The 114,957-nt window shown below is 43.5% G+C and carries 130 protein-coding genes, 1 pseudogene and 1 riboswitch (1 of these 132 cut by a window edge); of the genes and pseudogenes, 29 read left to right on the forward strand and 102 right to left on the reverse strand.

Features of this window, described 5'->3' with window-relative positions; genetic code table 11:
- Positions 1–17: 17 nt before the first annotated feature.
- Positions 18–332 carry a winged helix-turn-helix transcriptional regulator gene (locus ACXAEY_RS14790; protein ID WP_474812886.1) on the forward strand — a complete coding sequence of 105 codons (315 nt, stop codon included), beginning with the start codon at positions 18–20 and terminating at the stop codon, positions 330–332.
- Between the two features lie 51 nt (positions 333–383).
- On the opposite strand, the gene ACXAEY_RS14795 is transcribed toward ACXAEY_RS14790, so the two are convergent.
- A complete protein-coding gene (locus tag ACXAEY_RS14795; protein ID WP_474812887.1) occupies positions 384–1,712 on the reverse strand; it encodes a TrkH family potassium uptake protein in 1,329 nt (442 codons plus the stop codon).
- A gap of 89 nt (positions 1,713–1,801) precedes the next feature.
- A riboswitch (cyclic di-AMP (ydaO/yuaA leader) is annotated at positions 1,802–1,951 on the reverse strand.
- 266 nt (positions 1,952–2,217) lie between these two features.
- Between ACXAEY_RS14795 and pdxR the strand changes: the two genes are divergently transcribed.
- The 3 genes from pdxR (at position 2,218) to ACXAEY_RS14810 (ending at position 6,526) form a co-directional block, all read left to right on the forward strand.
- The gene (pdxR, locus tag ACXAEY_RS14800; protein ID WP_270181271.1) at positions 2,218–3,633 is read left to right on the forward strand and encodes a MocR-like pyridoxine biosynthesis transcription factor PdxR; all 1,416 of its coding nucleotides are present in this window, start codon (positions 2,218–2,220) and stop codon (positions 3,631–3,633) included.
- Between the two features lie 101 nt (positions 3,634–3,734).
- The gene (locus ACXAEY_RS14805; protein ID WP_474812889.1) at positions 3,735–5,294 is read left to right on the forward strand and encodes an AbgT family transporter; all 1,560 of its coding nucleotides are present in this window, start codon (positions 3,735–3,737) and stop codon (positions 5,292–5,294) included.
- 17 nt (positions 5,295–5,311) lie between these two features.
- Positions 5,312–6,526: a M20 metallopeptidase family protein gene (locus ACXAEY_RS14810; protein WP_474812891.1), complete on the forward strand. Its 1,215-nt coding sequence runs from the start codon at positions 5,312–5,314 to the stop codon at positions 6,524–6,526.
- An 885-nt stretch (positions 6,527–7,411) separates the two neighbouring features.
- On the opposite strand, the gene ACXAEY_RS14815 is transcribed toward ACXAEY_RS14810, so the two are convergent.
- The 6 genes from ACXAEY_RS14815 to eutH form a co-directional block, all read right to left on the reverse strand.
- Positions 7,412–7,624 carry a hypothetical protein gene (locus ACXAEY_RS14815; RefSeq protein ID WP_474812893.1) on the reverse strand — a complete coding sequence of 71 codons (213 nt, stop codon included), beginning with the start codon at positions 7,622–7,624 and terminating at the stop codon, positions 7,412–7,414.
- A 228-nt stretch (positions 7,625–7,852) separates the two neighbouring features.
- On the reverse strand, positions 7,853–8,200 hold the full coding sequence (locus ACXAEY_RS14820) for a hypothetical protein (RefSeq protein ID WP_474812895.1): 348 nt from the start codon (positions 8,198–8,200) through the stop codon (positions 7,853–7,855).
- A gap of 418 nt (positions 8,201–8,618) precedes the next feature.
- Positions 8,619–9,029, reverse strand: a complete 411-nt coding sequence (locus ACXAEY_RS14825; RefSeq protein ID WP_474812897.1) for a hypothetical protein — start codon at positions 9,027–9,029, stop codon at positions 8,619–8,621.
- A 69-nt stretch (positions 9,030–9,098) separates the two neighbouring features.
- Entirely contained in the window at positions 9,099–9,371 is a 273-nt protein-coding gene (locus tag ACXAEY_RS14830; protein ID WP_474812899.1) for a hypothetical protein, read from the reverse strand.
- Between the two features lie 137 nt (positions 9,372–9,508).
- Entirely contained in the window at positions 9,509–9,706 is a 198-nt protein-coding gene (locus ACXAEY_RS14835; RefSeq protein ID WP_474812901.1) for a hypothetical protein, read from the reverse strand.
- Positions 9,707–9,861: 155 nt separating this feature from the next.
- Positions 9,862–10,938: an ethanolamine utilization protein EutH gene (gene eutH, locus ACXAEY_RS14840; protein WP_474812902.1), complete on the reverse strand. Its 1,077-nt coding sequence runs from the start codon at positions 10,936–10,938 to the stop codon at positions 9,862–9,864.
- Between the two features lie 182 nt (positions 10,939–11,120).
- Here eutH and ACXAEY_RS14845 point away from each other — a divergent pair, with 182 nt between their 5' ends.
- Positions 11,121–11,756, forward strand: a complete 636-nt coding sequence (locus ACXAEY_RS14845; protein ID WP_474812904.1) for a spore coat protein — start codon at positions 11,121–11,123, stop codon at positions 11,754–11,756.
- 108 nt (positions 11,757–11,864) lie between these two features.
- Here ACXAEY_RS14845 and ACXAEY_RS14850 read toward each other — a convergent pair whose 3' ends face one another.
- Both ACXAEY_RS14850 and ACXAEY_RS14855 read right to left on the reverse strand, forming a co-directional pair.
- Entirely contained in the window at positions 11,865–12,137 is a 273-nt protein-coding gene (locus ACXAEY_RS14850; RefSeq protein ID WP_474812905.1) for a DUF3986 family protein, read from the reverse strand.
- 28 nt (positions 12,138–12,165) lie between these two features.
- Entirely contained in the window at positions 12,166–12,933 is a 768-nt protein-coding gene (locus ACXAEY_RS14855; RefSeq protein ID WP_474812907.1) for an SMI1/KNR4 family protein, read from the reverse strand.
- 110 nt (positions 12,934–13,043) lie between these two features.
- On the opposite strand from ACXAEY_RS14855, the gene ACXAEY_RS14860 reads away from it, so the two are divergent.
- Positions 13,044–13,655, forward strand: coding sequence for a hypothetical protein (locus tag ACXAEY_RS14860; protein ID WP_474812909.1), 612 nt, complete (start codon positions 13,044–13,046; stop codon positions 13,653–13,655).
- On the opposite strand, the gene ACXAEY_RS14865 is transcribed toward ACXAEY_RS14860, so the two are convergent.
- Complete coding sequence (locus ACXAEY_RS14865; protein ID WP_270181259.1) at positions 13,609–14,418, reverse strand: alpha/beta fold hydrolase; 810 nt, start codon at positions 14,416–14,418, stop codon at positions 13,609–13,611. The two genes, ACXAEY_RS14860 and ACXAEY_RS14865, sit on opposite strands and share 47 nt — an antisense overlap.
- Before the next feature lie 260 nt (positions 14,419–14,678).
- Positions 14,679–15,200: a DUF6886 family protein gene (locus ACXAEY_RS14870; protein WP_474812911.1), complete on the reverse strand. Its 522-nt coding sequence runs from the start codon at positions 15,198–15,200 to the stop codon at positions 14,679–14,681.
- A 114-nt stretch (positions 15,201–15,314) separates the two neighbouring features.
- On the opposite strand from ACXAEY_RS14870, the gene ACXAEY_RS14875 reads away from it, so the two are divergent.
- From ACXAEY_RS14875 to ACXAEY_RS14885, 3 genes are read left to right on the forward strand one after another with little or no spacing between them, the layout of a single operon-like run.
- Complete coding sequence (locus tag ACXAEY_RS14875) at positions 15,315–16,769, forward strand: spore germination protein (protein ID WP_474812912.1); 1,455 nt, start codon at positions 15,315–15,317, stop codon at positions 16,767–16,769.
- Positions 16,762–17,853, forward strand: coding sequence for a GerAB/ArcD/ProY family transporter (locus tag ACXAEY_RS14880; RefSeq protein ID WP_474812914.1), 1,092 nt, complete (start codon positions 16,762–16,764; stop codon positions 17,851–17,853). The genes ACXAEY_RS14875 and ACXAEY_RS14880 overlap by 8 nt, the downstream gene beginning before the upstream one ends.
- The gene (locus ACXAEY_RS14885) at positions 17,850–18,992 is read left to right on the forward strand and encodes a Ger(x)C family spore germination protein (RefSeq protein ID WP_474812916.1); all 1,143 of its coding nucleotides are present in this window, start codon (positions 17,850–17,852) and stop codon (positions 18,990–18,992) included. The genes ACXAEY_RS14880 and ACXAEY_RS14885 overlap by 4 nt, the downstream gene beginning before the upstream one ends.
- Positions 18,993–19,024: 32 nt before the next feature.
- On the opposite strand, the gene ACXAEY_RS14890 is transcribed toward ACXAEY_RS14885, so the two are convergent.
- On the reverse strand, positions 19,025–19,852 hold the full coding sequence (locus ACXAEY_RS14890; RefSeq protein WP_474812918.1) for a LysR family transcriptional regulator: 828 nt from the start codon (positions 19,850–19,852) through the stop codon (positions 19,025–19,027).
- Positions 19,853–20,035: 183 nt separating this feature from the next.
- Here ACXAEY_RS14890 and ACXAEY_RS14895 point away from each other — a divergent pair, with 183 nt between their 5' ends.
- Positions 20,036–20,383, forward strand: a complete 348-nt coding sequence (locus ACXAEY_RS14895) for a DMT family transporter (RefSeq protein WP_474812920.1) — start codon at positions 20,036–20,038, stop codon at positions 20,381–20,383.
- Positions 20,380–20,676 (forward strand): DMT family transporter, encoded by a 297-nt coding sequence (locus ACXAEY_RS14900; RefSeq protein WP_270181252.1) that lies wholly within the window; start codon positions 20,380–20,382, stop codon positions 20,674–20,676. The genes ACXAEY_RS14895 and ACXAEY_RS14900 overlap by 4 nt, the downstream gene beginning before the upstream one ends.
- A gap of 40 nt (positions 20,677–20,716) precedes the next feature.
- Here the strand turns inward: ACXAEY_RS14900 and ACXAEY_RS14905 are convergent, their stop codons facing one another.
- The 6 genes from ACXAEY_RS14905 to ACXAEY_RS14930 form a co-directional block, all read right to left on the reverse strand.
- Positions 20,717–21,820, reverse strand: coding sequence for an NADH:flavin oxidoreductase (locus ACXAEY_RS14905; protein ID WP_474812923.1), 1,104 nt, complete (start codon positions 21,818–21,820; stop codon positions 20,717–20,719).
- 97 nt (positions 21,821–21,917) lie between these two features.
- Positions 21,918–22,088: a hypothetical protein gene (locus ACXAEY_RS14910; RefSeq protein ID WP_474812924.1), complete on the reverse strand. Its 171-nt coding sequence runs from the start codon at positions 22,086–22,088 to the stop codon at positions 21,918–21,920.
- A gap of 132 nt (positions 22,089–22,220) precedes the next feature.
- Entirely contained in the window at positions 22,221–22,616 is a 396-nt protein-coding gene (locus tag ACXAEY_RS14915; protein WP_474812926.1) for a VOC family protein, read from the reverse strand.
- 82 nt (positions 22,617–22,698) lie between these two features.
- On the reverse strand, positions 22,699–23,307 hold the full coding sequence (locus ACXAEY_RS14920) for a hypothetical protein (RefSeq protein ID WP_474812928.1): 609 nt from the start codon (positions 23,305–23,307) through the stop codon (positions 22,699–22,701).
- Positions 23,304–23,585, reverse strand: coding sequence for a hypothetical protein (locus ACXAEY_RS14925; protein WP_474812930.1), 282 nt, complete (start codon positions 23,583–23,585; stop codon positions 23,304–23,306). Before ACXAEY_RS14925 ends, ACXAEY_RS14920 begins: the two co-directional genes overlap by 4 nt.
- Before the next feature lie 31 nt (positions 23,586–23,616).
- Positions 23,617–23,817 (reverse strand): hypothetical protein, encoded by a 201-nt coding sequence (locus ACXAEY_RS14930; RefSeq protein WP_474812932.1) that lies wholly within the window; start codon positions 23,815–23,817, stop codon positions 23,617–23,619.
- A 210-nt stretch (positions 23,818–24,027) separates the two neighbouring features.
- On the opposite strand from ACXAEY_RS14930, the gene ACXAEY_RS14935 reads away from it, so the two are divergent.
- A complete protein-coding gene (locus ACXAEY_RS14935) occupies positions 24,028–24,939 on the forward strand; it encodes a DMT family transporter (protein WP_474812934.1) in 912 nt (303 codons plus the stop codon).
- 3 nt (positions 24,940–24,942) lie between these two features.
- Positions 24,943–25,521, forward strand: coding sequence for a TetR/AcrR family transcriptional regulator (locus tag ACXAEY_RS14940; RefSeq protein ID WP_270181244.1), 579 nt, complete (start codon positions 24,943–24,945; stop codon positions 25,519–25,521).
- Between the two features lie 25 nt (positions 25,522–25,546).
- Here ACXAEY_RS14940 and ACXAEY_RS14945 read toward each other — a convergent pair whose 3' ends face one another.
- From ACXAEY_RS14945 to ACXAEY_RS14960, 4 genes are all read right to left on the reverse strand, one after another.
- Positions 25,547–25,837, reverse strand: coding sequence for an RNA polymerase alpha subunit C-terminal domain-containing protein (locus tag ACXAEY_RS14945; RefSeq protein ID WP_474812937.1), 291 nt, complete (start codon positions 25,835–25,837; stop codon positions 25,547–25,549).
- A gap of 23 nt (positions 25,838–25,860) precedes the next feature.
- Entirely contained in the window at positions 25,861–26,916 is a 1,056-nt protein-coding gene (locus ACXAEY_RS14950; RefSeq protein WP_474812940.1) for an NAD(P)H-dependent flavin oxidoreductase, read from the reverse strand.
- Positions 26,917–27,006: 90 nt separating this feature from the next.
- The gene (locus ACXAEY_RS14955; RefSeq protein ID WP_474812942.1) at positions 27,007–28,503 is read right to left on the reverse strand and encodes an FAD-dependent oxidoreductase; all 1,497 of its coding nucleotides are present in this window, start codon (positions 28,501–28,503) and stop codon (positions 27,007–27,009) included.
- Between the two features lie 30 nt (positions 28,504–28,533).
- Positions 28,534–29,721 carry a YhgE/Pip domain-containing protein gene (locus ACXAEY_RS14960; protein WP_474812944.1) on the reverse strand — a complete coding sequence of 396 codons (1,188 nt, stop codon included), beginning with the start codon at positions 29,719–29,721 and terminating at the stop codon, positions 28,534–28,536.
- A gap of 163 nt (positions 29,722–29,884) precedes the next feature.
- On the opposite strand from ACXAEY_RS14960, the gene ACXAEY_RS14965 reads away from it, so the two are divergent.
- Entirely contained in the window at positions 29,885–30,487 is a 603-nt protein-coding gene (locus tag ACXAEY_RS14965; RefSeq protein WP_474812946.1) for a TetR/AcrR family transcriptional regulator, read from the forward strand.
- Positions 30,488–30,539: 52 nt separating this feature from the next.
- Here the strand turns inward: ACXAEY_RS14965 and ACXAEY_RS14970 are convergent, their stop codons facing one another.
- From ACXAEY_RS14970 to ACXAEY_RS15000, 7 genes are all read right to left on the reverse strand, one after another.
- The gene (locus ACXAEY_RS14970) at positions 30,540–31,049 is read right to left on the reverse strand and encodes an N-acetyltransferase family protein (protein WP_474812947.1); all 510 of its coding nucleotides are present in this window, start codon (positions 31,047–31,049) and stop codon (positions 30,540–30,542) included.
- Between the two features lie 39 nt (positions 31,050–31,088).
- Positions 31,089–31,670, reverse strand: a complete 582-nt coding sequence (locus tag ACXAEY_RS14975) for a type 1 glutamine amidotransferase family protein (protein ID WP_474812949.1) — start codon at positions 31,668–31,670, stop codon at positions 31,089–31,091.
- A 38-nt stretch (positions 31,671–31,708) separates the two neighbouring features.
- Positions 31,709–32,206: an SRPBCC family protein gene (locus ACXAEY_RS14980; protein WP_474812951.1), complete on the reverse strand. Its 498-nt coding sequence runs from the start codon at positions 32,204–32,206 to the stop codon at positions 31,709–31,711.
- A gap of 132 nt (positions 32,207–32,338) precedes the next feature.
- Positions 32,339–32,545, reverse strand: a complete 207-nt coding sequence (locus ACXAEY_RS14985) for a hypothetical protein (protein WP_474812952.1) — start codon at positions 32,543–32,545, stop codon at positions 32,339–32,341.
- A 36-nt stretch (positions 32,546–32,581) separates the two neighbouring features.
- Positions 32,582–32,749 carry a hypothetical protein gene (locus tag ACXAEY_RS14990; RefSeq protein ID WP_270181235.1) on the reverse strand — a complete coding sequence of 56 codons (168 nt, stop codon included), beginning with the start codon at positions 32,747–32,749 and terminating at the stop codon, positions 32,582–32,584.
- A 50-nt stretch (positions 32,750–32,799) separates the two neighbouring features.
- Positions 32,800–33,027 (reverse strand): hypothetical protein, encoded by a 228-nt coding sequence (locus ACXAEY_RS14995; RefSeq protein WP_474812954.1) that lies wholly within the window; start codon positions 33,025–33,027, stop codon positions 32,800–32,802.
- Positions 33,028–33,288: 261 nt separating this feature from the next.
- Positions 33,289–34,923 carry an SLC13 family permease gene (locus tag ACXAEY_RS15000; protein ID WP_474812956.1) on the reverse strand — a complete coding sequence of 545 codons (1,635 nt, stop codon included), beginning with the start codon at positions 34,921–34,923 and terminating at the stop codon, positions 33,289–33,291.
- A gap of 193 nt (positions 34,924–35,116) precedes the next feature.
- Between ACXAEY_RS15000 and ACXAEY_RS15005 the strand changes: the two genes are divergently transcribed.
- The 3 genes from ACXAEY_RS15005 (at position 35,117) to ACXAEY_RS15015 (ending at position 38,177) form a co-directional block, all read left to right on the forward strand.
- Positions 35,117–36,211 carry a tartrate dehydrogenase gene (locus ACXAEY_RS15005; protein ID WP_474812958.1) on the forward strand — a complete coding sequence of 365 codons (1,095 nt, stop codon included), beginning with the start codon at positions 35,117–35,119 and terminating at the stop codon, positions 36,209–36,211.
- Between the two features lie 84 nt (positions 36,212–36,295).
- A complete protein-coding gene (locus ACXAEY_RS15010) occupies positions 36,296–37,015 on the forward strand; it encodes a GntR family transcriptional regulator (protein ID WP_474812961.1) in 720 nt (239 codons plus the stop codon).
- Positions 37,016–37,040: 25 nt separating this feature from the next.
- Entirely contained in the window at positions 37,041–38,177 is a 1,137-nt protein-coding gene (locus tag ACXAEY_RS15015) for a glycerate kinase (RefSeq protein ID WP_474812962.1), read from the forward strand.
- A gap of 11 nt (positions 38,178–38,188) precedes the next feature.
- On the opposite strand, the gene ACXAEY_RS15020 is transcribed toward ACXAEY_RS15015, so the two are convergent.
- Positions 38,189–38,962, reverse strand: a complete 774-nt coding sequence (locus ACXAEY_RS15020; protein WP_474812964.1) for a phosphotransferase family protein — start codon at positions 38,960–38,962, stop codon at positions 38,189–38,191.
- A 111-nt stretch (positions 38,963–39,073) separates the two neighbouring features.
- Between ACXAEY_RS15020 and ACXAEY_RS15025 the strand changes: the two genes are divergently transcribed.
- A complete protein-coding gene (locus ACXAEY_RS15025) occupies positions 39,074–39,334 on the forward strand; it encodes a hypothetical protein (protein ID WP_270181233.1) in 261 nt (86 codons plus the stop codon).
- A gap of 36 nt (positions 39,335–39,370) precedes the next feature.
- Here the strand turns inward: ACXAEY_RS15025 and ACXAEY_RS15030 are convergent, their stop codons facing one another.
- Both ACXAEY_RS15030 and ACXAEY_RS15035 read right to left on the reverse strand, forming a co-directional pair.
- Positions 39,371–39,610: a hypothetical protein gene (locus tag ACXAEY_RS15030; protein ID WP_270181232.1), complete on the reverse strand. Its 240-nt coding sequence runs from the start codon at positions 39,608–39,610 to the stop codon at positions 39,371–39,373.
- 136 nt (positions 39,611–39,746) lie between these two features.
- Positions 39,747–40,241, reverse strand: a complete 495-nt coding sequence (locus ACXAEY_RS15035; protein ID WP_474812966.1) for a lactoylglutathione lyase family protein — start codon at positions 40,239–40,241, stop codon at positions 39,747–39,749.
- A 132-nt stretch (positions 40,242–40,373) separates the two neighbouring features.
- Here ACXAEY_RS15035 and ACXAEY_RS15040 point away from each other — a divergent pair, with 132 nt between their 5' ends.
- Complete coding sequence (locus tag ACXAEY_RS15040) at positions 40,374–40,709, forward strand: winged helix-turn-helix transcriptional regulator (protein ID WP_474812968.1); 336 nt, start codon at positions 40,374–40,376, stop codon at positions 40,707–40,709.
- A 70-nt stretch (positions 40,710–40,779) separates the two neighbouring features.
- Here ACXAEY_RS15040 and ACXAEY_RS15045 read toward each other — a convergent pair whose 3' ends face one another.
- Both ACXAEY_RS15045 and ACXAEY_RS15050 read right to left on the reverse strand, forming a co-directional pair.
- A complete protein-coding gene (locus ACXAEY_RS15045) occupies positions 40,780–42,702 on the reverse strand; it encodes a fructose-specific PTS transporter subunit EIIC (RefSeq protein ID WP_474812970.1) in 1,923 nt (640 codons plus the stop codon).
- A 102-nt stretch (positions 42,703–42,804) separates the two neighbouring features.
- Positions 42,805–44,721 (reverse strand): BglG family transcription antiterminator, encoded by a 1,917-nt coding sequence (locus ACXAEY_RS15050; protein ID WP_474812971.1) that lies wholly within the window; start codon positions 44,719–44,721, stop codon positions 42,805–42,807.
- 196 nt (positions 44,722–44,917) lie between these two features.
- Between ACXAEY_RS15050 and ACXAEY_RS15055 the strand changes: the two genes are divergently transcribed.
- The gene (locus ACXAEY_RS15055) at positions 44,918–46,408 is read left to right on the forward strand and encodes a M1 family metallopeptidase (protein ID WP_474812973.1); all 1,491 of its coding nucleotides are present in this window, start codon (positions 44,918–44,920) and stop codon (positions 46,406–46,408) included.
- Positions 46,409–46,470: 62 nt separating this feature from the next.
- On the opposite strand, the gene ACXAEY_RS15060 is transcribed toward ACXAEY_RS15055, so the two are convergent.
- The 5 genes from ACXAEY_RS15060 to ACXAEY_RS15080 all read right to left on the reverse strand — a co-directional run bounded on the left by ACXAEY_RS15060 (position 46,471) and on the right by ACXAEY_RS15080 (position 51,792).
- The gene (locus ACXAEY_RS15060) at positions 46,471–48,051 is read right to left on the reverse strand and encodes a PH domain-containing protein (protein WP_474812974.1); all 1,581 of its coding nucleotides are present in this window, start codon (positions 48,049–48,051) and stop codon (positions 46,471–46,473) included.
- Positions 48,052–48,053: 2 nt separating this feature from the next.
- Positions 48,054–48,542, reverse strand: a complete 489-nt coding sequence (locus ACXAEY_RS15065) for a PH domain-containing protein (protein ID WP_474812976.1) — start codon at positions 48,540–48,542, stop codon at positions 48,054–48,056.
- A gap of 330 nt (positions 48,543–48,872) precedes the next feature.
- Positions 48,873–49,751, reverse strand: coding sequence for a DMT family transporter (locus ACXAEY_RS15070; RefSeq protein ID WP_474812978.1), 879 nt, complete (start codon positions 49,749–49,751; stop codon positions 48,873–48,875).
- Entirely contained in the window at positions 49,748–50,989 is a 1,242-nt protein-coding gene (locus ACXAEY_RS15075) for an opine metallophore biosynthesis dehydrogenase (RefSeq protein WP_474812980.1), read from the reverse strand. Before ACXAEY_RS15075 ends, ACXAEY_RS15070 begins: the two co-directional genes overlap by 4 nt.
- Positions 50,986–51,792 (reverse strand): nicotianamine synthase family protein, encoded by an 807-nt coding sequence (locus ACXAEY_RS15080; RefSeq protein ID WP_474812983.1) that lies wholly within the window; start codon positions 51,790–51,792, stop codon positions 50,986–50,988. Before ACXAEY_RS15080 ends, ACXAEY_RS15075 begins: the two co-directional genes overlap by 4 nt.
- A gap of 453 nt (positions 51,793–52,245) precedes the next feature.
- Here ACXAEY_RS15080 and arr point away from each other — a divergent pair, with 453 nt between their 5' ends.
- Both arr and ACXAEY_RS15090 read left to right on the forward strand, forming a co-directional pair.
- Complete coding sequence (gene arr, locus ACXAEY_RS15085; RefSeq protein WP_474812985.1) at positions 52,246–52,659, forward strand: NAD(+)--rifampin ADP-ribosyltransferase; 414 nt, start codon at positions 52,246–52,248, stop codon at positions 52,657–52,659.
- Between the two features lie 320 nt (positions 52,660–52,979).
- The gene (locus ACXAEY_RS15090; protein ID WP_474812988.1) at positions 52,980–53,426 is read left to right on the forward strand and encodes a hypothetical protein; all 447 of its coding nucleotides are present in this window, start codon (positions 52,980–52,982) and stop codon (positions 53,424–53,426) included.
- A gap of 134 nt (positions 53,427–53,560) precedes the next feature.
- On the opposite strand, the gene ACXAEY_RS15095 is transcribed toward ACXAEY_RS15090, so the two are convergent.
- The 3 genes from ACXAEY_RS15095 to ACXAEY_RS15105 all read right to left on the reverse strand — a co-directional run bounded on the left by ACXAEY_RS15095 (position 53,561) and on the right by ACXAEY_RS15105 (position 55,054).
- Positions 53,561–53,938, reverse strand: coding sequence for a VOC family protein (locus ACXAEY_RS15095; RefSeq protein ID WP_474812989.1), 378 nt, complete (start codon positions 53,936–53,938; stop codon positions 53,561–53,563).
- 119 nt (positions 53,939–54,057) lie between these two features.
- Entirely contained in the window at positions 54,058–54,780 is a 723-nt protein-coding gene (locus ACXAEY_RS15100) for a DUF421 domain-containing protein (RefSeq protein ID WP_474812991.1), read from the reverse strand.
- Between the two features lie 55 nt (positions 54,781–54,835).
- On the reverse strand, positions 54,836–55,054 hold the full coding sequence (locus ACXAEY_RS15105) for a hypothetical protein (RefSeq protein ID WP_474812993.1): 219 nt from the start codon (positions 55,052–55,054) through the stop codon (positions 54,836–54,838).
- Between the two features lie 226 nt (positions 55,055–55,280).
- Between ACXAEY_RS15105 and ACXAEY_RS15110 the strand changes: the two genes are divergently transcribed.
- Positions 55,281–55,802 carry a CPBP family intramembrane glutamic endopeptidase gene (locus ACXAEY_RS15110; protein WP_270181215.1) on the forward strand — a complete coding sequence of 174 codons (522 nt, stop codon included), beginning with the start codon at positions 55,281–55,283 and terminating at the stop codon, positions 55,800–55,802.
- A 355-nt stretch (positions 55,803–56,157) separates the two neighbouring features.
- Here ACXAEY_RS15110 and ACXAEY_RS15115 read toward each other — a convergent pair whose 3' ends face one another.
- On the reverse strand, positions 56,158–57,945 hold the full coding sequence (locus ACXAEY_RS15115) for an adenylate/guanylate cyclase domain-containing protein (protein WP_474812995.1): 1,788 nt from the start codon (positions 57,943–57,945) through the stop codon (positions 56,158–56,160).
- Positions 57,946–57,963: 18 nt separating this feature from the next.
- Positions 57,964–58,311: a DUF3307 domain-containing protein gene (locus ACXAEY_RS15120; RefSeq protein ID WP_474812997.1), complete on the reverse strand. Its 348-nt coding sequence runs from the start codon at positions 58,309–58,311 to the stop codon at positions 57,964–57,966.
- 154 nt (positions 58,312–58,465) lie between these two features.
- Between ACXAEY_RS15120 and ACXAEY_RS15125 the strand changes: the two genes are divergently transcribed.
- Both ACXAEY_RS15125 and ACXAEY_RS15130 read left to right on the forward strand, forming a co-directional pair.
- Complete coding sequence (locus tag ACXAEY_RS15125) at positions 58,466–59,587, forward strand: GAF and HD-GYP domain-containing protein (RefSeq protein ID WP_474812999.1); 1,122 nt, start codon at positions 58,466–58,468, stop codon at positions 59,585–59,587.
- A 77-nt stretch (positions 59,588–59,664) separates the two neighbouring features.
- Positions 59,665–60,219: a CBO0543 family protein gene (locus ACXAEY_RS15130; RefSeq protein ID WP_474813000.1), complete on the forward strand. Its 555-nt coding sequence runs from the start codon at positions 59,665–59,667 to the stop codon at positions 60,217–60,219.
- Positions 60,220–60,341: 122 nt separating this feature from the next.
- Here ACXAEY_RS15130 and ACXAEY_RS15135 read toward each other — a convergent pair whose 3' ends face one another.
- The 15 genes from ACXAEY_RS15135 to ACXAEY_RS15205 all read right to left on the reverse strand — a co-directional run bounded on the left by ACXAEY_RS15135 (position 60,342) and on the right by ACXAEY_RS15205 (position 70,028).
- Positions 60,342–60,524 carry a YjcZ family sporulation protein gene (locus ACXAEY_RS15135; protein WP_474813002.1) on the reverse strand — a complete coding sequence of 61 codons (183 nt, stop codon included), beginning with the start codon at positions 60,522–60,524 and terminating at the stop codon, positions 60,342–60,344.
- Between the two features lie 181 nt (positions 60,525–60,705).
- Positions 60,706–60,957, reverse strand: a complete 252-nt coding sequence (locus tag ACXAEY_RS15140; protein WP_474813004.1) for a zinc ribbon domain-containing protein — start codon at positions 60,955–60,957, stop codon at positions 60,706–60,708.
- A gap of 70 nt (positions 60,958–61,027) precedes the next feature.
- A complete protein-coding gene (locus tag ACXAEY_RS15145) occupies positions 61,028–61,939 on the reverse strand; it encodes a helix-turn-helix transcriptional regulator (protein ID WP_474813005.1) in 912 nt (303 codons plus the stop codon).
- Positions 61,940–61,962: 23 nt separating this feature from the next.
- Positions 61,963–62,457, reverse strand: coding sequence for an N-acetyltransferase family protein (locus ACXAEY_RS15150; RefSeq protein ID WP_474813007.1), 495 nt, complete (start codon positions 62,455–62,457; stop codon positions 61,963–61,965).
- A gap of 33 nt (positions 62,458–62,490) precedes the next feature.
- Entirely contained in the window at positions 62,491–62,688 is a 198-nt protein-coding gene (locus tag ACXAEY_RS15155; RefSeq protein WP_474813009.1) for a hypothetical protein, read from the reverse strand.
- 52 nt (positions 62,689–62,740) lie between these two features.
- Positions 62,741–63,124, reverse strand: coding sequence for a DUF4181 domain-containing protein (locus ACXAEY_RS15160; protein WP_474813010.1), 384 nt, complete (start codon positions 63,122–63,124; stop codon positions 62,741–62,743).
- Positions 63,125–63,347: 223 nt separating this feature from the next.
- Complete coding sequence (locus tag ACXAEY_RS15165) at positions 63,348–63,824, reverse strand: N-acetyltransferase family protein (protein WP_474813012.1); 477 nt, start codon at positions 63,822–63,824, stop codon at positions 63,348–63,350.
- A 125-nt stretch (positions 63,825–63,949) separates the two neighbouring features.
- Positions 63,950–64,792: a DUF2785 domain-containing protein gene (locus ACXAEY_RS15170; RefSeq protein WP_474813013.1), complete on the reverse strand. Its 843-nt coding sequence runs from the start codon at positions 64,790–64,792 to the stop codon at positions 63,950–63,952.
- 51 nt (positions 64,793–64,843) lie between these two features.
- Positions 64,844–65,362 carry an N-acetyltransferase family protein gene (locus ACXAEY_RS15175; RefSeq protein WP_474813015.1) on the reverse strand — a complete coding sequence of 173 codons (519 nt, stop codon included), beginning with the start codon at positions 65,360–65,362 and terminating at the stop codon, positions 64,844–64,846.
- Positions 65,363–65,378: 16 nt separating this feature from the next.
- Positions 65,379–65,585, reverse strand: coding sequence for a hypothetical protein (locus ACXAEY_RS15180; protein WP_474813017.1), 207 nt, complete (start codon positions 65,583–65,585; stop codon positions 65,379–65,381).
- Positions 65,578–66,465: an EamA family transporter gene (locus ACXAEY_RS15185; protein ID WP_474813018.1), complete on the reverse strand. Its 888-nt coding sequence runs from the start codon at positions 66,463–66,465 to the stop codon at positions 65,578–65,580. The genes ACXAEY_RS15180 and ACXAEY_RS15185 overlap by 8 nt, the downstream gene beginning before the upstream one ends.
- Positions 66,466–66,501: 36 nt before the next feature.
- Positions 66,502–66,903: a hypothetical protein gene (locus tag ACXAEY_RS15190; protein ID WP_474813020.1), complete on the reverse strand. Its 402-nt coding sequence runs from the start codon at positions 66,901–66,903 to the stop codon at positions 66,502–66,504.
- A gap of 155 nt (positions 66,904–67,058) precedes the next feature.
- Positions 67,059–67,934, reverse strand: coding sequence for a phosphotransferase family protein (locus ACXAEY_RS15195; RefSeq protein ID WP_474813022.1), 876 nt, complete (start codon positions 67,932–67,934; stop codon positions 67,059–67,061).
- 90 nt (positions 67,935–68,024) lie between these two features.
- Positions 68,025–68,753 (reverse strand): PAS domain-containing protein, encoded by a 729-nt coding sequence (locus tag ACXAEY_RS15200; RefSeq protein ID WP_474813023.1) that lies wholly within the window; start codon positions 68,751–68,753, stop codon positions 68,025–68,027.
- Between the two features lie 288 nt (positions 68,754–69,041).
- The gene (locus ACXAEY_RS15205) at positions 69,042–70,028 is read right to left on the reverse strand and encodes a bile acid:sodium symporter family protein (RefSeq protein ID WP_474813025.1); all 987 of its coding nucleotides are present in this window, start codon (positions 70,026–70,028) and stop codon (positions 69,042–69,044) included.
- Positions 70,029–70,313: 285 nt separating this feature from the next.
- On the opposite strand from ACXAEY_RS15205, the gene ACXAEY_RS15210 reads away from it, so the two are divergent.
- Together ACXAEY_RS15210 and ACXAEY_RS15215 are read left to right on the forward strand one after the other, a co-directional pair.
- A complete protein-coding gene (locus ACXAEY_RS15210; RefSeq protein WP_474813027.1) occupies positions 70,314–71,921 on the forward strand; it encodes an ATP-binding protein in 1,608 nt (535 codons plus the stop codon).
- On the forward strand, positions 71,914–72,600 hold the full coding sequence (locus ACXAEY_RS15215; RefSeq protein ID WP_474813029.1) for a response regulator: 687 nt from the start codon (positions 71,914–71,916) through the stop codon (positions 72,598–72,600). The genes ACXAEY_RS15210 and ACXAEY_RS15215 overlap by 8 nt, the downstream gene beginning before the upstream one ends.
- A 53-nt stretch (positions 72,601–72,653) precedes the next feature.
- Here ACXAEY_RS15215 and ACXAEY_RS15220 read toward each other — a convergent pair whose 3' ends face one another.
- From ACXAEY_RS15220 to ACXAEY_RS15395, 36 genes are all read right to left on the reverse strand, one after another.
- The gene (locus ACXAEY_RS15220; protein WP_442865182.1) at positions 72,654–74,171 is read right to left on the reverse strand and encodes a tripartite tricarboxylate transporter permease; all 1,518 of its coding nucleotides are present in this window, start codon (positions 74,169–74,171) and stop codon (positions 72,654–72,656) included.
- A gap of 15 nt (positions 74,172–74,186) precedes the next feature.
- Positions 74,187–74,636 (reverse strand): tripartite tricarboxylate transporter TctB family protein, encoded by a 450-nt coding sequence (locus tag ACXAEY_RS15225; protein ID WP_474813032.1) that lies wholly within the window; start codon positions 74,634–74,636, stop codon positions 74,187–74,189.
- A 63-nt stretch (positions 74,637–74,699) separates the two neighbouring features.
- Positions 74,700–75,713, reverse strand: a complete 1,014-nt coding sequence (locus tag ACXAEY_RS15230; RefSeq protein WP_474813034.1) for a tripartite tricarboxylate transporter substrate binding protein — start codon at positions 75,711–75,713, stop codon at positions 74,700–74,702.
- A 307-nt stretch (positions 75,714–76,020) separates the two neighbouring features.
- Complete coding sequence (locus ACXAEY_RS15235; protein ID WP_474813036.1) at positions 76,021–76,215, reverse strand: helix-turn-helix transcriptional regulator; 195 nt, start codon at positions 76,213–76,215, stop codon at positions 76,021–76,023.
- A 6-nt stretch (positions 76,216–76,221) separates the two neighbouring features.
- Positions 76,222–76,755 (reverse strand): DUF6773 family protein, encoded by a 534-nt coding sequence (locus ACXAEY_RS15240; RefSeq protein ID WP_474813038.1) that lies wholly within the window; start codon positions 76,753–76,755, stop codon positions 76,222–76,224.
- A 15-nt stretch (positions 76,756–76,770) separates the two neighbouring features.
- Positions 76,771–77,490, reverse strand: coding sequence for a hypothetical protein (locus ACXAEY_RS15245; protein WP_474813039.1), 720 nt, complete (start codon positions 77,488–77,490; stop codon positions 76,771–76,773).
- Positions 77,487–78,335 (reverse strand): ABC transporter ATP-binding protein, encoded by an 849-nt coding sequence (locus ACXAEY_RS15250; protein WP_474813041.1) that lies wholly within the window; start codon positions 78,333–78,335, stop codon positions 77,487–77,489. The genes ACXAEY_RS15245 and ACXAEY_RS15250 overlap by 4 nt, the downstream gene beginning before the upstream one ends.
- 184 nt (positions 78,336–78,519) lie before the next feature.
- The gene (locus ACXAEY_RS15255; protein ID WP_474813043.1) at positions 78,520–79,098 is read right to left on the reverse strand and encodes a GNAT family N-acetyltransferase; all 579 of its coding nucleotides are present in this window, start codon (positions 79,096–79,098) and stop codon (positions 78,520–78,522) included.
- A 29-nt stretch (positions 79,099–79,127) separates the two neighbouring features.
- On the reverse strand, positions 79,128–79,745 hold the full coding sequence (locus ACXAEY_RS15260) for a hypothetical protein (RefSeq protein WP_474813045.1): 618 nt from the start codon (positions 79,743–79,745) through the stop codon (positions 79,128–79,130).
- 43 nt (positions 79,746–79,788) lie between these two features.
- The gene (locus ACXAEY_RS15265) at positions 79,789–80,730 is read right to left on the reverse strand and encodes a phosphotransferase enzyme family protein (RefSeq protein WP_474813047.1); all 942 of its coding nucleotides are present in this window, start codon (positions 80,728–80,730) and stop codon (positions 79,789–79,791) included.
- 26 nt (positions 80,731–80,756) lie between these two features.
- Positions 80,757–80,963, reverse strand: coding sequence for a hypothetical protein (locus ACXAEY_RS15270; RefSeq protein ID WP_474813049.1), 207 nt, complete (start codon positions 80,961–80,963; stop codon positions 80,757–80,759).
- A gap of 287 nt (positions 80,964–81,250) precedes the next feature.
- Entirely contained in the window at positions 81,251–81,514 is a 264-nt protein-coding gene (locus tag ACXAEY_RS15275; RefSeq protein ID WP_474813051.1) for a SunI/YnzG family protein, read from the reverse strand.
- 651 nt (positions 81,515–82,165) lie between these two features.
- Positions 82,166–82,900, reverse strand: a complete 735-nt coding sequence (locus tag ACXAEY_RS15280) for a M48 family metallopeptidase (protein ID WP_474813053.1) — start codon at positions 82,898–82,900, stop codon at positions 82,166–82,168.
- Between the two features lie 13 nt (positions 82,901–82,913).
- Positions 82,914–83,408: a stage II sporulation protein M gene (locus ACXAEY_RS15285; RefSeq protein ID WP_474813055.1), complete on the reverse strand. Its 495-nt coding sequence runs from the start codon at positions 83,406–83,408 to the stop codon at positions 82,914–82,916.
- Between the two features lie 7 nt (positions 83,409–83,415).
- Positions 83,416–84,057 carry a hypothetical protein gene (locus tag ACXAEY_RS15290; RefSeq protein ID WP_474813057.1) on the reverse strand — a complete coding sequence of 214 codons (642 nt, stop codon included), beginning with the start codon at positions 84,055–84,057 and terminating at the stop codon, positions 83,416–83,418.
- 70 nt (positions 84,058–84,127) lie between these two features.
- Positions 84,128–84,376, reverse strand: a complete 249-nt coding sequence (locus ACXAEY_RS15295; protein ID WP_474813058.1) for a hypothetical protein — start codon at positions 84,374–84,376, stop codon at positions 84,128–84,130.
- A gap of 544 nt (positions 84,377–84,920) precedes the next feature.
- Positions 84,921–85,187, reverse strand: coding sequence for a hypothetical protein (locus ACXAEY_RS15300; protein WP_474813059.1), 267 nt, complete (start codon positions 85,185–85,187; stop codon positions 84,921–84,923).
- A 419-nt stretch (positions 85,188–85,606) separates the two neighbouring features.
- Entirely contained in the window at positions 85,607–85,861 is a 255-nt protein-coding gene (locus tag ACXAEY_RS15305; protein ID WP_474813061.1) for a hypothetical protein, read from the reverse strand.
- Positions 85,862–85,948: 87 nt separating this feature from the next.
- On the reverse strand, positions 85,949–87,019 hold the full coding sequence (mtnA, locus tag ACXAEY_RS15310) for an S-methyl-5-thioribose-1-phosphate isomerase (protein WP_474813063.1): 1,071 nt from the start codon (positions 87,017–87,019) through the stop codon (positions 85,949–85,951).
- A 15-nt stretch (positions 87,020–87,034) separates the two neighbouring features.
- On the reverse strand, positions 87,035–87,646 hold the full coding sequence (locus ACXAEY_RS15315; protein ID WP_474813065.1) for a class II aldolase/adducin family protein: 612 nt from the start codon (positions 87,644–87,646) through the stop codon (positions 87,035–87,037).
- Positions 87,647–87,659: 13 nt separating this feature from the next.
- Positions 87,660–89,102 carry an amidohydrolase family protein gene (locus tag ACXAEY_RS15320; protein ID WP_474813066.1) on the reverse strand — a complete coding sequence of 481 codons (1,443 nt, stop codon included), beginning with the start codon at positions 89,100–89,102 and terminating at the stop codon, positions 87,660–87,662.
- Positions 89,103–89,105: 3 nt separating this feature from the next.
- The gene (locus tag ACXAEY_RS15325; protein ID WP_474813068.1) at positions 89,106–89,870 is read right to left on the reverse strand and encodes an MTAP family purine nucleoside phosphorylase; all 765 of its coding nucleotides are present in this window, start codon (positions 89,868–89,870) and stop codon (positions 89,106–89,108) included.
- 20 nt (positions 89,871–89,890) lie between these two features.
- On the reverse strand, positions 89,891–90,658 hold the full coding sequence (locus tag ACXAEY_RS15330) for an MTAP family purine nucleoside phosphorylase (RefSeq protein WP_474813070.1): 768 nt from the start codon (positions 90,656–90,658) through the stop codon (positions 89,891–89,893).
- A 12-nt stretch (positions 90,659–90,670) separates the two neighbouring features.
- The gene (locus tag ACXAEY_RS15335) at positions 90,671–90,841 is read right to left on the reverse strand and encodes a XapX domain-containing protein (RefSeq protein ID WP_474813071.1); all 171 of its coding nucleotides are present in this window, start codon (positions 90,839–90,841) and stop codon (positions 90,671–90,673) included.
- Positions 90,838–92,571: an IlvD/Edd family dehydratase gene (locus ACXAEY_RS15340; protein ID WP_474813073.1), complete on the reverse strand. Its 1,734-nt coding sequence runs from the start codon at positions 92,569–92,571 to the stop codon at positions 90,838–90,840. The genes ACXAEY_RS15335 and ACXAEY_RS15340 overlap by 4 nt, the downstream gene beginning before the upstream one ends.
- Complete coding sequence (locus ACXAEY_RS15345) at positions 92,568–93,830, reverse strand: nickel pincer cofactor-dependent isomerase, group 22 (RefSeq protein WP_474813075.1); 1,263 nt, start codon at positions 93,828–93,830, stop codon at positions 92,568–92,570. The genes ACXAEY_RS15340 and ACXAEY_RS15345 overlap by 4 nt, the downstream gene beginning before the upstream one ends.
- A 15-nt stretch (positions 93,831–93,845) precedes the next feature.
- Positions 93,846–95,294, reverse strand: coding sequence for an NAD-dependent succinate-semialdehyde dehydrogenase (locus ACXAEY_RS15350; protein WP_474813077.1), 1,449 nt, complete (start codon positions 95,292–95,294; stop codon positions 93,846–93,848).
- A 13-nt stretch (positions 95,295–95,307) separates the two neighbouring features.
- Positions 95,308–96,153 (reverse strand): nucleoside phosphorylase, encoded by an 846-nt coding sequence (locus ACXAEY_RS15355; RefSeq protein WP_474813079.1) that lies wholly within the window; start codon positions 96,151–96,153, stop codon positions 95,308–95,310.
- Positions 96,150–96,941 carry a 2-phosphosulfolactate phosphatase gene (locus ACXAEY_RS15360; RefSeq protein WP_474813081.1) on the reverse strand — a complete coding sequence of 264 codons (792 nt, stop codon included), beginning with the start codon at positions 96,939–96,941 and terminating at the stop codon, positions 96,150–96,152. The genes ACXAEY_RS15355 and ACXAEY_RS15360 overlap by 4 nt, the downstream gene beginning before the upstream one ends.
- A gap of 16 nt (positions 96,942–96,957) precedes the next feature.
- Positions 96,958–97,728: an energy-coupling factor transporter transmembrane component T family protein gene (locus tag ACXAEY_RS15365; RefSeq protein ID WP_474813083.1), complete on the reverse strand. Its 771-nt coding sequence runs from the start codon at positions 97,726–97,728 to the stop codon at positions 96,958–96,960.
- Entirely contained in the window at positions 97,725–99,461 is a 1,737-nt protein-coding gene (locus ACXAEY_RS15370; protein ID WP_474813085.1) for an ABC transporter ATP-binding protein, read from the reverse strand. The genes ACXAEY_RS15365 and ACXAEY_RS15370 overlap by 4 nt, the downstream gene beginning before the upstream one ends.
- Complete coding sequence (locus ACXAEY_RS15375) at positions 99,439–100,080, reverse strand: ECF transporter S component (protein WP_474813087.1); 642 nt, start codon at positions 100,078–100,080, stop codon at positions 99,439–99,441. The genes ACXAEY_RS15370 and ACXAEY_RS15375 overlap by 23 nt, the downstream gene beginning before the upstream one ends.
- A 64-nt stretch (positions 100,081–100,144) precedes the next feature.
- Positions 100,145–100,870, reverse strand: a complete 726-nt coding sequence (locus ACXAEY_RS15380; RefSeq protein WP_474813089.1) for a GntR family transcriptional regulator — start codon at positions 100,868–100,870, stop codon at positions 100,145–100,147.
- A gap of 261 nt (positions 100,871–101,131) precedes the next feature.
- Positions 101,132–102,394: a nickel-dependent lactate racemase gene (larA, locus tag ACXAEY_RS15385; protein ID WP_474813091.1), complete on the reverse strand. Its 1,263-nt coding sequence runs from the start codon at positions 102,392–102,394 to the stop codon at positions 101,132–101,134.
- Positions 102,395–102,453: 59 nt separating this feature from the next.
- Complete coding sequence (locus tag ACXAEY_RS15390; RefSeq protein WP_270181163.1) at positions 102,454–103,575, reverse strand: 2-keto-3-deoxygluconate permease; 1,122 nt, start codon at positions 103,573–103,575, stop codon at positions 102,454–102,456.
- Positions 103,572–104,735, reverse strand: coding sequence for a glycerate kinase (locus ACXAEY_RS15395; RefSeq protein WP_474813093.1), 1,164 nt, complete (start codon positions 104,733–104,735; stop codon positions 103,572–103,574). Before ACXAEY_RS15395 ends, ACXAEY_RS15390 begins: the two co-directional genes overlap by 4 nt.
- Positions 104,736–104,878: 143 nt before the next feature.
- Here ACXAEY_RS15395 and ACXAEY_RS15400 point away from each other — a divergent pair, with 143 nt between their 5' ends.
- A complete protein-coding gene (locus ACXAEY_RS15400; RefSeq protein WP_474813094.1) occupies positions 104,879–105,958 on the forward strand; it encodes a CdaR family transcriptional regulator in 1,080 nt (359 codons plus the stop codon).
- 65 nt (positions 105,959–106,023) lie between these two features.
- Here ACXAEY_RS15400 and ACXAEY_RS15405 read toward each other — a convergent pair whose 3' ends face one another.
- The 7 genes and pseudogenes from ACXAEY_RS15405 to larE form a co-directional block, all read right to left on the reverse strand.
- A complete protein-coding gene (locus ACXAEY_RS15405) occupies positions 106,024–106,635 on the reverse strand; it encodes an urease accessory protein UreH domain-containing protein (RefSeq protein WP_474813096.1) in 612 nt (203 codons plus the stop codon).
- A 40-nt stretch (positions 106,636–106,675) separates the two neighbouring features.
- Positions 106,676–107,683, reverse strand: a complete 1,008-nt coding sequence (gene pdxA, locus ACXAEY_RS15410; RefSeq protein ID WP_474813097.1) for a 4-hydroxythreonine-4-phosphate dehydrogenase PdxA — start codon at positions 107,681–107,683, stop codon at positions 106,676–106,678.
- Positions 107,684–107,704: 21 nt separating this feature from the next.
- Positions 107,705–109,021: a four-carbon acid sugar kinase family protein gene (locus ACXAEY_RS15415; RefSeq protein ID WP_474813099.1), complete on the reverse strand. Its 1,317-nt coding sequence runs from the start codon at positions 109,019–109,021 to the stop codon at positions 107,705–107,707.
- 242 nt (positions 109,022–109,263) lie between these two features.
- Positions 109,264–111,027, reverse strand: a complete 1,764-nt coding sequence (locus tag ACXAEY_RS15420) for a PrpR N-terminal domain-containing protein (RefSeq protein WP_474813101.1) — start codon at positions 111,025–111,027, stop codon at positions 109,264–109,266.
- A gap of 26 nt (positions 111,028–111,053) precedes the next feature.
- A pseudogene (larC, locus tag ACXAEY_RS15425) lies at positions 111,054–112,355 on the reverse strand (nickel pincer cofactor biosynthesis protein LarC).
- Between the two features lie 13 nt (positions 112,356–112,368).
- Positions 112,369–113,136 carry a nickel pincer cofactor biosynthesis protein LarB gene (gene larB / locus ACXAEY_RS15430; protein WP_474813105.1) on the reverse strand — a complete coding sequence of 256 codons (768 nt, stop codon included), beginning with the start codon at positions 113,134–113,136 and terminating at the stop codon, positions 112,369–112,371.
- A gap of 18 nt (positions 113,137–113,154) precedes the next feature.
- Complete coding sequence (gene larE / locus ACXAEY_RS15435) at positions 113,155–113,973, reverse strand: ATP-dependent sacrificial sulfur transferase LarE (protein WP_474813107.1); 819 nt, start codon at positions 113,971–113,973, stop codon at positions 113,155–113,157.
- 293 nt (positions 113,974–114,266) lie between these two features.
- On the opposite strand from larE, the gene ACXAEY_RS15440 reads away from it, so the two are divergent.
- Positions 114,267–114,957: the 5' portion of a hypothetical protein gene (locus ACXAEY_RS15440; protein ID WP_474813110.1), read on the forward strand. It continues 245 nt past the right edge of the window; 691 of the gene's 936 nt are visible here — the first part of the coding sequence; the start codon lies at positions 114,267–114,269; the stop codon falls past the right edge of the window.

Below are 114,957 nucleotides of genomic sequence, written 5' to 3' on the forward strand. Positions count from 1 at the left end.
GAAAGGAGGAGTTTAAAGTGAATCAATCAGAGATATGTCCGAGGTTTGAAAAAGCCATTACGATTCTTAGTCAACGATGGACAGGACTGATCATCTATCAACTACTGTCCGGTCCCCAGCGAAACTGCACGATTAAAGAATCGATCGGAATAAGCGGCAGACTCCTTTCAGAACGGTTGAAAGACCTTGAAGAAGAAGGCATCGTTAAACGCCACGTCTATCCAGAAACCCCTGTTAGAATCGAGTATGCGCTATCTGATAAAGGGTATGCTCTTGAACCCTTAATGAAAAATATTGAAGACTGGTCTCAGAACTGGTTAGAAAAAGAATAAAAAAAGCATGGATTCCGCATCCATGCTTTTTTACTTTCAATTTTTTAAAACTCATCCTGTTAACAGGTCCTCATTCGGATAGCGAATGCGAGATCGATCAGGCTGAGCAAGTGAGAACGCAAGGGTAAGCGGTCCAATTTTTCCTAGAAACATGAGAAAAATAATTACGATCCTCCCGACTTGCGAAAGATCACCCGTTAAGCCCATCGATAAACCGACCGTGCCAAACGCAGAAACTGCTTCAAAGATAATCGCATTCACATCTGCGTTTTCTGTTTGAACCAAAATGAAGATGGACAGATAAACCAAGAGGATACTCATGATCGAGATGGTTAAGGATTTCAGAACAACTTCCTTCCGAATGGTGCGACCATACAACACAGGATCGCTTTTTCTCTTAAGGAACGTGAATGCGGCAAGAATGATCACAACCGCTGTCGTTAGTTTAATCCCTCCGCCAGTAGAAGTACTCCCCGCTCCTACAAACATTAAAACAAACATAAGAAAAGCGGTCCCTGTTCCTATCGCACCAATATCCACCGAGTTAAACCCCGCCGTTCTTGTCGTTACGCCTTGAAAATACGAGCTCCACAGCTTTTCTGACATCGTTAAGTCTCCGAGTGTATTCGGGTTATGAAATTCAAGGAAAAGAAAGCCAAACATCGCAACTACATTGATAACGAGCGTCCCTATGAGCATGATCTTCGAGTGAAGCGCGAGCGAACGCAGCCGCTTTGTTCTAACAAGGTCGTCTAATACCGTAAATCCGATCCCTCCCACAATAAAAAGGGCAGAGATAACAATGTTTACGACAGGATCTCCAACATAGCCCATCAAGCTATCAGACCAGATGGAGAACCCCGCATTGTTGAAAGCTGAGATCGAATGAAAGAAGCTCGCGTAAAGGCCATCTTTCACTCCTAATTCTGGTACCCATCTGAATGCGAGAATGATCATGCCGATCGCCTCGACCGTTAAAGAAAAAAGGAAGATTGTCTTTACTAATCGAATGACGCCTCCAGGTGAATTCTGGTTTGTGGCTTGCTGCACAAGAAGCCTCTGCTTCATCCCAATCTTTTTTCCTAACATCATGAACGTGATGACCGCAAACGTCATGATTCCAAGTCCACCGAGTTGAATGAGGGAGGCGATAACAAGTTCTCCAAACAGCGTGAATGCCTGACCGGTGTCTACCACAACGAGTCCCGTCACCGTCATCGCAGAAGTTGAGGTAAACAAAGCATCGATCCAGCCTATTTCTTCCGTTGTTGCGAAAGGAAGCTTCAATAACGCTGCTCCAATTAAAATAAAACAGCCAAACACAAGAATGAGCATCTGTGGAGGTTCTAGCCGTTTAAACCGTTTTGACCGAATCGTCATTTTATTACACTCCAATTTTTTTAAAAAATCGAACACAAAAAGACCACAGGTAACTAAACCTGTGGCCGATTGCTAGATCACAAGTTTCACCGTCCTCTCCCATAACGCTTACGGACTTAGCTGTCGGATTCGGGCCATAGAAGTAGCCCTACCTGTTAATCAGGATTCACCCCTAGCAGTAAATGTACTGCATCAATCATTGGGTCGTCCGCTCCGATTGGATTAAGCGATTTCGAATGAGAAACTTTTAAACTGATATCTTAATGAGACATAGTCTACTCCTCGGTGTCACGTTTGTAAACAATTAAAAAACCCCGTATCGATTCAAATTTTGCAATATACGACAAAAACTTCGCAATCATATTGCTTTTTGATTAGCTAGGACCTCCTTACTCCTGTTTTCACAGCTTCTCTCGTTCCCCTCAGAGGTTAGTACTACTAAGCTAGTCATCTTCAATCCTTTACAGTAGACTAGTAACAAGACTTGATCATGAGGAGTGATGAAATGAATGAATTCATGATCCAATTAGACCGCGATCGGTCCATCCCACTCTACTTACAACTATACGATGAAGTTAAAAAACAAATCCTAAAAGGTACGTTGCCTAAAGATAGTAAGATGCCTTCCGTTCGACTCCTTTCATCGAACTTAGCGATCAGTAGAAATACTGTGGAGACAGCTTATGAGCGGCTACTTTCAGAAGGGTACATTTATAGCAAGGCGAGAAGCGGTTATTTTATTCAAGATCTCGCTACAGATGTGATGAGAGAAATCGCAAAAGAAAATCCAACACGTAACAGCGAGATTGAAAACCATCCGTCATCCATTACATACGACTTTAGAGGCAATCGAGTCGATACGACGAATTTCCCCCTATCCACTTGGAGGAAGATTACGAACCAAAGCATGAAAGATCAAGTCGATGAACTGTTTCACTTTGGTCATCCTCAGGGAGAAATCGGCTTACGAAAGGAAATTGCGCATTACTTGCAGCAAGCTCGTGGTGTCACATGTTCTGAAGAACAAATCATCATCGGTCCTCATTCGCAGTACCTTCTCAACCTGTTATGCCAGATGATCGGCTTGAATGGGCAAACCATCGCTTTTGAAAATCCCGGCTATTACGCTGCAAGGGAAGTGTTTCGTCTCCTTGGCTACAAAATTGACTCCATTCCTGTCGATAAGAACGGGATCGACCTTAATCACCTACATAAAAGTTCAGCAGTGATGGCATATGTGACCCCTTCCCATCAAATTCCGTTAGGGTACATCATGCCCGTCCAACAAAGGCTAAAATTGATCGAATGGGCCGTAGAGGGAAATCGTTACATCATCGAAGACGATTTAAACAGCGAGTTTCGGTATAGTGGCGACCCTATCCCAGCTCTACAGCATCTTGATCATCATGGAAGAATCATCTATATGGGAACATTCTTCAAATCGCTCTTGCCAAGTATCCGACTCAACTATATGGTTCTGCCGCCTGGTCTTTTAGAAATCTATCAAAAAGAGCTGATCATCTATCAACAAACCACCTCAAGGGTGTTGCAGAAGACCGTTGAGATATTCATGAAAGAAGGCTACTGGATCCGTCACTTACGCAGGATGAGGAAAATTTACAAAAAGAAATTTGAGTGGACAAAGAAATGCATCCAGCGTTATATGGGAGATCATGTCACGATTCTCGGAGATCACGCGGGACATCATGTTGTGATCAAACTAAACGAACCTGACAAGGATATCGATTATCACTCCCTCGCTTCTGATAGCGGAATCGCTCTAGACTCTGTTGAACTGTTCCTTGATAAAACTCATCCCGCCAATTTTCACCACATCTATATGCTTTGCTTCACCGCGTTGAGTGAGGAACAGATCGAAGAAGGAATTGAATCACTTCGAAACGTCTGGTTCCACAACTAATCTGCCCCCTATAAAATTTCTAAATCTGCCCCTTTTAAGAGGGACAGATTTTCTTTATGATAATAAAAATTCAGAAAATTAAAACGGAAGGGGACAACACGATGGCGCTACCTAATCCTTCGCCTGAGAAGGGAAACGTAAGTACAAAAAAGAAAACAGTAACTCAAAAGTTTTTAGATCTGATCGAACGAGGAGGCAATAAGTTTCCAGATGTTCTCACGCTTTTTGCCATCATTACAGCCATCATCCTCATTTCGTCTTGGATCGCTTCGACATTAGGAGTCAGTGCGATCAATCCTGCAACGAATGAACGGCTCGATGCTGTTAATCTCCTGAACGGAGATGGCATTCGGAGAATCATGACAGAAATGGTTAATAACTTCGTCTCCTTCCCACCACTCGGTTTAGTGCTCGTCGTCATGCTAGGTGTCGGTCTAGCAGAATCAACAGGACTCGTATCGAGCTTCATGAGAAGAATCGTCTTTGCCGCACCTCAGAAATTGATACTACCTACGATCGTCTTGATCGCGATTCTTGGAAACGCTGCTGCAGACGCTGCAGTAATCGTACTTCCTCCGATCGCAGCCTTGATTTACTACACTCTCGGTAAGAACCCTATCGTAGGACTCGTCGCTGCATACGCGGCAGTTGCTGGAGGGTTCAGTGCTAACTTGATTATCACCTCCCTCGATGTTCTCTTAGCAGGGTTTACTGAATCAAGTGCTCAGATCATCGATCCATCTTATAAAGCGAATCCAGCGATGAACTTCTACTTCGTCTTTGCATCCACGTTCGTTTTATTACCGATTACGGTTTGGATTACAAACAAAGTTGTTGAACCAAGATTAGGAGCACTACCAGTTTCAACCGTCATGGATGACCAGAAAACAGAACTTTCTCGTGCAGAGAAAAAAGGCCTGCGTTTTGCAACGATCACTGTTGCTGTCTTCTCCATACTCATCGCCCTAACGATCATCCCTGAGAACGGGATCTTAAGGAACCAGGAGACTGGTGCCATCATGGACTCTCCTTTCATGAGTTCACTCGTTGCCATCATGTTCTTATTCTTCTTCCTTCCGGCGTTAGCGTATGGAATCGGAGCGAAGACGATCAAGTCAGATAAAGATGTCGCTAGTCACCTTACAAAAGCGATGTCTGGAATGGGATACTACATCGTCCTTACGTTCATCGCCGCGCAAATGATCACATACTTTGCATGGAGTAACCTTGGAGCCATCCTCTCGATCAAAGGCGCTGAGTGGTTACAAAATATTGGACTAGTCGGGTTACCACTTCTGATTGGCTTTATCTTACTTTCAGCATTAATCAATCTACTCGTCGCAAGTTCATCCGCAAAATGGGCAATCCTCGGGCCTGTATTTGTTCCGATGCTCATGATCTTAGGATTCAGCCCAGAATTTACACAGCTCGCTTACCGCATTGGAGACTCGATCACGAACATGATCACGCCGATGCTTGCATACTTTGCGATCATTTTAACCTTTGCGAAAAAATACGATCCGAAGATGGGTGTTGGAACGTTAATTTCAGCGTTACTGCCTTACTCGCTAGCATTCATGGTCTTCTGGATCCTACTTTTCACCGTGTGGTATCTTCTAGGGCTACCAATTGGCCCAGATGCTTATATAAGACTTAACTAATTGAAAAGGAGTTTTGCATGATGAAAATTAAAGCTGTACTCGAAAACCTTTACGACGAAATGGTGGAAGTAAGGCGTCACCTTCATATGAACCCTGAACTATCCTTTGAAGAAGTTGAAACCCCGAAGTTCATTGCAGAATACCACCGGAATCTTGGACATGAAGTCCGAGAACAGGTTGGTGGACGAGGAGTTGTCGCGATTCTTAATGGCGCAAAGCCCGGCAAAACGGTTGGGTTGAGAGCTGACTTCGACGCCCTTCCGATTCAAGAACAAAACGATGTGGATTATAAATCAAAAGTGGACGGAGTCATGCACGCCTGTGGCCACGATGGTCATACCGCAACCCTTTTAGGAGTAGCGAAAGCATTGAATAGCATCAAGGACGAATTAGAAGGTCGCGTCGTATTTATCCACCAGCATGCGGAAGAAATGCAGCCGGGTGGGGCGATCGCTATGATCGAGGATGGCTGTTTGGAGGGTGTCGACGTAATCTATGGTACGCACCTATGGGCTACTGAAAAACTAGGAGAAATTCTATACAAAGAAGGTCCGTTAACGGCTGCAGCAGACCGCTTCGAATTGGTCATCCAAGGAAAAGGAGGTCACGGCGCTCAACCGCACTTAACAAAGGATTCCATCGTAATCGCTTCACAGGTAGTCGTAAATCTTCAACAGATCGTCTCAAGACGCGTAGATCCACTCGATCAAGCTGTCGTGTCAATCGGCTCATTCGATGCAACGAATGCCTTCAATGTTATTGCAGATAAAGTCGTTCTGAAAGGAACGGTACGCACGTTCAAAAAGGAAGTACAGCAAATGATTAAGGAAGAATTGGAGCGCATTATTAAAGGAACATGTCTTGCAGCGGATGCTGGTTATACGCTCAATTATGTCGACGGATACCCTGCTACTATAAATCATGCGAAAGAAACGCATCAGTTGGCAAACGTCGCGACTCAAGTCGAAGAAGCGACTACGATCAGAGAATATAAAGAGCAGATGGGCGGAGAAGATTTCTCCTATTACTTAGAGCACGTCCCTGGCACGTTCTTCTTTACTGGAGCGATGGTGGAAGACGAAGCGAACGCCTATCCCCATCACCACCCGAAGTTTAACTTTGATGAGAGAGCGATGGTGATCGCGGCGAAAACACTTGCACTTGTGACGCTGGATTTTCTTGAAGGCAATAAAACTTCCACTCGTGAGGAAATCGCACAAGGGAACAGCTAATGGTTGACCTAGCGCAGTATGTAAGACCTAGCTAAACGAAAAGAGCTCGGGATCACTTGTCCCAAGCTCTTTCCTTATTTTATGTATACCTCAAAACAACGGTTTCGCTGATAAAATCGACGTTTAGCCGATAAATCAATACCTTTCGCTGATATAACTAAAAACTCGCTAATATACTTTCCAAATTCGCCGATAAATGCCAAATTATCGCTGAATATATATTAAATTCCAACTCACTCAGCTTCCATTACACTGATTGGTAAACACTAAATCTTATAGAATACCATAATACATTACACTTTTTCGGTAATCACCAAATTGTTTAAATAGTTTTTTTATTTAGACTTTTATTAAAAAATAAACATTATCATTTAGCGTTGAATTCAAATAATTACCGTGGTATTTTACTGTCTATGGAGGCTTTGCTCCTCTCCTTTTACTCACTGTAGGGGGATGAAAGGAGCCGATAGGCTAATGAGAACACATGCTTTCTAACAGATATAATATTGTTCTATATCAAATAAGAGTAGCAATCGACAACTCAAACCATCAAAATTCTGACAAGCTCAACATACGAAGATTATCAGTAATAACTGGCTTCTCTGAGGAAACAATTATAGAAGCTTTGGAGTTTGGCGGTCCTCACAACAAGCACGATCGGCAGATTTAGATCACCACTACTTTAAAGTTATGGGTATAAGGGGAGGGGAACCTCCTACATTTAATTATGTATATTATTTGAAAATAGATTCTCTGAACCTGTTCATCACTTCGGTTAGGCTATAAAAACAAAAAAATGTCCTAACCTCAACGTTAAGATAGGATAGGATGAACAGTTGTTATTAAATTATTTAAAGAGAACTCTCCTCTTCTTCCATCATGACATTAAGAAGAGGCTATCTTTGATTGTAATTGATTTGAAGATTGGTTTGCAGTATGTTTTCCAAATTCAAGAGATTCAAGGATGGATTCTTCTGAGAAACCGGTAACAGCAGATAACTTTTCAATCTTTATTTTTCCCGTTGATTCTCGCTGCAAACTTTCAATTGCAATTCTAGTTTGATATAAGATTATGCTATATTTACTAAATAGCATCAATCAATATGCTCCTTTCTTTCCATTCTATGTTTGGAGAAGAGGAGCAATTCTCTTATTCTTCACCCTACCACGTTCTTCCCTGATTTAATACGTATTTGCTAGAATATGTAGGAAAAATGGTAGAATAATCGCACTAAGCACATTTTACTAAACTAATATTATCCATAAATTCAAAATCGAACTATTTTATACAGGTAATTACCTATGAGCTGTTCTAGCATGTATACATTAAGGTTGAAGTGGCGTTATGATAAATATTCCAAAGATGATTATGATTCCAAGCAATAGTAATGATAGAAATAAGCCAATTGCAGCCAGAAGGTTTTTTTCATTTCTTTTAAATAGTGTAATCCCTATAAGAATAAATGCAATGAGAGTACCAATAGGTGTTAGATAGATTGTTACCATTGAACCTTTAGGTATGATGTACACTAGAAGGATTACGATTACTGGAAGCCCTAAGGAAAGATAACTAAGCCACGTATATTGTTTGTTACCTACTCCACGCCCCCGATACCAAGCAAGAATTACAAGTAACGTTCCAATTATGAAAAGAACAAGAAATAGTTGATTCAAAGGATCCCCCCTTTTCCCTGTTTCTAACTACGAAGAACTAATCTGAGTGAATGAACGGTTCCTGCGCTATTGAGTTAATTTAATTTCTTTTATATAAAAGGATAAATACTCCTACACTACCTAATAAAATGATAGATAACCCTATGCTTATGAATGTGTCACTAAACAAAAACGAACATAACACTGTCCAAATGACCGCGCCTACTGCAAAAGAGACTCTTGGATAATACATTCTTATTTCTACTAAATAAAATATCATTAGAAAAATTGCCATGGTTATCCCTATGTAACCCCATAACTCGATGCTTTTTATGTCATAGATTAAAAAAGATAGAAAAAGTGGAAACACCGAGATAACGATTAACTTGCTCATTTTATCTTTTGTCATGTCTTTCCCCCTAAAACAATGGTTTATCTTTTACCTGCTTGATGGATCCAGCCCAAGGAAGTAACTTCTAATCTCTTCAGGTAACTCTTCAACTGCAAGCACTTTTAATTGTTCTGTACCTGGGGAAGTCATGACTAAAAATGTTCTGTTTTCATATTCCAATAGAGTAACTTGACTAACTCGGTTCATAGTTGGGCCTAGTTCTTGTAATGAAACAAAATCCTCTTCTTTGAAGTTGGCTTCATACCCTTCTAAAACAAGACTTTGTACTGCCTCATAATCCTCTGAGAATGAAATGGTCTCGTACAACTCCACTGAGTTTTTAGGAGACATAAAAACAAAATAATAGAAGAATACACCTGCTAACAACAAGTACAACAGATAGAAATGCAAATCTCTCAGTGAAAATGGTTTATCTTTTCTTTTAAGAAATACCCCCATTTACATTCCCCTTCCCTGTAAAATATGCTTTCTATCACTACTATTTCATAATACTTAAATGATACGCTCTTACACTCCCTGACTAAGAGTTCCAACAATGTGATATGCAATTGGGAAAATGAATAATACGAGATTGAATATGATCCCAATTCGAGACAGAAGGTCTTTATTCATTCGATAACCCATAACCCCAAGTGCAGCTCCTATTGGACATAAGATAAATGGCAGTACGATGGGCAACCCTTGAATCTTTAACGGAATACCATTAAATAAAAAGTTTAGAATCAACACTGACAATACGGTTGGAACGAGGATCGATAGGACACTTAAGATTTTCTTCATCAGAAACCTCCCTTGAGTAACAAACAGTTGTTGCTTTACCTAGCATTCTATAAATAAGGTTTCAAGGTTGTTGAAAACCAAACATAGCTATTATGCACCCGCTGCACCTTTCTCCATGAAAATTCCAGCCTAATAGACTACCGTTTTAGAGCGTTAGCTTTTTTAAAATCATACACGCCGAACATCCCACAAACGAAAACACCGATGATCAAGGTTCCTGTAAGAATCCAATTTGATCCCCAGCTGCTGATCATACTAATGAAACAAGAGAGCGCAACCGCTAATGCTCCATATTTTTCTCTCCATCTCGATAATTTAGAAGAATGACTGGCCATTCTTTCACCTCCAACTTAGAACAACCCTTCACTACCAATTATTTCAAATAAAACACTGAGAATCTATCATAATATTTTTTTCGATAAAACTTCGCGACATTCAATTAAAAAACCACCAACATCACAATGTTGGTGGCATATTCAAAAATCACAAGCTAGACCTCTTTCCTCGTTACAAAAACAGCTAACACGACAGCACTCATTCCCCCGACCAATTTTCCAACGATCATGGCAAAAACGATTTCCTTATTCACTCCTGCTACAAACCCTAAATGGCTTCCCAATACGAATGCCCCACTTACAGCGAATGCGACGTTCATGACTTTTCCTCTTGGGTTCATCTCTTTAAGTAACGATAACATTGGGATGTTATGTGCCAAGCTTGCGATCATCGCGGCAGTTGATACGTCGTTTATCCCCATCGATTTCCCTATTTTATTCAGTGGTTTTTTTAAGATGAAAGAGATAAATGTGACTAACGGAAATGCACCCGCAAGAAAAACTGCGATCTTGGACACAATTTCAACAGCTTCAATCAGTGGCGTCATATTCGGAATCATAACGAAACCCGTAAACGTTTCAACACTGATCGCAGCTAGCCCGATGATCGCTACTACCTGTATGCCTTTCGCAAACACAGCGAATCCAGCAATCATCTTATTCGTATATTTAAATAAGCCGATTGAAATAAGAACAGACAAAATGATCGTAGGTATCAAGTTTGCCACAATAACGAGGAGATCCAGACCCGCAACGATTCCACCTACTAAGCAGCCAATAGGAACAGTGATTAACCCTAATAATATCCCTTTAGCGAAATACGGATGATCTTCTTTTGTAATAATGCTTAATGCTACGGGAATCGTAAATGCTAACGTCGGTCCCATCATCGTTCCTAAAAATACCCATGCAAAAAGTTCAGCATCCTTGCTTTCTGCCATCTCTGTTGCTAGCGAGTAGCCTCCCATATCAAGAGCTAACAAGGTATTCGCAAATGAAGCAGGGTCTGCTCCAACCAACCCGTAAATTGGAGCTACTATTGGGGTCAAGATACTTGCTAGAACAGGAGCCAATGAAATGATTCCCACCATCGCAAGTGTTAGGGACCCCATCGTCATAAATCCCTCTGTAAACTTTTCACCAAACCCCCATCGATTTCCCATTATTTTGTCGATCGCACCTATACATAAAAAGGCGATTACGATATAGACAATGATGTCGTTGATTCCCAACCTTCTATCCCCCATCTTCAATCACTTAGATCACTATTCTTCTATGCAGTGACAACTGCCATTTATGGTAACACGGAAAGTTCGGTTTGGTGTGAGTGATCGCGTAATTTTTAATCACGCCATACATATGACGGGTTCCTTTAGAGATAATACAACAGATGAATAACATAGGAGGGAAGAAGATGAATCATCAACAAAATCAAATGAATATGCCAAACGTCCAACAACCTCCGCCAGACACAGGGGAAACAGCACATACTAATCATGGCGGTCACGAGTTGTACGACGCCCATGAAATCATATCAAGCATGATCAATTTGCTCGATCAGTATCAGATGTATGACCAGCATATACAAGATCCTGAATTAAAAGGAATTCTACATCATCAAACGAACTTCATCACGACTATGTACAATTCAATCGTCCAAAGTTTTCAAACCGGACAAGATCCAGTGAACCCTACAGGAAACTATACGATGCAACAGTCGAATGAGGTTGTGTATGGGATCAAGCCTAGCCCACCTAAGAAACCAAATCAGTCAGTCCGTGACTTATCTGATCAAGGATTGTCAGCTTATATGTTAGGTCACACGAAGTCGTTAGCGTCCTTATTTACAATGACTGCACTTGAAATGACGAACCCCGTATTACGTCGAGTTGTCAGTGACAGTGTGCCGAACCTGATCGAATTAAGCTATGAAATCTTTCTTTATCAGAACAAGCATAGCTACTACCAAGTTCCACAACTTTCAGGCCAGGATATGAACCTCATGCTGCAAAGCTATACTCCTGTCTCTGATCAGGGAACGCTTCAATAATGACGAAAGCTGAACGGATAAAATCGTTCAGCTTTTTATATCCAAATACATTCGTTTAACGTTGTTCCATCAAAATGGCAGTGCTCGACCATTGAAAGTACTAACCGCTTAAACAATACCGTTATCAATAAGAAAACACTTAAACAAACGAGCCCCATGTTCATATGAGAGGTCGTTGTCTGAGATTGAAAAGATGTGCAACCCGTGACCTTTAACAGATACCCAATTCCCCACCTTACTCACAGATCGATACAGCTTTGGATCATACTCCTCTACAAAGACATCCCATACAGCTTCTTTCTCCCTTTTATAAGCGATCACTTCATAATCATAGCCGTCTTCGTAATAGCCTATATGAAGGTGCTGGCTAGCGTCATACATGATCCGACCTCCTTCTCTTTGAACCGTCTTATCTTAAAAACGGATGCTCCTCTTTTAACTCCTCTATCATCCTTCGAATCTCTTCATTATCATCGTTTGTTAGATTGCTTACAGCTTTGTTTATATGATTAAATGAAGCTTCAGGTAACTCATGGATATATTCATCCATACTCGTTTCAAGCACACTGACCACCGCTTCTCTCACGAGTAAACTCGAATGCTTGCTGAGCTGCGAAAGTTTCGTCACAACCCAATCGAGATCACCTGCATGCTGCATATAAAAGAGAACCTCTTGAATAAGAGATTCGTCCTTACTTGAGAAGATCACCTCAGCTTCTTCTCTTGTCCACGAAAGTTCCTCATCACCTTCGGGAAAACCGACACTCAGCTTCGTCAGAAATTCATCAAAACTAGAAGCCACCTTTATCACTTCATTGCTTTCTCCTTCGATGTAGATGATCGCAGGCGACTCAGTGGAATAATCAAAGGCAAACCAATCGTTCCCCTCTCCACTGAAAAGGATGATGTTGTCTTTAAGTCCCCACTCTTTAATGAGGTCTGGACTATCGAGTAAACCAGGACGACCGATACCATAGATATGGTCTATTGCTAGATAGGTTTCATCAGCAATTTTCACTGCATTTTGCTTGATGTATCCACCATTCTGCTTCAGCACGAGCTCCTTATAACTCTCTGGCAATGTACGGTTTATTTTCTTCTCATACCTATTTATTGTACGTTCAGTCATAGGTTTTACTTTATACATGCTTCCTCTTTGGTCATCCCATACTTCCAAAAACGTTCCTCCTCGTTGAAAAAGCTTACTCTATTAGTATACCTCCCTTCCATATGATGGCAATATACTATGGTAGAATAGTAGAAGTCGATTGCAAGGGAGGAATAGGATTGAAACGTTTTTTACTACTATGTCTTTCAATTCTGGTAGTAGCCTCGTGTCAAGCGGACGGCAGCGGTGAACAACAATTTGAAAGTTATGACGGACCACCGTTAACCATCGCTATTGTTGGAAAAAAACCAACGATTAAAGAAGAGCGGTCGATCACATTCGTTCCGATGGATTTCGAAGGTTTAAAGAAGATCGACCCATTCGATTTTGACGCGGTATTCATTATGAAAAAGCACTTACAAAAGGCTGCGGTAAGGGAATATGCCGAACTATACAAAACAACGGACCTTCCTTTCTTTTTCATAGGATCAGAAAAAATACCCTACGCTTACTATAATGCGGATTCAACTTACGAAAGTGCTCCAAGTCTAAGTAATTCAGAATATGCGGTAGGTTATTTCGCTCAAGAAGATGGTCATCTCCATTGGGGTTACGGTCTCTATAATCAGGAAATGTCTCAAGAAAACATACTAGACGTCTATAATAGAATGTTCACCACAATCTCAGAATTACAACGTAAAAAAGACTCGTCATCGACGAGTCTCTCTCCTACTATTCAAACGATTAAAGCGCAGATGAAACGGGCTCATGCTTCGAACGATGCTTGTTAAAAAATTCTAACGAAGCAGCATTGAACTCTTTTGGCTTTTCAACGTTACATACGTGGCCACATTCTTCTAATACCAAATGACGGGCGAGTTTGTCGCTCTTCGTGTCTTCTAGCAATGGTTCTACAAAGAGGTGGTCTTCTTCTCCAGAAATGTATAGCTTCGGAACGTTCTTTCCTTTCTTTTGAACATCCGCATACGTTTCTTTCACGGTAAACGCTAAATTATACCAAGCTAAAAAATCTTGACGATTCATTTTAACAGCTTCTCTAATGAACACTTTTCTTGCCGTTGCATGATTTGCTTTCGGCATCATGATGTAAGCAAACAGCTTGTACAACCACATGTAAGGCACAAACCGTTTTACCGCTGTACCAGCCAATAAGAGAAAAGTTGCGAGTGGGGTGAACCGTGTAATTGCCCCTCCAAGTACTGCACTTTTCACTTTCTCTGGTGCACGTTGTAGCATGTGATGAGCAACTACAGATCCTAGTGAAATTCCTACCACATGAGCCTTGTCTATTTTAAGTTCATCTAGAGTATGCAGAAGTTTATCGACAACTAAGTCACTGGTAAATGGTTTATCATAAGTAGAAGTCCCAGGTGATTTTCCATGTCCAGGTAAATTGATCGCTAATACATGAAACTGTTTTTTAAACGTTGCGATCTGTTTACTGAAGATACCATAGTTGCCTCCAAGACCGTGTAGCAAAACGATCGTTTCATTATTTTTGTCGTTACATTTGTAGTATTTATAATCAAGCATGGTGATACAATCCTCTCTATAAAAAAGGGGTGTTGTGTCCTTCTTCTAAAGAACAAGTATAACCTTAAAAGGGTGAAGAAATAAATAACCAAACGCGACAAATGTGCTCTTTTTGTCGGATTTTGCGTGGTTCGTCACACTTTTTTAAAAAATTCTACCTTTTTAAGGCAAAAAAACCTCTTACTTGCAGTTAGAAGGCTTCTCTTAAATCGTACGAGTTATCATACTCTACCCTTAACGCAATCAAATCTAAAGCCGCCTTACCCCCTCGGCAATGCGTTTCTCATCCTGCACATCGACCAATGAAACGTCGTTTGTTGAATCGCATCATGCATCTCCCATAAGTCATGTGTGATCCGAAGTTCAACGCCGTACGAAAACAGTTCTTGAAACAAATCATCGATCTTGTGTTTAGCAATCGGTATTTGCGCTTCCTCACTTATGTAGTACCCAGCGTTCTCATCGAAACTTTGAAAAGACGTCGGGGCAAATTCATACAAAACTAACGTCGTGTTCATCATGGCTTCTAGCCACTTTTGTTCGATGACGACCACATGATGATGCTGCTGTGGTGAAAGGTAAAGCTGTTTATCGTTGTCGGTCGTCTCCCTTCCAACGTGATAACAAACCCTCGGGCAATCTCGCGGTGTTAAGAAATTCGGTAAGCACCTCTCTTCAACCGCCCACACGAGCCCTTTTGTTTGATCAAGATCCTTACGTGTTGGAATTCTTGGTTCAAACACTTCTATGTCACTTTCTTCGCTAACATGAAATAACCTCACTGAAGATCTCTCCCTCATTAATTCTTTCTACAAATAAAAACGCGAAGCTACATTGGATAGAATACCTTAGTCTGTGAATACTAACAGATAGCTTATGTTCGGAGTGATTCTGACATGAAAATAAGACGACATTCAAACAAACAACAAGATTCTTCAAAAGAAAGCAAAAGCATTAAAGAACGAATCATGGACGATTTTCATCATAGCAGTGATCTCCACTGCAAGTCTTTTGAAGTGCCAGAGATCGAGATCACAATTTTGTTTATCGCAGATATCACCAATCGAAAAACGATTCAAAAACTGATCATAGCGCCACTTCTGTTTCTAGCACAAGAAAATGAACCCATTACCCCATTTTCGATCACTGGCAAATTACCAGTAGAATCGATGGAAGTTGTAAAGAACTACGATAAGATCAACACCTACTTGATGGATGGCTTTACGATCATCATAGCAAAAGGAGAAACAGAAGTCGTCTATGCGATTGAAACGTGTAATTTCGTAAAACGTAAAACGAATGAACCCGTTAATGAACCAACGATCAGTGGACCACGTGATGGGTTTGTTGAATCGATTCAAGATAACAAATCACTGATTCGGATGCACCTTCATTCGAATGATTTAGTTTTTGAACGGTTTGCTGTAGGGACGGAAGTCAAAACGTATGTTGAATTAGCTTATATAAAAGGGAAAGCCTCGGAAGAGTTAATAACAGAAGCTAGAGAGCGAATTCAATCTGTTGAGGCAGAATACTTAGGAGACGCTGGATTGCTCGAGCAAGCGATTGGGAAAAACAAGTTCTCAGCATTCCCAGAATTAACGAATACGCAGTTCCCTCTCAAAGTAACCAATGCTTTGATGGAAGGGAAAATTACCATTTTGACAGATGGATCGCCTACAGCACTCATTGCACCGACCACACTAAACATGTTGCTTCAAACCCCTGATGACTATTATTTCAAATGGATTCCGGCTTCTCTTACACGAATCCTTACTTATTTTGCTGCAATCATCTCGTTCGTCTTGCCTGCTGTTTATATTTCGCTCATTTCCTTTCATCACGGTCTCATTCCAACGGACCTCGCCATCTCTTTATCAAAAACAAGAGAGGGCGTGCCGTTTCCATCGGTAATCGAAGCGTTTTTAATGGAACTTACAATCGAAATTTTACGAGAAGCTGGTATACGCCTTCCGAAGCCAATTGGCTCGACGGTGAGTATCGTCGGAGCGATCGTTATTGGTGAAACGGCTGTGAGTGCAGGAATCGTAAGCCCCATGATGGTGATGGTAATTTCATTTACAGCGATCTGTTCATTCACTGTACCGAATTATCAGCTGAGCCTTGCACTACGTTCGATTCGGTTTTTCCTGTTGTTTTTTGCTGCGATACTCGGCATCTATGGAATCCTAATCGCGCTATTTATTCTTTCAACACATCTGGTTTCACTCAGAAGCTTTAACGTTCCATACATGGAACCTTTTGCACCAATTCGATTCAGACAACTCAAAGACTCAGTAATTCGTTTGTTTTTCAGACTAGGTAAAAAGGATGGGAAGCTACATGAATGACAAACAACTGTCGAACTTTCCCATCATTGTGTTCGTCATCTCGACGATCATCGGTGTCGGAATCGTAACGTTACCACGTGAAGCTGCTAATGTTATCGATCAACCGAATATGTGGGTCAGTGTTGTATTAGGTGCTGCGATTGCTTTTCTGAATGGGCTTTTGATCTTTTCTGTCATCAAGCGCTACCCTGAACAGACGATCTATGATATTGGACCACACGTCGTAGGTAGACTTCTCGGGAGTGTATTCAACATCATATTCGTTTTATACGCGATCTGCATTTCAGCTTTTATTATGAGAATGATGGCTGAGATCGTGAATTATTATCTGCTTGACTTAACACCTAGATTGGTCGTCATCTTCGTTCTAATCGTCGCGTGTGTCTACCTTGTTTCAACTGGAATCACGAATATTATGGATTTTTTCCAGCTCTACTTCCCCATCATTTTGCTGATGTTCCTGTTGTTGACCATCCTTAGTGTCCGAAACATTGAAGTTACCAACTTACGTCCAGTTTTCGTAAATGACATTGTTCCTCTCATCATAGGTGCAAAAACGACGTTCTTCTCTTTTGTTGGATATGAACTGATCATGGTTCTATCGAATCGGAAGTCAATATCGGGTTGGAAATCGATGTCGACTATCTTGTTAGTAAGCCTTGGTACTGTATGTACGATCTACGTTCTCTTTTTTATTTTGAACATTGGGATTCTTAGCCTCGAAGAACTGAAGGTGACCACGTTTCCAACCATCGAGATGGCAAAGTCGATCGAATTTCAAGGGTTCTTTTTTGAACGCTTCGAGCTATTGTTTCTGTTCGGATGGATCATTACCATCTTCACGACTGTCGTTGCCTACTACTACGCAGCCCTGGTAGGTATATGCACGACGTTAAACTGCAAGAAAAACATTTACCTCAACATTCTGATTGGTGCATCTATTATTGTTCTTGCGAAATTACCAGATGGAATAACGGAACTGTTTTCGTATGGAACTTACATCAACTATTTGTCTTATGCGTCACTTATTGGTATTCCTTTCATCCTCTTACTCATTTCATCCATTAGGAGGTCTTTACGATGAAAAGAAAGATGGTGTTTACCATTTGTTGTTTAATCTTTCTTTCAGCCTGCTGGGATAGTAATGAAATTGAAGATGTTGGCTTGATCATTGGAATTGGACTTGATTTTGGTGAGGATGAAAAGTTTTCAATGACACACCAATATGTCGTGCCAAATAACATCCAAGGATCCCAAGGCAGTCAGGCATCCGGAAAACCATTTCAAAACCTTACACTCGAAGGAGCATCGTTTTTTGAAATCATAAGAGAAAATTCTCTTGAAACCGATCGTCCACCAAACTTTACACATTTAAAATCACTTATTCTTTCAGAGAAACTTATTGAAGAAGAATCTGTTCGGAAACTGATCAGCTTCTTTTTACGAGATCATGAATTCCGAAGAACAGTCGCCGTATTTGTTACGAAAGAAAAAGTGGAAGATATCATGAGCGTTGAGCCAACAAAGGAAATCTTCCCTGCGGTCCAAATTAAGGAACTTACACAAAATAATGATAAAAGTTTGGAGATTTTAGAGAACACCAAGTTCAGCGAGCTTTCAAGTTATATTTCAGAAGATGTGAGCTTCGTTATCCCTGAAATTGAAATCAACCAGAACCGTATTCGATTATCAGGAGCAGCTGTCATTTCAGATCAAGATTTCAAACTTGCAGGTTGGCTAAACCGTGAGCAAGTGGAAGGTCTCAAGTGGCTTACCGACACCGTAAAAGGCGGTTTAGTGTCCTTAACTGACCAAAAAGAAAAGAATTCAGAAGACCATGTAGTTCTCGAAATTATTAAATCTGGTACAGAGATCCATCCTAAGGTAGAAGACGGAAAGCTAAAGATAGGAGTTATGGTTAAGACGACTGTCCGTCTAGGAGAAGATTGGAACATTGAAAGAGATGTGTTTGAGCAAGGTTGGGATGATAAGATAACAAAGGATGCGGAGAACCACATTGAAAGGTCCATACAAAAAGTCATTGAACCAGCTCAAAACGAATATGAGTTAGATTTTCTTGGTTTATCTAAATGGGTAAAGATCAAAGAACCTGCCTTCTACAAGTCTCATAAAAAGAACTGGAACGAGACGTTTAGAGATGTCCCCATTTCTGTAGACGTTAAGGTTGATGTCGATGGATATGGAACGCAGGATCTACAATAAGCTCCTCTTACCATCATGAGAGGAGCTTTTTTCTAGCGCATCGTATCTGATAAAAGCTTTAATATAAAAGGAGAAACCGCATGAAGGTACATCTTCCTTTCTAAAACGCCGCTTTTTATAGGTACGAACGTAACGCCTTTATGTTCAATCGCATCAGCCATCATCTTTGGAAGATAAGCGATTCCGATCCCGATCGATACAAGTCCAACCATGCCGAGGTAGTGGGTTTCAAGCACGTCTATTTCAATGTCCTTTTCCTGCATCATGTTCGTAACTTGTTCTGAAAGGCTCCCTTCTGGGGGAAGGATCTGCTTATAAGCAAAACATTCCTCCATCGTTACCTCTTTTCTTGAAGACAGTGCGTAAGAAACCGGAATCGCTGCCACGAAGGGTTCTTGAAATAACAACGTTGAATATATCCCTTCGATCCAGGGCGTATCTTGAACGATTGCAGCGTCGATGTCGTGCGCTTTTAATAATGGAACGAGATCACGGCTGTCATTCTGAACAACAGTTACGTGCAGGTTCGTATATTGTAGCTTTTCATAATAACTCGGTAAAAAGTACGAACTTAACAGTGGCGTAGAACCAAACCGGATATGATCAAACTGCTTATAGTGATGAACAGTTTGATCGATTTTTGAAAACAATGGAGAGAGATCTTCATAGAGCGACCTTCCTTTTCTCGTTAGCTCCACTCCTCTGACCGAACGATTGAACAGCGCAAAACCTAGCTCCTCCTCAAGGAGTTTCATCTGTTTACTAAGCGCGGGCTGCGAAACAAAACAAACTTCGGCCGCCTTTGTAAAACTTCTTTTATCTGCAATTTCAATAAAATACTTCAGTTTATTCAGTAGCATGTCCCCACGGCCTCCATAACTTCACATTATTAAAACGTAACAACCACTTCTTAAAATCACTATGCTTTCCACTTTATCATAACCTGAAGTTATCATTTAATGCATTTTATGTATTACCACACTTCTACTCACACCCGTTATTCTAGAAATATGAAACCAGCGCATTCAAAAGGAGACTTCATTATGAAACATTCCGTTCTACTCATTGTCGCGATTCTGTTTGAAGTGATCGGCGCAACGTTTATGAAATTTGCAGACGGGTTTACGAACGCAGGTTATAGCGTCATCGTTTTTCTGAGCTATGCCTTAGCACTCACCTTCTATATCATTCTAACAAGAGACCACGATCTTGGGATCATCAATGCACTCTGGTCAGGTGGCGGGACGGTTACGATCGCCGTCATCGGAATCACACTCTTCGACGAAGCAACGACCGTTACAAAACTAATCGGCATCACACTCATCGTGATCGGTATCGTTGGGTTGAACACACCAAGTAAACATGCTGGAAGAGGAGGACAACCAACATGATGTTTTTAACCATCTCACTTATCTGCTCGGTGTTAGGAAGTATCAGTGTCAAACTGTCGAAAGGATTTAAAAAGCACATCCCAAGCGTGATGTCGTTCCTACTGTTTGGCTTTTGTATCTATTTTCTCACACTCGCTGTTCAAACGATCGATGTCGGAATCGCCTACGCCGTTTGGTCCGGTGTATCCATCGCTGGTACTACACTTGCTGGCATCTTACTTTTTAATGAAAAAGCAAACAAAAGAAAGTTTCTATCAATCGCCGTCATAATCGCTGGCGTCGTTATTCTATAAAAAAAGCCGATCGTGGCGTGCACGATCGGCTTCCTTACATTTACGTTAATTTCTTTAATGCTTCCTTATCGAATGGAAGTAGATCATCCGCTCTTCCATCACGAACTTTCTTCACCCACTCAGGGTCCATCAATAGAGAACGTCCGATTGCGACAAGGTCGAATTCACCTTGATCTAATCGGTCTACAAGGCCATCAAGGCTCGTCGTGTTTGCACCTTCAAAGCTCGTGAACTCACCGTCAAGTCCAACAGAACCAACGGAAATAACAGGCTTACCTGTTAGCTTCTTCGTCCATCCAGCAAGGTTCAGATCAGACCCTTCGAACTCTGGCTCCCAGAAACGACGCGTTGAGCAGTGGAAGATATCTACGCCAGCTTCAACGAGCGGCTGTAAGAAACGCTCTAGTTCTTCTGGTGTTTCCGCTAACTTCGCATCAAAGTTGAACATCTTCCATTGTGAAAAACGGAAAATGATCGGGAAGTCCGGTCCAACTGCACGTCGACACGCTTCGATGATCTCAGCTGCGAATCGCGTTCTACCAACAAGGTCACCGCCGTATCGGTCACTACGCTTGTTCGTTCTTTCCCAGAAGAATTGGTCGATCAAGTAACCATGTGCGCCGTGCAGTTCGATGCCATCAAAGCCAATACGTTTCGCGTCAGCTGCAGCTTGCGCATATGCTTCTACTAGTTCTTCTACTTCTTTTTCAGTAAGTGGTTCGTTCACCTTTTCTCCTGACAGATCAAGACCAGATGGGCCAACTGGCTGTGCTTCCTCATTTGGTAGGTCGCCTGCTTTACGTGTCATTCCAACATGCCAAAGCTGTGGCACGATTTTTCCGCCTGCTTCGTGTACTTCTTTCACAACATTTTCCCAACCGCTCAGTGCCTTTTCTCCGTGAAAGACAGGGATACTCGCACCAGAAACAGAGGCAGGATGATTGATTCCAGTTCCTTCTGTCACGATAAGACCAACACCGTTTTCCGCACGTCTACGATAATACGCTGCAACATCCTCTCCAGGCACGTTAGCAGGAGAAAAGCCGCGCGTCATCGGGGCCATCACCGTGCGGTTTTCTAAGTTTAGGTTTTCACTTGTAAATGATTCGAATAGTGGTTTTAATGAACTCGTTGTTTTACTCAATGGTTTCCTCTCCTTCCATTAATGCAATTTTTATTATTACAGATTCATTATTGGAAAGAAAGTAATCTGTTTGTAGGTAGAGGTTGGCCGGTTGCCCTCACCTCTCCTCTTTCTGAGAAAGCAGCTGGTCGACCTTCTGCTCCAGGCGATCCAGTCTAGATTTTCTTCCCTTTAATACCAATACCAGCACAATTATAAGGGTAGGAATGGATAACAGCATCATAAATGCGAAGAGCTGATAAAGAATATCTCCAATATTTACGTTCATACAGTTGCTCCTTTTTAATAGCTTTTCTCTATCGTTAATACTTTCATGCCAAACGTTGATCCGTAAAAACTTTCTGTTCATCCTTTCTTACCCAACGAAAAAACCCTTTTCACAGGGTTTTTTGTCTACCGTTTATTTTGCGTTCTCATCCGGTTGATGAACACCGAAAATATTCCCTTCAGTATCCATGTAATAGGCCTGCCAAGCCATGCCTGGGAGCGCGTATTTTGCAAGGGCAACTCTTCCGCCATTCGCTAGAATGACCTTTTCCGTCGCATCGATGTCTTCTGATCCCATCGTACATGCATACCCGTTCATCGCGCTGTTCACTTCTGGAGGAGGCGTTTGTCGCTGCATCAACGCGCCGTTGATTCCAAGCTCGTTCGAATCGCCCGTGACGACTCCAAAGTAAGGCATCCCAGCGTATTCGCTCCAGTCTTCAAACGTCCATCCAAACACTTCTCCATAAAACTTTTTTGCACGTTCCATGTCGTCAACATGAACTTCGAAATGAATGACTCTACCCATAAAAACCTCCCGAATCGTTAATGTTTGCCGTAGTGTACAACTAACTATATTCGCTTACTCGGTACATTCTCCTTCTTCAATTTTACGGTTCATCCGTTATGTAAAGTTGAGCGACAACTGCGTACTCTGCATCTTTCACTGAATCAGGAAGGGTTTTATAATCATCAAGCCCTCCTATATCCATGTGGTTCTCACTCGACCCCTTTACGTATGCGAGGTAAACTGTTTCTCCACTTTTTAGCGTGACTTCTCCTTCGAGCTGTTCAAACCCATAGCCTTGAAGATCACGAGGCATTTCGGTCGAACCTTTGCTGTAGCCAGTCGGTGATCCCATCGTGTAAAAAGCGGTGCCTTCTTCCATGTGAAGTTGAAAGGAATGCAGCGCTTTTTTAAACGTTTGATCGTCACCATACGTTTGGAATTGTTCCTTCCCACCGTCACCATTTTGAAAAACAACGATTGAACTAACTAAATGCTCACCATCCGCTAGTTCACCATCAACGGTAAAAAACGTTTTGTAATCGATGCCGATTTGATCGATGATCCTTTGCTCACGCTCAGTTAATGATGCTGACTTAATCGTCAACGTTGAATCGCTTTTTGCTGAAGTCTTCTCCTCTGTACCGGTCGTCTCTTCATTCGTGCATGCTACTAAAACGAGCACCAAGAGCAGCGTCAATAGTTGCTTCATCCCGTTCTCTCCTTACTGAATCTCCCTCCAAAAACGCTTCTAATAATGGTCACCACTAACATCAGGATTCCATTTAGAAGTAGACCGATCGCGCAATAAGCCGTGACGAACGCCGCTCCTTGGCTGTGCAACATCCCTGATACAAGTAAACCAACAATATGGAAGATGACTGCTGAAGCCATCGCTACGAAACTGAGAAGATAGTGATTTATACTCTTCTTAACGTAAAGAGTCCAGCTTCCAATTAATAAGCCGATCGTGACAATGTAAAACCCCAATATCCTTCCTCCTTACCTACGCTACGGAAGCTCACACTTCAAGGTTATTACGCTTTTTCTGAGCTCTTAACGTTTGAATCAAACATGGCACGCCGGCCATCATACTGACAATAAAGCTCCACATCACATACCGCCATTCACCTGTTAAGGATGCCACGATAATGAAGAACACAAGCTGCCCAACCAATGCAAACCAAGTCGCAATCCACGCAAGTGTTAAGTTTTCTTTCATTCCTTTACCTCCCCCCATACTAAGGTTCGCCCCTTCCAATTATTTCAAATTTTCTTAAAAAGAACAATCTCCTTTATTAAAAAGAGGTATAACTTTAGGAATATGCATATAAAAACTTACACCTTGACAGTAAACCGACCGGTATGGTTACATACTTGGTAGTAAGTATACCGATCGGTTTATTTTTTGATAAAATAAAGGAGTGGTAAGATGCTTTCGAAACGGCTAAGCATTATAGCAGCAGTAGGCTTTGTCATCATGTGGAGCTCGGGGTTTGTTGGCGCACGATTAGGGACAGCGGAAGCGAGTTCCATGACGATCTTGATGTGGCGATTTATAGTCGCATCAGGTATTCTCTCGATTTGGTGGTTATGGAAACAACGGAAGAAGCTTTCTGTGAAGAGCGTTGCAACGCAGGCACTCATCGGACTTTTTGCTCAAAGCGGCTACCTTTACTGTGTGTTTCTCTCAGTTGAAAATGGGGTTTCTGCGGGGACATCAAACTTAATCACGACACTTCAGCCAATCGTCGCCGCTGCACTCGCAGGTCCCATTCTTAACGAGTCGACTTCAAAGAAGCAATGGGGTGGATTAGTTCTCGGGATCCTCGGTGTGTTATTCGTCGTTTACGGAGATCTTGGAAGTTCTACTTCCGTTCCTTTATGGGCATATGCGCTATCATTCATGGCGATGATTAGCCTCGTTTTTGCGACGCTTTATGAAAAAACGCTGAAGAGTTCCATCTCCATTACAGATGCACTGCCGATTCAAACGTTGATCAGTGCACTATTCTTTACGATCATCGCCGTGAACACTGGCCAAGCGACACCGCCAGCAACAACTAGTTTCTGGATCGCAGTCGCTTGGGTAGCTGGCTTATCTACGATTGGAGGATATGGATTTTATTGGTTGAACCTTAAGCTAGGAAGCATCACGAGAGTCAGCAGTCTCTTGTATCTGACGCCACCCGTGACGATGGTGTGGTCGTATGTGATGTTCGGGGATAGAATTGGTTTCTTAACGATTGTCGGAATGGTAGTATGTTCACTAGGAGTATGGGTGATCAGTAGAGATCGTTCATCGAATTTGAAAAAACGTGAATTTAAGAAAGAGGTTGTGTAATAGATGGATGAAAACATCAAAATGACGCCTGCAGCGCTTCGCATTCTAGAAACAGCATCAGATTTGTTTTACTGGAAAGGGATCCATATGATTGGGGTCGAAACGATCGCGAGTGAAGCAGGCGTTACGAAAAAGACATTGTACGACCGCTTCGGTTCAAAAGATCAGCTGATCGTAGCTTATTTGAAAAATAGGGACGAACTGTATAAAGCGCACCTGACTTCCTATTTAGACCGTGTTTCAGATGACGAGCCTTATGAAAAAATCCAAAGCATCTTTGACGCACTAGAAAACTGGTTAGAAACGCACAACAAAAGAGGCTGCGCGTTCGTAAACGCATTAGCCGAACTTCCAGAAGAGTCTCACCCTGGAAGGGAAGTCATCATCGAAGAAAAAAGATGGCTGAAACAGCTTTTCACAACGTACCTCGAAGAGCTAGAAATCAAGAACGCTGAACAGCTCGGTGAACGTCTTCTCGTACTGCACGAAGGGGTAACCGTAACGTTTTCCATGAACCTTTATGAAGACGGCATTTCTTCAGTCAAAGAGACAGCAGCACTGCTCATTAATGCGAATCGATAAAAAAGAAGGGCCGCAGCCCTTCTTTTTAGTGCTTTTTAAACGATAATCCATTGTTCGCAAGAGCTTCCTTTAGCTTTGGAATCGAGGAAGGTCCCAGCCCATGAAACGTTAGCGGCTCTTTCTCGCTATAAGTCGAGAGCGTTTCTAACGTTGTGATTCCATTATTTTCGAGAGCTCTTCTCGCTGGTGCTGAAAGTAATAAAAGAAACCCGCTTTCAGGCTTTCGTTCCTGTTCGCAGATCGGGCAAGTTGGACAGTCACTGCTTTTGAAATAAGAGTGTCCCTTTTCACAAATCCGTTTCGTTTTTGAAGACATGAGCAGCTCCTTTCAAGCACCGTTCAGCTATTGATCCTCTTTGCTTGAGCAACGATCGACATAATGATTTTAGACGCTGATTCTTGGCGGCTTAATCGAGGACTTTGCCCCGACCAGAGAGACATGAATTCGGGATTATGTTGTTTTGCGGCTTCTTTTCGAATACCTTTTGTTAACGCGTTTTGTAAGGGATAAGCCAACAGCTCGTGTTCATGACCTTCCATTCTATCGATAAAGGTGTTTCGAATGCCTCTCGCTGGCTTCCCGCTAAAGGAAGAAGTCAGTACGGTTTCTGTTTCTTTCGTATGTACGATCGCTTCTTTATGATGTGGGTTCGCTCCACTTTCATCACAGGTGACAAACGCGGTCCCGAGCTGCGCGCCATCTGCCCCTAGAACCATGGAAGCACAAACCCCTCTTCCGTCCATGATGCCACCCGCTGCGATGACAGGAATCTTCACTGCATCTGCGACTTGAGGGATGAGTGACATCGTCCCAATGCCTTCGTTCGTCGCTAAAAACGTTCCACGATGACCGCCAGCTTCACTACCCTGTGCGACGACAGCATCCATACCAGATTTCTCATTCACGATCGCTTCTTCCACGGAAGTCGCTGTGCCAATCAAGATGATTCCTTCACCCTTAAGGTCTTGAATGACCTCTTTATCCGGTAGTCCAAATGTAAAACTTACAATAGGAACGTTCAGCTCCTTGATCACCTCAATTTGGTTTTCAAAAAGTGATTTATCTATCTCTGGAGAGGATTCTTCCGCTAGTCCTAGTTCGTCTCGAAAAGGGTTCAAAAGCTCGTTTGCATGCTTCATTTCTCGCTCTGTAGCCTTAGGGTATTCAGGGACAAACACATTCACAGCAAACGGCCTGTTGGTTAACGTCTGAATCTCTTCAATCGCCTCTTTCATCGCCTCTGGTGTCATGTACCCAGCCCCTAGCGTACCGAGTGCTCCTGCATTCGAAACGGTAGCAACGAGCGCTGGCGTCGTAACGCCTCCAGCCATTCCTGCTTGTATGATCGGATGTTCAAGTTTCAGAAATTCAAGTAACCGGCTATGCTTCCACATGCAATCTTCTCCTTCCGTAACCTTTTTTTACAGTTTACCACGATTACGGAGCATACTGACGTAGGAAAAGAAAGCTAGTACCTTTCTCTATTAAAAAAACGTCTCTATCTGAAACCTAGTCAAATATCGCTTCATATCTTCCACGTCCTCACCCACAAAACCGATATAACCGTCTGGACGAACGAGGTATAGCGCGCTTTCCTGCAATCCCGCAGCTTCCACGGAAGAGTCCCACTCATATGCATGCACAGGTATCGAGACAGAAGATAGTTCATCTCTCACCTGTTGTTTTACGGTTCCATAAACATGAATCTGCCAATCAAACGATTGCAACGCTTCATAATTATTGTGGTTTTGTACCCATGGCAGCCGATCGCCTCCTCGACGTTTTCCGGCTGTGCCTACACTCAGCATACTTTCATGATAATGAATGCGCGTTTGCGAGATCGTTTTGAATACGCCTTTACGTGTTGATGGGAATCGCAATAGAAATGGTAGAACATAAGGAAAGAAAAAGGTTCGTAACACTTTCCCTCTCCGATGCTGACCGATGATGTTTGTAAACGCACGGTCCGTCGTTGAAACGAGACTGTTCGCAAACGCACGGCGTTCCTGTTCATACGTCTCTAATAGATCACGTGACGCTTTTCCTTTTACCACGCTCGCTAGTTTCCAAGCTAGATTAACTGCATCTCCAATCCCTGTATTCATCCCTTGCCCTCCTGCTGGGCTATGAATATGAGCCGCATCACCTGCAAGGAACACCCTTCCTTCTCTAAATTTCTCACTGACTCGATGATGAACTTTATAAGTAGAAAACCAGTTTACTTGAGATACAGTAAGATCAAGCTTTTTCTGAACGACCGGGTAAATCTCCCAGAAGTCGATCGCACGAACGTCCTCCGGTACAATTCCGATCAGACGGATGATCCCCTTTTTTCTCACCGGCATAAAAACAAAAAAGCCGTTCGCTTCCATGTTCATATACATGTCACCTAGTACGAGAGAGTCACTCTCTGCTTCAACATCTGCGACAAAAAACTGCTGGTCATACGTTCCACCAGGAAAATCGGTTTCCATCCCGTGGCGAACCGTACTATGTGCGCCGTCACAGCCACAAATATAATCGAACTGACACTCCTCATGACCATCCTGTTTGAGAATAACTTTGACTCCGTCCTCCTGATTTGTGAACGAAACGAGCTCTGTATTCCACTCGATCTCAACTCCCGCATTCTCCAACTCTTTCACTAGCAATCTTTCATGAACATCTTGAGGCAGACTCAGCACATAAGGGAACGGGCTTAACGCGCCCCCTATGTCCTTAAGTTTCAGTTCCGCTTTGTCTTCCCCTCCATTTCTAATGTGAACAGCAGTAAGTGGAATCCCTTCTTTCACGAACTTATCAGAAACACCTAGCTGCTGGTAATGTTCGAGGATACGAGCTTGGGTTACTAAAGCACGCGATGTTTCACCTGGCCCTTTATTTTTCTCAATGATGCGAAACGGTACGCCAAGCTTGCTAAGGGTTAACGCCATCGCTAGACCAGTTGGCCCTGCTCCTACGATCAATACGGTTGCTTTCATCCTCCCAACTCCTCTTTAAAAAAGTTCCCCTTACACCAATTCTTGTTTTTGTACGGAAGCCCCTTCTTTCATCTCGACAGATGACCGTTTAAAACGTGAAGAAAAAAGGACAACGAGGCTTCCAACAGCAATCCAAACGAGCGCAGACGTAGGTTCATTCCATTCCAAGGCTTTATCAAAGTAAAATAAATCTCTCAAACCTTCTGTCATGAAGCGCATCGGCATCCACGGGTAAATCCAATCATGATAAAAAGAAGTCATAAATTCGGTTGGAATCGTTAAGAGTGGCGCTCCAAAGAATAGTAACAGCGCGAAGATTCCTATTCCTTTTATCCCAATCCACGATAACACTGCAGAGATCATCACAAAGAAGCTGAAGTAGACGAGCGATAAGAAGAAAGCCATATCTACAAAGTTCGGAATCGTTAAACCGACCATCACTTCAGCTAACCAGGTTAATCCAAAGCCTGCCGTTAGTGCGAGAACAAGACCTAGCACTAGCTGAATCCCTCTTGCTTTTAAATCTTGCTTACGCGAACGTTTCTGAAGAAAGAAGAACGTTAGCGCAGCACCCGCCATACAGGCCATCCAAAGAGGTTGAAACAGTGAAACAGGCGCATTACCGTTCGCACTATTTTCACCAACCTCATTTACCTGAATGTCTTGTTTTGTAATCGGTGTTGCGAGCTGTTCAGCCTGACTAGGTGAAAGGGTCATCCCTTGCTGTTCAAAACCAGTGATCACTTGCTTCCGAACGTTTTCGTTCAGGTTGGTAACCACTTGATCCAACATCGATTGTGCGACCATCGTCGCCATTCTGTTCATTCCTTCATTGGTATACACGTCTAACTGAGGTGAAGTAGGATTTGGTGACCGTAATGAACCTTGATTCATGCTAAAGGTTTCTGGAATAACCAATCCAGCATAGTAGTTTTGGTCATCGAACCCTTTCATCATTTCCTCAACGCTACTGAGTTCCACCAACTGAACTGGCGGTTCCTCCGCTGATGCTGCCATCTTTTGCATCGATTCTACGATGGTATTCCCTGCATTTAGTTTCCCCTGCTCGGGGATCTCTGCTCCCTCATCCAAATTCACGACGGCTACCGGTATGTTTTTCGGTGTCTGGTTAACAGATGGAATAAGTGTCAGCGAAAAAATAGCTAGAATAAGCAATACGATTACAGGTAAAACCACCCACATTTTGCGATCTGTCATGATCCTTCCCCCTTATCTATTTAATGAACACTTTGTTGATTAACGTTCACACTGTATATTATAATTTGTTTACAAGTGATTACAATGCACAATACTAGTCGAGATGAACAGTACTTAACACAACTGTAGAAAGTGTTGATTAAAAGGAAGCGAGGAAGCACCGATGGACAGAGATACGACCGATCGACGAATTCTACGTACAAAGCGGATGCTGCGTCAGGCTTTAACTGAGCTTATGGAAGAAAAGGGATTTGAAGCATTAACGGTAAGCAGTTTAACGGAAAGAGCGGACATCAATCGTGGTACTTTCTATATTCACTATCAAGATAAATATGACCTGTTGGATAAATGCGAGGATGAAATCCTGAAAGAGTTCGAACGAATTGTACGTGAAGGTTTCCCAACTCAGCAGAATGACTTTAGAAAGCTCGTTCAGACAGACCCCCTTCCACACATCCTCAAACTAGTAGAATACCTTAGTGATAACTCTGCCTTCTTAAAGACCATCTTAGGCCCAAAAGGTGATCCATCTTTTCAGGAGAAGCTGAAAAATCTCATGAAGAAGAACCTCACCGTGCTCATCGAACAACGGTTAAGCGACTCTCCTATTCCTACTGATTATTTGATCGCATACGTGAGTTCCGCCAATTTAGGCGTGATCCAGCACTGGCTGAAATCTGGGATGAACGAGTCGCCACGAGAAATTGCCCTTATCCTATCTCGTCTTACTATTCTCGGACCAGGGATCGAAGCTGGATTGAACTAGCCTATTCCATGCAAAACCCGCCACTCTTTTAAAGAATGGCGGGTTTCTGCCGTTATAGAAATTTCCCCATCAAAATATCATCAACATACTCGTTTGGACCGAGCTTCCCTTGCCTTACTCGTCTACCTTCTACAGTAAACCCAAACTTAGAGTATAAGTGAAAGGCTCTCGGATTGTTTGAAAATACTTCGAGAGATGCTTTTTCTACTTCGTTTTCTTTCGCCCAGTCCAATAGTTCCGTTAGTAATGAACTGCCGATGCCGTTATCCGAAAATTGTTCTTGTACACTCATTCCGAACATTCCTTGATGACAGAACTTTTTCCTAGTGGAACGACGAAAGTTAAGCATGCCTATGATTTCACTATTTACTTCCGCAACTAACACTAAACCGTTTGAATCGTGAGCGTTGATCCATTCTTCTTCTTCCTCAACCGTTGTCGTAAACTCTTCTAAAGTAGAACTTAAAAAGTGAGCGTTCTCGCTCAACACCTTTTTTGTATGCTCGATCAGTTGAACTGCGTCATTTTTGTGAGCTTTTCTGATTGTCACCGAATCTTTCATCGGGATCCACCTCACATTCATTTAAGAACAGCAAATCCATTACGCGCTTAAGAAACCCTTCTTGAACATCTCATACCATTCATGAAGCGCGTCTCCTTCTAACACGCCTAACGTTCGTAAAATATCTCTTGAAAATTCGACTGCGCCACTTCCATTAGCGGTGATCAAACCTCCGTCACTAACCGACTGTTTCTCTATGTAGTTCTCTTCACCTTTGTAGTGAGGTGCACTTTCTTTTAAATAAGGTAATGAATTGCCTGTATGCTTATAGTGATCGAGAAAGCCATGAATGCCGAGGAACGTAGTCGCATCACAGATTGCTGCAACAGGAATGTCGTTCTTAAAGCACGCTGCAACGAGCTCTTTTACCACTTGATTCTTTTCTTCTCTCCACCCTGTTCCACCAGGAATGATCACCATCGCTAAATCTGATGCAACCGAGTAGTCTTGTAAACTATAATCAGGAAGAACAGTGAACCCGCCCATCGATGTTTTAGGATCTTTGTCGATCGCAATCGATTGAACATAGTAGCCCGTACCTGACTTATTCAATTCTGGCGTGACGTAACTTGCTTCCCAATCAGCAAAACCATCCGTGAGCACAACTAATACTTTTTTCATTTCAAAACGCTCCCTTTTCCAAAAAATAGTGTAACACGCTACCCTTTGTAGCTCGTATCCCCTGTCTCAACTAATTCTTTTAGTCCTCTAAACATTAAATCCCATCCATGTTCTGTTGCGTCATGGTACTCAGATAGCGCTTTTTCCATATCAGCGTCTGTCCAACTTTCTTCTCGCTCAACGTGAATAAGCTGAGTAAACGTCATCTGTGCTCCGCTAACATTCTCAATAATCTCAACCTTGATCTTATCTTCTAACTCACTAAACTGCGGCATTTTGAATGTGAAGACCAATTGGTTTGGAGCGTTGAGTTCGAGGTACTCCCCTACCGCTCGGTAATCGACGCCCTCTCGATGGTCGATGATTTCCCAATTGCCTCCGACCTTCGGATCATTGTGGACGAGCTTGTTCGTTCCTTCTAACGTGAATAACCACTTTCTCATCATGTCTGGATTCACCCATGCTTCATAAACCGTTTCAGGCTTTTCCTTGAACGTTCTCTCCATGGTTAATGGTACCGTTGAGACATTATCCATCGTGTCATCTCCTTTACTATTCTAGATTCTTATCAGCGAACCACTTCTGTTCCAGCGATCCAGTCATAGAGATTCTTCCTTTTCTTATTCGTAAAAGGAAGAAGTAAACTTGAAGAGTCGTAGTCTATACCTTTATTCAGCAGCCTTGTCTTTCTCTTTTCTTTTATTTTTCTCTATCGTATAAGTTACGTAAATGAGGAAAACAAATCCGATTCCGCTCATGGTTAACGCGATAATATGATGTGCAGAACCTTCAAATGGAAAGAACATCGTAATAAAACTAATTCCGACGATCGCAAGTATTATCCAGTGTAAGTATTTACTTATGAGTTGCCTCATGATTGCCTCCTCTATATGAAATTCCCAATGCTCGGTTCATTCCTTATCATCAAAATGTAACAGAGCTAAACAGATCATTCCGATCGATAAGAACGTAATCGGACTGCTTGCTTTGATAGCCCCTTGCATCACTAAGCTAATCGTTGCGATCCCAATTCCTAACGGCGTGGTTCTTAATATCATTTTAATCCATTTCTTTAGCATTTCTGCCTCCAAACGTTTTAAAGAGTTTACCTTTTTCAATACCTTCCCTGTTATGCTGATGTTAGAAAAGTCCTCAGCTCACTTAACGATAATTCTCTATTCCAATGAACGTAATGACCACCTTTTACTGGATGATAGGTAATCGGAAGGTCATGCTGCTTTATTTTTCGTATGTATTGAGCGGTGCTTCTGCACTCTTTCTCGTTCATATCTTCAAACGTACCGTAAACTAAATAAGTCGGCACCTCTACCTTTTTAAGCAGGTTAGCAATATTCAAACCTTCATTACCAGTAAAACCACCGGCAGGGAGGAGGATTGCTGGTTCACCTTGCCCTACTTTTTCAACATAATAATCACGAATGAGATTGTCCTCCTTTAACTCTATGAAAACCTCCTTCTAACATAATTCCATATTGAATGAGACAAACCTCTCCATAACCCAAAATTATCCACCCATTCCAAATACGATTATTTCATTTAAAATGTAAAAGCAGTTCAGTTCGGAACAATACGCTCCAATCTGAACTGCTCATAGATACTATTTCAATAACGAACCAAAGATTATAGGTACAAAATAGTACACTATGATTACTGAAAAAATGATGCAACTAAGGTTCAACCAAATTCCTGTCATCGCCATTTTCCCCATCCTGATATACCCAGTCGCGAACACAATTGCGTTTGGTGGGGCTGCTACTGGGAACATAAATGCGAACGTTGCCCCCATACAAGCCGCAACCATTAAGATAATCGGATCTGTTCCAAGCGCCGCTGCACCCGCAGCAACGATCGGATACACCATCGTGGATGTCGCTGTATTCGACGTGAACTCTGTAAGTAACGTGATCACTGCGATGATCAAGCCTACCATGAGAAAGAATGGCACATCACTAAAGTTAACGAGTTGGTTCCCGATCCACTTATCTAGACCAGAACTTACGATACCCGCCGCTAGTGCAAGACCACCTCCAAATAGCCAGAGAATTCCCCAAGGCAACTTCAAAACCGTCTCCCAATCTAGGATACTGCCACTCTTGTTTTTAGCGGGGATCAAGAAAAGTAGAAATGCACCAAACAAAGCGATTAGCGTATCATCGATTCCTGGGATAAACTTCTGCAAGAAAAGACTTCTAGTAATCCATGCTAAAGCCGTAATGGAAAATACCGTCAACACAATCTTTTCTTCGTAACTCATCTTACCAAGCTCTTTTAGCTCTTTCTTAATGATGCTTCTTCCACCAGGAATATTCTTAACGTTCATCGGATAAGCGATCTTAACAAGATAGAGCCAAATCAAAGGAATGAGTAACACGACCATCGGAACGCCGAATAACATCCATCTTGCAAAGGAAATATCGATACCGTATAAATTATTAACTGTTGCTGCTAAGATCGTGTTTGCAGGAGCACCGATCAGTGTCCCAAACCCTCCGATCGTTGCTGCATACGCTGTTCCTAGCATGATCGCCGTTCCAAAAGGGAAGTTTCCAGGTGATGTATCTGTACCACTATTATCTTTGAAAGAATTCGCTACATGTTTTGTTACGGCTAAACTGATCGGTACCATCATCATCGTACTCGCAGTGTTTGAAATCCACATCGACAAAAATCCAGTAGCCGTCATAAAGCCAAGAATGATCATGTTTGGACTGCTTCCAATAAAAGCAATGATGGCTAGTGCAATTCGCTTATGAAGGTTCCATTTTTCCATCGTTAAGGCGATCATGAAACTTCCTGCAAACAAAAAGATTAGAGGATCTCCATATGAAGAAGAAACGTCGCCTGTTTCCATAACACCTGTAATCGGAAACAACAGTAGTGGAAGCAACGAAGTGATTGGGATCGGTAGTGCTTCAGTTACCCACCACGTCGCAATCCACGAAATTAAACCTAGCATTTGGACTGCCTCTCCGCTCATTCCTTCAGGACTTAGAAGTAAGGTGATCAAAAAATAAAGAAATGGTCCTAGAAAAAGTCCAACTCGCTGAGGAAACGTATACTTTCCTGGCTCAGGTGGTTTGTCACCCACTTCACCGTTCGATTCGTCGACATCTTGTTTCATCGCTGCACTGCCTGAACTCTTAATAAATGATAAAGACACCATACTCCGAAAGTCTTTCCTGATCTTATGATCCCATCGCCATAATTGCTGCCATACGGAATGTATGTACATTCACCTATCATCCTTCCTTCAGTTTGATAACGCTTTCATATTCGAATCATACTTTACGTATACATTAAAGTCAATGTTTTCTGATAATTTATTATAAAAGTGCTGTTTTGTATTATTTAATTGACATTTACGTATACGTTATTTAATATTTAGAATAGTTAATAAAATTCTACCCTAATAGGAGGAACGATGTATGGAAAATAAGAAACATTTTCGATTAGCTGTTATCCCTGGTGATGGAATTGGTCAAGAAGTTATCAGCGAAGGTCTTCGTGTGGTAGAACACCTCTCTAAGATGTCTAACAAGTTCACTTTTGAAAGCGATTACTTCCCTTGGGGATGTGAGTACTATTTAGAAGAAGGAAAGATGATGGCGGAAGATGGATTAGAACAAATTAAGAATCACGACGCGATTTACTTTGGTGCTGTCGGCTACCCTACTGTACCAGATCACATCAGTCTTTGGGGCCTGCGCCTAGCGATTTGTCAAGGATTCGATCAGTGGGCAAACATTCGACCAGTTGAATTCCTCCCTGGTGTTGAAGGCAAACTGAACCACCCTAATAAAGAAAAGTTAAACTGGATTCTAGTAAGAGAAAATACAGAAGGTGAATACTCAGGCGTTGGCGGACGCAACTTTACAGGTAGAGGTCCTGGGAAAGAAGTAGCCGTTCAATCCTCTGTCTTTACTGAAGAAGGCTGCGAGCGAATCATTCGCCACGCATTTGAACTGGCCATGAAACGGGATCGAAAGAAAGTAACAAGCGTTACGAAAAGCAATGCACAGCAGTACGGTATGGTCCTATGGGACGATGTGTTTAAGCGCGTAAGTAAGGAATATCCTGAGGTAGAAACCGATCAGTGGTTAGTCGATGCGATGGCAGCCCGCTTCGTCCTTCATCCAGAAGAACTAGAAGTGGTCGTTGCTTCGAACTTGCATGCAGATATTCTATCTGATCTTGGGAGTGCACTTGCTGGAAGTCTTGGTATCGCTCCAAGTGCGAACCTTCATCTCGATGGTCGTTTCCCAAGCATGTTTGAATCCGTACATGGATCCGCTCCTGATATCGCTGGACAAGGGATCGCAAACCCGATTGGAACAATCGGCAGTGCAGCATTGATGTTAGAACATTTAGGTTTAGCAGAAGAAGCGAACCTCATTAATGAAGCGATTCGCTCTACGACAAGAGACGGTATCCTAACAGCGGATATAGGTGGAACAAGTACAACAAGGGAAGTGACCGATTCAATTATCTCTCACCTTTCCAGCCTTTACGCAAAGGTTTAAATGTCTGAAGGATTTGGGAGGGACTGCCCTCCTTTTCTCTTCCTGTTATAATTGGTAGAAAGACCAAAGGTGACGTGATGCATAATGACAAATCAACATGTGATGAACACAGAAGGATCAATCGATATTGTAAAGGTCCAACAAGAATTAGAGCCGATCTTCTCAACTGTAACGGAACGAAAGCTTCCACAGCGCGCCTATCAAATTCTTAGATTAGCGATTAGGGAGCTCAAACTCTTACCTGGTAATACGATCTTGGAAAGAGAGATTGCTGAAGTTCTCGGCATGAGCCGTACTCCTGTCAGAGAAGCGCTAATTCGTCTTCAAGCTGAAGGGAAGGTGAACCTAATACCTAGAAAGGGCTTTGAAGTCGAACCGATTTCAGCGAAAGACTTGCGTGAAATCTATGAAGTTGTAGAGATGCTCGAAGGCTTAGCTGCTAAGCTCTCTACCGAAACGATCACTTCTGAAGAACTGAAAAAATTAGAGACTTTAATCGAACTTCAAGAAAAAGCAATCGATGAAAATAATCTTAGTGAATGGGCAAAGCTTGATAATCTTTTCCACTTTAACATTATTCAATATGCCCAAAACAAAAGGCTTTCAAGTGTGATTGAAGTTCACGATGATCAACTGTATCGCGCTAGATTAATCACAATAAACAATCGACCACTCCCCTACCAATCGATCATCGAGCATCGCGCAATCATCGCTTGTATGCGGGCAAACGATGGTGGGGCAGCACAAATGTCCATGCAATCTCACCGTCAACGTGCTAGAAATGAAATTTTAAAAGCTTTATAAATGATGCCCAGAAAGGAAAAGGTATATGAAATGTATCCTGGCTCCTGACTCTTTTAAAGGGAGTTTGTCTGCTTTAGAAGTAGCACAAAGTATGGAAAGAGGCATTAAAAAAGTCTTTCCAACAAGCGAAATCAAAACACTTCCTTTAGCTGACGGCGGCGAAGGAACAGTTGATTCGCTCGTAACGATTACAAACGGAAGATCTTTCAGGCATGAAGTCAATGGCCCCCTCGGTAAGAAAGTAAATGCAAAGTGGGGAATATTAGGAGATGGGAAGACCGCGGTCATCGAAATGGCGGAAGCTTCAGGAATAACACTGCTGTCAGAAGCTGAACTCAATCCACTGCGTACCTCCACATATGGAACAGGAGAACTGATTACAAATGCGCTCGATCATGGATGCAGTAAAATCATTTTAGGGATCGGAGGAAGTGCGACAAACGATGGAGGTGCTGGTATGGCCTCCGCTCTAGGGGTCACGTTCTTAGATAACAAAGGTACCCTTCTTCCTCCTGGCGGTCAGGCTCTCAAACACCTGCATACGATCGATGTTGAGAATTTAGATCCAAGAGTTCACGCTACAGAAATCATCGTCGCGTGCGATGTAACAAATCCGCTATGTGGACCAGAAGGCGCGTCAACCATCTTCGGTCCCCAAAAAGGTGCTACCCCTGAAATGGTAAAGGAACTTGATGAAAGCTTAGCGAACTATGGTCAGAAAATCGAGGTCTTCCTTCATAAGAAAATCATGGATGAAAAAGGCGCTGGCGCTGCCGGAGGTTTAGGCGGCGGACTAATGGCATTTCTTGATGCAACGCTACAGCCAGGCATCGATCTTATTCTAGATCTTATTCAGTTTGAAGATGAATTAACGAATGCGGACCTCGTTCTTGTCGGAGAAGGCAAAACCGATAACCAAACAGCTTATGGAAAAGCACCGATGGGAGTCGGGCTTAGAGCGAAAAAGCACGGCATACCAGTCTTCTGCATATCCGGCAGTCTGAGCGAAGGCTATACGGTATTAGAAGAACATGGAATAAACGCTTTTTTTAGTATCGCAAACTCCCCTGCCTCTCTGAAAGAATTGAGAGACAACGCAAGTGAGCTTGTAGAAGAAGCGGTTAAAAACGTGATGAGAGTATACAAAAGCAACGCTTCATAAAAAGGTCTTTCCTAATGGGAAGACCTTTCTTCGTTTTCATTCAAGATATGACGCTCTACAATTTCCTTCAATCGATGATTGTTTTCAGACGCCACATTTTCGGACAACCTCGCCCCAGCGATAATCGGCGCCCACTGAAACACCTCGTCCAAGGAGAAGCCGCTACGATCACATGCTAGTTTTACATATCGCTCAGCCCACTCCATAGAAAACCCCGCATACAACAAGTATGTTCGATACACATCCGCACGAGGATCACCTGCACTCGAATCCACCCAGTCGATGACGGTCACATCGTTATTCGATTGGATTAAATTAAATAAGTGGTAATCACCGTGACAAAGCTTATTCTCTACGTTCATCCGATCAAGTTTTCTAAGAAGCGCAAGCTTTTGTCGATCTTCTAACAACGAAGCTGATTGAATCTGTCGTTTTAATTTCTCATTCATAGGTTCAAGCGAATCCGTCGTAATGTCATGGACCCCGGACTGGATATCGATTGATAGCTTCATGTAGTCTTCCGCTTTCTCCATATTTTCAAGAGCAAGATCACCAAGCGTTTTGCCTTTGATGTACGCCATGACGATCGCCTGTTTTCCATTGACCTTCGTTACGTCGTAAATTTTCGGGACAGGTAGACCACAAGCATATGCGTGCTTTTGTTTATCTGCTTCAGTGACAGCTTCAGAACTTGGTAAATGCTCCTTAAACACTTTGATCACGCGATCATCCTGCAGATAGATGGTCGCAGTATTTCCTTCTGCGATCTGAACAGCTTCCTTCACTCACGCCACTCCTTTAAATCACGGGAACTACACGTTCATTCGCCGTGCCAATATGTAAGAAATTTGAATCTATTACTACTATAGCAATCTTTTAAGAAAGGACTGAGTAGTATGAGCTTATTCGAGCAACAGCCTTGCGGAATACCTTCACACAAGAAATGTACGAGCAGCATCTGTAAGAGGTTAAGCAGGCTCCAACCAGGTACATCTGTCGCATTAAGAGTGTCTGGCGTCAGAGTACCTGGAAGTGGCACGTTGATTTTACAAAGCTTCGACCATACCGACTGCTGTGCAACATTTGATGCCGGTGGCGGCGCGAGTCCCTTTGTTATCGACTGTCACCGTATCGATGGGTTTACGATCAATGCCTAATCACCCTCAAGTAGAGGGTGTTTTTCACTTAGATCTCTAAAAGAAAAAATTGCCGGCGCTTAGTATCGCAGCAAAAATGGCTAAGCTCATCGCAACTTTATAAATCGTCTTCTCCCTTTCTTCCTTCTTCTTATCAAAAGAGATGTTGGCCATTGAGAATGCGATTGTAATACTTAATAAAAGTGGAAAAAGTTCTGACTGTCTCGTGAACCCAGCCCAAACCATCGCACTCATGGACACTAAGGTTAAAATGATTAACGTTACTCTTAATTTCATTGTGTATACTCCTTATGTAATTGTGTTGTACGCACTCCTACCAATTATTTCAAAATGAGCAGACGAACTCAATACTTTATTCCATGAAAAAAGGAGCCTACTAAAAGTAAGCTCCTTTGCTCATTATTGCATTTTCCTAGTAAGCACCTTCTGAATAGGTTAGCTCATAGCTATGTGTATAGATCTCAAAAATGTTACCGAATGGATCTTCTACATACACCATTTTAAATGGTTTTTCACCAGGGTAGTATTCACGGATCGGCATGCGCTGTTTACCACCGTGTGCTTTGATCTTCTCAACCATTCCTTCAATATCAGGATCCTGAATACAGAAATGGAAGATACCTGTTTTCCAATACTCGAAGTTGTTTTCAGGCTGTTCGTTCTCTAGGAATTCAAATAGTTCGACACCGATCTTATCGCCCGTTGAAAGGTGAGCGATTCGGAATTTCTCCCAGTCGTTACCGAACACATCACGGCACATTTGGCCGATCGGTGTATCGTCATTTTCTACATCGGAAGGCTCCATAATGACGTACCAACCGAATACTTCTGTATAAAATTTAACCGCGTCTTCAACGTTTGGGACAGATAGTCCAATATGAGAAAAGTTTCTTGGATATGTTACCATAGTAGTAATTCCTCCTTAGAAATTGTAATTTAATTGATTACAGAACACATTATATAATGAGTTTTTATACATGAGAAGAACGCACTTTTATGTGAGACACTAACCTAAAAGTAAGTAAAGGACTGAAAAAAGATGGACGCACCGATCAATCAAGATGGAAAACTAAACTGTTCGATCGAATACACATTGAAGAAAATCGGCGGGAAATGGAAAACGGTCATTCTCTGGCACCTCGGAGTCGATGGGAATTTTAGATATAACGAGTTACGCAGGTTATTACCAGGCGTTACGCATAAAGTCCTCAGTGAGCAGTTAAAAGAATTAGAAGATGACGGGTTCATCGACCGGAAACAGTTCAACACAATCCCGCCAAAAGTGGAATACTCGATGACGGAAAAAGGAAAAACGATTTTGCCCATTCTCGAACAAATGCACAAATGGGGAACCGAACAGATGGACAATCAATAGATTTTCCTAAACAAACGGTTTTATGCGAAAAAGAGCGCCATTCTCGATCGAGAATGGCGCTCATTTGACTTTACTGAACTTCTTTCAACAACTCGTACGCTTCTTCATCAGATTTCACTTCAAGCAGCTTCTCTCGATACTCATCATCCATAAGTTTCCTTGAAAGCATCTGAAGAATCTTTAAGTGTGCGTCTCCTTCGCTCTCTTTCGGTACCGCGATCATGAAGATCAGTCTCGCTTCTGTACCGTCAAGGCTGTTCCAATCGATGCCATCGCGCTTGATTCCAAACACGACCCGAGGTTCGCGTACAGCCGTCGACTTCCCATGAGGAATGGCGATGTTCATGCCGATTCCAGTTGAGCTTTCATTTTCTCTCGCAATGATCGCTTCCTTAAAGTTCTCTTTTGAATCGAGCACATCTTCCATTTCAAGCATGTCGATCATTTCATCGATCACGTCGTCTCTCTTAGATCCTTTTAACGAAATGTTCACCAATCGTTCGTTCGTAATGTCTGTTAGTTTCGTTACCTCTGTGACCCTTGATACCGTCTGTTCCTCTGCTGGTGCCGCTTCGGCCTGTACATCAGTGCCTGCGACTTCCATCGCAGCTACGTCTTTTTTCAATGTGTTAACAAGAAGCGCAGTCACGAGTGCACCTGCAATAACTGCCACGAAGAACATGAGCACATTATCCACAGCACCTAAAACTGCTACGATCGGTCCACCGTGTGCGACTCGGTCTCCGACGTTCCCCATCATTGCGATGACAGAACCTGTAATCGAACCTACCATAATACTCGGGATAACGCGGAGTGGATCTTGAGCTGCGAACGGAATTGCACCTTCCGTGATTCCGAATAGCCCCATCGTAAACGACGCTTTTCCAGTTTCAATCTCAGCTTCTTGATACTTCCGTTTCTTAAGAAATGTTGCTAAGCCCATTCCGATCGGTGGAATACAGATCGCAGCTGCGATCGGCCCCATGATCTCATAGTTTCCTTCTCCGATCATGGCAGCTCCGAATAAGAACGCAACCTTGTTTACTGGGCCACCCATATCGAAGGAAATCATCGCCCCAAGGATGACCGCAAGAAGGATTGAACTCGTTCCCTGCATGCCTGCAAGCCAGTTCGTTAACGTTTCAAATACCTGTGCGACAGGCGCACCGATGATAAAGACAAATGCGAGTCCAACGATCAGTGATGCGAGAACCGGGATAATGATGATCGGCATGATCGGCTGAACAGATTTTGGAACCTTGATCTTCTTAATCGCAAGTGCAACGTATCCTGCCAAGAAACCAGCGATAATCCCGCCGATGAACCCAGCTCCGGCTTCACTTCCATAAAAGCTGCCGTTTGCTGCGATGAACCCTCCGATCACACCAGGTGCGAGTCCAGGACGATCCGCGATACTGTAGGCAATGAATCCGGCAAGAATCGGGATCATGAACGTGAACGACGCTCCGCCTAGCTGTTCGATCGTCTTCCAGAAGGAACCTTCTGGAATCACTAGACCGTTCTCTGTTGGCTCTCCGCCGATCGTTAGTGCAATCGCAATCAATAGCCCTCCGACCACAATAAACGGGATCATATACGAAACGCCGTTCATAAGGTGTTTGTAGATCGGATTTTCTTTTCCTTTCTTATCATCCTTCGCCGTTTCTGCTTCACTGCTGCGAAATTCAGGTACGTCACCGTTTTGATGCTTTTTTATCAACCCTTCAGGATTACGAATTCCTTCTTGAACACCAACGCTAAGTACCTTTTTACCGTGAAAGCGATCTTTCACTACCGTTTTATCGGCTGCAATGATGATGCCATCGGCTTCTTGAATGTCTTTCTCTGTAAACTCGTTCTCAACGCCGATGGATCCTTGCGTTTCTACCTTTAGCTCGACGCCTAATTTCTCTGCAGCTTTTTGTAAATTCTCAGCTGCCATATACGTATGAGCGATCCCGTTCGGACAGGATGTAATCGCTAACAACTTCATGTGCTTCCCCCTCTTTCTTTGATATCGCTTACACATATCGTATCTTATAAAGAATAGGGAAAAAGAAAGAAAGTTTACCGGAACTTCCGGAAATATGACTATTTATTGTGATGAACGGTTTCCACCAAGAATGTCGATTACGGATTCAGGGTCACTCTTACTCACAATTTTCCTAAGCAAATGCGGGTTTTCACTCAGAGAGGAGATCTCCCTAAACAGTGCTCTCGTAGCCTCACTATTATCGTTCTTTACCGCTAATAGAAAGACGAGGCTCACGTTTTCTTTCTCCCATTCGATAGGCTCTTTCATGATTCCTACCGCAATCGCTGACTTATGAATAAGCTTAGGATCACCATGTGGAATCGCAATACCAGACCCGATGCTTGTGGATGAAGCTCGCTCTCTTTCCAGCGCACGCGTCGCATACTCCTTCGCCACATTCCCGCTCCGAGAGAGTGCGTTCGACAGTTCTTCAATAACGGCGAATTGATGAACAGGTTCTTCATAAATAAACACAAATTCAGGCTTTACATAGTCTGTAAATATCGCGCTGCTTTGATCGATATCCTGAATAAATGCCTCTAGTTTACTTTCTTCTTCGATGTTCAGTAACGGCGAAATCACGATCGATGGAACAGCCTGTACGGTCTTAAGCTCGACCGTTGAGATAACGAGATCGACTTCTTCTTTTTTCAAAAATGAAGGAAGTTCTACCTGGGAAATACAGTCCAAAATCGTAAGCGATGCGAACTTCCGCTCAAGCTTTGTTCGTAAAAGCTGGGACATTCCTACACCGAGATGACACACGATGACGGCTCTTTTTTGCTTTCCTCTATTTGAATGAAGCCGTTCAACAGCCGCTTCAAAATGAAGCGTTAAATAGGCGACTTCATCTTCTGGAATCATCACCCCATGCTTTTCACTAAATTCTGTAGAAAGTCCGATGAGAAGATCGAATAAATACGGATACATCTGCTTAATTTCTTGAAGCATCGGATTTGTGACAGACAGGCCGTATGTAATCCGGTTAAGAGCAGCATACAAATGAACGCGCAGTCCTTCTAGCAAAGCGTCGTCATCATAAAAAGAAAGAGACGTCAGTTCCGACATCCTACGAACAAGGTCTGTTGCGATGGGATCGATTTCTAGCTCATCTTCCTTCATACCTCGTCGTTTCGCACCGATAAAATGAAGCGCGAGATAGGCGATTTCTTCTTGTGGAAAATGCACAACAAACACAAACTCAAGCTTCTTTAACAGGCTTTTCGCCCACTGATATTCCGCAGTTGACGTCACTCTCTCAACATCTTCTTCACGAAGTGTAACCACGTGTCTTTGCTTCACCCGTTTGATCGTAAACAACGTATGCATGAGAAGATTTTCATACGCTTCATCTGTATACGAAATATCATGCTCGGCTTGATGCGTGCGTAATTCAGTTTCGACGAGACTGATTTCATAAGGTGAAAACTGCTTTTTAAAGAAGGATTGTACAAGAGTGTCATCATGTACAAACTCCCGTAAACGAGCGAGTGCCCTCCTTTTTGCCATCTCCTCTCCATCTACCAACACACCAACTTTTTGCTTAAAATGAAGGACAAGTTCAAACTCTTCTAACCAGGTGCGGATATCCTCAAGGTCTTTTCGGATAACGAGTCGATTCACGTAATAGCGCTCTGAAAGACCCTGAATTGAAACTGGATCCTTCGTCATCAGCAGCTCATAGAAGATTTCAACTTTTCGCTGCCGTTCGATGACTTCTTCTTTCTTCGTATCTACTGAGCTGAACGTTTGATAAAGCCTCGAACGTTCGTATTCACCCACCTGTATGTAAACCCCTAGCCCCGGCTTCTTAACAAGCTCACCGTTCGTTTCGTTCTCTACGTATTCTTTTATCGTCCCAAGGTCGTTCCGGACAGTCTTCTCAGAACAAGAAAGATGATCCGCAAGTTTGCTCACTCGTTCTGTTTCTTTGCTTTCTAGTAACATAAGCAACAGTTTCTGTTGTCTACGATTCATGCTATCCACCTACTTCATTGCTTTCCTAAATATAGGTAGTATATCAAAAGTATTGGTTCAAAAGGAATAGAAAGATGAGCCTTACTGATGAATGAAGTTGAGGTTGTAGTGTTGTAATTGCACTACTTCTAATAGATGAAAGGAATTTTATGTAAATAGGAGAAGTAGTAGACAGATAGACTATTGGAGGGGTTCAATGAAAAAGTTTTTATTGTTTTCAGGTTTGTGTTTACTACTGCTTATTGCTGTCTTTCGTTTGAATTCTAGTATCGGTGCCTGGATTTCTTTTAAAGATGAACCTGAACTAACCGATGTTACTACAAACTACGAGATAAACGTCGAGGTTTTTCCGGATACTAAAACAGGGACTGGAACCATGACCATTCATACAAAAAATGATACTGGTCAAGCCCAAGATCGAATCTTCTTCCAAGTGTTAGCCAATAAGTTTCTAGACTCAGATGCACTTGATAGAGATGAGTGGAAAGCTATGCTGGGACCATTCTATGAATCAGGCGGACTTGAATTTAAAGAAGTACAAGTTGATGGGAAGGATATTGAGTACACCATAAAAGATACAATGCTCGAAATCCCACTGGAAAAATGGGATGTTGATGAAGTGATTAACGTCTCCATGGACTTTCAATTTAAGGTTCCTTACAATGACGGGATCTTTTCTTATAACAACAATAGTATTTACTTCGGGAGCTGGCTACCGACTCGAGCCGTCTACAATGAAAATGGCTGGTACATAAATGAGTTTCCGCCGATTGGGGATCCATCTTACAATGATGTTGCAGATTATTCAGTAACCGTCACTGTCCCAAAAGACCATCATCTAGCAAGTACCGGACAGGAAACGGCAGAACCAGAAGTTAGCGAAGATAAAAAGACTTATTCCATACATGCAGAGAAGGTAAGAGAATTTGCAATGAGTGTATTGGATGAGACCTTCAAGGTGCACAGCGAGAAAGTAGACGGAATCACTCTACGCACTTGGTATACACCCGAATCTGAATTTCACTATTCGAGCTTTCATGAAACAGCAAAGAATGCCATTCAGTATTTCAATGCATCATTTGGTGAATATCCATATAAAGAGTTTGATATCGTACCAGGAGCAAAATCTTTCTTAGGGATGGAATACCCCGGTATGACAGTTCTGAATGATCGATTATATCACTCCCACCCGGAGCATCTTCTTAAAACCATCGCACATGAAGTCGCACATCAATGGTGGTATGCAGTAGTTGGAAATAACACGATTGACGATGCATGGCTCGACGAAAGTTTGACTTCATATTCAACGCTTCAATTTTTATCAGAGTACTATCCAAACCATGCTAAAGACGATTTGAAGACTTACGAGAAAAAAACCGATCATCTAGATGAACTTACGAAGAACGGACAATCCATTACTTCTTCCACAACCGAATACTCAAATTCTAGAGAATATGCAGATCTTGTATATGCTGTCGGACCTCACATGTTTTATAAGTTGGAAGAAGAAGTTGGAAAAGAAAAAATGAACGAAGCATTGACTCATTATTATAGAGCTAACCAGTATCAATTTGCTGAAAAAGAAGACTTGATTGAAGCATTCAAAATGGCGATTGGACCTGAGACTGAAACGTACTTCAATGAGTGGTTGGATAATCGTCCTGTAACATTGGATGAAGTTCGCTAAAAGATATGAAAAGGCTGTAGAAAAGTATCTTAAGTCAAGAAAATCAGAACGAATGCAGTATTCTAAAGAATTCCGCATTCGTTCTGATTTTTTTCTTCTTGTCTATCACCCTTCACTGTTCTTTGTTGAAGGTGAATTTCTTTCTTCCTATCCATATACCAACCATAAGCTTCTTTTACCCATAAAGAAGGAGCATCTCTCATCGTAGTATGTCTGACCGGATTTGCTCGATTGACCACGTTCAATGTGGCTACACCGAACACCTTCTGTAAGAATGTTCGGGATGCCTCCATCTCAATGATCTTCTCACGTTTCGATAGATAAGTCGTAAGAGTAAATCCTCCCGTTTGCATCTGGACAAACTCCTTGTTCATCGCGTATTTTGTTTGAAGATAATCTAAAACCCGAGACGTTACAACTAGCAGTAACAAGACAAGTGAGAGCCCCCACCATGCCCAAGTAAAGTTAAATGGATCCGGTTTTAGCCAATAAAGAGCTCCGGTCGTAATCATCAAAAACCAGCTAGGCTTCAACAGACGAAGGTAGAGTGCTTTTCTAGGTAACCGTTCCATTTCTCCAATCAAACGATATTGAGGCAGCATTTCCTCTACGATTGAAATCGCACGCTTGATCGGAAGAAAAGGGTATAGGGTACTCACTTCAGATTCCCCCATACTTCCACCTGCAGAAACTAATGTTACAGAAGCTAATCCAAGCATTCGTTTCAAGAGGGTCTGTTCGATTAAAATCGCTTGAACCTTATCTTTCTCTATTGAAAAGTTGCTTTCCTCCGCTATTCCTTTCGTAATGATAACCTTCTCATCGGTTGAAGCAATCTCATATTTTCCATACTTCACGACTGTCCTTACTATTCCTATACCGATCGAAATAAGGATTAAGAAAATGAAAACGATGCTCATCGTCCATGTCGATCCAACGATACTAGATAATATCCCATTCATCTTGTTTTCTAAATGAAAGTCTTCTACTTTCGAAATGAGCGACCCAGCGATTGGAATGATTGCTAAAAAGCTAAGAGACGTAAAGGTTGCCTTTAGTATATCTTTTTTCGTAGGCGTAAAATGGACGGTCTTTGAAGAGTCGGGTTTCGCTTTGCCTTCAGGTTCACTAGTTTCGTTTACTTCTATAGGTGAAACCTTTGTAGCCGATGAGTCTTCTTCTCTCAATTCGTTAGGACTTCTTCTCGCTTCAATTTTCCCCTCAATCTCTTCTGCTTCATCTACCTTTATGACAGGAAGAACAATTGAACTTTCTTCACCCGTTATACTCGTCTCTAGTATGAGTGAAGTGACACCAAAGAATCGATGAAACCAATACGTTTTACGGTTAACATGTTGAACCTTAGAAAAAGGCACAGTTTGTTTCGTAGTCGTAATTCTGCGTCTTGTGAGTTGAATCGCTGTTTCATTCACCGCATAGGTACGGGAATACCATTTGTATGGAATCGCAAGTAAACTCACTATGAAGAGGACAACCAAAGCATACTGACCATAAACGATATACCAGGCTTCAGACCCAGCATGTATAACAAATAGCAAGATAAAAAAGAACACGCTATTTTTCAAGAGCTTTCCTAGCTCATGCAGCATCATCAAAGGGTGATTTCGTCTTCGCATGCTCATCATTACACTTCCTCTACTTTTGCATAAAACGCGATCTGATTCCTTAAATGCATTGCGGTGGATTCCGGCAATGCTGGTATTTTATGTACAGAGCCCGTTGTATTCACTTCAATTGAATACAAGTTGTATTTCTTTAACAGTGGCCCTTGATGAGTTGATACGGACTGAATTTTCGTCATAGGAATCAATTGATGTGCTTCATGTAGAGCTCCGGACTTAATCTGAAGGAAGTCTTCACTGATGTCATAACGCCAATGTTTGTACAGCAAAGAAACCTTGAAGAAAGCCCATACCGTTCCAACGATAGAAAGAATCGTTAACCCTACTAATACCCACCCGATCCATGGCTTCCAGCCAAAGTATCCGTCCGCAATGAACAGTCCACCAAGAATAAGAAATCCAGCCACATTCATCATGGTTTCACTAATCAACCAAACTTTCACACTATCTTTTGATAATCGTTTTGTTGGAGATTCAATAAACGTACTCAATCACTATACACTCCTTGTATACACAACTTTGCTCACTATCATTTACGATACTAATTGGAAATCGTTTCAAAAAATCCCAAAAAAGCCTCCTCCCTTTTTTAGGGACGAGACTTATAAATAAAGTTTACCTTAAGATTCCTATCAGCTTTCGTAGACACCAACAAATTATTGTATATGCATTCCGATTTGGACGAAAAAGCTCCGTTTTCTTAATTGAATCGACAAGACTTCCATTTTTCACGAACAAGCAGAAAGAAGCGTGATGAAACATAATACAACGATATAAAATCCTTTGTTTCTAGTCATCAACTGTTGCTCCTTTTTATCATGTCATTGCCTTCTCAATACAGGTCGTAAGGACACCTTCGTCCTCACCTGTTTCTTTTTTCTCGATAGTAAAATGCACGCGGAGACGATGAGAATCCCTCCAGAAATCGTAAGTAGATCTGGCACTTCTGCCCAGAACAGAAAGCCCCAGAGGATGTTGAAGACAATTCCTATGTATCGCGCGATTTCAACGACGACCACACTTTCATGAGTAAAGGCCTTCGTTAAAAACACTTGTCCGAGTAAGGAGACGACCCCAATTCCGACAAGGATCGTTAAGTCTGCGGCAGTTGGCAGCACAAAGTTATTCCACATCAAAGGAATGGAGACGAGTGTCCCAGTTGCGAGAAAATAAAAGACGATTTCAAACGAGTGATGTGTTTTACTTAAGAATCGGATACTCGTTGCCGCCGCACCCGCAAACAGTGCACTCACGACTCCCACGAGCGCATAAAGTGAGTATGATGAAAACGCACCAGGCTTTGCTAACAGCACGATTCCAACAAGAACAAGCGGCAGGATGAGCAAAACTTGCTTAGACACCCGCTCTTTTAAGAACATGTATGAAAAGAACACCGCAAAGAAAGGTGATAGATGCGCGAGAATACTCGCATCCGCTAGCGGTATCTTAGAAATCGTGTAGAAATATGCGAGCAAATACAGCGCTCCAAGCGCACCTCGCAGCATCAGAAACGGAATTCCTTTTCTCGAGAAAGAAACCTTTCTGCTCCTCATAAAGAAGAAAATCAGGACAGTTCCTATGAAACTTCTAAAAAACACGATTTCAGAAGTCGGCACCGTGTCACTTATACTTTTCACGAGGGCGTTCATGATACTGAAGATTAAGGAAGATAGTATTGCAAGCAGGACGCCATTTTTCATCGAATCTCCCTTTCTGCAAGTCTCTGAAACCCTCTTACCGGCTCACCCTTCAAGCTTTGCCATTCGTGGACTTTTTGCTCGAAAGATTGAATCAAGCGAAACATTTCTGGTAATCTGATTCCTCTTTCAAACCCAAGGCGGTGCATTTGCTTTAAATTCATATAATCTTCGAATGGAATTCTAGGAACGGACCATTCCCCAGAAGGCGTCCTTGAAATTTGTTGAAAAGGGACTTTCGAGAAATCAAAGTATGCACCGTTTTTATCAGGTTGTGAAAAGGGGTCGATCAAAATCGACGCATAGCGAATGTAGAGTAAATACTCCTGTTTCACAGCTTCGAACTCTTGAAAGCCATCAAGATCAGAACGGGACAGCGACTCCTCGTGTACAGGGTAGTTATCATCGTTAAGAAACTGAAGTAAATTGATCGGTTCCCCTCCTAGTTTCTCAGTTAGCGCTGAGATCTCTTTCCACAGGTTCACCATGACCATGATCGTTTCTTTCGTGATTGGTCCTTCAGGATAAAGCTTGTACAGGGACTTCAAGGATTTCTTCTCTGAAAAGATCTCATTCAATGAAAAAGGATTGATGAAGAATGCAGGATGCACATAGGTCGTGATGTTCCGACATTCCGCATCGATCGGGTTTTCTTTTACAACGGTCTCAACCCCAGCTTCTTGTAATAACCATTCGATTTCATTTAGAGATCCTTCTTTACTCGTAGCTAAGTAAACCCGTTTTTTTACCGCCTTCGTAAACGCAACAAGGTCGCCCTCAGGCACGAATTTAGTTGCGGCATAATAATTTGAAAGGCTAATTACTTCAATGCTCTTACCTGTTTCAGAAACGATCTCTCTTACAAGTTCGTTCGATCCGATTACGGGTGACAGCAAAATAATCTTGTTAAGTTTTGTTAACCTTCCAATCCCAATCGATTGAAGGACATCTTCATAACTGTAGCTTGGAACACAGACGATCATCGTGTCGAACCGATCCTCAACGCTCTCTAAGCCATTGTAGAAACGAGAAATTTCTACTTTTCCAGAAAGAGAAGGCCAATTCGGGGCGATTGCCGTGATCACATGCTGAGTATTCTTTAGTTGATTTTGCACGCGTCCTGAATAGGATCCATTACGATTTACAATCGATACGTCTCCCTTCCAGCTCTTCTTAACAGCAACTGCTGTTTGGATGGCCGCAGGACCAGCACCGACAATCAATGTATGCCTTCCACTCATGAAATCACCTGAGTCTTTTTCTCAAGAACGAGTGTTTCGTAGATTCTGTCAGTGTTTTCAGTGTGAATGTACGTCTGAATCCAGTTTCCTGTGATGATGTTATCGATTGGGTAATTAAAGATCGACTTCAAGCCGTTCCCGAATCGTACGATAACTTTTGTACCTTCCCATACCTTCTCCTTAAGCACCTCGATGACTTCATGTTTGTCTTTCACAAGCGAAGCAATAAAAACATGTGTGATGCCCTCGAAGCTATGGTGAGCGTGGATGTCACCGTGGAAAAATGAGATCTTCTCTTCTAGTCCTGAAGCGCGCGCCACTTCTCGAGATAAGGCAATCGCTTCTTGATCGATGTCCAAACAAATCACCGCAGCACCCGTCTCTTTCGCGATCGTTAAAGCTGTCGTTGGAAATGCACCAGAGCCAATAAATAAAACGTTTGAATCACTATGTATACCGAAGTTGTTGTACTCATCCCTTACCGTTTTCGCTAACGAAGATAAATATTGTCCGACGGGAAGTCCCACCTGCTGAGCGCGAATGGACTGGTATTTCTCTACGTCACATAGCGCATTGACTGATGTTTCGCGGAGTTGATTCGAAAGAACTTGAACTTCTTCGATCGCGCCCCATTGGTCCCATTTTTGATCGTTCTCTTTACTCGTGATGAACGTACACAAATCATCCAACTTGCTCTTTAAGAGATCATAGCAACCATCGAATTCCTTTGCATACCTGGCGAGTTCTGCAATTTCGACTTCGATTACTTTCAACGAACAAAGTAGTTCATATTTTTCTTTCAATAAGTTCACCTCACAATAATAGTTATCACAAATCGAAATCGTTTCGATTTATAAACTATAGTATAGGTAAACCCTTTTGCTCTGTAAATTCTTTTTTTCATTTTCTATACAAATGAGCCAATAGTCTTTGTAACATTGACTGCATCAAAAACACCCACGTTATCATTCTCAATCGTGGGTGTTGGCGTGTTCTATACATTTCTTTTATTACTGATTAAAAGGTGATGAACAGGTCAAAATACCTATTCACGACTTGTTGCCGATCGTATGTACACAGAATAGAAAAAAAGGACCGCCAAAAACGGCACTTCTCATTAATTCATCCTATAAACGACTTACATTTCTTCCTTCTACTTTTATTATAATCCTGAATTCAGAAAATTTATAGACTACTTTTTTTAAAATTTTCCCTTATACTCTTACTTACAAATCAAATGAGAGAGGTGCATTCGAATGAATGATAAAGATGTGTTGGATAACGGCCCTTTCTTTCATGGAACGAAAGCGAAACTCAACATCGGTGACCAATTGAAGCCGCAGCATTTATCAAATTATCAGGACAAAAAATCGAACCACATTTATTTTACCGCGACGTTAAATGCTGCAAAATGGGGTGCTGAACTAGCGAAATCAACCGAAAAAGAAAGGATTTACATCGTTGAACCACTAGGTGAGTTTGAAAACGATCCAAATCTAACGGACAAAAGATTTCCAGGAAACCCAACACGTTCGTATCGCTCGAAATCACCTTTGAAGATCATAGCGGAGTTAAAGTCATGGGAAAGGCACTCAGATGAAGAAATCAACCAAATGCTTACTTCACTGAAAAAATTGCGTGAAGAAGGAAAAGACGTAATCTATGACTGATTCTTTGTACTAAAAAAAGAGTCTTAATAAAACCTTGGCAGTTCAGTTTTGGAGTACAGAATGACAGTTTGCACTCTAAATTGAACTGCTTTTTTTCATATGAATTTGTGTACTTTTATGCACCCTAATTCGCATGTTGAATTGCTACCATATCTGTCAGCCTGATTGGAAGAATTATGGTAAAATGAAGTTTGAGAATTGCTCCAATAAAGCGGAGCGAACGAGACACAAATAGTGCTACGCAAAAGCTATTGTTAAAATAGTTCATTCACAAACCAAATATGACTAACACAGTTTTAAAACTATGGGTGAGGTGAATTATGAGTGAAAAAGTTTTGAGGAAAACAAGGCGTTTCCTTGTATATATTGGGCTTCTAATGATTGCATTTGTCTTGTCTTATCTAATCACCTATCCTCTCAAATATACACCGCTCGGTTACGAAGGGATAGAAGTAAAAGAGGACAAATTAGTTCTACAATCCTATAACGTCATTGGACTTGAAGAAGATCGAACCACCTATAATCCGCAAATAGGGCAAGAGTGGAAGGTTGAATTACTTAAGGATCTGGTTAATCAACAACAGACTCTATACCTCTTCTTCTTCACCGCAATAATGTTGGCGATATTTTGGGGAGGGTTTGATCTCCTTAGAAAAAAATCATGGAAGAGAGTTCTGTTTCAAGGGTTTATTTACGCTTTCGTTCCGGGAGTGTCATTAGTTAGACACTTGAATGATATAAAAGCGATTTTGCAAAGTTCTGTGTGAAATGGATGTTACGCTGCAGTTTCCTGTACATAATGTGCTAACAAGAGATAGGAACTCCAGCATATCAATAAAAAAGAGTATCAAATTCAACTGCAATTTGATACTCAAATAGTTATGCACCTCTGTACCAGCAACTACTCTGCTCTCTCCCCAACAGCAAAATAATTCTCTTCTAAATCCGAAAAGTTAAAGACGCGGTTAGTTCCCATCTTCACGATTTCCCCAACTTTCACGCCTTTCAGTTTGAGGTCTTCATGCAGATGATCGAGCTCTTTTGTAACAAACATGAGTGAAGGCGTATCGAGATTCATATCTGGCTGCATTTTTGCGATAACGTCTTTGTTATGAAGAACGATGCTCGTTTCTGCAGATGTAGACGGTGCTACTTCGATCCAACGCATCCCCTTATTTTCTTCTGAGATGACGTCAAACCCCATTTTCTCTGTCCAAAACGTGACGGCTTGATCTTGATCCTTCACATACACCATTACCTGTCCAAGCTTTACGATCATGGATTTTCCTCCTCGTTTCCTTCAATTCTTTCTTGCGCCTTTTCTTTTCTCTAAGCGCTTAAAGATATCCTTTAAATGTCGAAATGATGAGAGGAAAGTCGGTAGGAAAATAAGCCCGATTAATGCTCAATAGGAGGAGCATCATTCGTTTGAAGATCTTTCTTTGAAACGGAAAGCTCTCCCTGGCCCGTAACACCAGCATAAAAGATCTCACTTACGTCGCCTACTCCAGTCGTATGTAGTTCATTCAATAGCCATTGCTCTGTCTTGCCGATTCGCTTAAGCAAATCCCTCTGCACCTTGCCATCTAAAATCACAGGAATTTCATAGTCGTTCCCAGCTTTGTAAATCTGCATATCTTCCCGCAAAATGCCTTCTTTACCAGGATAGAGTTTTACACTCAGCTGTCCGTTCGCTTCAACAATCGCAAGCTCAACGTCACTCGTATGGAACACATCTTTTTCTCGTAACATCTGCAGGATGTTGTCAACTGAATACTGAATGCGTTTCATATTTTTCTTTAGAAACATACCTTGGTACATCACAACGGTTGGCTCGAAAGTAAAAAGCTTCCCTAGCTTTGGGTTCTTTAGTTTCACTTTAATAATCAACTTTTGTAAAAGCGCAATCGCAATCATCGCGATGACCGTATGAACATGGTCGATCTTAGGATCTGCGATATCCGCTCCGACAACAGCACCGAATACGAGTACGACGAGAAAATCAAAAACTGGGAGCTCTCCGATCGAGCGCTTCCCCATATATAGTCCGATCGCAAGCATGAGCGGAAGAATCGTCGCAATACGAAAGATAACCTTCAAGGAGTCCATTAAAATGTCCATGATGAGCACCTCTTTCATTCTTTACGCTCATCATTCCCAAACTCTCCTTAATCCATTAAACGCTTTTAATGACTCTCGACACAACGTAAGCGATTGCTACACTGAGTAAGAGTAAGATGAATGAGACGCTGCTTTCTCCAAATTGCACCGTTTGAAGGAACGTGAACTCATCAGCACCCGGTGTATGTAACGCCGTTAAGAGTAATCCTGAGCCCCATTGCAAAAGAAAAAACACTACGATAAAACTTGCGATAAATATGACAAATCTTTTCATACAATCACCCCGTAGTAGTGTTTACGATACAGAACGGCTTTCGTTTCACTCGATATGCTACGATGTGCTCGCTTAAGCATGATTGCAAACTAGATGGGTAATCATAGGTAGATACGTAGAAATCAGAGACCAGATAGGATGATGACATATTCAAAAAACAATACTTTTCAGCTCTCTGTTTCTAGCTCATGCACTTCTTTTTATTAGCTTCGTCTACTTTCCAATCATGTTTTGGCCTGTTTTCTCTGTAACGCTTGCGATCTTAATCGTGATCAGCATCACGACCGGCAAGCTGGTGTTTAAGAAGATTACAGGAACGGACCTCATATACATCATCGTCAGTGCACTCTTCCTGTACGGATTAAGCTATGTAGGGATCGAACTCATCATATGGGCGACTCCCTCTCTATTTGATAACATGGAACAGTTTTATGATATCGTGCAGCCTGTTAAACCGTGGCATTTCATCAGTCTTATTCTCATCGTGATTCCAGGTGAGGAGATTTACTGGAGAGGCTACGTCCAGCAGCAGTTTAAAAAATACAAAAGTGGGGATACCATCGTTCTCGCAACGCTTCTCTATGCAGTCGCTCACCTTTATTCAGGTGCCCCGCTTCTCATTGTCGCCGCTCTTGTCGGCGGGATTGTGTGGGGATGGATTTATGAGAAACGGAAGAATTTCTGGGTGCCCCTCCTCTCTCATATTTTGTTCGACCTGCTCATCCTCGTCTTCATTCCACTGCTTTAGTTATAAAAAAAAGAGCTTGCTAACGCAAGCTCCTTAGAGTGTGGAGATAGTCTCGATGTTTAGATGAAAGTAGTTGATCATTTCCATACTAAATATTGTTGTTAGTTAGTGAAATATCGGTCTGTCAAACCATTGGACGGAACGTTCGTTTTGGATAATATCTCATCAAGTAGGAGAGACGATCGCGGACTCCTGCGGTCGTACGGGCGGCCGAGACCGGGGTGTGGGTTTCACCTCGGGCTTGGACGTTCGTCCGCGGAAAGCATGCGATCGTCATCGACTACGGTATCGGGAGCACCGAATAGTGAGATAGGTTTCTCGACAGAACGAGAAACTTGCCAAGGCAAGCTCCTTTTTACACAGTAACAAATTCCCTCGTTGTCTTTATTCGAACAAGAGGAACTTCCTTTCGAATTCCCATCAACGCTGCTTCATACGACTCCATTTCGTACGCTTTTAGAATCGCTCGAATTTCCTTCCGTTCAAGCATATCAGAGGAAAACATAATATCGTTCCCTTTGCTTTCTTGCTCGATTCTTGAAGCCATGTTGACGGTATGACCGAAGTAATCCAGTTGGTTGTTCGCCGTTACCGCGATCGCGGGACCTGTATACATGCCGAGTTTAATCGTTAAGTTCGTTCCATGCTCGGCATTGAAGTCGCCGATCGAATGTTGAATATCGAGCGCCGCTTTTACCGCATTCTCTTGTACATAAAAAGCTGCCATCACAGAGTCGCCGATCGTTTTAATGATCGTTCCCTTATGGTTCTTAAATTTCTCTGATAGAAACTGAAAGTGATCGTTCACCTGGCGATAAGCGCGCGCATCTCCTGCTGATTCATAAAGGGAAGTTGAGCCTCGCAAGTCACTAAAAACGATCGTCACATTTTCAACGCCGATCTCCTGGCCTTCTGCTAGTACCTCAGACGAAAAGAGTCGTCGAAACTTTGTCATCGTCGTTACGTTAGCAGCGGTCACAACGTTCGGATCGCGCTCGACTTCTTCAACCACCGCTACGATATCGCGGCTGCTCTCATTTTGAAGGGTGCAGCCTTGAAGTGAAAAATGATCGCGATCAAATCCATCATCACGATACGTTAGCGCCACCCCCTCACCAACACGTTGAGAAACGAGATGACTCCTTGTTAAAATGCGGAGCCTCACGTCTTTTTCTGAATGAATCGCAGGGAGTTCACTTGAAGTCCCAGAACGGATGCGTTTCTGCAAAAGGATATGCGGCGTAATATTTGGCCCTCCGATACAATAAGTCTGTGAGACGGCTTTTCGAACCGCCGGGTGGACCGTAAATCGCAGTTCGATCGTTTCATCGAACGTCATGTCGTACGTTATGCCACACAGGTCACAGTGCACCTCGTTCTTCACATCTCGAAGGGACGACTCGCTCTCTTTTGCGACACGACACGTCGGACACATCAAACTCCAGGATAAGGTTAGGACGCCAGCTTTTGTTGCTTCAAGAAACAGCACTAACACATCTTCGCGATCGATTCCCCATTGATCTGCAAGTTTATATGGCTGCATCTCAACAAGCGCTTGATCATGAGACTGAATGATGTGCTGCATGAGGATCTTTTTTGCTTTCGAAGGTTCGAGCTTGTCCATCGCATAGGAAAGGGCTTGTTTGTTTGTGGATGAAAGGTGTTTTGGTGGAGGCAACACAACGATTCGTGAGTCGAGCGCTATGTATTTTTCAATATAGGCGATCGTTTTTTTCATACCAGGAATCGCAATTGCAGGGATCGCGAGTTTTCCGATAATGTTTGCCGGGCGTAACATTGAAAAAACCTCTACTTCTGTCATTGGGTTCTCATCGACCGAAACATCCCTCATTTTGATTCCTGCATAAAATTCAGCGAGTGGACCAGCTGTGTACAGCCTTTGCACGGAATACTGTTCTCCCTTCACCCATTCGAACGGATACTCCTTCCATTCAAGCGAGACGCCACCTAGCTTCGCCTTTGCAGGGCGGTAAAAAAGAGATTCATCGAATCGCGCATCTGAAAATTCTACTGGAAACAAACCGATGAGCCTGTTCAAATGATCGTTCGTTGCGAGAATGTCCCACGCTTCTTCTTTCCGTATTGGAAATTGCTTCACGAGTGAAAAGTGACGTTCCTTCATCTAGTAACCTCCCAGACATTATAAAATCGATACGATGATCGCAATAACGATAAGATGAAACACTTGGTCTGTGATTACTTTCAACCACCCTACAGAATCATCAACATCCCTCATTACAGTCCTCGTCCACCATGTAACGAACGTTCGCCGGTCGAGGATGACATGAGTGATGAAGATGAAGCCGAGCTGTAACATCGAAAGGCCTCCGAATCCGAACCAGGCAACGATACCTAGCACGCCTGTATAGATTGAGACGTGAGATAGCAGTGGAAGCCACCTGTTATGTTTATACTCAGCCATCCATTTCGTCTGAAAAAGAAAATCTCCAATCAAATGGGCGATAAATAAATATTCAAACGGAGTCATGTTTTGCCTTCCTTTACCTACCGCTTTATTACATCAGCGTGTATGATAGAATTATCCTACAAATCCTTATTTTTCTTATCATACCATTTTTTATAGAAAGAAATAGAACGAATAGACTAGAATCCCAAATAGGTAGACGAGGAGGTCTCGACCTGTGGAATCGAATCGGTATCATAAAAGTGAATTAAATTCAGAAGAACTTCTCGAAATCATATTCGATTATGCTGCACAGATCACGACCGAAAACAGCCTCGATCGTTTGCTGATGTTGATGGCAGATATGGGACGAAAGATGACCTTAGCGGATCGGTGTACACTATGGCTTTATGATGAAGCAAAAAATGAGCTTTGGGCACGGGTCGCCCATGGAATGGAAGAAGTTCGCGTGCCTTCATCAGCAGGTCTCGCGGGACACGTTTTCCAATCTGGGGAACCTCTCGTAATCGATGATGCATATCAAGATGAGAGATTTCATTCTGTTATCGATATACAGACCGGGTATCGAACGAAATCCGTCATGGTGATCCCTGTGAAGAACAAACTCAATAAAACGATCGGTGTTTATCAGGTGATCAATAAGCTAACGGAAGAGTCTATTTTTCATCCGAATGACTTGAAGTACTTAAGTCTTGCAGCCTCCTATACGGGTCAAGCGCTAGAAGCGATGCTCGTCAACATCGAAATCGAAGAAACGCAAAAAGAAATTCTCTTCAAGATGGGAGAGATCGGAGAAGGACGATCGAAGGAAACGGGAGCACATGTAAAACGTGTCGCTGAGTATGCGAAACTCCTCGCATTAAAGGCAGGGTTCGATGAAGATGAAGCTGAGCTGATCAAAGTTGCTTCTCCCATGCACGATATCGGGAAAGTCGGCATTCCTGACGTTATACTGAATAAACCAGGAAAGCTCTCTAAGGAAGAATTTCAAGTGATCAAAAGCCACTCAAAGATTGGATACGACTTATTGAAAAGCTCGAAAAGATCGATTCTTCAAGCCGCTGCGATCATCGCAGAGCAACACCATGAGCGCTGGGATGGCAAGGGTTATCCTGATGGCCGGAGCGGAGAAGACATCCACCTATATGGCAGGATCGTTGCAGTCGTTGATGTCTTTGATGCCCTTGCATCACACCGTCCGTATAAAGAAGCATGGGAGCTTGAACGCATCCTTACATACTTTAGAGAAGAAAGAGGCAAACACTTTGATCCGATGTTAGTTGATGTGTTACTTCGGAATGTTGAAGAGTTTGTGAGGATTAAAGAGCAGTATTCGTAAGGAAGAATGATGTGTATAAAAATAACAAACTAGCCAACTTTAAGTACTGACCGAAAAAAAAATAGTGGCGAGGTAATATGGAAATGGCAGCTCCTTCATGGGAATCAATTACATCAATCAGAGAGTCTTTTCAAGTACAATATTGGAACCATTGGTTACATGATGATTTGTTTACGTTAGGTTGGTGGTTAGTCCTAATCATCAATCTGATCTTTCTATATGTAGCATTCAAACTCATTGATCGCAAACGTCTATTTGAATTATTGACTGTAGGTGGAATCGTCATCGCCATCAGTACGTTGATGGATGTTATCCTTATACAATATGGCTTTACAGCCTATCCAACCAGTATAACCCCTTTAAGCCCATCGTTTTTTGTTTCAACCTACATCGTGTTACCAGTCATCTTTATGCTGTTATATCAATACTTTTTCACTTGGAAGAGCTATATGCTGGCTATGATTATCACATCGTTACTACTCGCTTTCATTGTAGAAAACCTTCTTCGCTGGGTGAACGTGTACGAATATATCAAATGGAATAATGTTTATTCCATGATTGCTTATTTATTGATCGGTCTCATCGTGAAAGTTCAGATGACTATCTTTAATAAAGCATCGATCCGCTCGTAAGAAAACCATCTGCTAAAGTATGAAAAGATGCGCCTTCACAACCAATAAAAAAAGCGTTCCATAAACGAAACGCTCTTTTCCACTGGTTTTATAGGGGCATGTCCGATGCCCAGCAGCTCATTTTAGTAGAAGCCGCCTCCGAAACCACCGTAGTTTCCGCCGTAATTGCCTCCAACATTACAACAACGGCCTCTTCCGCCTGCGTAGCCAGCAGCACCAACGATAATTAATAGAATAAATAGAACCACAACTAAAGCAAATAGTCTGCCATCATCGCGGCGTCCACGTCTATTGTCAGCACCCATCTTCTCAACCTCCCTATTCTAGTTTCTATACAGTGTATGTCCAAGCTAGCATGACTGGATAGGCAGGAATTGAAGTTACGTAAAAAAAGGCATCTACCTCTAGGACTGTCTACCATATTTTTATGAAGGCTATGAAAAGGCACAAAAAAGACGGAGCTCATAGAGTCCGCCTTTTATAAAATCACGCCCATCTTTTTAACTTTGGTAAAACGTCTTTCATCATGTCTCGCGCCTCGGGTTCCTTCATGCCTTCCTCGACGAGATGAGGAACACAGATGTTCACCATTTCGTTCATCGTAACATTCGCAGTGAAAGCTCCATTTTCATAACAATAGACGCAGTATTCTTCGTTTTTGGACCCATCTTGATTTGTACCAAAAAGCTTTTCATCTTCCATCGGCATTGCACAACTTTGACATACTGGTTTGTTCATTTTGACTCCTCCTTAATAAGTAAAATCTAACCTTATTATAAGAAAGGAAAACGACACCGTTATGTCGTAATTACAGATATTTTTTTAACGTTTTCTCCGCACGATCTTTGATGATCGATCGAATATGGTTTGGTTCGATCACTTCCACCTGATCTCCAAAATGGAGAATCATCCCATATACCCATTCATCTTCAGGATAATATTCCGAAACATAAATGAAGCCATCTTCATGAAACGCCAAGCGATCGAGCTCGAAATAATCCTCCAACTGATTGAGCGCTTGTCTATTGAACTTTAATCGAACAAGTACTCGTTCACGTTCATCCTCTGTAAAATCGAATGGCGGAACCTCTCTTTTTTGATCGATGGTTCTTTCTGTCGTCTGCACCTCATACATCCTGCCTAATTTAAACAATCTAAAATCATTTCGCAGGTTACAGAACGCATATAGATACCATTTGTTGATTTTTAAAATTAAGGAGACCGGCTCAGCTTCACGAGACGTACCATTCCCGTTAATATCGATGTATTGAAAATGAATGGCCTTTTGCTGATCAATCGCTTTTTGTATCACATTCACTTTCTCTTGCTTTTTAAATTCCGGTCCCCAAGCACTGAAATCGAGAATAAGAGACCGATTAGTTGGAACGGGTTGGCTCATTTTTATCGTTGCAAGTTTTTCAATGATGTTCTTTAAGTTCTTATCGTCATATGTTTTATATACACCATCCAGCGCCGTCATTAAGAGTTGATGTTCAACGTCATTAAAGTAGCCGTTATGAATCTTGAACGTTTCCAAAATAGCGTACCCACCGTTCACACCTTTTTCAGAAACGATCGGAATACCCGCTAGTTCAATGGACTCCATATCACGTTGGATCGTTCGAACGGACACTTCGAAATAATCCGCTAGTTCTTTTGCCGTCATCTTCTTTTGATTCAAGAGCTTAATCACAATGGCGAGTAAACGCTCTGTCTTCATCAATCAACACCCCACCGTCTGCACTAAACTCCTACCTCTTCACTTCTTCTTTCGAATAGAATCACATTTCGCCATCGCCCATCTTGCATGCGTCCCACCCTTTTCCGAATTCCTAGTTTTTCAAAACCATTCTTCTTATGTAACGTAATACTACCGATATTTTCAGGAAAGATCCCAGCACTTAGCGTCCAAAAGCCCGCTTCTTCAGAGCTTTTGATCAACGCTTGCAGCAACAAATTCCCGATCCCCTTCCCCTTTTCACGAGGATGAACATAGACGCTCACCTCTCCTACTCCGCGATACACGTACCGACTCGACGATCGATTGCATTTACACCACCCCTGTACACTGCCTTCGTCCACTGCGACCAAGGTACATTCATTAACAGCGTTCGAGATGAACGCTTCGTAGGTAGGTGTGCGATGCTCAAATGTTGCGTTACCCGTCTCGATTCCGAACCGATAGATTTCTTTCACTTCGTCCCAGTCTTCCCTCGTCATTTCTCGAATGTTGGTCATTACTAAGCTCCTTACTTGATCGACTAGCGGTATTTATACGACGTAATGTAAGATAAGAAAACTTCCTAGCCAGAAGAAGATCGTCAATTGCGTAAGAACTGACATCGTTGATTCAAAAAATGTTAACTTCCGCTCTTGCTTTAATTTCGTTAAGTGTCGAACGAAGATCAATGAGCAAAGAAGCAGTATCGCAATCGACAATTCATAAATGCTTTCTAGAAGTACGATCAATCAAAACCTCCTCCTTCCCTATCAAACGTGTTTCTCCAAGAGAGAAACTATTTTAAATGCTCCCTCTTTCCCATAAATAGAATACTCCAAATGCAAGAACGACCATAAATGCCGCTAACCACTCATGGTAATGTGCTTTACTCGTTGGATCTTGAAGATAATCCTCCACTCCACGATTGATGGATATGAGAAAGGCCATGATCATCGATGGCATTAACATCACGATCGCTGGGGAATTTGGTCTCTCAACGATGAATTCAAATGAGATAAAAATGAAGGCAAGCACAATCACAACATCGATGATCATCGAAACTTTATACCGCTCATCATGGAAAATCCATCTACTACGCTCTTTAATACCTAGCATTCGCTTCATGTAAATTTCGCTTACGAAGAGATAGATGACGGTTAAAACGATTAAATAGAAGAACAACACAGTACCGCCTCCTCTACAATCTACTGTTCTTGCCTATACTCCTTTGAATTCCATGCCCAAGAGAAAAACATATGAATGAGCATCGCTAAAAACGACACCATAAAATATTCCCCCCACGTGAAGGGGCTTCCGTTGAAGGTATCTACAGTAAGATGACCTAAAAACAAACTAGCAAAAGTAACAAAAAACCTGCTTTTTTTCTTATTCGCCTCTTCTTTCATTCTTAGAACCTCGCTAACGTTTTATCTAAACTATAGTACTGCTTCCCTTCGTACACCCGCTCATCATAAACTTCAAACCCAAGAGAACGCCAAAAACGTAACGCGTATGTATTTTCCGCATGGACAGCGATTTGAATGAGATCGGCGCCTTTTTCAACCATCTTCCTCTCATAAAGACCGTACACTTTCCTAGCATAGCCTTGCCCCTGGTATTGCCCATCGATTATCAGCAAACTTAACCACGGCTTTCGAGATCGAGGGCTCTCCATGCCGTATTCAATGACCCCTAGAACGCGATCATTCTCTTTCACCAAGTACCGTTCAGTATGAAACTCCTTCACATCACGGTACTGCTCTTGTAGATCTGAGTCATCTAGCGTTTCTTTATCAAATGCGATCACATTATAAGCAGGGTTACGATTGAAAATCTCCTTCTCTACTTCGAGCTGCGTGCCATCACATGGTACAAATGTAATCATTCTCCTCTCCTTTTATCAGAAAAATCGCATGATCATGCGTGGAATGGACATGAGGATATTTGCGATGATCTCGAGAAACGTATATTCTCCAAGTTCTCGTAGAAACCCTTTTTCTTTCCGCTTTCTCACCGTTCCTCACCGCTTCCATAAAACTTCTTCATCCATTTCTCTAGTACATTCTCGATCGCAGTCATCGTTTCTTCTGCCTCATGATGAAATTTTAGTCTGAAATAACAACTTTTAAGAAAGCCTAATACGTTCGCTTTCGTATGGGAAAACGCGGCGCTAAATCCTTCTTGGTCAAACGAAGAAGTGAGCTCATCGTCAACACGTTTCACCCATGATGCGAGGACATTATCTTTTAACCCTTTTAGAAGAAGTGCCTCTGTCGCCATCAGTAACCGCTCGTCTTCATCGTCAACGTATACACCTTTTTTAAAGAGACAGCCCGCAATCGTATTCAGACAAGAATCGATCTGTTTTATACGAAACGCATCATGACGAATCGCTTCATCAAGTGCATCAGCACCGTGCGCGATACTGTGCGCCCAGCCCTTCCCCTTCACATAACCTCTTATATCACACTCTTCCTGAAGGTAGCGCAGGACTGCTTCAGTTGTATCTTGAATCAGTTCATCTGGTAAAAAAGAGGATTCACGGTCTTTATGTAAAATCAATGCGATGACTAGTACAGAAAATGAGCGAGTAAAAACAGCATCACCTTTTTCCTCAACTATTTTATAAAAAAGATGCTGATCATCAAGACACGTCTTCAACGTTTCGATCAACTGCTTTTTACTTAAATGATTCTCCATCACGAGATGACAAAACGTGCGATAGATTAACTCATCCCGGAGCACCGGATCCGTTGTCCCGATTTCACTTAGCATCTCTTGAAGAAGCGCATCCATGTCAACGGCTTCACAATCTAACTCTCGTAACGCCTTCTCTAGCGTTTCAACACTCACTGACAACACCCCTTTTTCCATAGTTTAACAGGTTTATTACGAATGTCAGACTTAATCTAACAACCGATGAATCGAAGACCATCCATAGTTTACCGTGACAAGAGGAAGGCCGTTGATAAGATCGGTCTGCTCACTGAAAACCTCCCCATCCAATCGGTCATAAAAAGCTCTGGCAGCTTCGTTCGCTTTAAAAGTCCCGATAAACATCGACTCTACATGATGGTTCAAGAAATGCTGAACCGCAATTTGGATTAGCTCTTTCCCTATTCCAGCACGCTGATATTCCTCTGTTACATAGAGCATCTTGATTTCACCTTTATGACCTTTTGGAGGATGTAACGCGAACGTTCCAAGAACAAATCCTACGATTTTCTCATCGCATATTTTTACGAAGGAAAAAGGACGTCGAACATCACTTTGGAAGATGCGCTCAAATCGATCGAGAACCGTTTTATATGTAACTGTTTCTAAGAAATCTCGTGGTAGAATGGCTGCGTGACTTGATAGAAATACTTCTATATAGATATCCACCAACTCTGGTAGATCTTCTGATGTCATCTTTCTGATCAACGTTATCCCCCTCTCATTACCTTATTGCCTGCGTTAACACATACATGAGCAGCAGCGCACCGATTCCAGCAGCGCGTATCCCGTAGAGCTTTTTCTCACTAACCTCTTCTCCTTTCATCCTTAACCAAGCAGGATAAAAGAACCCGATTACCGGCGCAAGTATGAGTCCGATCGACATCAGTACAACTGCAATAACATCCATATTTAACACGTCCTTACTCAAGAGCTTTGTCTCTCGCCATATCCCCGAGTTCATTAATTACGATTGCTGCAACGATTAACAGCACCCCTATCCACTGTAAAAACGAAACGGCTTCCGACAGCACGATCATAGCCGAAATAATGGCAACAGGGAGTTCGATGGAACTTAGTACGTTCGCGAGTCTTCCTGAAATGAGCGGAGCGCCCTTTGCAAAGAACAGCGTGGGAATAACACCTCCAACGAGCGCAAGCCCTACCCCTAATAACCACAAACGACCGTCTATCACAGCGATCGTTGGGATGTCTCTGATGAACACAATTAGGACGAGAACGAGAGAACCAGCCACCATCAGCATACTGCGTACAATTGGATTGGACTCTGTTGCGACTTGCCCACTAAAGAAAATAAAACCGGCATAAGATGCACCTGCGAGAAACCCTAATAATAAGCCGAGGGGATGAAGTGACGACACCCCGCTAACGATGATGTTCGATGCGAACACAACTCCTGTCAACGTGATGAGCAATGAGAGGAAATTCATTCTGGTCGGCTTGACCTTGCTGAAGATCCACTCGTAGATCATGCCGATCCAAACGAATTGAAAGAGCATGATGATGGCTAATGATGCGCTCAAATACAACATGGCACCGTAATAGAAGATGCTCGTTAGTCCCATCGCCGTCCCTGTCATCATGATTTTTATCAAATCATTTTTCGACTGGTTAACTCTTAACCCTTGTAACAGGCATAAACCGAGCAATAATAAAAAGGCGAGTAGCATCTGAACAAGATTGACCTGCCCTAATGTGTACTCATAGCCAAAGGCTGTCTTCACAAAGATCGGTGTGAACCCAAAGCTTCCTGCCCCGATTAGGACATAGGTGATTCCTTTTATCTTCATACAGTTACCTCCTTCCCTAAACAAAAAGACGCACCCCTACTTAGGAGTTACGCCTTTGTCATACCGTTGCTGCTTGAAAAACAATACATCGAAGAACGAGATCCCAACTGCAATCCCGAACGACGTGAAGAAATCAAGGGGACGTATATCCGTTGACGTGATCAACGAGACCGCAACATCCATTACGGTCAGACCTCCAAACCAAGCTAAAAACTTAAGGAGCCTCCCCTTCTTTTCATCTCGGTCCATTCCAAACAATTTCACGATTGCAAGGATGGCAAGATAGAAAACATAGAGAAACAGGAACACCAAACCAGCTATCACGAATCCTATTCCTAGGTTGCTGTTTATGTCTCTGTAGACGATTAGCATCATGAGCATTAAGCTGATCAGTAATAAGCTAAACAACGTGACATTTACTTTATGTAGTCTTTTCAACGTAATTGCTCCTTTTGCGGGACAAGGGGACAGGTTCACTGTCCCTCTCACGTGAATATCAATTAGTTTAATTGGGACATGGAACCTGTCCCTACGTCCCTCTCTCCTTCCATAGTTTAACAGATTGCAAGACAAGGGGACAGGTCCTCTGTCCCTCAAGTCTTATGGAGAAACCCTCTTAACAAACCATAGTTCCGCTCCATAAATGACCGATTTCTTTCAATCCCTCTCCTTTTGCACCAGCCAATCGAGTTGAAAGCATCTACGAATGCATAAAAAGGTAAAACTTTTTCTAGATCGATGAGTGGGCGAACCGTTCGATACCCTTCCTGAAAGGCTTCTAACGTTCCGGGAAAGACGCTGAAGATATCACGATTAATCTTTGTAAAGTCGATTTCTGTTGAACCGATTCTGACACTTTCAAAATCAATAATCCCTGCAACGCGATTCTCATAAACCAAAATATTTCCTGGACGAAAATCCATATGTATAAAACTCGGACCATCTTTAGGTGGAAGAGAATGCTGGAGCTGGTGAAAATGGTGAAGTGATCGCTCATACAACCTGTGATCGATGACTTCCTTCACATCCTCCGCAAATGAATAAAACTGTCGTTCAATGAACTGAGACCAATCGTCATACTCGTTCGAAACGGCACTCTCGAAATCCGATTTCTCTGGAACGATGGCATGTAGTTTGGCATGATGAACACCGATATCATACGCCAAAGCGGGGTCAACTTTTTCAGAAAGAGGAACCCCATCGATTGCAGATAATAATAGTGCTCCAGTGATGTCATCATCACCTTCCCAGTAATCTAGCAGTTTCGGCACAGGCAGTTCGTTATGTAAACGCTTGAGAACCGTTACTTCACGATCCCGTTTGACCTTGGTGTATGGAATTTTAATATATACAAGCTGTTGATCACTGAGTTTCACCTTGTATACAGTCGAACTAAATGACTCTGGAACATTCTCGACTGCTAGCACGTTCAATTTGAAGGTGTCGATTACTTTCTGTAACTCATTCATGGGCATACCTCTTTTCTGGGACACAGGGACAGGTTCACTGTCCCGCTCACCTGATATGTCACTGGGACAAGGAACCTGTCCCTTCGTCCCTCACCCAAACACGTCTCTTAAAGCGATTCCTAAATTCTGATAAAAGGCTGCTTGAATGTTCTCGTCATGCGATTTACTCCACTCGATTGCGACAGAGGAACGAATACCCGTGATGATGACGTTCGTACCGATAAGAGAAACTGTTTTCACTAGCTTTTGAATGTTAGCGAGAAGAACTGGATCAATAGTTCCAATCGAGGAAAGGTCGAGGATCAATTTATTAACCCTGAGCTCCGAAACTCTTTCAACCCCTTTATCGATGATGTGGTTAAACTCATTTTCATCTAACGTGGATTGCAGAGGAAGTACTGCGATTCCTTCACTAAGAGGAATGACGTTCACTGACAAGCTTTCAACTCGACTTACGAGCTGCAATTGTTTTTTATAGAGATCCGTGACATCTGTAAACTCAACCATTGCACCAACGACGATGTCATCTTCTCGAAGCAATCTCGTTTGAATCGAGAGGAATGTATCGTATTTCCCATATTGATAAGGCATCACATCGATGTGATATTCTTTATGAGTTTTAACCGTCCTCTCTACATGCCGAACCTCTTCAGGAGCATCAGGGAACACCTCATACATGTCTTTCCCCAGCACTTCTTCAGGTGATAATTCTAGTAAACTTGCTCCGGATTTATTAAGTAACGTGATGCGATATTCCGTGTCGATGGCTAAGACTCCGTAAGAAACGTGATCTAGCACTGCACGAGAAAGGTCGTTCACATTCATTCCCCCTTCACTACTTGAGTGATTCTTGATTTGATGCCGAACTTTAGTAATAGGAGCTATTCTCTATTAATTCGTCATCGTTCGTCATGTCTCCTTTTTTTGGGGGACAGGGTGGGACAGAGGGACAGGTTCACTGTCCTTCTCACCACAGGGAACACGGAACATGCTTGAAGCGATCCATCTACTAAACATATAGCGTGTCAGACTTTGTCGGGCTGACACGCTATGACTTATTTATTCATAGAAAGCCCAGGTCATCGACGATATGACCTGGGCTTTCGTTTAAATTCCGGTCCTTTGCAATTCAGTTTTAACCTGAGTGCTTGAATCACTCTCTTTTCCTTCAATCGGTTTCTTCGACCAAATCGTAGCAAGAATCGGCCCTGATATATTATGCCATACTGCTGCGATGACATTTGGAAGTGCCGCTAGTGGACCGAAGTGAGCCGTTGCGAGGGCAACACCGAGTCCTGAGTTTTGCATCCCAACTTCTATCGAAATCGCACGGCGCTTACTTTCATCTAACTTCATCACTAATGCTGTAACGTAGCCGAGCGAGAGTCCTAATAGATTATGAACCATCACAGCTGAGAAGATCAACAAACCTGACGTTGTAATACTTTCAACGTTTGCTGAAACAACAGCAGCCACGATGACAATGATCGCCATGACTGAGATTAGCGGGATAACGGCAGAACTTTTATCAACCGCGGTTGGAAACACTTTTCGAACGAGTACCCCTAACGTAATCGGGACGATGATGACTTGTACGATCGATAGAAACATAGCGATGGGATCCACTGGTAACCATTGCCCTGCTAGTGCTAACAATATGAGTGGAGTTACGATCGGTGCGAGCATAGTAGACAACGATGTCATCGCAACAGAAAGAGCAAGATTCCCTTTTGCTAAATAAACCATCACGTTCGACGATGTTCCACCAGGTACGGATCCGAGCAATACAAGTCCAGCAGCTAATTCAGCGGGCAGCTGAAAGACGATGGCTAGAAGCAAGGCGATCAAAGGCATGATGATGAATTGAGCCGCAACTCCTATGATGACAGGAACAGGCTTTTTTAGAACCAATTTAAAGTCTACTGGCTTTAGTGTAAGTCCCATCCCAAACATCACGACTCCTAATAGAATCGTAATGTAACTTCCTAACCCTAAGAACGGTGTTGGAATGAAGTAAGCAATTAGCGCTACTCCAATCACCCATAGAGCGAAGTATTTTCCTGCAAGATTACTGATTGATTCTAAGATTTTCATAGACTACACTCCCTTATGCCAGTGGTTTCGACAGGTAAATCGACGGATCAAATGCTCACCTCGTATGACAAGTCGAATAGCTAATGAATCGAATTATACACAATAATCTAAATATTTCAACAGGAACAGTACAATTCTTTGGGACAAAGGGACAGGTTCACTGTCCCGCTCACCTGTTATCTCAACTGGGACATGGAACCTGTCCCTACGTCCCTCCTTGTACTCTTCCAATGTCATCGGTAGAATAATAGTAAGACAATTCAGTCAGGAAGTGTATGCAACTAAATGAATAGAATGAAATCACTTTCTCTTCAAACTAAATTATCATTAATGATATTGGCACTCTTATTTACAGTTTTGTTTAGTATTGGACTGATTTTTACACATTTATATTCAACAAGTGTTGAGGAGCAGATGGGAGAGCGTGCGTTAAATGTAGCGCAATCTGTCGCGATGATGCCAGCGGTGATCGAAGCGATGAAGTCAGAGAATCCATCGGAAATCATTCAACCGATCGCTGAAGATCTTCGTTCTAAAACAGAAGCTGAATTTATTGTGGTTGGCGATAAAGATGGCATCCGTGTAGCCCACCCTGTACTTGATCGGATTGGAAAACCGATGGTAGGTGGAGATAGCCAGCAAGCTTTGGTGGGCGGGGAATCCTACGTCTCAAAAGCAGAAGGATCTCTTGGGTCCTCCTTAAGAGGAAAGACTCCAATCTTTGAAGATGGAGAGATTATCGGCATCGTCTCCGTAGGCTTTCTAATAGAGGATATTGAACAGAAAGTCGATCGATTCGAGTTAAAAGTGATGAGTTTAATAGGAACAATCTTGTTACTCGGTTTAGCAGGTGGTTTTTTCATTGCAAAAAACGTAAAGCGGTCTATTTTTGGTCTCGAACCTTCCGAAATCGGAGCAATGTTTTTAGAGCGAAATACCATTCTTCAAACGATTCGAGAAGGCATTATTGCGGTTGATAAGAAGGGTGAAATCACACTTGCCAATCAAGAGGCGCATCGCATGCTGAATCGAGATGAAAATGAAAGTTTAGAAGGACAACATATTTTGTCCGTTTTACCAAACACAAGAATGCCAGATGTTTTACATTCCGGAAAAGCAGAATATGATCAAGAAAGTATCATAGGGGAAGATCATGTCATTGTGAACCGAATTCCAATCATTCAAAAAGGTGAAGTTACGGGCGTTGTTTCTAGTTTTAGAAGAAAAACTGAAATCGAAGCGCTATCACGAGAACTCTCTCAAGTCCAAAGCTACGCGAATGTGCTTCGCTCTCAAACACACGAATACGCCAATAAGCTGTATACCATTTTAGGATTGATTCAGTTAGGTGCATATGATGAAGCCATCGACTTAATACATAAGGAAGCGATTGGATATCAGGAGGTTGTTCAGCTATTAGTGAAGGCTGTGCCAAACCCTATTATCTCAGCGCTAATACTGGGTAAGTACCATCGAGCTCATGAGCTGCATATTCAGTTTTCAATCGATGAAGAAAGCAATATGAGTGACCTTCCTGAATGGCTGGAGCAAGAAAAAATCGTTACGATCGTTGGAAACTTAATCGATAATGCCATGGATGCTGTCCTTGAGAAAAAGGAAGATGAGAGAATGATTCACCTCTTCATGACTGATATTGGAAGAGACTTGATCTTTGAAATAGAAGACTCGGGGAACGGCATACATGATGATGAAATGGAACAGATCTTTATAAGAGGATTTAGTCGTAAGGATGGAAAAGATCGAGGAATCGGACTTTCTCTCGTGAAAAATGCACTCGATTATCTCGGCGGATATGTCACAATATCCAAAAGCCGTTACGGTGGCGCTGCTTTCACAGTTGTGATTCCTAAGGAGGATGATACCAATGTCTGAAATTGAAGTATTGATTGTTGAGGATGATCAGCGAATTGCTCGAATCAACCAGAAGTTCACGGAAAACGTCCCTGGTTACACTGTTATTGGAGTTGCTTCAAGCATTACCGAAGGAAAAGAACTTCTTGAAATTCTAGAGCCAGACCTCGTTCTACTCGATATCTTTTTTCCAGAAGAAAGCGGACTGGAATTGCTGTGGCACATTCGTGAACATTACAAAGAAACGGACGTCATGATGATAACCGCAGCAAAAGAAATAGAAGCTGTTCAAGAAGCGCTTCGTGGCGGTGCGATCGATTACATCATTAAACCGGTTATCTTTGATCGTTTTAAGCAAACCCTTGAAAAATTCAAGCAAACTCGTGGAGAAATGAACCGTCAGAAAATCGTGAGTCAGGAAGAAGTAGATCACTTGTTTACGAGACATGGCGCTCAAAGGGCTACCGTAACCGAAGCCGCTCCAAAGGGAATCGATCCTTTAACACTTTCGAAATTGAAAGAAGTTCTGCTAGAGCACACGCCTCAAGGCATGACGGCAGAAGAAGTTGGCAGTGTGATGGGATGTAGTCGAACAACTGCGAGAAGATACTTAGAATACATGGTTTCGCTAGGAAATGTGGATGCTGATCTGTCCTATGGATCGGTAGGCCGACCTGAACGACGCTATCATCCAGTATAACTACAAATGTAAAGAGCCGCTTTCAAACTATCGTGAAAGCGGCTCTCTCTCTTTTAAGATGCTAAATGCTCCTTCTCCTCTTCTTCTTTCTTTTTACTTAGCTTGCTTTTGATAAAAGGCAGCGTGAGAGAAAGAACTGAAAGAACAAGAAGAACGACAGTTACCGTGCTATCAAAAAACGTCATGTAGCTTCCGTTTGAAATCGTAAGTGCTTGCCTAAAGGATTGTTCCATCATTCCTCCTAGAATAAATGCAAGAATGAGTGGCGCTGCTGGAAAGTTTATGAGTCTCATAATAAACCCGATTATCCCAAATGCTAGTAGAAGATAAAGATCAAACGTGCTGAAGCTAACCCCATACACTCCGATCATACAGAAAATAATCACAAGCGAGATCAACAGCGCTTTTGGAATATAGAGAATACGCGCGATAAACGGAATGAGCGGCAAATTCAGGACAAGTAAGAAAATGTTACCGAGATACATACTTGCAATCACACCCCAAAATACATCTGGGTGATCAGTTAGCATCAATGGTCCAGGTTGAACACCAACAACGAGGAGAGCCCCAAGAAGAACTGCAGTGGTCCCAGAGCCAGGAATCCCTAATGTTAAAAGTGGAACGAAAGCCCCGCTCGTTGCAGCATTATTCGACGTCTCGGGTGCAGCTAGTCCTTTGATGTTCCCTTTTCCAAACGAAGAAGGGTCCTTTGAAATCTTCTTCTCTGTTATATACGACATGAACGAAGCGATCGTTGCACCAGCACCTGGGAGCACTCCAAGGATAAATCCGAGCACAGAGTGCCTCGCAATCGGTCCCGAGATGTCTTTTGCTTCTTTTTTCGTGATCTTCAACGAGCCAACGTTCGTATTTCCGCCCATCATTTTCGATTTCCTAGACAGAATTAATGAGCATACTTCAGCAAGTGCAAAAAGTCCAAGTGCAATGATTAAAAAGTCGATACCTTCAAGAAGATTCGGGCTACCAAACGTGAAACGCTGTGTCCCTGTCTGCTGATCGACGCCAATCGTAGCGATGATCAATCCAATTGTGGCGGATATCAATGCTTTTACAGTTGAGCCTTCCGACAAGCTCGCAATGGCTGTTAACCCGAGCAGCATGAGAGCAAAGTATTCAGTTGGTCCGAACGAGACCGCAAAGCTTGCCATCAGGGGAGCAACTAACATGAGGGCAACAACACTCACTGTCCCACCCGCAAATGAGGAGATGGCGGCAATGGCTAGTGCTTTCCCTGCCATTCCTTGCTTCGCGAGCGGGTACCCGTCGAAGGAGGTTGCAACGGTCCCCGATATTCCCGGTGCGTTTAATAAAATGGATGATGTTGAACCGCCAAAAACGGCCCCGTAGTAAACTCCAGCCATGAGAATAAGAGCAGAAGCTGGATCCATGCCATAACTTAACGGAATCATGATTGCAATCGCTGAGATAGGACCAAGTCCAGGGAGCATTCCGATCAGTGTCCCAGCAAGAACGCCGATAAAGACAAACAGGATATTTTGGAACGTTAAAACAACTTGAAAGCCATACAACATATTTGAAATCGTATCCATCATCTTTCCTCCTTTCTAAAAGGGTAGGATCCCCTGAGGTAAATAGATTTGTAGTAAATAATTAAAGGAAAAATAGAGCACAAGCGTAAAGCCAACCGCGACGGCAATCAACGACTTCCATTTTGTATAACCTAATAATCGCGACGTAACGAGTAAGAAAAGAATCGTGACCACAACAAATCCAAGTAGCTCAAATAAAAGAATATAGACGAATATGAGGCCAGCAACTGCAAGCAACATCAGCACTTCATCTTTTTTCATATTACTTTTCTTTCTGTCATGAACAGGATTTTGAATAAACAATAGAATTGAAAGTGCCGCGAGTAAAAACCCGAGTCCTTTCGGAAGCGCATCAGCATCGACGATGGCATACGGAAATGTTGGTAGGTTAAAAGTAAAGACGAGATATGCAAACGAAAATACGAACAAAAACAAAGCTACTTTTCGTTCAACACTAGCGAGCATAGCGTGTCACCTGCCTTTTATGTAATACGAAAGGTCAGCATGTGCTAACCTTTCGTTCCCTTCTTATTTTGCTAGACCGACTTCCTTCAAAAGTGATTCCATCGTTTCTTTTTCTTGATCAAGGAACGCTTGGAATTCTTCACCTGACATAAAGTTATCATTCCAACCAAAGTTATCGCGCTGAGCTTTCCACTCGTCCGTTTCCATCATGTCTTTCACAGCTTGCTCATAGAATGCTCTCGCTTCAGGACTCATATCTTTTGGTCCCATAATCCCTCTCCAAACAATGAATTCGTCATCGATTCCCTGTTCTTTTAGCGTTGGAAATTCTGATACCGTTTCACCTTCAAGCGGCTCAGGAGACGTCACGGCAAGCACTTTCACTTTACCAGCGCGTGCCTGTTCCGTTGCTTCAGCGAGACCAGTTGAGTAAACATCGACTTTGTTACCAAGCAGCATGCTCATCCCACTGCCATCTTGAGCTGACACGTATTTCAGCTGCTTAATATCAACACCTGCTGCTTTTACCGCTTTAACGAAAGCCATGTGATCCATACTACCAGGAGAAGAATCCCCTACAACCGAAACGGAAGTTGGATCTTCTTTTAGAGCTTCAACAAGATCGTTCATAGAGTCGTACGGTGAATTAGCAGGGACTGTAAAAGCTGAATAGTCTGCGATAACACCAGCGATCGGCGTAAAATCATTATGACCAAGATCAGATTGACCGTTTAATGGAACGAACAAGATCGGCGGTGATGTGACGAAAAGGGTGTGGTCGCCGCCTTTCTTATCCACATAAGACCAACCGACGGCTCCTCCACCACCAGGTTTATTGGCAACAGCCATACGCTTATCGATCACGTTTTCTTTTTCCATCACTTTTGAGATGGTTCGAGCCGTGGTATCCCAACCACCACCAGCTCCAGCTGGTGCGATCATCTCAATCGGTTTTGTTGGACTCCATTCACCACCATCTGCTGATGAACTACTAGAACTTTCACTACTACCACACGCGCTTAAGACAAGTGCGCTTCCTAACAATAGTGACATGAACATGCTTTTTCTTTTTTTCATCTTGATAACCCTCCTATTTTGTAATCGCTTACATTTCCGATAACCAAACTATATCTAATCTTTTGTAAGATTTTAATAAAACGGAAATAAGAAAGGTTTGTTTCTTTTTGAGCATTTTGTTCATAAAGTTCATCAGGGACAGAGGGACAGGTTCACTGTCCCTCTCACCTCGAAAGCTAAACGAAAACAGGAGTGTATGCATTCGCATACACTCCTGTTTTTGTTGGGACATGGGGACAGGTTTACTGTCCCTTTTCCCCGATACATCAACTGGGACAAGGAACCTGTCCCTCCGTCCCCCCGTCCCTCACTCCTCCCAAAACAAATCATCCAGCGTCTTTCCGAGCGCTTTACAGATTGCCAAACAAAGTTGAAGCGTAGGGTTATACTTTCCGAGTTCGATCAGTCCGATCGTTTGCCTTGAGACACCTACCTTTTTCGCAAGCTCTTGCTGCGATAAGTCATGTTCGACTCTGGCCATTTTCAGCTTTTTATTTTTCAACGTTGATCACCGCACATCCTGTTCATCTTCATCGTCCATGTCCTCGAGCTCTTCCTCGTTCGCTTTATCACTCCGGTACTTCGCCATCGCGTAAGGAAGGACAAGAATGGCAAACATAAATGGAATATAAATCATCATACACACGAAAAAGATAACGAAGAAGAACTCAATCGTCTCTGCTCTCGTTTCACCATAACGCTGTGAATTGATCGTTGCGAACGTTAACGAAATCCCCAGTCCAACAAGCACGCTGATAACCATATTTTTCGTATTCATCTTCCACTTACTCGACCGATCATGCATCTCAACCTCATCCGTGAAAATGCCAAGCATGGACGAACGAAGAAGATAATAGGCGCCGCCCCCAATAATGATCACGAGCTCAAGCCAGACTTTCCCAAAACTAATGTCTCCAAAGAACTGCTCATAGAAAATCGACAGTCCACAAAGCCCTACCACAATGGCATATAGTTCGCTGAAAATACCATTTTGAAGCGCTGTTACCCGCTCATCCAACACTTTTCGTTTAAACAATCCCATGCCTCTTCCCTCCTATCAATAATCGACCTTAGGTAGTTTTACAAAAGCAAACGCGAACAAGCCGAGCGACACAAACACCGTTATCATCATATCGTACCCCTCCATCGCAAGAAAGCCAATGTTATTCGGCAGCGTATACAGAGGAAGATGACCGATGAACTCTCTCGCAAAAGCAGGCAAACTTTCAACCATTTGGACCATACCGAGGATGCCTGGTAGAACGAGAATCGTCACAAGCGCAATAATCATGATGTTCATCGTCTTTTGATAAAACATCGAGATGACGAAAAACAGCAGCGTGAAAAACAATCCAAATAGCACGTAATGAAGAATAGCCGCCCCAACGTCACTCCAGCTAAAAGCCTGCCCGTTCAGCACATGGTTCACATAGAGAAGGGCTCCGCAACATATTCCGAACAGCGTCGATACAGCCCCCATCACGACAAGCCTTGAAACCAAGTACGTTATACGGTCACTAGTAGAAGAAAAAAGCAGGTAGATCGTTCCATGATGAAGATCAGCGACAACTACCTTTGCAGAGTAGATGCCAAGTGCAACCATCGCGATTGTCGCATATAGACCCGCAACGTTCCTTGGCTGAAATGGTCCACCTAGTTCATGGATTGAATAAATGATGCCGCTCCCAAGTGCAAATGAAAGTACGATCGATAAAAATAACGGAAGACTGATCACATTTCGTTTTAATTCAAGTGCTAGGAATTTCCCAACGTTCATGTCGCTTCACTCTCCATCTGTTCAAAATAAAAGTCCTCTAACGTTGCCTGCTTTTTCTCGACGTTTTCTGGATAAATTCCTTCCTCAGCAAGCTCCTTCAACACACTTTTCACATCCTCCGACAGGACACTTACCTCTGCTCCGTTATGCGTCACATCCCAGCGCTGACTTAAAATGGCGACCGCCTTCTGTCGATCTTGCGTAGATAGCGTGATGCTCAAGATGCGCTCAACTTGCTTACCGGTATACTCGCTGATGATCGCCCCGTTTTTAATCACATAAACACGGTCACTGATGTTCTCAACATCCTCTAAGATGTGACTCGAGATCAGCAACCCGATGTTCCTCTCCTCCACAAGACGTTTGAGGTAGCTTAAGATATTCCGTATCCCATCAGGATCCATCCCGTTCGTCGGCTCATCTAAAATGAGATAGTCCGGATTCGAGACGAGCGCAAGCGCAATTCCCAATCGCTGCTTCATACCGAGCGAGTAATGCTTTACTTTCTTTTTTAAATAAGGAGCCATTCCAAGTGACTGAACGACTTCATCAACCTGTTCTGTGCTAGCTCCATACAGTGCACAAAAGTACTTGATGTTGTACGCCCCACTCTTACTTGGAAAAAACTTTGGTTTCTCGATCAAGCTTCCGACTTTCACCGAATCGTGAACGAACTCGCCATCATACGTGACGATCAGTCCTGATAACACTTTCATCAATGTCGTCTTCCCCGCTCCGTTCGGCCCAACTAACCCAACGATTTCTCCCTGCTGAAGCGTAAAGTCGATCTTAGACAGGGCAAACTCACCCTTCTTGAACGACTTTGAAAGACGTTTCAATTCCATATTCATTTCCCCACCCCACAAATTGTTAATTACTACCTTCTTTTTCCATTATATAATAAGAATGTCTTTTTGCAACATATATATGTCATTTAGATTATTATATTAATTAAAATCCCTTGATGTTCCAGTGTTTAAGCAAATAAAAAAGAGCCTGGAGGCAGTCTTGCCTTCCAAGCTCTCATGGTCAAACTCTCTCAAATGTCCCTCTTCTACGTATCGTCTTAAATCCCAACTCTTCATAAAGCTGGATCGCACCTGGATTATTTTGATTAACATGGAGCACGACCGAGTTCTTTCCATCTTGACGAAACGCCTCTAAACAGCAGCAAGTTAACTCGGCAGCAACCCCCTTACGACGCCACTTCGGGATAACCCCAACTTGAACAATATACCCTTTCTCATCTGGAAACTCCTCGTCAGCATCGGCTGCAATAAACCCGACTCGTTCATCTTCAACAGTTGCGAGGTACGATCGTTTAGGAAGAAAGGTCGGACTCGACGAGATCCACTCCACCCATTTCTCCATCGACCACCCTGGGAATCCTGGCCGATCTTTGAACGACGCAGTATACACATCGTAAAAGTCTTTTTCAGAAGATGCTGTCCAACTTTTAAGTGTCAAAGGAACTGAGTGGACCAGTTTAGGAATCTCTGACAAGTCATGTTCCATCACATATTCCATAAATACTAATTCGTATCCCTCTTGCAAATACGATTGAACCGCGTCATCCGTGATGTTTTCACTTTTTACTTGATCAACCATCTGCTCTCCTCTTTTCAAGATGCCTTCAGTTAGAGCGAATGAGCATTCTCTTCTTCATCCTGGTTTGAATGCTCCTCAGACAAGTTCATTAAAGCAGTAGCCACCACTTTTACAATCAGAATAAACATGAACACTAGCACAGCATCCCCTATATACGAAACGACCCAAATGAACGTAAAGGGATCGTAATCTGACTGCATGTTGAGAGACGAATTGATAACACTCGTAATCACGTAGAGAAAATAATAGATTGGTGTGTAAATTGCGAGCTTCTTCCCTGCTTCAAAGGCTGGAGAGCTCTCTTTAAAATACTTCGCCATCGTGGCGTACACGTTCCATAATCCGTATAGATTGTAAAACGGGATCATCACGCGTGCTAGCGCTCCACCTGGAGTGATTGGGTACGAGGCATTCATTTCTCGTAAATCGTTATGTACTTTGTAAAGCCATACAAGGTACAGCACGATACAAGTTAGAAAATTAATGCTCAAAATAACTGTGACGGCGGAATCATAGTACAAGAAAGATTCACTAACACCAATCGTTCTCACTATAAAAATATTGATTAATAAAATCGTCGATAGGACAATATCCACCCATAGAAACTTTGTTAGTACGCCTCCTAGTTTTTTCGATCGTAAATTCATCTGCATTCCTCTTTTCAACTAAAATTCATAGAAGTGAACCATTTTACCGATCAAGAAACGAATGACCTCGTTCGATCCTCATTCTAAAATGATTCATGATTCGCATCTGGTCCTCAGTAAGCTTCTCTTTATTCCAGTACATGTGCATCAGGCTGTACTCAAAGATTTCTTTTAACTTGATAAATAGAGGAAGCTTCTCCACCATCTCAGATGAAAGTTCATTCTCCTCTTCGTACCCTTCGAGGATTGCACGCGTAATCTCACGTCCAAAGTCCACGATGTTGCCACCACCTGTGAACGTATACTCGATCGCACTATAAATCGGTACGGCTAGGTCAAAAATATAAAAATGCTTCTCGCAATCTTGAAAATCGATAAACGTCATATCCCCATCATCATCAACAACGGTGTTTTCTAGCCAGATATCGCCGTGCAGTAATCCATAATTCTCATCTGTTCTCGGTATGTTCTTAATCGTTGTATGAACGTCTTCCGCAATTGCTCGAATCGCACGTTCTTCCTCTGGAATATGAGCAAGAAAGTCATATTCCCCGCTAGCATACCAGTCATCGATGTGCTCGGTCGGATGCGTTTGTTCAAACTTTTTAGAAGCAAGATGCAAGCGTCCAATCTGACGCCCCAGCTCTTTTAACACATCTGCATTCCATTCACTCCTCGGCAGGTGTTTGCCAGGCGCAGCTTCGTACAGCACCGTTAACACATCTTTATCTGGAAGCGAAAGGGTTTCAACAACGTTCCCATTTCGTGACGCCATTGCAGGAGATGTGCCTATTCCTTCATTTCGTAGAAATTCCGTATAGCGAACTTCCTCTGCCTGCTCATGGAAACTCTTGTAATTCGTAACTCTCGCATAGTACGTTCCATCTTCAGCATGACACCGATACATCTCGTTTGTGACGGCTTCTACATGATTTAGATCAACTGCGTACAATTCAATTAGTCGTTCACGTATCGTCTCTTCCAATGTCTTTCATCCCTTCATCAAGTCTACTATTCTCTCAAAACTTTCATTGCGAGACTCGCTAGTAAGAAGGAGCTCCCCACCATTACCGGTAATACGAAAAGGAGTCCAATCAGATCAGTCTTATAATGAAATGGTATGTACTTATTCCAAAGCCACCCTACCACTCTCCACTCGATCAGAAAGATACAGAGTGTCATCATTAAGTAGATGGCTTTCCTTACTAGATTCTTCAAACGTCTCCCTCCATAAGGAATTAGGTAGTTCGCGGCAATTGTCCTCCTTGAGTATCCCTACCAATTATTTCAAAACAGGGTAGTTTCCGCAATTGTTGTTTCCATGAAAAAAGAAGCTTACCATGAATAAGCTTCTTATCGAATGGTAGGTAAATGGATATGGTAGATATCTTTTTCTCCTATCTTATTGGCTACATATAGAAAAGCGGCAGTAAATAGAACCACTACGTAGATCTCCATATTGATTGCTCCCTTTTATTTTTGGTTTAGCGTAAACCCTAACTTCACTAAGCGACGTACGATAAAATTCTTTCCTTCATTCCACCAATGTTGGTAAATAAGATGTACGTATCTTTTGTTGTCTTGATCACGACCGTATCCGTGCTTGCATAAGGGTTGCCAACCCGGATAGCCGATTTCACTTTCCCACCAAACGTATTGTCATAATTGACTTCAACGATTTCCGATAATGGAATCTCAATCTTACTTAGCTGCCATTTAATCACAAGGTTTTCATCTTTCTTCGTCACATTAACCTCAAATAAGTGCATGTGATTCACTCCCGTCATCTTAGTAATAGATACGATTGGCGGGGTGAAAAGTTTCAATTAATTTCCATGTAGGGTGTAATTCGACAGGTACCTGTCACCTGTCGAACCTGTCGTGGTGCCTGGTACCTGTCGAATTAGCTCAAAAAAAAGAACTTCTTGAGTAATCAAGAAGTTCCCTCTATCAATCTTCCTAAATTTGAAAGAGTAATAAACTTACACCCGTTGCAAAAACACAACGCCGGCAGTCAAAAAGAACCCGGAACGGTTTACGCTTTTGATCCGATTCGAAAGACCAGCTAGTAGATTAAGCGCACCACTTTAACAAACTTCCATGAAAAAGACTTTCCTGTTTGGAATACATCGACAAGTGCCAGGCACCTGTCGAAAGCCTCTTGTCGAACGGGGCGCTGCTATTTACATTCTCTTTAACCACCCATATACTGATTCCTGAAAAGAAATTATTAACAAAAGGATGATTGAGATGTTATTCAAGAAGAAAACAGCCAAGTGTAGTAACTGTAAAAAAGAGATAACAGGCGGTGAAGAAATATACTTACGCCTGCGATATCCAGACTACGATGGTACTGTAAGAATCAAAAAATTCATAGAAAATGATTGTACAGTCATTTGTTCGTCGTGCTATAGCAAGGATTAACTAATTTTTGCTATTCTTTTCTTTATTGACGGATGAGTGGCAAATAAACTATAGCTTTTCTCATCTACTAAATTATTCTCTTTTAATTTCATTAACGTTTCATTTGCAACCGTTTGGCCTACATAAGAACTAGCGAACTGATCAGCAAAATATTCACGACGTTGAGATAAGACAAAATGCAAAATAAACGAAGTAACATATGCGACGAATGCAAAGATTAAAATAGGAACAATCGGAATTGTTGACCCCATCATTGAAGTTATAATCAGTAGAACAATAGGAACACCAGACAAAACAAAGATAAAAGATAGTACGTTTTTAATCAAATGATGATGTTTAATATGATAGTATTCGTGGGCGATTAGAAAAGTTAAATGCCGTTCATTAAGGCTGTTTAATAGTTTCTCCCCGCACACAATCACCATCGAATTCTTACTATATAAAGCAGCAGCGTTATTTTTCAGATACTTTTCAGATACATAAATGGATGTCTGGTTATCTGGGTCGATCTTATTTAAAATATCATTCAGGAAACTTTCCTTGCGGATATCCATTCTTTTCAGCTTTGCATATGAAACAAGTGGAAATATCACACTGAAAATGGTTAGCATCAAACTAGCATTAAAGAGATAATGGACAACATTTTCATTAAGATTGATCGAAATCATGTTCACTTTTACTAAGGCTAACAGAATGAAACTGATGCCTGATATAAGTTGTAAAGCTCTCATTCTACGTTCTCCTTCACAAAAAGATTGGGCTAACAAAAGTTTCAAGGAAGGCTGCGAAACAGATAATGATTACGCCTGCACCTAATAACATCAGGTTAAATTTCTTTTGATTCAGGAAATTTTTCTTTCCCAAAATCACTAAATAAGCTGCAATAATAAAACCCATTACTTCTGGAATACCATGGACTAATAATGGAGGTAGAATATCGAGCAACTTTTCCGAGGAGATTCCCCCAAGAAAATAACCTAACATCCCCCCATTTGATACCAAGTTCAAATATGTAGGTATTTTCAATAGAAAAAAACCAGTTAGAATGATACAGAAAACCTTCATGTTTGTTAACAGTATTTCAAAAAATGTACCTAACGAAATATGATCAGGTTTTACAGCACCAGAAGAATAGGCAAACTCAACACTTAATAAACGACTAATAAGTAGAGCGATTAACAGTGCTCCTACATAGGTACTTGTTGCCAGTATTAGAGGTTTCCTTCTAATTTTATTCATAACTTCACTACCTTGAAAAGAGTATAAAGAGGGTATTTATCACATACCAGCTCACAACCAATAGAAGTATGGTCGATCGCTTCTTCTTAAACGTATAGCAATATAATAATGATGCAGTTAAAACGCCAAGAAACTTAAATGGATCTATTTCTTGAGTTAGAGTTATCAATGTTTGGTTCTCTGGACGGAAAATCCCATACGCAGTCGTATAGCCAAACTCTGAAGCCCCAAAGGAAAAGGTCAAAAGAAAATTTATTACTGATCCAATGAAAATTGGTAAATATGCGATGATCGAGATAGAGAATAATTTGCCTTTAATCGAATCATCTTCAACAACTTGCACCAACGATACTACATACATAAAAATAAAATATGAAAAGATTATACCTAATGGAGCAAAAAGTCCAAGGGAAAATGAAACGATTTGCAAAACTAAACTCTTTTGCCCTGGAACAAGTTCTTGAATCATTTCACTATTGATTAACGTACTTCCCCATGTAATAACGCCACTCAGAATACAAAGTTGTATTAGAATAGCAATTCTTTTAAATTTATTAGTGTTGATCATGTACACAAGCTTTTCTTTGCTTTTTTCAATACTTAGAAGCAAGGAATAATAATAAAGCAAGTTATAATTCTTAAGCAACATCATTCACCACTTTCACAAAAAAATAATAAGGAGAGTCTAGAAATAAAACTCTCCTTATCCTTTCTACAAGTTATACACCTGCAGATCCTGCTGCTACAACTGCAGCTGCTAGCCAGAATGGGACTGTTACACCTAATGCTCCGATTAGAAAATGTTGAGCACCGTATACGCTACCAATACTTGTTAAAGAATTACCAACCCAAGTTGGAACGTCGTACCCATTACTTTCCAAAATCATCAAAATGTCTGCAAGTTCAAATGGAGAACCTAGAACACCAAGAATAGCAAGTGCCGCTGCTGGAAGAATAAGTTTTTTCATCACATTCACCTCCGAAATATTTTTTATGTACATGCACAATTAGTAAATTACTACCTAATCATCCTTTTTTCAACATAAAATTCCAATTTACGTAAATGTATAGGTACGAACGTCATCTTAAGATAAAGAACCCTGTTTATTTTTGTCGAATCAATAGTCTTATTTACTAGTAAAAAAGAATTATGCGCGAACAGAACATTATTCCTATAAGTTTAAAAAAGTTACCTAAATAAGCAATAAATTGAGTTTTGCTTCTGAGATCTTTTTGTTAGCTGTTTTGGTAGTTATTTTTTACCAGAATAGGTGACCTTGTCGAAAATTAACGATAACGGTGACAAAAGTTCTATTTTTTATTAAGAGAAATAGATTTCTTCAAAATTCAAGGTGTTTTCTCTAGTATTTTGAGAAATACTGTAAAAATGTTAGTAGTATTTCACTTTCTTTTAAGTAACCACCCATAGAAATCATGTCTACTTGATAATGCGCGTAAAAAAAAAGGAACCTCTTGAAAACCAAGAAGTTCCTTTTATAAATCGCACCATTATTAAAAGAGTAATAAACTTACGCCCGTAGCAAGAATCACAACGCCTGCAGTCGAAAAGAATAACCCCGAACGGTTTTCGCCTTTGATTCGATTCGAAAGACCAGCTAGTAGATTCAATGCCCCAAATGTGATCAAGCTTCCAAGCAGAAGACTTTCCTGTTCAGGATACATAAGGTACATCAGTGGTAGGAAGAGAATCGAGGTAGCAAGAACCACCTGAACAATACTTAATGAGAATAATAGTTTGGACTGTGCTTCTGTACTCATATCTTTCCCTCTTTCCTATCATGACTTCTAACCTAATTATATCAGGACTCTAGGGGAATAAGTTTGACAGTGCTGTGACGTTTGGTCCTTTTCCTAATTAAAGAAAACGGCACGATTTACTGTCGAAGCTGTTTGAAAGACTCGCTAACGAACTAAACCGAAAGTCCCGCGCGGACTTACGGTTTTTATGAGCGCTCCCTAGGGTGCTCGGAGCACTCCAAGGAGCACATATCGGCGATCTTTTCATTTTATCAGCGAAATAAGAGAGCATATCAGCGATTTCACTACTTTTATCGGCGAAAAATCAATTTTATCAGCGAAACCGCGATTTTATCGGCGAAACCAGAATCCACGCTCCGTTTTTATAGCCCCAAAAACAAAAAAAGAACCATGAGCACCACCCCATGATTCCACTTTCCCTATCGATAAACCGTTCCATGTCCGTGGTGGTACCCATACCACGGGGAATAGCCGCTTTGTCCGTGATGATAGCCGTATCCAGGAGTATATCCGCCTTGACCATGGTGATAGCCGTACCCTGGTACATACGTGCCGTGTCCATGATGATACCCGTAGCCTGGGATATAGGTGCCATGCCCGTGATGATACCCATACCCAGGAATATAGCCGCCGTGACCAGTATGGTACACGGGTCTTCCATACGCTCGATACACCAAAAGCCCCCCTCATTCGTTCCTACACGATAGTCTATGTGGTGTGGCGGAGAGGCGATTGGGCGGTTGCCTAGAAAGTGCTCAGCGCTAGCTAGTCACAACAGTTGACCGCAAGTTCTGTAGCGTGGTCGTAAATGGAGCCTGCATGACACCTTTTTCCGTGATGATGCCAGTGATCAGCTCGTTCGGCGTGATATCGAAGGATGGATAAAGAGCATCCGTTCCTTCAGGTGCGATCGGTCGATTTTGAAACGACGTAACCTCTGATGCATCTCGAAACTCGACTTCAATATCCCGGCCAGTTTCCACCTCATGATCGATCGTATGACTCGACGTCGCTGTGTAAAAAGGAATACCGTTCGCTTTTGCGGCTAGTGCATGCATATACGTGCCAACTTTGTTCGCCAAATCCCCGTTCCCAGCAACCCGATCTGAGCCAACGACAACCTTCTGTACTTTTCCTCGACTCATCAAATAGCCAGACATATTATCGGTGATGAGCGTGTGCGGGATACCGAATTTCTTCAGTTCGTACGCGGTGATCCTCGCTCCTTGTAAATAAGGGCGCGTTTCACACGTATAGACGTGAATATGCTTCCCTTGTTCATGCGCTTTTCGAATCACGGATAGCGCCCGTCCTCCGTAGCCCGAGCCTGCCAGTGCACCTGAATGACAGTGCGTGAGGATCGCATCACCATCTTCGATCATCTCAGCTCCAAACGTTCCGAGCTCATGTTCAAATGCTAACTGTCTTTCAAGAATCTCGATCGCTTTCAACTCAATTCGATCGATGAGGTCAGTCCCTTCACCCGAAGCGACAGATAGCATCTCATCAACGGTTTTCATCAAGTTCACAGCTGTCGGACGCGTTTGCTTCAGCAGTGATCCAGTCTCAAGCACCCTTCGCAAGTTTCCATTCGACTGAAGCGCTGCAAGATAGATCCCCCACGCACCGCACGTGCCGATCGCACCAGATCCTCTAATCGTCATATTCTTAATCGCTAGAGCGAGATCGTTCACGTTTGTCGTCGCGTACACCTCTGATTTAAACGGAAGCTTTTTTTGATCGATGAAGTGAAGCTTCCCATTCTCAAACCAAATCGGTAAAAGAAGTTCTTGCTCTTGAAACGATTCAACCAACTTTTCTATTCGCTTCATATCTCCCACCCCTTTTTATGAATTTGTCACAGCCACTGGCGTGGTAGCTTTCAACTGCTGAACGATAAACGATTGCTTTGCGGTATCTTCTACGAGCGTCGCGATGTTATACGCTTTTTCAAGAGAATCGCCAACGGCACAAATTCCGTGCTCTTCCATCAAACATGCTTTAATCGTCGGATACGACTCAAAAACGCTCGTTACATTTTCCGCTAACGCTAAAGAGCCTGAAGGTGCCGTCCCAGCGACTGGCACATGTTCTAGAATTTTTCTAGCTGTAACGGTAGGAAGTGGTAGCTCTTGACCGAGACACGCGTAGCCGATCGAATAGTTTGGATGACAGTGGACGACCGCATTCACATCGGGGCGAGCGCGATAGATGCCGAGGTGAAAGCGAAATTCTTTCGAAGGGGTTCCAAATCCCTCGATCACCTCACCATCCATCGATAGAATCAGTGCATCCTCAGCCGTCACTTCTCCAAGACTCACGCCTGACCGCTTGATCAAGATCGCATCTCGATCTGGCAGGCGCACACTGATGTTTCCGCCAGTTGCCTGCGTTAACCCTCGTTCATACACTTTATGAGATATGTAAGCGAGTTCCTTTTTCATCAGCATCTCATTCATACATGCTCTCCTCTCACTTTTTATTGGACATGACCTGCTCGAAATAAGGTCTCAACTTTTCAGCGCGAACCAGCGGCTCCTGACAACGCTCCATTATGTCTTCAAGACAGTCGCTTACTTTTCGAACCACCTTCTCCTCATCGATCGTCATGAGTTTTCCGTCCCTCACCGTCCATTTTCCGTTAACCATGACAGACTTAACTGAACGACCATTTTCCTGGTGAACAAGCTGAGACACCACATCGCTTAGAGGAGACAGCAAGGTTGTCCTTCCATCTAGCAAAACCACATCCGCAAGATCGTTTTCTATGATCCTCCCAAGCTCATTTTCTTTCCCTAAAACGGCCGCACCCGACGTCGTCCCCATGTGAAACACATCTTCCGCACTGAGCCAGGAGCTGTAGTCATGATCCACTCGATGGATCAATGCGGTCAACCGTATCGCTTCAAACAAACTCTGATTCGACCCGCAGTTTGATCCATCCGTTCCAATCGCAACGTTCGCACCTTGTTTCATCAAAGAAGGAATCGGTGCGATCCCACTTCCAAGTAAAAGATTACTAGCAGGATTATGAACAACGGAGACCCCGCGACTTTGTAAAAGCTCGATCTCTGAAGGATTCAACCATACCCCATGTGCGACAGATAATGTTTCATTGAGTAAACCCGCTCGGTCTAGATGGCCGACTATCCCTCCGTCAAACGCGAAATCTCCCTGCAAACGCTGCGTCTTCGTTTCTAATAGATGCGTGTGCACACGAAGACCCTCCATCTCACTCAGTTCCCGACAAACCTTAAGCATCTCAGACGTACACCGCTGCGGCGCATTCGGCCCAAGTTGAAGCTCGATTCTTCCATCACGCTTATGATAGTTTGAAAGCAGCGATTGATAAAAGCTCTTCATCTCAGATGGGGTAGCACTTTGGGATTGAATTTTTAGCGAATCTGGCAAACCAATTTCAAAAAACTCCTCGTCCGGAACATCATGCATCATCGGTGCGAACGCGACCCGCATGCCTGACTCCTCATAGGCTGAAAGAGCCGCTTCTGATTTGCCGATATGCGGAAAATGATCGAGACAGCTCGTCACGCCAGACTTCATCATCTCGATACTTCCGAGCAATACGGAAAGGCGGATATCTTCCTCTTCAAGCGCATGACCGTACGCAACGGTATAGAGCGTCCATAGTTCGAGAGGAAGATCGTTCACCGTACCCTTCAATACGTTCGTATAGGAATGGTAATGACTATTCACCATCCCTGGGATGAGGATTTGACCTTCCGCTTCGATGACGTCATCTGCTATCTTTACAAGCTCTGCTAGGTAACTCGTTTCCTGTTCTGAGATCACCTTCTTAATCCGATTACCTTCTATTAAAATAGATCCTTTTCTGTTACCAAAAGAAGGATCATTCGAAACGATGAACGGGTGTTTAATGAGTGTTGTATGAGACATGACTTATGAATTCGCGACCGTAGCGCGCTCGTATGCTTCAGGACATGAACAGCTCTCCCGTTCCCCTGCAGCTTTGATCGCTTCTAGCATGAGTTCTTTCACTTTCTCCCGCTTACTCTCACTCACCGCTTTATGTGCTTTTAGTGATGGCTTTGCTTCTGTAACACCTGGGGCCATGTTCGTCGCGAGGGTCACGACCGCATAGCATATCCCGAGTTCACGTGCGAGCGAGGCTTCTGTCGCATTCGTCATGCCGACAACGTCCATCCCCCATGCTCCGAACAGCTGAACTTCGGCTTTTGTCTCATACCTCGGTCCGTCTACACAGATGAGCTTCGTCTCTTCACGAAGAGGCTCATCGATCGCAATGGCCGATTTTCGATACGCACCCTGTAGCTCTGGACAGAACGGTTCAGTAATATCAACGGAAAACTTCCCGTACGTTTTCGGGCGAGTCGTAAAGTCAACGAACTGATCAAGGAGTGATAGACTTCCGACCCCGATTTCAGGATTGATCGCACCGACCGCTGAAAAAGCGAGCACGCGCTGAATTCCGAGTTCTTTTAACGCCATCATGTTCGCACGGTAGTTAACGAACGGTGCGAGCGTATCGTGATGCTTTCCGTGTCTCGGAAGAAAGGTCACGTCTTTCCCTTCATAAACCGATTGAAACACTGTCACATCTCCATACTCCGTGCTAACTGTTTTCTCTTGCATCCCATCGAGTAAGTTGTAAAATCCAGTTCCACCGATGATTCCGATCTTCATTTTCAAAAACCTCCCTAATATTAGTGCGCTGCTAAACGCGCGTTCTGATATGGAACGGTACAAGCACAGTCCTGATTTCGCTCAAGGTCACTGAGCGTTTGCAACACGAGATCCTTCATCTTCCCCTTGTTTTCTTCCGCTACTTTTCGGTGTGCTTCGAGGTTCGGAGGCGTTTCGGCAAATCCCGTCGCCATATCAGTCGAAAGGGTGATCACTGAAAAGCAAAGTCCGAGCTCTCGTGCGAGCGCAGCCTCCGTCGTGTTTGTCATTCCAACAACGTCCATTCCCCATGAACGGAAAAGCTTTAGCTCATGCCGCGTCTCATAGATTGGTCCATCCACTCCGACGAGCGTCACGTCTTCATGGATACATAACCCGAGTCCTCTCGCCGCACTAAGAATGGAAGCTTTCATCTCGTTACAAAAAGGCTCGGTCATGTCGGCAGAAAACTCACCGAACGTCTGCTGTCTCCTCTTTGTCATATCAACGAATTGATCCAGGAGGGAAACAGCTCCAACCTGTATATCAGGATTGACCGATCCAACGGCAGATACCGCTAAAACGCGCTCGACACCGACCATTTTGAGTGCCATCATATTCGCTCGATAGTTCACGTCAGGTGCCAATACCCCATGCGTCGTCCCGTGTCTCGGCAGGAAATAGACTTCCTTCTCACCATGCTCTCCTTTAAAAAGTGTCACTTCTCCATATGGAGTTGTCATGGTCATATCCTCTAACGTGCCGAACAGGTCATAAAAACCTGTCCCGCCGATTAATCCTACTTTCACCCGATCTCCTCCTTAACTCGTTAATTTCTCCATCAAAAACGTTAACCCGTATGCGCCAAGCCATACCCCGAAGATTGCAATCACCCCTGAAAGAACAGGTGGCGCAGGAATCGGAAGTCGAATCACCTTGAAGATGATGCCGATCAACACCCCAGCTAAAAGTGCTAGCAACATCTCCTTCATGACTTAGCTCCTAAAACGGATTCCTTCTTCTCTTGCTTTTTCACCTCAGGAACCGGAAGCATGAAATCGAAGTCACACCCTTCATCCGCTTGAAGCACGCTACGACGATAAAGAAGCGGGTAACCACGGTTATAGTCTTCAAACACTGGAGGCGTCCAACGACTCTTTCTTTCCTTGAGCTCTTCCTCTGATACGTGCAGCTCTAGTTTTCGATTATCGACATCGAGCTCGATCCAATCGCCGTCTTGAATCAACCCGATCGGTCCTCCAACAGCAGCCTCCGGCGCAACGTGTAACAATACCGTTCCGAACGCTGTTCCACTCATGCGGCAATCCGATAAGCGAACCATATCCCGAACCCCCTGCTTCAACAGCTTATCTGGAATCGGAATCATACCCGCTTCTGGCATACCGGGTGCTCCAACCGGTCCAGCGTTTTGTAGCACGAGTACGCTGTCTGGTGTTACATCGAGATCTGGATCGTTGATGCGTTCTGCCATATCGGTAAGCGACGTGAAGACGACCGCTTTTCCTTTATGCTTAAGCAGTTCTTCTGTCGCGGCTTTTGGTTTAATGATCGCACCATTCGGCGCTAAGTTTCCTTTCAATACCGCAATACCGCCTTCTTTATGGAGGGGGTCATCGAGTGGACGGATGATATCACGATACACCTCGTCGATCTCAACGTCTGCTAAGTTTTCACCGAGCGTTTTTCCTGTAACCGTCAGTTCTTCCGTGTCAAGAATCGGCGCAAGCTCTTTTAGTACAGCAGGAACGCCGCCCGCATAGTAAAGATCTTGCATCTGATATTTCCCAGCCGGTCGCATATTCGCGATAAACGGTGTCGTCCGGCTATGTTGTTCAAAGTCATCCAAGCTTAATTGGAATCCGAGGCGCCTTGCGATCGCAATCAAGTGGATCACCGCATTCGTCGATCCGCCAACTGCCATCAACGTTTTGATCGCATTATGGAACGACGCTTCGGTCATGATGTCTGATGGCTTGATCCCAGCCTTCACAAGGCGAACAATCGCACGGCCCGTTTCCTGGGCAAGCCGCATCCGCTCGTTTTCAGTCGCAGGCGTTGCCGCTCCTCCAGGAAGCATCATCCCCATCGCTTCCGCGCACGCTGCGATCGTACTCGCTGAGCCCATCACCATACAGTGACCAGCCGTCGGTGCAAGACGTTCATTGATCTCACCAATCTCTTCTTCATCGACTGTACCTGCTTTGTATTCCTGCCAGAAGAAGCGGCAATCTGAACAAGCACCGAGCGTTCTTCCTTTGTAATGACCGTTGTTCATCGGACCACCGGTGAAGAGAATCGCAGGTTTATCCGCACTCGCTGCACCCATGAGCTGAGCAGGAGCCATCTTGTCACACCCACCGATCATCACGGTTCCATCGATTGGCTGTGCGGTGATCATCTCTTCTGTGTCCATCGCAACAAGGTTACGGTAGAGCATCGTCGTCGGACTCGTGAACATCTCACCAACTGAGATCGTCGGAAACTCAAGCGGCGTACCACCTTCCATGATGACCCCCCGCTTGATCGCTTCCACCATCGGCTTCACGTGACTGTGACAGCGATTGATCTCACTGAACGTATTACAAATGCCGATCACCGGCTTGTTGTAATCTTCCTTCTCATGACCGAGATGACGACTGAACGCCATCCTGATAAATTCACTGAACCCTGCATCTCCGTAAGAAGTTTGTGACTTCGTCAATTGTCTCCACCTGCGCTTTCTTTGAAATAGTCTAGTTCCCCGTCTTCTGTAAAAGCGATCGCTTCTGGTTCTGATACAACATCAATTTGCTCTCCCGCTTCTTCAATCACATTTTCTGAAAGATAAAGCGTCTCAAGGTCGAGCGTATTTTCAATAAAAGCAATCCGTAACGTGGAAGGATCTTCCACTGCTAAACTATCGATCGCCGTCTTCACGAGCTCCTCATCCGTCTCGAGTATCATCGGTATCATCGCACGCTGAACGTACGTACTCGTCAAACAGTTTAAATACGTTTTCTGTCGATCTACTTTTTGAAAAAGCCGCTCCGTTGTCAGATCTGCGAGTCCGATTCCAGTCGCGTTACCGTGTGAGGAATCATCGAGATCAAGAACCCCGATCCGTTTAAACGAAGGTGAATCGGGCTCTGGCACCCCAACTATTTTAGTCCTGCCAAGAACGTTTGTATCCATCCCAGTACCGCTGAAGTTCTTGCCCATCTTCTTTACGACTAAAAGATCCAACTTCTCGATCGGAATGGTAGGAAAATACGCTTTTGATTTCAGCAGCAGCTTCCGCTCACGTTCGAGAATCGCTTCTGGACGAATCACTTCTAAATGAGCTGTTTCATCATAGCTGTTCTCCACGATCGCGATGCCCGCAAGAATCTTACCAGAGTCGATCATACCGCTTCCGACTTCTTGAACCGTTTTCGACATGTTCGGGGGACCCTGGCGGTGCAGTTGGTTCGCGCCTTTCGCTTTTCCAAGACCTACCGTGATCATCTTTAGTAAGCCACTTTCATTCGGACCGCGGAAGGCTGTATGTAACTTCACCCGGTTCATCACGATGATGCCGTCTGACTCCCAGGCTGATTCATCGCAATAAAGAGTGAATCCACTTTCAGTTTCGCCGACTTCTAAAACCGTTGAAGAAGTGCGGACGGGACACCCAATCGCTTCTTCCGTGAACCCAAGACTTTCGAGCACATCCATCTGCCCTTCAGGCGTCCCACCGCCATGACTACCCATCGCACCGATGATAAAAGGTTTCGCGCCATGTTCTTTCAAATAATCGACGACCGTTTTCACGATACAAACACGATTCGAAATTCCCCGGCTTCCTACCGTAATGGCGATGTTGTCGCCACTCTGAACAGCAGGGAGCTGATTTCTCAGCTCCTCTGTGAGATGTTGCTCGATGTTTTCGATTTTTCCAGAAGGAAAACGCTGTTTCACCTTCACCATCTTTGGAGATGTCATGATTATGACTCCTTCTTACAGTTTGTCTGAAAGGGCGACGGATACGTACTTCATCTCAAGATATTCCTTGATTCCTTCGTGGCCGCCCTCTTTTCCGAGACCTGATTCCTTAATTCCACCGAACGGCGCTTCTGCCGTACCTGGGAACACATCGTTGATACCGATGATGCCGTACTCAAGCTTCTCCATCACCTTAATCGCTCTGTTCAAGCTGTTTGTGAACAGGAAGGAAGCGAGGCCGTAGTCCGTATCGTTCGCTGCTGCGATCGCTTCTTCATCGCGGTCGAACGTTTGGATCGGAACGACTGGTCCGAACGTCTCTTCTGACATGATTTTCATGTCGTTCGTAACGTTCGATAGAATCGTAGGTTCAAAGAAATACCCGCCTGGTCCATCCCACTGCTTTCCTCCAGTGAGAAGCATCGCTCCTTTTGATAGCGCGTCTTCCACTTGATCTTTTACTTTATCGAGACCGCTGTTGTCGATGAGTGGTCCAACATCGACGGACTCATCACTACCGTCTCCGACCTGTAGCTCGCGCACCTTCTTCTCGAGCTTCTCAACGAACACATCGCGTACGCTCGAATGAACGTAGAGGCGGTTCGTACAAATACACGTCTGACCGCAGTTTCGATACTTACTCTCAATCGCCTGATCGACGGCAAGATCGAGGTCAGCGTCTTCAAACACGATAAGAGGTGCGTGTCCCCCGAGCTCGAGCGCGAGCTTTTTCACCGTCTGAGCGCTATTTTCCATCAGTAGCTTTCCGACTTCAGTTGACCCAGTGAATGTCACGAGTCTGACCGCTGAGCTATCCATGATCTCTTTTCCAATCTCAGCCGCGTCACCGACAACGAGGTTCAACACGCCCTTCGGCAGCCCGACTTCTTCAAAAATCTTCACGATCTCGATCGCCGTAAGCGGCGTTTGCTCCGCTGGTTTCAAGACGACCGTACACCCAGCAGCAAGCGCTGGACCTACTTTTCTCGTAATCATCCCCGCTGGAAAGTTCCACGGTGTGATCGCTGCTACGACACCGATCGCTTTTGGCACGACCCAGAGACGCTTGTTTTTCTTAGACGATGGAATCATTTCTCCGTATACGCGGTTTGCTTCTTCTGCGTACCAGAGAAGGAAGCTTGCCGCGAATTCGATTTCTCCGCGGGCTTCCTTTAAGGGCTTTCCTTGCTCTTCCGTTAACAGGCGTGCGAGCTTTTCCTTACGCTCGAGCATGAGATGATACGCTTTATAAAGGTAAGTCGAACGTTCCCTGGCCGTTAACTCGGCCCAGGGTTCGAACGCTTCTTCAGCGGATTGAATCGCTAGCTGTGCTTCTTTCGTACCACCTGAAGGGATTTCAGTAATCTTTTCTCTAGTCGCAGGATTAAATACTTCGAGCGTCGTGTCTGACGTGATCCATTCACCGTTAATGAACATGCCTTTTTTTGTATCGACTTCGATCATTTAGAATTCCTCCTTACCCTTTTACTGTTTCTGTCATGGATGGGAACCAGTAGTCCTTCTTACGTTCTTTCTTCAGCTGATCCCACTCTGCTAGAATCTGAACCGCTAGATTTGCAACGCGGATACTTTTTTCAACGCCGCCGTACGAGAACTCATCGCGAATACGGTTCGCAACGACCGTACAAACCGATCCTGCTCGTAAGCCGTAAAGCCCAGCAAGGGTGAAGATTGTAGCCGCTTCCATTTCAAAGTTCATGACGCCTGCTTTGTTTAGGTCCTGTACTTTATCTTTAAAGAACGATTGTTCATAGCCGTTCAAACCAGTCCGGCCTTGTCCGCAGTACCAGGATGCCGTTGAGCACGAAACTCCAACGTGGTATGTATAACCGAGACGCTCAGCGGCTTCAACTAGTGCTGCCGTCGCTTCATAGTGAGCGCTCGCTGGGTAGCGATCGTCAACGTAGAACTGACTCGTTCCATCGTGTCGAACAGCTCCTGAAGAAATGATGATATCACCCGGATCGATATGTTCTTGAATCGCTGCTGTTGTTCCGACTCTTAGGAACGTATCCCCACCTAGTGCTGCTAGTTCTTCAAATGCACTCGCCGTTGATCCACCACCAGCACCTGTTGAACAAGCGGTGATGCCGACATCGCCAACTTTTCCGCTGAACGTACGGTGCTCACGATAGTTTGCGATTTTACGAGATTCCGTCCACTCTTCCCCGATCATATCGACGCGATCAGGATCTCCTGGTAAAAGCACGTACTTTTCAACGTCTCCTTCTTTACAGCGGATGTGATATTGTAAGCCTTCGTCCATTACCGGTTTCGATGCGTTTGATTTCCAATTTGTCATTTGTAAACCACCTCTTTTAAATTTTTGACTACGATTGAGCTGTTTTCATTGAACTCTAAAACTGGTGCCAAATCTGATAGATTTTCAACAGAACATAGTTTGATATCTTCCTTGCATCCGATTCGTCTCATCGTTTCCCCACTACCAGAGTCCTCGAATGCTTCGACAGTTCCTGGGTACCTTTTTAAAAGATGACTGCTGATCTTCCCGGAATCCTTCACAAGTGGAACACGGTCTAGCGCTTCTGCTGCTCGTTTTCCATACTCAAGCAAGACTCCAGCAGTGTACGCATCATCGAGCGCCGCAATCTGGCCGTTCTCTCGTCCAGCACAGACGATGACGACACCTACTCCTAACTCATCTGCCATTCGGACCGCTTTGTCCATCACGGCTTTTGCATTTCTTAGTGAACCGACGAGCACGTTCTGGTTACCCGAATTCCAAAGCGTGAATCCAGCGAGCGTACCATTCGTCGTTTTTAAGATGACGCGTTTGTCCTTAAGATCCATCTCATTGATGGAAATGAGCGACGGACTGAACTGTGCATGTGCGGACACATTGCCGTAGACATCTTCTGCACAGACGAGTGTTTCGCGATCAACGCCTTCTTCAAGCAGCGTCCGCTTTTCATCATCAGTCAAAATAATCTCTGAACACCCCTGGTCAAGCATCGTCACCATCGCGGTCGTTGCCCTTAACACATCCACGAGGACACACACTTGAGGAACGTCTTCCTTCACTTCTTTTGGCATGTAAGCCACTTCAAACTTCAATTCATTATCATCCATCCATAAATCTCCCCCTTCAAAGTAGTTTCATAGATAGTAATGCTACCGTCAGCGCACACCAGGCAGCTCCGAATGTGATCCCTTTCGCGTTGTAGTTGATCGTACGGATATACGTCCGGTCCTGGTAAGCACCGTATCCTTTTGCTTCCATCGTGTTTGCCGTCGTTCTGACGCGTCTAATCGCTCCCATGAGAAGGGGCAGCGTGAATCGCTTCAAATTCTCGGCTTTGTTCTTTAGTCCTTTTTGCTTTCCTACCCCTCGGATCGTTTGCGCAGCTTCGATGACTTTCGCTTCTTGCTCAAGCGTCGGAACGAAACGTAGTGCAACGAAGATCGAATACGCATAGCGATAAGGGACCTTCATTTTTTGCGTTAAGGAAATGACGATATCACGCGGATCGCTCGTCGCTACGAAGATGAGTGACGTTGTGAAGATCGTTAGAATGCGAATCGTAATCGCTAGTGCGAAATCGAGTGATTCGGAATAAATCGCGATCGGACCTAAGTTGTAGAGCAGTGTTTCACCAGGAACAAGGATCACCTGTAAGACGAAGAACCCGATACTGAACAGCAGCATGATCCAGATGCCTCGAAACACAAAACCAAGACTTAATTTCGCAAAAATCAATGCGACCGTGAGAATGGCTGCGAATAACAGGAGCTGCGGAACGGCCGTCTCGTAAATGAATACAAGGATCGAGATACAGACCATCCAGACGAGCTTTGTGACTGGGTCAAGAGAATGCATGAATGATTTCTTCTCATAAAATTGGAACGCTAAGCTCATAAGACTTGTTTCACCCTCTCTTCAGTTTGTAGAAAGTCATCGATCGTGATTACCGCTTCATCCGTTAGGGATGGCACCAATCGTTTCGCAAGGAGTGAGATCGGCGGTTCGATCAACGAGGCTTTCGTCAGCACGTCTTCATTCATAAAGAGTCGCTTCACATCGCCGTCATAAATCAGTTCACCCTGGTGCATGACGAGCGCCGAATCGGCCCACTTACATACGAGGCGAATGTCGTGCGTGATCATGATGACCGTCTTTCCTTGCTTTTGAAGATCTTTACAAAGCTCAAGGAGCTTCGTTGCACTCGCATAATCTTGTCCTGTCGTAGGCTCATCGAGAATAACGATGTCCTGACCTAAAATCAGAGAGGCGATTACACTGAGACGTCGCTTTTCGCCCCCACTCAGCATGAATGGATGTTTGTCTTTTTGATCGAGCAAGTTTACGTCCATAAGCGCTCGGACACCTTGTTCTTTAATCTCATCAGGCAGTTCGTCGTCGCTTTCGATACCGTGCTTTACTTTCAAACTGTAGATCGCTTCTTCGAACACATTGTCCGCTACGAATTGGTGTTCAGGATTCTGGAACACGTACCCGATATCATCGGTCATCGAAAGAAGATCACGCTTGAACGTATCGTTTCCTTTCAAGAAAACTTTGCCTTTCGGCGGGCGGATGATGCCCATCAGATGCTTCACGAGCGTCGTTTTACCTGATCCGTTCGTCCCGAGGATCGTGACGAAATCGCCTTTTCGAATGGAAAAGTCCACGTTCTTTAATGCCTGTGTCCCGTTCGGGTAGTGATAGTCAAGGTTCTTCACTCTCAACACCTCAGGCTGTATTTGAGGCACATCGCTTGAAGTAAGCGTTGAATGTTCCGAATGCCACCTTCCTTCAAGTTCCTCGACAGCATCCTCAACTGAAATCGGAAAGCGACCGAACGTCATCCCTCTTTCCTTCAACTGAATGGCGAGCTCTGAAATCTCCGGCACCCATACGCCCATGTCCGTCAGCTGGTCAATCGATGTTTCTAACACTTCCTGCGGCGTTCCGGATTGGATGATCGTCCCGTCATCCATCACGACGACGCGATCGACAAGATGCATGATGTCATCGATTTTGTTTTCGACTACAATAATCGTGTGGCCGAAATCTTTATGAAGCACTTGTAATAGGTCGAAGATGTCTTTTGTCGCCTGCGGATCTAGGTTCGCTGTTGCGTTATCGAGTACTAAGATCTGCGGCTCCATCGCAAGGACGGAGGCGATCCCAACCTTTTGTTTTTGCCCGCCAGATAGCTCGAACACTTTTCGATGCTCAAAGCCTGTCATCCCAACTTTTTCAAGACAATCCTGGATACGTCCACGGATTTCAACAGGATCAACCTTTAAGTTTTCAGGAGCAAACGCTACTTCATCTTCCACGTAGATGTTACAAAGCTGCGCGTCGGGGTCCTGGAACACAAGTCCCATGCTCGTGGATAAGTCTTTAAGATCGAGCTCTAGGACGTTTTTCTGATCGACGTTAATTTCTCCACCGATCCTTCCCTCCATCACGTTCGGGATGATGCCGTTGAACGTCTGGCAAAGGGTACTCTTTCCGCAACCGCTCGGCCCTACGATCAAGACGAACTCACCTTCATTGATTTCAAGGGAGCAGTCTTTTAAGACCGGCTCCGTCTCATCTTCATAAATGTAAGTGACGTCCTTAAGCTGAATGATGGGTTTCATTCACATCCACTCCCTTCTTCTTCTGCTGTTTATGAATGTTGAATCCTTTCAAAATATCTGTACGTACGAGCAAATCACCGATCATTTTACTCAACCAGCCTGACAAGATCACACCGCTTAGGCAGCGAACCGCAAATGCGATGAGCAAGATCGCCATGCCCCACTTGTAATAACCGAACCAGAAGGCTGCGATGATGAACCAAAGCGGTACAGCGAGAAGTCCTGCAACTCCAGTACTGAGCCAATCCCAACGCTTGTAGCGGAACATCATGAATCCTAACTCGACACCCAGGCCGTCTGTCATCGCTGCCGTCATGGAAATCAGGCCGTTCGGATTTCCAGAGATGATCTGAACCACACCAGCGAGTGTTAACGTGAAGAACGCTGCTCCGGGCTTTCGAATGATATACGCTGCAAGAACTCCCGAGATACTATAAAGTCCTAATGTGATCGACGTTAAAACTGGACCACCTAGTGCAGTTAGAAGCTGATTTAACATAGCGAGGTACGTCATTGCGACTCCGTTTACGATTGCGAGGATCGCCATCAATACGATATCGACCGTTGTAAGCCCTTTCATTTTTCGGCTAGTGGAAACAGCTTGTACTACTTTACTCATTCAATCTTCCTCCCTTTTTTTGTAAATGTACGTACGAACGTGACGACTGAGTATGTACCCCCCTTTATCCTCTTTTTCGAATGGCATTGAATTCAAAGTTGTCGCTTAAATAGTAACTGTCCGAATATAAGACAGGTTGTCCAGTATTGGAATAGTGCGTCTGCTTCAGTAAAAGAAGTGCACATTGTTCTTTAAGATCTAATTTGGATGCAATTTTGTCGTCGCTGATGACGGCTTTGATGGAACAGACTGAAAAGGATACGGTGAGGTCAAAGTTCTCTAGGAAGTCGAGGAGAGATTCATAATAAATCTCCTGGTATTCATTCTCCATCCCTAATCGGTATGGGACGTAATCTTCTACGTAGACGACAGGATCATCGTTCGCCGTACGTACTCGTTCGATGTAGAAGATGTTTTCTTCATCTTCTTTTAAGGAAAGAATTTTCTTTATTTCTTGTGAAACAGGCTGAACAGAAGACTCGACGTTCACTGTTCCAGGATTGTACCCGTGTGCTTTGATGATGTTCGTCGAACTTTCTAATGTAGAGATGTTTGTTTTCAAGCTGTTCTTCGATCCGATCACGAACGTTCCAACACCTTGTCGACTGAACAAGAAGCCTTCTTGCTCTAACGTACGGATCGCTTCACGGATTGTATTTCGACTAACTCCCAACTCTTTCGATAGCTTTTGCTCGGAAGGGATCTTGTCCATCGGTTCTAAACTGTCATTGATCAAGTCATAAATCATGTCTCTGGCTTGTAAATATAATGATCTGGTTGCCAATTTCATCAAAATCACCACTTTTTGTAAATTGGAACAACCTCCAACGTCGGTCGTCCTACAAGTATTATAATCACAATTTTCTAACGATTACAACACGAAGTTTCAAATTTATCTGATTTTTTAAAATATAATAACAACTTATTCCAGAACTCTGTCAGATGTTGATAATATTTGGAAGATAAAAGCCCGATGAACCCTGACCTCACAACGTTTACCACTATTTGTTATTTTTTCGAGAAACAAAAAAAATGACCCCCTATTCAGGAGTCATTCTTCAACATAAGGAATCGTGAGCGGTCCGAGCGGCAGCACCGCGACCGACATGTCTTCCCCATACGTATTCTTTAATTCTTCTAACGTCTCTTCCATGTTGTGGATCGGCTTCAACATAGCACCCTTCACCTGTTCTTCTGTAAGCTTCGAGTACACGTGTACATCTGCCCACACTTGAATCACCGCTTGCTTCTGTACCTGCCACTGATCGAACATCTTGAATTCCGGGTTGTTGATCATGTCGAGCAGCTCTTGTGGACTGTCTGCCATTTCGAAGATCTTCGAATAGTTTCCGTGACTCGGTAAGCCATCCGAACACTCAGACGCGACGAGAATCGAGCCGCCTTCTTTTACGATCTTATGCGCGGCACTCATACCTTTTACAGCTTGGTATAAGTTTTGGTCGAGCGGATAACCGGAGTTCGACGTGATAACAACATCGAACCGTTCATCGCACTTGACCATCGCATGCTCCTTCGCATACTCACAGCCTCTGTCATGCGCTTCATAAAGTTCTCCTGCGAACACTTCTGTAATTTCTTTTTCTTTATTTAACGTCACGTTCAGCATGAAATCTGCTTTACACATCGCATTGATCTCTCTCGTCATATCTTGAACAGGATTATCGACCATGTTTCCCCAGGTCGCGAGCGGGTCACCGATCATACGCGCGTTATGAAACGTCATGATCGTTTCGATTCCGGCGATACCAGGCATGATGCCCTTTGGACCTCCTGAAAACCCTGCGAAGAAATGCGGTTCGATGAATCCCGTCACAATTTTGAAATCTGAGTTCACATATTCTTTGTTCAAATACACATCGCAGCCAAACTTACTTTCACCGAGGTTCACGAGCGTCTCCTTGTCGTGACACTGGTTGTTTATGATGCGGATGTTATCGACAACCCATTCCCCTAGCATCCCGACGAACTCTTCACGCGTCTGATCACGGTGAGTACCAGTTCCGTTGATGATCACGAAGTTTTCAAGCGGAACGTGACTTAGTTCTTCAATCAAAAGTGGAACTAATATGTGGTTCGGCGTTGGTCGCGTGATGTCGCTGATGACGATCGCGACCGTATCGGACTCCTTCACCATCTCTTTTAGAGGCGGTGTGCCGATCGGATTCTTAAACGCTTCTTTAATGCTTTCCTTTTCGTCATCAAGTGGCTTCAAATTCTTTGGTTCGACCATGAATGCGTTTTCAGGCAAATCGATGGTCAAGTTCTCTTTTCCATAAAGTAATGTCGTTTCCAAGTTCGCTCCCTCTCTTTCTCTAACAAAGATTACTCGTTGTATACCCTAAAAGGCGCTTACTACGCAGATTCAACCGCCTTACGTTCAGCTGTTTTCTTTTGTTCAGTCTGTTCAGCCGTTCCGTCGATGCCTTTATTTCGCTGATAACGATCGACGAGGATGACGGCGATCGGACATAGGATCGCTGTTGTAAGTGTCGCGATGGATATTTGTGCTGTCGCAATCGCAGCGATACTTTGAAACGACGCCGCTTCCCCAGCGGACATCATGCCTGAACCTGCAGAAACGGACGCGGCTGCTGCGATCGCGGCTGGAGTTGCCGCTGCGTTACCTGCCGTTGACGCTTCTGAAACCGGTGCAATGTAACTTTTTTCTTTGAATAGTTTAAAGACAAGAATTCCTGTACCACCTGTCAGAACGGTCGTTAGGATACCGATCGTTAGACCTGCTGCTACAACTTCTGGGTTAAAGAAGTTTGCAAGGTTCATTCCAGCCCCTAATGCGAATGCGAAGAATGGAACGGGAAGAATTTCTCCAGGCTTTAAAAACTCTCTGATCTCACTGTCTAGGTTACCAAGCAGCATTCCGATCGCAATCGGTAGAAGCACAGCAATAAAGGCGATGATTGGAAAGCTTGAACCTAATAATCCTAGCGCAAGAAGCGTTAAAAATGGACCATCGTTTAACGATAGAATCGCGACAGCACCAACATCTGAACGGTTTCCATATTGACTCGTCAATGCGGCGTACATTCCACCGTTTCCATTCGTCATCCCTGCGATGATCGCAAGCGTGGATAGTCCGAATAAGCCTGACATCGGATCGAAGAAATATCCGAACAATAGACCAACAGATAGCCCTGTAAGATACTTCGTCGTCGTGAGCAGCACACCTTTTTTCAGTGCGGATCCGCCAATACGTAAGTTCATCTGACTACCAGCCGAGAAAAGGAAAAGTGCGATCAACACGAGTGCACCGTTTTTGAAGAGTGCTTCAGAAAAGCCACCGATACGAAGCATTTCGTAATACCCTTCTTCAGTTGGAGAAACGCCGAGCGCTTCTAACGCATTCATGATAAAAGGAAGGTGCATCTGGTCGATCGTGTTGATCAAGGCACCAAACATCAATGGGACAACCATCAAACCACCAGGAACTTTTTCAATCGTCTGCTTAATTCTCATAAAACAAGACCCCCTTGTTTGTTTTGAACATGACTATGGAAAAACGATCGAACGACTTGTTCTGTACTGCTTTCTAATAAACGTGACGCTTCCTTCATCGCGGCATCTAACGTCATCGGCCGGTTCACCATACTATGTACGCCTATGACGCCATAAGGGTAAAGAGCTTCGATTCCGTCCCCAACAGAACCAGCGATAACGACCGTCGGAATACCAAGGTCATTCGCTGCTTGCGCAACACCCATCGGCGTTTTACCGGATGCGGTCTGTGAATCGACCTGTCCTTCACCGGTTATGGCGAGTTCCGCGCCGACGAGCTTTTCCTCAAGATCCGTATAGGCGATCACAACGTCGATCCCTCGTTCCATCCTAGAAGGGAAGAACGCTTGAAACGCACCGCCTATTCCTCCTGCTGCACCTGCGCCAGGCTTGTCATGAAGTCTAACGCCTGTTGTGCGCTCAACTTCGTCTGCCCAGTGCTCGAGGTGTTGATCTAATACCTCTACACCTTCAGCACTCGCACCTTTTTGAGGACCAAATACGTAAGAAGCACCAGATGGTCCGATCAGGGGATTTTCAACATCCGAAGCGATGAGAAACGTGCTGTCTGCAACTCTCTCGTCAAATCCCTCCAGGTCGATTTTACGAACGTGTTTTAGATTACCGCCTCCAAAGCCTACTGAGCCACCTAATTCATTTAGAAGACGAGCACCCAATGCCTGCAGCATACCGGCACCGCCATCGTTCGTCGCAGATCCTCCGATCGCAAGAATGAATTTCCGGTATCCGTCATCAAGCGCCTCAGCGATCAGTTCACCTGTACCGTATGTCGTCGCGAGAAATGGGTTTAACTCCCCCTTCGGCACGAGGCCGATTCCTGAAGCACTCGCCATCTCGATCACACACGTTTCACCATCACCAAGAATGCCGTACATCGCTTCCACGTCATCACCAAGCGGTCCCATCACGGTAACGCTTCTCGTAAAACCGCCTGTTGCGACGACAAGCGTCTCTAACGTTCCTTCGCCGCCATCTGCGATCGGAACCATCGTCGCGTCGCTTTCAGGGAGAGCCTTCTTCACTCCCCGCTCGATTGCTTCAGCAGCTTCAACGGCCGATAAACTCCCTTTAAATGAGTCTGGAGCAATAACAATCTTCATGTCTGCACCTCCTAGAAAACGCTTTCATCTTACAACCAATTATACGTCCCTTGACGAATGAATGCGTTGTCTATAATGTATAAAAAAGATACAGATTCATCTAAATATTTTGTCAATAGTAACTAAAAGGAGGTTCGTCACCTATGTTAACGAGAGAAATCGCCAAAACGATTGTCATTGAGACCTCACTCCGCCTGAACCGAAACGTGAACATCATGAACGAAAAAGGCGTCATCATCGGTTCTGGGGATGCTGAGAGAATCGACCAGATCCATGAAGGTGCCCTCGAAGTACTGAATTCAAAAGAGCCTTTAGCGATCTACAAAAATGATGATGGAAAATGGCGTGGCACCCAACCTGGTCTCAACCTTCCCATCTCATTCCAAAACCAAGTGGTCGGTGTCATCGGAATCACCGGAAATCCTGATGAAATGAACGATGTTGGCGGCCTCGTAAAAATGACGACGGAACTCATGATCAAACAGGAATTTATCGCACGGCAGCTAGAATGGAAGCAGCGAACGAAAGAGATGATCATCGAGGAACTGTTGAGGTCCACCCCTTCCTACGAACAAATTGAACGTGGGATGAAATTGATCGAACTCAACCTCCCTTCTCCCTATACGATTTTAGTCGTTCAGATTGGCAACCGCTCCATGCCGAATCATGAGTTGATTCAACGGATCGAACGTGGTATCCCGCAACACGATGCGCTCGTTGGCTTTATCAATGTGAACACGTTGTTTATTAGCCTCTGTGGCGTAGGGGATGAGAAAAAGCCTCTTGACCAAATTTCTTTAGAACTGAACCGGCTGTCTCTCGATTATCGACTTGCCGTTAGTAATGTGATTAACACGTTCGATGACTTCAGCCAGGCCTACCAGGACTGTAAGCTCGCACTCGAGATCGTCACTGATCAACAGCTTATTTTTTATGCAGACATTGAACCACAGGCCCTTCTTCATCAAACGAATTCCGCAGAAGCCGTTCGGTTTCGAAAAAGAATCGTCACGAACACCGTCGAGAAGTATGCAAGTACCTTAACAGCCTTTTTTGAAAACAACCTCAACATCCAACAAACGTCTGAAGCGATGTTCATCCACCGAAATACGCTCGTATACCGCTTAAATAAAATCACAAAAGACACGGGCTACGACCCGAGAGAATTTCGAGATGCGCTGACCCTTCAGATGGCGCTGTGGATGCCGGAGAGCAGTGATTAACAAATGATACGCTATAGAAAAAGCACCTGTTGAACAGATGCTTTTTTTGTGCTTAAAATGGTTTCCTACCACACGCTATACATGTAATAAACCCCAAACACTACGCTGACAAGTCCTGCGAATCGCGTCAGGTTGTAGTGAATGCTCTTTGATTTACTCAGCAGAAATGGTACCGCGAGAACTGTCGTGAAAAAGAGCATTCCAACAACGGTCCCAAGTCCGAACATAAGAATGTACAACGCGCCTTCCCAGATGTGATCGACGGATGACATCGTGAGAAGAACGAGCGCACCGCTTCCCGCTAACCCATGAATACTCCCGATTACGACTGACTTCAAATACGGAGATTTCTGATCGTGTTCGTGACCTGCTTTCTGCTTCCTAGCAAGTACGATACTCTTAAATCCAAGATAAACGAGCATCACACCGACGATCACTTCCATCCAAAGTGACCATCCCTCAGGTATCGTGCCTTTCAGCGCGATGACCATGATGCCGACGATAAAAAGCGTCGCTGTGTGACCCATCCCCCAGAAAATTCCCGCCAATGAGGAACGCCACCATTTCTTCGTATTGCTCGCAACGGTCGAAACCGCAATCACGTGATCTGGTTCGATCGCATGTTTGATACCAAGGATAAGTCCAACGAATAAGACCGACATTAAGCTGCTGACCATATCTTCCCTCTTTTCTTCAAGTCTAGCGTACCGACTACTATCAACTCTCCACTTTCGTAGGAGCTAATTCAGACGCAATCCTAATCGCTTCTTTTAACGATTTTTCATCGGCGATATTCTTCCCAGCGATATCGAACGCAGTCCCGTGGTCTACGCTTGTTCGAATCGTTGGAAGTCCGACCGTGATGTTAACCCCAGACTCAAGTCCCAACACCTTGATAGGTCCATGACCCTGATCATGATATTGCGCAACAATGATATCAAAATCTCCTCGTCTTGCCCTGAAGAATAGTGTATCTGCTGGGAGCGGTCCCACTACATCGATTCCTTCCATTTGCGCTTTTTCAGCAGCAGGGATAATCTTCTCTTCTTCTTCACCGTTTCCAAAAAGTCCGTTCTCACCAGCATGAGGGTTAATGCCGCAAACGGCGATCTTTGGGTTTTTGATCCCTGCTTTTTGTAAGGTTTCGTGAGCGAGTTTGATCACCGTGTATTGACGCTCTACGTCGATTTTGTTAACTGCATCGATGAGACCGATGTGCGTCGTTACGTGAATGACACGTAACCCAGGAGCTGAAAGCATCATCGCAAAGTCTTTCGTATTCGTGAGCTCTGCTAGAATTTCCGTATGTCCAGGATAGATGTGACCCGCCTTATGAAGCGCTTCTTTATTGAGCGGTGCCGTACAGATCCCTTGAATGACGTTATTGTTCGCAAGTGAGATCGCTTTTTCTAAATAGCGAAAGGCAGCATTCCCTGCATCCGCTGATACTTCACCCCATGGCAAGTCTTGTTGTACAAGATCAAGGTCGATAACATCGATTGTTCCATATGTGAAAGATGCTTCATCAGGGGTTGAAATGCTTCTCACTTGAAGATCGACCCCCGTTACGTCGATTGCCCTCGTGAGCATCTTCTTATCTCCTATTACGAAAAGCTCGCAGTTCTTATGGATCGTTTTATCGTCAAATGATTTCACGATAATCTCAGGTCCTACACCGGACGGGTCGCCCATCGTAACCGCGATCAGTGGTTTCGTCATCATCATGTCCTCCCTTTTCCTACTCTTTCATTCAATAAATGAAGTGGCTGTCACCGAATCATGTTTTAAAAGTTCGATTGCCTTCACGAGTGCATGTTCACTTCCGAACGAGCCTGCTTTGGTCACAAGGGGCAACCCCTCGTATCTTCCGCCAAGTAATTCTCCGTAAGGGAGGCCATCTTCAACTTCCCCTATAATCCGGATGCCTTTACCATTGAGTACATGACACGCAGCACCCGCGATATCTCCTCCAGTTAAAATGGCACCTTGAAGGGATTTTTGATCGATTAACTGACCAGCAATTTCTCCAAGCGCACCTGCGATCCAACTTCCAACGTCTCGATTTGTGATGGCGAGAGACTGCTGCACCTCTCTTACCTTACTGACTGCTTCCTTGTCTCGTTTCGTGGAGACGATCACGTCACCCTGCTCCAGATAGTTGGTTCCAAGCGCTACCGCTCGATCGATTTCTTCATGTCGTGTGAGTTCACTTAGAAACTTCTCTGGAGAAATAATGATTTCTTGAATCGCTGTTTTCTCCTTCAGTTCCTCCACTTGTCGATGTGTCGTCGCACTAATACTTCCTGCAATGACTAAAACAGGACGATTAGAACCGTGAATTCCCTCCATACTTTTATGCTTTTGAATCGACTGACAAAGGTGATAAGCTATTCCAGCCGACCCAACACAAAGGACATCTTCACTAAGACGATTCATCGCTTCAACGATCGTTCGCATTTCTCCATCTGTCTCAGCATCAACGACCACGATCTTCGATTTCCCATCAGAAGCCACTTCTCTCATCGTTTCAAAAAGTGAATGTTGCCCTTTTCGAACATCCTCTTTCCGGATGAGTTCGATCTTCCTACGACTCTGCTCTTGCAACAGGTCTGGTAAGTAACTCTTCTTCACTGGACACGTTGGATCGTTCGCTGTTTCTGTTTCTGCGAGCGGAACACCGTCTACATAATGGACACCATCGATTGTGGTTCGCTTGCTTTTCGGAAAAGCCGGGACGACGAAAGCGATAGAAAATCCATACACATCCATCACTGCATCAATTTCTACGCCAATGTTTCCTCTCATCGTAGAATCAATCTTCTTGAATACAGAGCCGACGCCTAACTCATTCAGTTGCTTCGAGAGGTTCGTTACGATCTTGTACGCCTCCTCAGCTGCCAGTGCTCGACTGTTTGAATTCAATAAGGTAACATCACCATCAAGATACCTCGGCTGCAACTCTGTATCAGGAAACAACACGGTCGTGTCCAAGCCCTGCTTCGCAAATTGAACGCCTGTATCGTTCGCACCCGTTAAATCATCTGCGATCACCGCTAATCTCAAACCCAATTTCCCCCTTCCCTCAATCATCGTGTTTCTCTCTAAAAGCTTCTAACCAAAGCATGTTTTATTATCAAACAAATAAAACGTTTACAAGTTCGATAGTAAAACAAGCTGTTGCATTTAACAATACACTTTTCGAATAAATCAGATATATTAAAAAAATATTCGATTATCACAATCTATCAAGCTGTTTTCAGTTGCATTTCGCAACATTTTCTTGCGATAAAAAAAGACGCTAGCATTTATTTAAGCTTGCGCCATAGTGTAGATCGATTAATACCAAGACGATTTGCAGCCTTTGATTGATTCATTTCCTCTTCTTCTAGTATTTTCTCAATGATCCTTCTCTCCATCTCTTTTAAAGAACCTCTGACCTCAATGGTTCGATCACCTTTTCTTACCTTCGGAGGATGGTTTAGTCGTCCGATCAACGACTGGACCTCTTCTATCTCGACATAGAAGGAGTTTGAATGGAGAACGAGCTGTTCGACCACTTGCTTCAATTGATCAACATTTCTTGGCCAGTCATATTTCATCAGTTCATCCATCGCGTCCTGTCTGACTCCAACAATCTGCTTGCCATACATTGAATGAAATTCGGAAATGAAGACGGGGATTAAATTCTCAATATCCTGTTTCCGTTCTCTAAGTGGCGGTAAGTAGATGATCAATCGCGCAAGGTGCGTGAATAAATCATGGTCGATCGTTGCACCGTCATCATCGATCCAAAGCTCATCCTTTGATGAAAGAATCAACCTCGGCAGATGGCGACTTTCTTTTTGGAGATAGTGATAAAGCTTCTTTTGTGATGGAAGATCTAATCGGTCGATCCTCTTTAAGTAAATGATTCCTTCTGGATGGTTTGCGAAGATTTGTTCATCAATCAATCTTGTAAGATCCCCGTCCTCTAGCAAATCGCAGCGGATCGTGATGAACGGTTCGTTGTTTCGCTTACTTTTTAAATAGATAGACTGCGCAACAGAATCTTTTCCAGTACCCGTTTCCCCGATTACCCAGAGCGGCTGTTCCATTCGACTATACGTATCGACCTGCTTGATTACTTCCTGCATCTGTTTGCTCTTCCCAGTCAGTAGGAAGTGCGGAACAGCTGTCACCACATCGATCGCATATTCCTTCTCTTTTTCATGCCCACCTACTGATCGACCTTGAAAAGCTTCCTCTAAATGCAGGATTATCCGGTCCTTCGCAACGTTTGACGTTACATGCCAGAGCTTCTTATCTAGGGTCACTACCTTTTTCTGACCCTCTCCTAGTTCTGTCTGTTTTACTAGATTCATAACGACAGCTGACCCCTCTACTTCATCTATAGAGAATGTGCGATCAAAACGTTCATTGGAACATATTAGTTTCCCTTCCCTGTCCATCACACCGATCAATCTCTCATCAGCGTCGATGATCGACTGATAGAGGGATACTTCTTTATGTAATTTTGAAAAGAGACCGAACACTCGTCGCGCCTCCTCTAATGCTTCCATCACGGCTTCCTTCCCAGACGTAATCAGTACGCCGTTCATCTCAAGCCGCTTCGCGGTTCTGACTGTGACCACATCACCGATGACAACCTCAAATCCTTCGCTTTTCAAACCCTGCAGCTTCTCCTCAACTTCACTTTCATTTTCAATCGACAGGGATTTGATATCAAGATCAAGAAGATTGCAAATCGTCGAAGCTCCTTGAGAGATATTCGGAAAGCCTACGATGGCAGCTTTTCCAGAAAAACCCTTCACGAGGGTCAATAGACGAAGGATGTCATAGCCGGTCACCTGAATATCAATGACCGGAATCGACACGACATCTTGAACGAGTGAAGCGGTCCCCCCACGACTAATGATGATGTCGAACCCACTCTTCTCATACTGTTTTGCGACCTCTACCCCATCATCCATGTTCCCGAGCGCGGTATGGATTTCAAAATCCTCAACGTCTATGTCACGCATGATTTCAATAAGCCCCTCGTAAGGAGCAATTACTAATGCTTTAATCATATCGTTTCACCTTCTGATTAAAATTCCTACTCCTGATGACGAAGTTCCTCCCATACGACGCGGTATACTTCTTTGATCGGAATGCCAAATTTCTCAGCGATCGCTTTGCAATCCTCGTATTCAGGAGCGCTCTCGACGGCTTCTCCACAATGGACGCCTCGTTTAATCGTCACAGCTCCCCACTCGGTCTCGATTTTATCGAACGATCGCTCAAGGCGATGAACGGAGATCGGATAGTAACGAATCCCAAACGTCGTCGTTTCTTCGAAGAGAACACGTTTAATGTCATCTAACTTCTCCCTGTCACATAGTAATTGAAGCAAAATGGCAGGACGGTTTTTCTTCATATAGATCGACGAATAAAATACGTCGTTCGCACCATGATCGAACAACTTTTCCATCACATACCCAAGCCACTCGCCCGGCATGTCATCGAGGTTCACTTCGACCTTTAGCATCTCGTCGTCGATATGTTCCTCCTTATGCGAAAAAGGTTGAGACATCAAAACCGACCTCCTTTCTTAACTGCCTAGAACCGCTCGGAGAACGTTCGGGTGATCCGGGAAATCCTTCGTACCCGCTCCATATCCGACTGATTCAACAACAAACGAAGGCATCGGACCAAAATCGTTCGCAAGCGCTGCTAAAATGCCGCCTCCTGTCGGCGTTGTCACTTCCCCTTTGATCGCCGTCTCTTGAATCGGAATTCCTTTCAGTAACTCTAACGTCGCAGGCGCCGGTACTGGATAAATCCCGTGCGCAATGCGGATACGCCCGTTGCCTACTGGAACAGGAGAAGAAACGATCCTCGTCACGTTGAGAGAATCGATCAAGATACACGCACCAACAATATCCACAATCGAATCAACCGCTCCCACTTCGTGAAAATGTACTTTTTCAAACGGCATGTTGTGAATTTTCGCTTCAGCTCGGCCGATTTTTTCAAAAACAGAAAGCGCCATCTTCGTCACGTTTTCATTCAGTTCAGCACGATTGATCATGTCAACGATGTCCGTGTAGTGGCGATGGTGGTGATCGTGACTATGATCGTGATCGTGGCCATGATGATAACCGTGGTCGTGGTCATGACTATGTTCGTGACCGTGATCATGATGATGGTCTTCCTCATTTGTAAGGAGCACATCAAACTTCGTTGCAGAAACACCCTGCTTCACCACGTTATACGTTTTCAACTTGTATTCTGATTCAATATTAAGCTTCGCGATGTCGCGCTCAAGTACGGAGTAGTCCGCACCTAGATCGAGGAGCGCTCCGATCGTCATATCGCCGCTGATTCCTGAGAAACAATCAAGGTATAGTGTTTTCATCTTCTTCCCCCAGTTAATCGATTATCGTATCACGATGATTTTTATGAATTAATGTCGCATAGTATCCTGCTCCAAAGCCGTTGTCGATGTTCATCACGCTGATACCAGGTGAGCAGGCGTTTAGCATGGAAAGAAGAGAGGAGAGCCCCTGGAAGTTTGCTCCGTACCCGATGCTTGTTGGCACGGCTACGATCGGATTGCTGATCAAGCCGCCAACAACGCTCGTTAACGCACCTTCCATCCCAGCGACCGTGATCGCGACCGTCGCGTTCTCGATCTCGTCAAGGTGATGGAAAAGGCGATGGATGCCTGCTACACCAACGTCGTAAATCCGTTTGACTGATGCACCGAACGCTTCAACCGTGACAGCCGCTTCTTCTGCAACAGGAAGATCGGACGTCCCTGCGCACACGACGGCGATGTACCCGCCATAGAGCACCTCTGGTTCGTCTGGATGCTTCCAGTACAGCGTTCGAGCTGCTTCATTGTACGTAAGATCTTCAACTTGTTCCATTACAAAAGCCGCCTTGTCAGTTGAGATCCTCGTTGCGAGAACGCGGTTTGTATGGCGCTTCAGAGAACTTAAGATCTCCACCATATGTTCAGGCGTCTTTCCCTCTCCGTACACGACTTCAGGAAATCCCGTCCGCTCTTCTCTCTGATGGTCGACTTTTGCAAACCCGATATCTTCAAACTTCGAGAGAAGGCTCTTCGCATCTTCAACTCCTAGACTCCCATCCTTCACTCGCTGTAAAACGTCATCTACGTTTCTCTCTCTCATCGTGAAACACCTCTTTGTTTATATAGTAGATTGTTCAACTTCTAACACCTTGTTCATGCTGCCGCTCTTGTATCCTTCAAGATCGATCGTGACGTATTTATACCCGAACGACTGCAGTTTTTTAGAGATGCTACGATGGTTGTCCATCACAACCTGCATATCCTGAGGTTCTACTTCAATTCGCGCCATATCCCCATGTGTCCGAACACGAACTTGTTTAATACCTAGACTCTTCACATACGCCTCAGACTTATCAACCTTTGTCAGTTTCTCCTGTGTGATCTCTTCACCGTACGCAATTCGAGAAGATAAACAAGCGAACGATGGCTTTTCCCAAGTTGGAAGACCTAGCTCTTTTGAAAGCGTACGAATATCCTCTTTGTAAAACTCAGCTTCCTGAAGTGGCCCACGCACGTTATGTTCTTTAGCTGCTCGTGCACCTGGTCGGTATTCACTCATGTCGTCTGAAATCAAGCCATATACGACATTCTGGAATCCTTTCTCTTTCATGATCGGCATCACTTCTTCAAACAGACCATTCTTACAGAAATAGCACCGGTTCTCATCGTTTTGCGTATATCCAGGAATCGCTAACTCTGACGTCTCAATCACCTGATGATGCGCCCCAATTAAAGCGGCAAGCTCCTTCGCTTCTTGTAGTTCACTGGTAGGATACGTTTCAGAATCCGCCGTTACTGCAAGGACATTCTCTTTTCCAAGCTCGTCGATGGCTACTTTTAAAAGAAACGTACTGTCCACGCCACCAGAAAATGCTACGACCACACTTTTCATTTCTCGTAAAATTTCCTTCAAACGAACATATTTATTTTCTAACACCCGTTCATCACCTCTCCGACTTATGTATTGTTTAAACCCTATAATGTAATCGCTTCCATTCAAGCCTTTTAAAAACGTTGCAAAATAAGTCGGTTCGATTTCAATGTAAATATAAAATTCTAACTATTATGCATTTTGCAACACTTTCATTATAAACCACTCATTCTTGAAAGTAAAAGGATGGCTTTCTCTACATGCAAAGAGCAATTTTACTAATTTAATAGAGAGGACTATACTACTTGCGAATTTCAACCGATAAAAAGTTTAACTTCAAATGAGAGGAAGAATTCTTCATGATACGTTGGCTGCTCGGTTTTTCAATCGCCTTGATGTGTTTCCCTATTCATTCAACTGCGACGGCTAATACCCATACCGATGCTCGGTACGGATCCTGGATGTGGGATGCCTACTATGTGTACAACCAGGACCAAACATTTTTCAGTGAGTTAGACGCGCTCGAGATCGATACGGCAATCATGAACGTCGGGTATGACCCGAACCTAAAGGCGCACGTGCTACAGTCAAAACCTGAAAGCTATGATTCTTTTATCCAGACGCTGCATGAACAAGGGCGAGAAGTCGAAGCGCTTTACGGCAATTCCGACTGGGCGCTAGATGCCTACTACTGGCACTTAAGAAAGAACGTACAAATCGTGCTCGATTACAACCGTGACTACTCCAACCGGTTCGATGCGCTCCATCTCGATATCGAGCCTCATACGTTTCCAGACTGGGAGCAAAACAAAGAATCGTACTTAACACAGTACTTGGCGAATTTGAGAAAGGTAAGGAATCTGATCGATCAGCACAACATCGCTGCTTCAGACTCGCTTCGCTTGGTCGTCGTTGTGCCATACTGGCTTCACGACTACAAGTTTTCAGACGGACACAAGTTCCTTCCGAAGCTTTTTGGCATCGTCGATGAAGTTACGGTCATGAATTACACGAGGTTTAACAGTGTGTATATCGAGGCTGGGGTAGAAT

This window comes from Anaerobacillus sp. ABA4_114, from assembly GCF_056159065.1.

Coding starts and splice junctions, on each gene's coding strand:
- ACXAEY_RS15240 (WP_474813038.1), bottom strand. CDS start 76,755: ATGGGATTGTTTAAACGAAAAGTGTTGGATGAGCGGGTAACAGCGCTT.
- ACXAEY_RS14825 (WP_474812897.1), bottom strand. CDS start 9,029: ATGGGGGTATTTCTTAAAAGAAAAGATAAACCATTTTCACTGAGAGAT.
- ACXAEY_RS15335 (WP_474813071.1), bottom strand. CDS start 90,841: ATGAAGGAGATGTTGCTAGCACTTTTAGCTGGGGTGTTGATCGGCATC.
- ACXAEY_RS14900 (WP_270181252.1), top strand. CDS start 20,380: ATGATGTTTTTAACCATCTCACTTATCTGCTCGGTGTTAGGAAGTATC.
- ACXAEY_RS15295 (WP_474813058.1), bottom strand. CDS start 84,376: ATGAAAAAACTTATTCTTCCAGCAGCGGCACTTGCTATTCTTGGTGTT.
- ACXAEY_RS15370 (WP_474813085.1), bottom strand. CDS start 99,461: ATGAAACCCATCATTCAGCTTAAGGACGTCACTTACATTTATGAAGAT.
- ACXAEY_RS14955 (WP_474812942.1), bottom strand. CDS start 28,503: ATGAAAGCAACCGTATTGATCGTAGGAGCAGGGCCAACTGGTCTAGCG.
- ACXAEY_RS15245 (WP_474813039.1), bottom strand. CDS start 77,490: ATGAACGTTGGGAAATTCCTAGCACTTGAATTAAAACGAAATGTGATC.
- ACXAEY_RS15005 (WP_474812958.1), top strand. CDS start 35,117: ATGGAAAATAAGAAACATTTTCGATTAGCTGTTATCCCTGGTGATGGA.
- ACXAEY_RS14810 (WP_474812891.1), top strand. CDS start 5,312: ATGATGAAAATTAAAGCTGTACTCGAAAACCTTTACGACGAAATGGTG.
- ACXAEY_RS15120 (WP_474812997.1), bottom strand. CDS start 58,311: ATGACTCCGTTTGAATATTTATTTATCGCCCATTTGATTGGAGATTTT.
- ACXAEY_RS15250 (WP_474813041.1), bottom strand. CDS start 78,335: ATGGAATTGAAACGTCTTTCAAAGTCGTTCAAGAAGGGTGAGTTTGCC.
- ACXAEY_RS15010 (WP_474812961.1), top strand. CDS start 36,296: ATGACAAATCAACATGTGATGAACACAGAAGGATCAATCGATATTGTA.
- ACXAEY_RS15150 (WP_474813007.1), bottom strand. CDS start 62,457: ATGACCAACATTCGAGAAATGACGAGGGAAGACTGGGACGAAGTGAAA.
- ACXAEY_RS14960 (WP_474812944.1), bottom strand. CDS start 29,721: ATGACAGATCGCAAAATGTGGGTGGTTTTACCTGTAATCGTATTGCTT.
- ACXAEY_RS15260 (WP_474813045.1), bottom strand. CDS start 79,745: ATGAATTTACGATCGAAAAAACTAGGAGGCGTACTAACAAAGTTTCTA.
- ACXAEY_RS15185 (WP_474813018.1), bottom strand. CDS start 66,465: ATGAAGATAAAAGGAATCACCTATGTCCTAATCGGGGCAGGAAGCTTT.
- ACXAEY_RS14915 (WP_474812926.1), bottom strand. CDS start 22,616: ATGGGTAGAGTCATTCATTTCGAAGTTCATGTTGACGACATGGAACGT.
- ACXAEY_RS15070 (WP_474812978.1), bottom strand. CDS start 49,751: ATGAAAAATGGCGTCCTGCTTGCAATACTATCTTCCTTAATCTTCAGT.
- ACXAEY_RS14805 (WP_474812889.1), top strand. CDS start 3,735: ATGGCGCTACCTAATCCTTCGCCTGAGAAGGGAAACGTAAGTACAAAA.
- ACXAEY_RS15325 (WP_474813068.1), bottom strand. CDS start 89,870: ATGAAGATCGGAATCATCGGTGGAACTGGATTTTACAACTTACTCGAT.
- ACXAEY_RS15420 (WP_474813101.1), bottom strand. CDS start 111,027: ATGATTAAAGCATTAGTAATTGCTCCTTACGAGGGGCTTATTGAAATC.
- ACXAEY_RS15205 (WP_474813025.1), bottom strand. CDS start 70,028: ATGAAAATCTTAGAATCAATCAGTAATCTTGCAGGAAAATACTTCGCT.
- pdxA (WP_474813097.1), bottom strand. CDS start 107,683: ATGATGATGACGAAACCACTGATCGCGGTTACGATGGGCGACCCGTCC.
- ACXAEY_RS15360 (WP_474813081.1), bottom strand. CDS start 96,941: ATGGATGATAATGAATTGAAGTTTGAAGTGGCTTACATGCCAAAAGAA.
- ACXAEY_RS15225 (WP_474813032.1), bottom strand. CDS start 74,636: ATGCTCGCTAGTGTTGAACGAAAAGTAGCTTTGTTTTTGTTCGTATTT.
- ACXAEY_RS15040 (WP_474812968.1), top strand. CDS start 40,374: ATGGACGCACCGATCAATCAAGATGGAAAACTAAACTGTTCGATCGAA.
- ACXAEY_RS15300 (WP_474813059.1), bottom strand. CDS start 85,187: ATGAGTACAGAAGCACAGTCCAAACTATTATTCTCATTAAGTATTGTT.
- ACXAEY_RS15215 (WP_474813029.1), top strand. CDS start 71,914: ATGTCTGAAATTGAAGTATTGATTGTTGAGGATGATCAGCGAATTGCT.
- ACXAEY_RS15035 (WP_474812966.1), bottom strand. CDS start 40,241: ATGGTAACATATCCAAGAAACTTTTCTCATATTGGACTATCTGTCCCA.
- ACXAEY_RS14980 (WP_474812951.1), bottom strand. CDS start 32,206: ATGGATAATGTCTCAACGGTACCATTAACCATGGAGAGAACGTTCAAG.
- ACXAEY_RS14930 (WP_474812932.1), bottom strand. CDS start 23,817: ATGAAAGAAAACTTAACACTTGCGTGGATTGCGACTTGGTTTGCATTG.
- ACXAEY_RS15380 (WP_474813089.1), bottom strand. CDS start 100,870: ATGAAATTGGCAACCAGATCATTATATTTACAAGCCAGAGACATGATT.
- ACXAEY_RS15395 (WP_474813093.1), bottom strand. CDS start 104,735: ATGAAGATTGTTATTGCTCCAGACTCATTTAAAGGGAGTTTATCGGCC.
- ACXAEY_RS14865 (WP_270181259.1), bottom strand. CDS start 14,418: ATGCTTGATTATAAATACTACAAATGTAACGACAAAAATAATGAAACG.
- ACXAEY_RS15140 (WP_474813004.1), bottom strand. CDS start 60,957: ATGAACAAACCAGTATGTCAAAGTTGTGCAATGCCGATGGAAGATGAA.
- mtnA (WP_474813063.1), bottom strand. CDS start 87,019: ATGAAGCGAATAGAAAAGTTGGTTGAATCGTTTCAAGAGCAAGAACTT.
- ACXAEY_RS15145 (WP_474813005.1), bottom strand. CDS start 61,939: ATGAAGACAGAGCGTTTACTCGCCATTGTGATTAAGCTCTTGAATCAA.
- ACXAEY_RS14880 (WP_474812914.1), top strand. CDS start 16,762: ATGAATGACAAACAACTGTCGAACTTTCCCATCATTGTGTTCGTCATC.
- ACXAEY_RS15275 (WP_474813051.1), bottom strand. CDS start 81,514: ATGCACTTATTTGAGGTTAATGTGACGAAGAAAGATGAAAACCTTGTG.
- ACXAEY_RS14835 (WP_474812901.1), bottom strand. CDS start 9,706: ATGGCCAGTCATTCTTCTAAATTATCGAGATGGAGAGAAAAATATGGA.
- ACXAEY_RS15060 (WP_474812974.1), bottom strand. CDS start 48,051: ATGAGCATGCGAAGACGAAATCACCCTTTGATGATGCTGCATGAGCTA.
- ACXAEY_RS15075 (WP_474812980.1), bottom strand. CDS start 50,989: ATGAGTGGAAGGCATACATTGATTGTCGGTGCTGGTCCTGCGGCCATC.
- ACXAEY_RS15280 (WP_474813053.1), bottom strand. CDS start 82,900: ATGAGAGCTTTACAACTTATATCAGGCATCAGTTTCATTCTGTTAGCC.
- ACXAEY_RS15230 (WP_474813034.1), bottom strand. CDS start 75,713: ATGAAAAAAAGAAAAAGCATGTTCATGTCACTATTGTTAGGAAGCGCA.
- ACXAEY_RS15105 (WP_474812993.1), bottom strand. CDS start 55,054: ATGAAAAGATTTGTCATATTTATCGCAAGTTTTATCGTAGTGTTTTTT.
- ACXAEY_RS14990 (WP_270181235.1), bottom strand. CDS start 32,749: ATGCTAAAGAAATGGATTAAAATGATATTAAGAACCACGCCGTTAGGA.
- ACXAEY_RS14890 (WP_474812918.1), bottom strand. CDS start 19,852: ATGCTACTGAATAAACTGAAGTATTTTATTGAAATTGCAGATAAAAGA.
- ACXAEY_RS14850 (WP_474812905.1), bottom strand. CDS start 12,137: ATGTATGACGCTAGCCAGCACCTTCATATAGGCTATTACGAAGACGGC.
- ACXAEY_RS15285 (WP_474813055.1), bottom strand. CDS start 83,408: ATGAATAAAATTAGAAGGAAACCTCTAATACTGGCAACAAGTACCTAT.
- ACXAEY_RS14910 (WP_474812924.1), bottom strand. CDS start 22,088: ATGAACGTAAATATTGGAGATATTCTTTATCAGCTCTTCGCATTTATG.
- ACXAEY_RS15400 (WP_474813094.1), top strand. CDS start 104,879: ATGTTAACGAGAGAAATCGCCAAAACGATTGTCATTGAGACCTCACTC.
- ACXAEY_RS14950 (WP_474812940.1), bottom strand. CDS start 26,916: ATGTGGAAGCATAGCCGGTTACTTGAATTTCTGAAACTTGAACATCCG.
- ACXAEY_RS15100 (WP_474812991.1), bottom strand. CDS start 54,780: ATGGACATTTTAATGGACTCCTTGAAGGTTATCTTTCGTATTGCGACG.
- larB (WP_474813105.1), bottom strand. CDS start 113,136: ATGAGAGAGAGAAACGTAGATGACGTTTTACAGCGAGTGAAGGATGGG.
- ACXAEY_RS15000 (WP_474812956.1), bottom strand. CDS start 34,923: ATGTACATACATTCCGTATGGCAGCAATTATGGCGATGGGATCATAAG.
- ACXAEY_RS15345 (WP_474813075.1), bottom strand. CDS start 93,830: ATGACATCTCCAAAGATGGTGAAGGTGAAACAGCGTTTTCCTTCTGGA.
- ACXAEY_RS15135 (WP_474813002.1), bottom strand. CDS start 60,524: ATGGGTGCTGACAATAGACGTGGACGCCGCGATGATGGCAGACTATTT.
- ACXAEY_RS14795 (WP_474812887.1), bottom strand. CDS start 1,712: ATGACGATTCGGTCAAAACGGTTTAAACGGCTAGAACCTCCACAGATG.
- ACXAEY_RS14945 (WP_474812937.1), bottom strand. CDS start 25,837: ATGTCTTCAAAAACGAAACGGATTTGTGAAAAGGGACACTCTTATTTC.
- ACXAEY_RS15130 (WP_474813000.1), top strand. CDS start 59,665: ATGGAAATGGCAGCTCCTTCATGGGAATCAATTACATCAATCAGAGAG.
- ACXAEY_RS15050 (WP_474812971.1), bottom strand. CDS start 44,721: ATGAATCGTAGACAACAGAAACTGTTGCTTATGTTACTAGAAAGCAAA.
- ACXAEY_RS15045 (WP_474812970.1), bottom strand. CDS start 42,702: ATGAAGTTGTTAGCGATTACATCCTGTCCGAACGGGATCGCTCATACG.
- ACXAEY_RS15115 (WP_474812995.1), bottom strand. CDS start 57,945: ATGAAGGAACGTCACTTTTCACTCGTGAAGCAATTTCCAATACGGAAA.
- ACXAEY_RS15365 (WP_474813083.1), bottom strand. CDS start 97,728: ATGAGCTTAGCGTTCCAATTTTATGAGAAGAAATCATTCATGCATTCT.
- ACXAEY_RS15355 (WP_474813079.1), bottom strand. CDS start 96,153: ATGACAAATTGGAAATCAAACGCATCGAAACCGGTAATGGACGAAGGC.
- ACXAEY_RS14940 (WP_270181244.1), top strand. CDS start 24,943: ATGGATGAAAACATCAAAATGACGCCTGCAGCGCTTCGCATTCTAGAA.
- arr (WP_474812985.1), top strand. CDS start 52,246: ATGAATGATAAAGATGTGTTGGATAACGGCCCTTTCTTTCATGGAACG.
- ACXAEY_RS15055 (WP_474812973.1), top strand. CDS start 44,918: ATGAAAAAGTTTTTATTGTTTTCAGGTTTGTGTTTACTACTGCTTATT.
- ACXAEY_RS15095 (WP_474812989.1), bottom strand. CDS start 53,938: ATGATCGTAAAGCTTGGACAGGTAATGGTGTATGTGAAGGATCAAGAT.
- ACXAEY_RS15195 (WP_474813022.1), bottom strand. CDS start 67,934: ATGAATGAGTTACAGAAAGTAATCGACACCTTCAAATTGAACGTGCTA.
- pdxR (WP_270181271.1), top strand. CDS start 2,218: ATGAATGAATTCATGATCCAATTAGACCGCGATCGGTCCATCCCACTC.
- ACXAEY_RS15025 (WP_270181233.1), top strand. CDS start 39,074: ATGAGCTTATTCGAGCAACAGCCTTGCGGAATACCTTCACACAAGAAA.
- ACXAEY_RS15290 (WP_474813057.1), bottom strand. CDS start 84,057: ATGTTGCTTAAGAATTATAACTTGCTTTATTATTATTCCTTGCTTCTA.
- ACXAEY_RS14845 (WP_474812904.1), top strand. CDS start 11,121: ATGAATCATCAACAAAATCAAATGAATATGCCAAACGTCCAACAACCT.
- ACXAEY_RS15320 (WP_474813066.1), bottom strand. CDS start 89,102: ATGTCTCATACAACACTCATTAAACACCCGTTCATCGTTTCGAATGAT.
- ACXAEY_RS15030 (WP_270181232.1), bottom strand. CDS start 39,610: ATGAAATTAAGAGTAACGTTAATCATTTTAACCTTAGTGTCCATGAGT.
- ACXAEY_RS15375 (WP_474813087.1), bottom strand. CDS start 100,080: ATGAGTAAAGTAGTACAAGCTGTTTCCACTAGCCGAAAAATGAAAGGG.
- ACXAEY_RS15315 (WP_474813065.1), bottom strand. CDS start 87,646: ATGAATGAGATGCTGATGAAAAAGGAACTCGCTTACATATCTCATAAA.
- ACXAEY_RS14985 (WP_474812952.1), bottom strand. CDS start 32,545: ATGAGGCAACTCATAAGTAAATACTTACACTGGATAATACTTGCGATC.
- ACXAEY_RS15405 (WP_474813096.1), bottom strand. CDS start 106,635: ATGGTCAGCAGCTTAATGTCGGTCTTATTCGTTGGACTTATCCTTGGT.
- ACXAEY_RS14970 (WP_474812947.1), bottom strand. CDS start 31,049: ATGAAAGATTCGGTGACAATCAGAAAAGCTCACAAAAATGACGCAGTT.
- ACXAEY_RS14920 (WP_474812928.1), bottom strand. CDS start 23,307: ATGAAGCAACTATTGACGCTGCTCTTGGTGCTCGTTTTAGTAGCATGC.
- ACXAEY_RS15210 (WP_474813027.1), top strand. CDS start 70,314: ATGAATAGAATGAAATCACTTTCTCTTCAAACTAAATTATCATTAATG.
- ACXAEY_RS15255 (WP_474813043.1), bottom strand. CDS start 79,098: ATGGTTGATCAAGTAAAAAGTGAAAACATCACGGATGACGCGGTTCAA.
- ACXAEY_RS15165 (WP_474813012.1), bottom strand. CDS start 63,824: ATGATTACATTTGTACCATGTGATGGCACGCAGCTCGAAGTAGAGAAG.
- ACXAEY_RS14885 (WP_474812916.1), top strand. CDS start 17,850: ATGAAAAGAAAGATGGTGTTTACCATTTGTTGTTTAATCTTTCTTTCA.
- ACXAEY_RS14830 (WP_474812899.1), bottom strand. CDS start 9,371: ATGAAGAAAATCTTAAGTGTCCTATCGATCCTCGTTCCAACCGTATTG.
- ACXAEY_RS15350 (WP_474813077.1), bottom strand. CDS start 95,294: ATGATCGAAGTCGATACAAAAAAAGGCATGTTCATTAACGGTGAATGG.
- ACXAEY_RS14975 (WP_474812949.1), bottom strand. CDS start 31,670: ATGAAAAAAGTATTAGTTGTGCTCACGGATGGTTTTGCTGATTGGGAA.
- ACXAEY_RS15110 (WP_270181215.1), top strand. CDS start 55,281: ATGTTTTGGCCTGTTTTCTCTGTAACGCTTGCGATCTTAATCGTGATC.
- ACXAEY_RS14895 (WP_474812920.1), top strand. CDS start 20,036: ATGAAACATTCCGTTCTACTCATTGTCGCGATTCTGTTTGAAGTGATC.
- ACXAEY_RS14965 (WP_474812946.1), top strand. CDS start 29,885: ATGGACAGAGATACGACCGATCGACGAATTCTACGTACAAAGCGGATG.
- ACXAEY_RS15015 (WP_474812962.1), top strand. CDS start 37,041: ATGAAATGTATCCTGGCTCCTGACTCTTTTAAAGGGAGTTTGTCTGCT.
- ACXAEY_RS15390 (WP_270181163.1), bottom strand. CDS start 103,575: ATGAGAATTAAGCAGACGATTGAAAAAGTTCCTGGTGGTTTGATGGTT.
- ACXAEY_RS14875 (WP_474812912.1), top strand. CDS start 15,315: ATGAAAATAAGACGACATTCAAACAAACAACAAGATTCTTCAAAAGAA.
- ACXAEY_RS15090 (WP_474812988.1), top strand. CDS start 52,980: ATGAGTGAAAAAGTTTTGAGGAAAACAAGGCGTTTCCTTGTATATATT.
- ACXAEY_RS15220 (WP_442865182.1), bottom strand. CDS start 74,171: ATGGATACGATTTCAAATATGTTGTATGGCTTTCAAGTTGTTTTAACG.
- ACXAEY_RS14935 (WP_474812934.1), top strand. CDS start 24,028: ATGCTTTCGAAACGGCTAAGCATTATAGCAGCAGTAGGCTTTGTCATC.